At 50.3% G+C, this 84,228-nt stretch carries 81 protein-coding genes, 1 tRNA gene, 3 pseudogenes, 1 riboswitch and 1 other annotated feature (1 of these 87 running past the window's edge); of the genes and pseudogenes, 60 read left to right on the top strand and 25 right to left on the bottom strand.

Features of this window, described 5'->3' with window-relative positions; all coding sequences use genetic code 11:
- The 3 genes from hisD to hisL all read right to left on the bottom strand — a co-directional run.
- A protein-coding gene (hisD, locus tag EDF88_RS14740) for a histidinol dehydrogenase (RefSeq protein WP_134185465.1) crosses the window boundary here: on the bottom strand, positions 1-264 show its 5' end (the start). It extends 1,044 nt beyond the left edge of the window; only the first 264 of its 1,308 coding nucleotides appear in the window; its start codon is at positions 262-264; its stop codon lies beyond the left edge, outside the window.
- A 4-nt stretch (positions 265-268) separates the two neighbouring features.
- On the bottom strand, positions 269-1,168 hold the full coding sequence (gene hisG / locus EDF88_RS14745) for an ATP phosphoribosyltransferase (protein ID WP_064512164.1): 900 nt from the start codon (positions 1,166-1,168) through the stop codon (positions 269-271).
- A 37-nt stretch (positions 1,169-1,205) separates the two neighbouring features.
- Positions 1,206-1,328: a sequence feature (His leader region), on the bottom strand.
- Positions 1,304-1,354 (bottom strand): his operon leader peptide, encoded by a 51-nt coding sequence (gene hisL / locus EDF88_RS14750; RefSeq protein ID WP_208326149.1) that lies wholly within the window; start codon positions 1,352-1,354, stop codon positions 1,304-1,306. Its footprint overlaps the feature before it by 25 nt.
- Positions 1,355-1,551: 197 nt before the next feature.
- On the opposite strand from hisL, the gene EDF88_RS14755 reads away from it, so the two are divergent.
- The 4 genes from EDF88_RS14755 (at position 1,552) to EDF88_RS14775 (ending at position 6,341) form a co-directional block, all read left to right on the top strand.
- Complete coding sequence (locus tag EDF88_RS14755) at positions 1,552-2,379, top strand: SDR family oxidoreductase (protein WP_134185466.1); 828 nt, start codon at positions 1,552-1,554, stop codon at positions 2,377-2,379.
- A 38-nt stretch (positions 2,380-2,417) separates the two neighbouring features.
- Positions 2,418-3,332 (top strand): LysR substrate-binding domain-containing protein, encoded by a 915-nt coding sequence (locus EDF88_RS14760; RefSeq protein WP_064512160.1) that lies wholly within the window; start codon positions 2,418-2,420, stop codon positions 3,330-3,332.
- A gap of 139 nt (positions 3,333-3,471) precedes the next feature.
- Positions 3,472-4,770, top strand: coding sequence for a 4-aminobutyrate--2-oxoglutarate transaminase (gabT, locus tag EDF88_RS14765; RefSeq protein WP_134185468.1), 1,299 nt, complete (start codon positions 3,472-3,474; stop codon positions 4,768-4,770).
- Between the two features lie 206 nt (positions 4,771-4,976).
- Positions 4,977-6,341 (top strand): APC family permease, encoded by a 1,365-nt coding sequence (locus tag EDF88_RS14775; protein WP_134185470.1) that lies wholly within the window; start codon positions 4,977-4,979, stop codon positions 6,339-6,341.
- 46 nt (positions 6,342-6,387) lie between these two features.
- On the opposite strand, the gene sbcB is transcribed toward EDF88_RS14775, so the two are convergent.
- Entirely contained in the window at positions 6,388-7,815 is a 1,428-nt protein-coding gene (gene sbcB / locus EDF88_RS14780) for an exodeoxyribonuclease I (RefSeq protein ID WP_134185472.1), read from the bottom strand.
- A gap of 264 nt (positions 7,816-8,079) precedes the next feature.
- Here sbcB and dacD point away from each other — a divergent pair, with 264 nt between their 5' ends.
- From dacD to EDF88_RS14800, 4 genes are all read left to right on the top strand, one after another.
- Positions 8,080-9,246, top strand: coding sequence for a serine-type D-Ala-D-Ala carboxypeptidase DacD (gene dacD, locus EDF88_RS14785; protein WP_134185474.1), 1,167 nt, complete (start codon positions 8,080-8,082; stop codon positions 9,244-9,246).
- A 205-nt stretch (positions 9,247-9,451) separates the two neighbouring features.
- Positions 9,452-9,922, top strand: a complete 471-nt coding sequence (gene sbmC, locus EDF88_RS14790) for a DNA gyrase inhibitor SbmC (protein WP_134185476.1) — start codon at positions 9,452-9,454, stop codon at positions 9,920-9,922.
- 88 nt (positions 9,923-10,010) lie between these two features.
- Complete coding sequence (locus EDF88_RS14795; protein WP_064512130.1) at positions 10,011-11,069, top strand: FUSC family protein; 1,059 nt, start codon at positions 10,011-10,013, stop codon at positions 11,067-11,069.
- A gap of 206 nt (positions 11,070-11,275) precedes the next feature.
- Positions 11,276-11,596 (top strand): DUF496 family protein, encoded by a 321-nt coding sequence (locus EDF88_RS14800; protein ID WP_064512128.1) that lies wholly within the window; start codon positions 11,276-11,278, stop codon positions 11,594-11,596.
- Positions 11,597-11,729: 133 nt separating this feature from the next.
- Here the strand turns inward: EDF88_RS14800 and EDF88_RS14805 are convergent, their stop codons facing one another.
- Positions 11,730-12,590: a GHMP kinase gene (locus EDF88_RS14805; RefSeq protein WP_134185612.1), complete on the bottom strand. Its 861-nt coding sequence runs from the start codon at positions 12,588-12,590 to the stop codon at positions 11,730-11,732.
- Positions 12,591-12,759: 169 nt separating this feature from the next.
- Positions 12,760-12,927: riboswitch (cobalamin riboswitch) on the top strand.
- Between the two features lie 153 nt (positions 12,928-13,080).
- Here EDF88_RS14805 and EDF88_RS14810 point away from each other — a divergent pair.
- The 22 genes from EDF88_RS14810 to EDF88_RS14915 all read left to right on the top strand — a co-directional run bounded on the left by EDF88_RS14810 (position 13,081) and on the right by EDF88_RS14915 (position 30,602).
- On the top strand, positions 13,081-14,463 hold the full coding sequence (locus tag EDF88_RS14810) for a cobyrinate a,c-diamide synthase (protein WP_134185478.1): 1,383 nt from the start codon (positions 13,081-13,083) through the stop codon (positions 14,461-14,463).
- Positions 14,460-15,419, top strand: coding sequence for an adenosylcobinamide-phosphate synthase CbiB (gene cbiB / locus EDF88_RS14815; RefSeq protein WP_134185480.1), 960 nt, complete (start codon positions 14,460-14,462; stop codon positions 15,417-15,419). The genes EDF88_RS14810 and cbiB overlap by 4 nt, the downstream gene beginning before the upstream one ends.
- Positions 15,420-15,428: 9 nt before the next feature.
- Entirely contained in the window at positions 15,429-16,061 is a 633-nt protein-coding gene (locus EDF88_RS14820) for a cobalt-precorrin-8 methylmutase (RefSeq protein ID WP_064512122.1), read from the top strand.
- Positions 16,058-17,206, top strand: coding sequence for a cobalt-precorrin-5B (C(1))-methyltransferase CbiD (gene cbiD, locus EDF88_RS14825; RefSeq protein ID WP_134185482.1), 1,149 nt, complete (start codon positions 16,058-16,060; stop codon positions 17,204-17,206). Before EDF88_RS14820 ends, cbiD begins: the two co-directional genes overlap by 4 nt.
- A complete protein-coding gene (locus EDF88_RS14830) occupies positions 17,200-17,802 on the top strand; it encodes a cobalt-precorrin-7 (C(5))-methyltransferase (protein ID WP_134185484.1) in 603 nt (200 codons plus the stop codon). The genes cbiD and EDF88_RS14830 overlap by 7 nt, the downstream gene beginning before the upstream one ends.
- Positions 17,792-18,361 carry a decarboxylating cobalt-precorrin-6B (C(15))-methyltransferase gene (locus EDF88_RS14835; RefSeq protein ID WP_134185487.1) on the top strand — a complete coding sequence of 190 codons (570 nt, stop codon included), beginning with the start codon at positions 17,792-17,794 and terminating at the stop codon, positions 18,359-18,361. The genes EDF88_RS14830 and EDF88_RS14835 overlap by 11 nt, the downstream gene beginning before the upstream one ends.
- Positions 18,354-19,127, top strand: coding sequence for a cobalt-precorrin-4 methyltransferase (locus EDF88_RS14840; RefSeq protein WP_064559396.1), 774 nt, complete (start codon positions 18,354-18,356; stop codon positions 19,125-19,127). The genes EDF88_RS14835 and EDF88_RS14840 overlap by 8 nt, the downstream gene beginning before the upstream one ends.
- Positions 19,108-20,169: a cobalt-precorrin 5A hydrolase gene (gene cbiG, locus EDF88_RS14845; RefSeq protein WP_134185489.1), complete on the top strand. Its 1,062-nt coding sequence runs from the start codon at positions 19,108-19,110 to the stop codon at positions 20,167-20,169. The genes EDF88_RS14840 and cbiG overlap by 20 nt, the downstream gene beginning before the upstream one ends.
- A complete protein-coding gene (locus EDF88_RS14850; protein ID WP_064512108.1) occupies positions 20,163-20,888 on the top strand; it encodes a precorrin-3B C(17)-methyltransferase in 726 nt (241 codons plus the stop codon). Before cbiG ends, EDF88_RS14850 begins: the two co-directional genes overlap by 7 nt.
- Before the next feature lie 50 nt (positions 20,889-20,938).
- Positions 20,939-21,724, top strand: coding sequence for a cobalt-precorrin-6A reductase (locus EDF88_RS14855; protein ID WP_134185614.1), 786 nt, complete (start codon positions 20,939-20,941; stop codon positions 21,722-21,724).
- Positions 21,721-22,515, top strand: a complete 795-nt coding sequence (locus tag EDF88_RS14860) for a sirohydrochlorin cobaltochelatase (protein ID WP_064512106.1) — start codon at positions 21,721-21,723, stop codon at positions 22,513-22,515. Before EDF88_RS14855 ends, EDF88_RS14860 begins: the two co-directional genes overlap by 4 nt.
- On the top strand, positions 22,512-23,225 hold the full coding sequence (locus EDF88_RS14865; protein ID WP_064512105.1) for a cobalt-factor II C(20)-methyltransferase: 714 nt from the start codon (positions 22,512-22,514) through the stop codon (positions 23,223-23,225). The genes EDF88_RS14860 and EDF88_RS14865 overlap by 4 nt, the downstream gene beginning before the upstream one ends.
- Before the next feature lie 3 nt (positions 23,226-23,228).
- A complete protein-coding gene (gene cbiM, locus EDF88_RS14870; RefSeq protein WP_134185491.1) occupies positions 23,229-23,957 on the top strand; it encodes a cobalt ECF transporter S component CbiM in 729 nt (242 codons plus the stop codon).
- Positions 23,958-23,961: 4 nt separating this feature from the next.
- On the top strand, positions 23,962-24,243 hold the full coding sequence (locus EDF88_RS14875; RefSeq protein WP_134185493.1) for an energy-coupling factor ABC transporter substrate-binding protein: 282 nt from the start codon (positions 23,962-23,964) through the stop codon (positions 24,241-24,243).
- Positions 24,230-24,907: an energy-coupling factor ABC transporter transmembrane protein gene (locus EDF88_RS14880; RefSeq protein WP_134185495.1), complete on the top strand. Its 678-nt coding sequence runs from the start codon at positions 24,230-24,232 to the stop codon at positions 24,905-24,907. The genes EDF88_RS14875 and EDF88_RS14880 overlap by 14 nt, the downstream gene beginning before the upstream one ends.
- 11 nt (positions 24,908-24,918) lie before the next feature.
- Positions 24,919-25,728 carry an ATP-binding cassette domain-containing protein gene (locus EDF88_RS14885; protein WP_134185497.1) on the top strand — a complete coding sequence of 270 codons (810 nt, stop codon included), beginning with the start codon at positions 24,919-24,921 and terminating at the stop codon, positions 25,726-25,728.
- Positions 25,725-27,260 (top strand): cobyric acid synthase, encoded by a 1,536-nt coding sequence (locus EDF88_RS14890; RefSeq protein WP_134185499.1) that lies wholly within the window; start codon positions 25,725-25,727, stop codon positions 27,258-27,260. Before EDF88_RS14885 ends, EDF88_RS14890 begins: the two co-directional genes overlap by 4 nt.
- Complete coding sequence (cobU, locus tag EDF88_RS14895) at positions 27,257-27,799, top strand: bifunctional adenosylcobinamide kinase/adenosylcobinamide-phosphate guanylyltransferase (protein WP_134185502.1); 543 nt, start codon at positions 27,257-27,259, stop codon at positions 27,797-27,799. Before EDF88_RS14890 ends, cobU begins: the two co-directional genes overlap by 4 nt.
- Complete coding sequence (cobS, locus tag EDF88_RS14900; RefSeq protein ID WP_134185616.1) at positions 27,799-28,542, top strand: adenosylcobinamide-GDP ribazoletransferase; 744 nt, start codon at positions 27,799-27,801, stop codon at positions 28,540-28,542. The genes cobU and cobS overlap by 1 nt, the downstream gene beginning before the upstream one ends.
- A 48-nt stretch (positions 28,543-28,590) precedes the next feature.
- Positions 28,591-29,643, top strand: coding sequence for a nicotinate-nucleotide--dimethylbenzimidazole phosphoribosyltransferase (gene cobT, locus EDF88_RS14905; RefSeq protein WP_134185503.1), 1,053 nt, complete (start codon positions 28,591-28,593; stop codon positions 29,641-29,643).
- A 247-nt stretch (positions 29,644-29,890) separates the two neighbouring features.
- On the top strand, positions 29,891-30,154 hold the full coding sequence (locus EDF88_RS14910) for a type II toxin-antitoxin system RelE/ParE family toxin (protein WP_134185505.1): 264 nt from the start codon (positions 29,891-29,893) through the stop codon (positions 30,152-30,154).
- Between the two features lie 73 nt (positions 30,155-30,227).
- On the top strand, positions 30,228-30,602 hold the full coding sequence (locus tag EDF88_RS14915; RefSeq protein ID WP_134185507.1) for a helix-turn-helix transcriptional regulator: 375 nt from the start codon (positions 30,228-30,230) through the stop codon (positions 30,600-30,602).
- 113 nt (positions 30,603-30,715) lie between these two features.
- Here the strand turns inward: EDF88_RS14915 and EDF88_RS14920 are convergent, their stop codons facing one another.
- Complete coding sequence (locus tag EDF88_RS14920) at positions 30,716-31,690, bottom strand: MDR family oxidoreductase (RefSeq protein WP_064559374.1); 975 nt, start codon at positions 31,688-31,690, stop codon at positions 30,716-30,718.
- 259 nt (positions 31,691-31,949) lie between these two features.
- Between EDF88_RS14920 and EDF88_RS14925 the strand changes: the two genes are divergently transcribed.
- From EDF88_RS14925 to EDF88_RS14940, 4 genes are read left to right on the top strand one after another with little or no spacing between them, the layout of a single operon-like run.
- Positions 31,950-32,936: an ABC transporter substrate-binding protein gene (locus EDF88_RS14925; RefSeq protein WP_064512093.1), complete on the top strand. Its 987-nt coding sequence runs from the start codon at positions 31,950-31,952 to the stop codon at positions 32,934-32,936.
- 9 nt (positions 32,937-32,945) lie between these two features.
- Positions 32,946-33,725 (top strand): ABC transporter ATP-binding protein, encoded by a 780-nt coding sequence (locus EDF88_RS14930; protein WP_064512092.1) that lies wholly within the window; start codon positions 32,946-32,948, stop codon positions 33,723-33,725.
- Positions 33,722-34,480 carry an ABC transporter permease gene (locus tag EDF88_RS14935; protein ID WP_134185509.1) on the top strand — a complete coding sequence of 253 codons (759 nt, stop codon included), beginning with the start codon at positions 33,722-33,724 and terminating at the stop codon, positions 34,478-34,480. The genes EDF88_RS14930 and EDF88_RS14935 overlap by 4 nt, the downstream gene beginning before the upstream one ends.
- Positions 34,481-34,492: 12 nt before the next feature.
- Positions 34,493-34,993, top strand: coding sequence for a nucleoside deaminase (locus EDF88_RS14940; RefSeq protein ID WP_064512090.1), 501 nt, complete (start codon positions 34,493-34,495; stop codon positions 34,991-34,993).
- 61 nt (positions 34,994-35,054) lie between these two features.
- On the opposite strand, the gene cueP is transcribed toward EDF88_RS14940, so the two are convergent.
- Positions 35,055-35,597: a copper-binding periplasmic metallochaperone CueP gene (cueP, locus tag EDF88_RS14945; RefSeq protein WP_134185511.1), complete on the bottom strand. Its 543-nt coding sequence runs from the start codon at positions 35,595-35,597 to the stop codon at positions 35,055-35,057.
- 678 nt (positions 35,598-36,275) lie between these two features.
- Here cueP and EDF88_RS14950 point away from each other — a divergent pair.
- Positions 36,276-36,770, top strand: a complete 495-nt coding sequence (locus EDF88_RS14950; protein ID WP_064512088.1) for a molybdopterin-dependent oxidoreductase — start codon at positions 36,276-36,278, stop codon at positions 36,768-36,770.
- A gap of 17 nt (positions 36,771-36,787) precedes the next feature.
- The gene (locus tag EDF88_RS14955) at positions 36,788-38,716 is read left to right on the top strand and encodes a bifunctional diguanylate cyclase/phosphodiesterase (RefSeq protein WP_134185513.1); all 1,929 of its coding nucleotides are present in this window, start codon (positions 36,788-36,790) and stop codon (positions 38,714-38,716) included.
- Positions 38,717-38,822: 106 nt separating this feature from the next.
- Here the strand turns inward: EDF88_RS14955 and catA are convergent, their stop codons facing one another.
- From catA to EDF88_RS14980, 5 genes are all read right to left on the bottom strand, one after another.
- The gene (catA, locus tag EDF88_RS14960) at positions 38,823-39,491 is read right to left on the bottom strand and encodes a type A chloramphenicol O-acetyltransferase (protein WP_134185515.1); all 669 of its coding nucleotides are present in this window, start codon (positions 39,489-39,491) and stop codon (positions 38,823-38,825) included.
- Between the two features lie 442 nt (positions 39,492-39,933).
- Entirely contained in the window at positions 39,934-40,944 is a 1,011-nt protein-coding gene (locus EDF88_RS14965; protein WP_120066470.1) for a DUF1214 domain-containing protein, read from the bottom strand.
- A gap of 37 nt (positions 40,945-40,981) precedes the next feature.
- Entirely contained in the window at positions 40,982-41,761 is a 780-nt protein-coding gene (locus EDF88_RS14970) for a hypothetical protein (protein WP_120066471.1), read from the bottom strand.
- A 95-nt stretch (positions 41,762-41,856) separates the two neighbouring features.
- Positions 41,857-42,963, bottom strand: coding sequence for a DUF1214 domain-containing protein (locus EDF88_RS14975; RefSeq protein WP_134185517.1), 1,107 nt, complete (start codon positions 42,961-42,963; stop codon positions 41,857-41,859).
- Positions 42,964-43,022: 59 nt separating this feature from the next.
- Positions 43,023-44,105 carry a DUF1254 domain-containing protein gene (locus EDF88_RS14980; RefSeq protein ID WP_134185519.1) on the bottom strand — a complete coding sequence of 361 codons (1,083 nt, stop codon included), beginning with the start codon at positions 44,103-44,105 and terminating at the stop codon, positions 43,023-43,025.
- 305 nt (positions 44,106-44,410) lie between these two features.
- Here EDF88_RS14980 and EDF88_RS14985 point away from each other — a divergent pair, with 305 nt between their 5' ends.
- The 3 genes and pseudogenes from EDF88_RS14985 (at position 44,411) to EDF88_RS14995 (ending at position 47,412) form a co-directional block, all read left to right on the top strand.
- Entirely contained in the window at positions 44,411-45,598 is a 1,188-nt protein-coding gene (locus EDF88_RS14985; protein WP_134185521.1) for an outer membrane protein transport protein, read from the top strand.
- Between the two features lie 141 nt (positions 45,599-45,739).
- Positions 45,740-45,970, top strand: a pseudogene (locus EDF88_RS14990) (glycoside hydrolase); the annotation flags it as partial.
- 551 nt (positions 45,971-46,521) lie between these two features.
- A complete protein-coding gene (locus tag EDF88_RS14995; RefSeq protein WP_134185523.1) occupies positions 46,522-47,412 on the top strand; it encodes a transporter substrate-binding domain-containing protein in 891 nt (296 codons plus the stop codon).
- Positions 47,413-47,842: 430 nt separating this feature from the next.
- Here the strand turns inward: EDF88_RS14995 and EDF88_RS15000 are convergent, their stop codons facing one another.
- On the bottom strand, positions 47,843-48,541 hold the full coding sequence (locus tag EDF88_RS15000; protein WP_134185525.1) for an RluA family pseudouridine synthase: 699 nt from the start codon (positions 48,539-48,541) through the stop codon (positions 47,843-47,845).
- A gap of 179 nt (positions 48,542-48,720) precedes the next feature.
- Here EDF88_RS15000 and EDF88_RS15005 point away from each other — a divergent pair, with 179 nt between their 5' ends.
- Positions 48,721-49,704, top strand: a complete 984-nt coding sequence (locus EDF88_RS15005; protein WP_166671981.1) for a Gfo/Idh/MocA family oxidoreductase — start codon at positions 48,721-48,723, stop codon at positions 49,702-49,704.
- 135 nt (positions 49,705-49,839) lie between these two features.
- Here EDF88_RS15005 and EDF88_RS15010 read toward each other — a convergent pair whose 3' ends face one another.
- Positions 49,840-50,631, bottom strand: coding sequence for an MBL fold metallo-hydrolase (locus EDF88_RS15010; RefSeq protein ID WP_134185529.1), 792 nt, complete (start codon positions 50,629-50,631; stop codon positions 49,840-49,842).
- A 209-nt stretch (positions 50,632-50,840) separates the two neighbouring features.
- Positions 50,841-50,916: transfer RNA gene (locus tag EDF88_RS15015), tRNA-Asn, on the bottom strand.
- 528 nt (positions 50,917-51,444) lie between these two features.
- On the opposite strand from EDF88_RS15015, the gene EDF88_RS15020 reads away from it, so the two are divergent.
- From EDF88_RS15020 to EDF88_RS15050, 7 genes are all read left to right on the top strand, one after another.
- Positions 51,445-52,566 carry a branched-chain amino acid ABC transporter substrate-binding protein gene (locus EDF88_RS15020; RefSeq protein WP_064559321.1) on the top strand — a complete coding sequence of 374 codons (1,122 nt, stop codon included), beginning with the start codon at positions 51,445-51,447 and terminating at the stop codon, positions 52,564-52,566.
- Between the two features lie 97 nt (positions 52,567-52,663).
- A complete protein-coding gene (locus tag EDF88_RS15025; protein WP_134185620.1) occupies positions 52,664-53,578 on the top strand; it encodes a branched-chain amino acid ABC transporter permease LivH in 915 nt (304 codons plus the stop codon).
- Positions 53,579-53,589: 11 nt separating this feature from the next.
- Complete coding sequence (gene livM, locus EDF88_RS15030) at positions 53,590-54,882, top strand: high-affinity branched-chain amino acid ABC transporter permease LivM (protein WP_134185531.1); 1,293 nt, start codon at positions 53,590-53,592, stop codon at positions 54,880-54,882.
- The gene (locus tag EDF88_RS15035; protein WP_134185533.1) at positions 54,879-55,754 is read left to right on the top strand and encodes an ATP-binding cassette domain-containing protein; all 876 of its coding nucleotides are present in this window, start codon (positions 54,879-54,881) and stop codon (positions 55,752-55,754) included. The genes livM and EDF88_RS15035 overlap by 4 nt, the downstream gene beginning before the upstream one ends.
- Positions 55,751-56,470, top strand: a complete 720-nt coding sequence (locus tag EDF88_RS15040) for an ABC transporter ATP-binding protein (RefSeq protein ID WP_134185535.1) — start codon at positions 55,751-55,753, stop codon at positions 56,468-56,470. Before EDF88_RS15035 ends, EDF88_RS15040 begins: the two co-directional genes overlap by 4 nt.
- A 196-nt stretch (positions 56,471-56,666) precedes the next feature.
- On the top strand, positions 56,667-58,109 hold the full coding sequence (locus tag EDF88_RS15045) for an EmmdR/YeeO family multidrug/toxin efflux MATE transporter (protein WP_134185537.1): 1,443 nt from the start codon (positions 56,667-56,669) through the stop codon (positions 58,107-58,109).
- 249 nt (positions 58,110-58,358) lie between these two features.
- Entirely contained in the window at positions 58,359-59,876 is a 1,518-nt protein-coding gene (locus EDF88_RS15050; RefSeq protein WP_134185539.1) for an AbgT family transporter, read from the top strand.
- 39 nt (positions 59,877-59,915) lie between these two features.
- Here EDF88_RS15050 and EDF88_RS15055 read toward each other — a convergent pair whose 3' ends face one another.
- Positions 59,916-60,827, bottom strand: a complete 912-nt coding sequence (locus tag EDF88_RS15055; protein ID WP_134185541.1) for a LysR family transcriptional regulator — start codon at positions 60,825-60,827, stop codon at positions 59,916-59,918.
- A 110-nt stretch (positions 60,828-60,937) separates the two neighbouring features.
- Between EDF88_RS15055 and EDF88_RS15060 the strand changes: the two genes are divergently transcribed.
- Genes EDF88_RS15060 through EDF88_RS15070 form a run of 3 tightly spaced genes read left to right on the top strand, consistent with a single transcriptional unit; the run spans position 60,938 to position 62,931 of the window.
- Positions 60,938-61,945 carry a zinc-binding alcohol dehydrogenase family protein gene (locus EDF88_RS15060; protein WP_134185542.1) on the top strand — a complete coding sequence of 336 codons (1,008 nt, stop codon included), beginning with the start codon at positions 60,938-60,940 and terminating at the stop codon, positions 61,943-61,945.
- A gap of 27 nt (positions 61,946-61,972) precedes the next feature.
- Entirely contained in the window at positions 61,973-62,626 is a 654-nt protein-coding gene (gene nfsB, locus EDF88_RS15065; RefSeq protein WP_064559309.1) for an oxygen-insensitive NAD(P)H nitroreductase, read from the top strand.
- A 2-nt stretch (positions 62,627-62,628) separates the two neighbouring features.
- Entirely contained in the window at positions 62,629-62,931 is a 303-nt protein-coding gene (locus EDF88_RS15070; protein ID WP_134185544.1) for a putative quinol monooxygenase, read from the top strand.
- A gap of 70 nt (positions 62,932-63,001) precedes the next feature.
- On the opposite strand, the gene EDF88_RS15075 is transcribed toward EDF88_RS15070, so the two are convergent.
- A complete protein-coding gene (locus EDF88_RS15075; RefSeq protein ID WP_134185546.1) occupies positions 63,002-63,901 on the bottom strand; it encodes a LysR family transcriptional regulator in 900 nt (299 codons plus the stop codon).
- A gap of 107 nt (positions 63,902-64,008) precedes the next feature.
- Between EDF88_RS15075 and EDF88_RS15080 the strand changes: the two genes are divergently transcribed.
- Both EDF88_RS15080 and EDF88_RS15085 read left to right on the top strand, forming a co-directional pair.
- The gene (locus EDF88_RS15080; RefSeq protein ID WP_134185548.1) at positions 64,009-65,391 is read left to right on the top strand and encodes an MFS transporter; all 1,383 of its coding nucleotides are present in this window, start codon (positions 64,009-64,011) and stop codon (positions 65,389-65,391) included.
- Positions 65,388-65,777: a DUF4440 domain-containing protein gene (locus tag EDF88_RS15085; protein ID WP_134185551.1), complete on the top strand. Its 390-nt coding sequence runs from the start codon at positions 65,388-65,390 to the stop codon at positions 65,775-65,777. The genes EDF88_RS15080 and EDF88_RS15085 overlap by 4 nt, the downstream gene beginning before the upstream one ends.
- On the opposite strand, the gene EDF88_RS15090 is transcribed toward EDF88_RS15085, so the two are convergent.
- Both EDF88_RS15090 and EDF88_RS15095 read right to left on the bottom strand, forming a co-directional pair.
- Positions 65,769-66,470: an ABC transporter ATP-binding protein gene (locus EDF88_RS15090; RefSeq protein WP_134185553.1), complete on the bottom strand. Its 702-nt coding sequence runs from the start codon at positions 66,468-66,470 to the stop codon at positions 65,769-65,771. The two genes, EDF88_RS15085 and EDF88_RS15090, sit on opposite strands and share 9 nt — an antisense overlap.
- A 121-nt stretch (positions 66,471-66,591) precedes the next feature.
- A pseudogene (locus EDF88_RS15095) lies at positions 66,592-66,888 on the bottom strand (transposase); the annotation flags it as partial.
- A 108-nt stretch (positions 66,889-66,996) separates the two neighbouring features.
- On the opposite strand from EDF88_RS15095, the gene EDF88_RS24715 reads away from it, so the two are divergent.
- From EDF88_RS24715 to EDF88_RS15105, 3 genes are all read left to right on the top strand, one after another.
- The gene (locus tag EDF88_RS24715; protein WP_166671983.1) at positions 66,997-67,164 is read left to right on the top strand and encodes a hypothetical protein; all 168 of its coding nucleotides are present in this window, start codon (positions 66,997-66,999) and stop codon (positions 67,162-67,164) included.
- 5 nt (positions 67,165-67,169) lie between these two features.
- Complete coding sequence (locus EDF88_RS15100) at positions 67,170-67,685, top strand: adenylate kinase (RefSeq protein ID WP_134185555.1); 516 nt, start codon at positions 67,170-67,172, stop codon at positions 67,683-67,685.
- A gap of 137 nt (positions 67,686-67,822) precedes the next feature.
- The gene (locus tag EDF88_RS15105) at positions 67,823-68,122 is read left to right on the top strand and encodes a chorismate mutase (RefSeq protein WP_134185622.1); all 300 of its coding nucleotides are present in this window, start codon (positions 67,823-67,825) and stop codon (positions 68,120-68,122) included.
- Between the two features lie 235 nt (positions 68,123-68,357).
- Here the strand turns inward: EDF88_RS15105 and EDF88_RS15110 are convergent, their stop codons facing one another.
- From EDF88_RS15110 to EDF88_RS15135, 4 genes are all read right to left on the bottom strand, one after another.
- Positions 68,358-68,903, bottom strand: coding sequence for an isochorismatase family protein (locus EDF88_RS15110; protein ID WP_134185557.1), 546 nt, complete (start codon positions 68,901-68,903; stop codon positions 68,358-68,360).
- A 191-nt stretch (positions 68,904-69,094) separates the two neighbouring features.
- Positions 69,095-69,721: a LuxR C-terminal-related transcriptional regulator gene (locus EDF88_RS15115; RefSeq protein WP_134185559.1), complete on the bottom strand. Its 627-nt coding sequence runs from the start codon at positions 69,719-69,721 to the stop codon at positions 69,095-69,097.
- 1,128 nt (positions 69,722-70,849) lie between these two features.
- Positions 70,850-71,491 carry a LuxR family transcriptional regulator gene (locus EDF88_RS15125; protein WP_134185563.1) on the bottom strand — a complete coding sequence of 214 codons (642 nt, stop codon included), beginning with the start codon at positions 71,489-71,491 and terminating at the stop codon, positions 70,850-70,852.
- Positions 71,492-71,957: 466 nt separating this feature from the next.
- Positions 71,958-72,767, bottom strand: coding sequence for a MipA/OmpV family protein (locus EDF88_RS15135; protein WP_166671984.1), 810 nt, complete (start codon positions 72,765-72,767; stop codon positions 71,958-71,960).
- A gap of 345 nt (positions 72,768-73,112) precedes the next feature.
- Here EDF88_RS15135 and EDF88_RS15140 point away from each other — a divergent pair, with 345 nt between their 5' ends.
- The 3 genes and pseudogenes from EDF88_RS15140 to EDF88_RS24960 all read left to right on the top strand — a co-directional run.
- Positions 73,113-73,778, top strand: a complete 666-nt coding sequence (locus EDF88_RS15140; protein WP_134185569.1) for a response regulator — start codon at positions 73,113-73,115, stop codon at positions 73,776-73,778.
- 1 nt (position 73,779) lies between these two features.
- Entirely contained in the window at positions 73,780-75,180 is a 1,401-nt protein-coding gene (locus tag EDF88_RS15145; RefSeq protein WP_134185571.1) for an ATP-binding protein, read from the top strand.
- A pseudogene (locus tag EDF88_RS24960) lies at positions 75,177-75,352 on the top strand (MDR efflux pump AcrAB transcriptional activator RobA); the annotation flags it as partial. The gene EDF88_RS15145 and the pseudogene EDF88_RS24960, both read left to right, overlap by 4 nt.
- A gap of 17 nt (positions 75,353-75,369) precedes the next feature.
- Here the strand turns inward: EDF88_RS24960 and EDF88_RS15150 are convergent.
- Both EDF88_RS15150 and EDF88_RS15155 read right to left on the bottom strand, forming a co-directional pair.
- Positions 75,370-75,840: a hypothetical protein gene (locus EDF88_RS15150; protein ID WP_134185573.1), complete on the bottom strand. Its 471-nt coding sequence runs from the start codon at positions 75,838-75,840 to the stop codon at positions 75,370-75,372.
- Positions 75,837-76,754: a winged helix-turn-helix domain-containing protein gene (locus EDF88_RS15155; protein ID WP_134185575.1), complete on the bottom strand. Its 918-nt coding sequence runs from the start codon at positions 76,752-76,754 to the stop codon at positions 75,837-75,839. Before EDF88_RS15155 ends, EDF88_RS15150 begins: the two co-directional genes overlap by 4 nt.
- Positions 76,755-78,132: 1,378 nt before the next feature.
- On the opposite strand from EDF88_RS15155, the gene EDF88_RS15160 reads away from it, so the two are divergent.
- Positions 78,133-78,831 carry a hypothetical protein gene (locus EDF88_RS15160; RefSeq protein WP_134185577.1) on the top strand — a complete coding sequence of 233 codons (699 nt, stop codon included), beginning with the start codon at positions 78,133-78,135 and terminating at the stop codon, positions 78,829-78,831.
- 70 nt (positions 78,832-78,901) lie between these two features.
- A partial coding sequence (locus tag EDF88_RS15165) for an ESPR-type extended signal peptide-containing protein (protein ID WP_208326148.1) occupies positions 78,902-84,228 on the top strand: 5,327 nt, incomplete at its 3' end.

The following is an 84,228-nucleotide window of genomic DNA, read 5'->3' on the forward strand; positions in this document are numbered from 1 at the left end:
CGCCTCTTTTATCTCTGGCCCCAGGCGCGCGACGGCAGCGGTAATTTCCTGCTCGCTGACCTTCAGTTGCTGCACATCGGTTTTATCGAACTTTGCGCTGTATTCGCGCAATGCAGCATCACCGTTAGCTTTCACATTATTCAGGATGTCAGCGACCGTGCGGGTGATGCTTTCCGATGCGGAAATAGCAGGGCGGGTGAGCAGCGCCTGTTGCGCGGCTGCATCGCACTTATTCCAGTTAATCAACGTATTGAAGTTTGCCATGGTGTTACTCCATCATCTTCTCAATTGGTAACACCAGAATTGAACTGGCACCCAGCGCTTTCAGTTTCTCCATGGTTTCCCAGAACAGCGTTTCGCTGCTCACCATGTGCATTGCTACACGCTGTTGGTCCCCTGCCAGCGGCAGAATGGTTGGGCGTTCAGCGCCTGGCAGCAGAGAAATAATCTCATCCAGACGCTCGCTTGGCGCATGCAACATAATGTATTTCGATTCACGCGCCTGAATCACGCCCTGAATACGGGTCATCAGTTTGTCGATGAGCTGTTGCTTGGCTTCAGGCATTTCACCGTCGCGTTGAATAAGGCAGGCTTTGGAGCGGTAAATCACTTCAACTTCACGCAGGCCGTTGGCTTCAAGAGTTGCGCCAGTGGAAACGAGGTCACAAATGGCATCCGCCAGACCCGCACGTGGAGCCACTTCAACAGAACCGTTTAACAGGCAGGATTTGAACTGCACACCTTTGCCATCAAGGTAACGCTTCAACAGGTGAGGGTAAGAAGTCGCGATACGCTTATTGTTCAGGCTGGCAGGGCCATCCCAGGGTTCATCAACGGAAATTGCCAGCGAGAAGCGGCAACCACCGAAATCCAGACGACGCAGCGTGAAATAACGTGGGTCTTCGCCCTGAGCGCGGCGCGTCAGCAACTCCTCTTCCAGCACGTTCTCGCCGATAATGCCCAGATCTACTACACCGTCCATAATCAGCCCAGGAATATCGTCATCACGAACACGCAGAATATCGATCGGCATGTTTTCTGCTAACGCAATCAGGCGCTGAGTGTGCAGGTTGATTTTTATGCCACAGCGCGCGAGCAATTCGCGTGAATCATCGCTTAAACGGCCTGATTTCTGAATAGCTATGCGTAAACGTGTGTTGTCTAACATTGATGGTTTCCCCTAATTAATTCTTGTCTGACGTCCAAAAAAAAAGCCCCCGGAAGAAATCTTCCGGGGGCTTATTGACTCGTTCATGCACCACTGGAAGATTTTTCTGTCTCCCAGCACACATCGCCTGAAAGACTAGTCAGGATGATGGTGATGATGGTGGATAGCAGTTTGAACGCGTGTCATAAAATTCTCGTATGAATGTTTATTCATGATGTGCTTTTAACGTAAACCATATGCAGTGCCTTGTGCAAGGGCTTTTTACCCCCTCAATTAATATTCTGTTTAGTGCCATTGATTGTCAGTTGTCGTAACGTGGCGTAGCCTTAATGAAGGGCTAAAAAGCACAGCAGAGAGATATGCTGTAATCCAGGAGAGAAGGCATGAAAAAGGTTGCGATTGTCGGGTTAGGGTGGCTGGGAATGCCACTGGCGATGTCATTGTCAGCGCGTGGCTGGCAAGTGACAGGAAGTAAAACCACCCTTGATGGTGTCGACGCCGCAAGAATGAGTGGAATTGACAGTTATCAGTTGCAACTGACTCCTGAACTGGTTTGTGACAGCGACGATCTGGATGCACTGCTGGATGCGGATGCATTAGTGATAACGCTGCCCGCTCGTCGTACTGGTGAAGGCGACGATTTTTACCTGCAGGCGGTGCAGGAAATTGTTGATAGCGCTCTGGCTCATAATATTCCGCGTATTATTTTTACCAGCTCCACGTCTGTGTATGGTGAAGCTGAAGGCAGCGTTAAAGAAACTTCGTCGCTTGAGCCCGTTACCGCCAGTGGGCGGGTGCTAAAAGAGCTGGAAACCTGGCTGCATGACTTGCCGGGTACTTCGGTAGATATTCTGCGTCTTGCGGGTTTGGTTGGGCCGGAACGCCATCCTGGGCGTTTTCTGGCAGGAAAAACCGACGTGGTAAATGGCGCTCATGGAGTCAATCTGGTACACCTTGAAGATGTTATTTCAGCAATTACGCTGTTGCTACAGGCTCCGAAAGGCGGGCACATCTATAATTTATGTGCGCCAGCTCACCCAACTCGTGCCGAGTTCTACTCTTTGATGGCGCGGCAGATGAATTTAGACGCACCCCTTTTTCGCACTGAAACGCAAAATGGCCACGGTAAGCTGGTGGATGGCAACCGTATTTGCAATGAACTTGGGTTTGAATATCAGTATCCAAACCCGCTGGTAATGCCCATGCAGTAACCGCTGTGGGGTGTTGCTCGTGACTTTCAGGAACGAGTATGAAACCACTGCTGGATGTACTGATCATTCTCGATACCCTCGATAAAGAAGGGAGCTTTGCTGCGGCGGCAACAAAGCTCTTTAAAACGCCTTCCGCACTCAGTTACACCGTTCAAAAACTCGAAAACGATCTCAACATTCAAATCCTCGACCGTTCAGGGCATCGCGCGCGTTTTACGCGAACGGGTCAGCTTCTGCTGGAAAAAGGGCGCGAAGTTCTGCATACGGTGCGCGAACTGGAACAGCAGGCAATCAAACTTCATCAGGGATGGGAAAACGAACTGGTGATTGGCGTTGATGACTCTTTCCCATTCTCCTTACTGACACCACTTATTGAAGCTTTCTACAAAAGTTATAGCGTGACGCGGCTGAAATTCATCAACGGCGTGCTGGGTGGCTCTTGGGAAGCCCTTACCGAAGGGCGGGCGGATATTATTGTCGGCGCCATGAGTGACCCACCGTCGCTGAGTGGTTTTGGTTTTACGCTGCTTGGTCAGCTTGAAAGTATCTTTGTTATTGCACCTCATCACCCACTTGCTGAAGCTGAAGAACCACTCACTCGCCGGGTTATCAAACGCAGTCGTGCAGTTGTAGTTGGCGACACATCGCGTCTTGAGCCGTCACGTTCGATGCATTTACTCGAAGAACAAGATGCCATCACCGTTTTTGATTTCAAAACCAAACTTGAGCTGCAAATCAGCGGCATTGGCTGTGGTTACGTTCCCCGTTACATGGCGCAGCGTTTTATCGAAAGTGGCGTGCTGGTGGAAAAGCAGGTTGTTTCCCATGTGCCTTTTGTTCCTGTATGGATTGGCTGGAATGAACAGACTGCCGGGCTTGCCAGTGAATGGTGGCGAGAGCAAATCGTCAACAGTCCCGAAATCGCGCTGGTATACGGAACTGCGCAAAAATAATGCTTTTGGGTGAGTGGCAGAGCGCCTGGCTCACATCTATTGTTTAAAGTGGCTCGTTATTTCTTCTGAATATGTCTTCGCGTTTAAATTTTCTTCTCTGCGTTGTTTTGCGGAGTTTTTTTGCACGCAAGGAGTCTGTATGAAGCAAACCAATCAGCAATGGCAGTCGCGGCGTGAAGAGGCGGTTCCTCATGGGGTCGGCAATGCACTGCCGGTATACATCGAAAAAGCGAAAAATGCCGAATTATGGGATGTTGAAGGCAAACGCTATATCGATTTTGCCTCGGGTATTGCGGTGCTAAATACCGGGCATAATCACCCCGCAGTCATTGATGCGGTGCGTCAACAACTTGAAAAATTTACCCATCCTTGTTTCCAGGTGACCCCCTACGGCAACTATATTGAGCTTGCCGAACGGCTAAACAAATTGGTGCCGATAAGCGAACCATGCCAGACGCTGTTCCTTACCACGGGTGCCGAGGCGGTCGAAAATGCCATTAAAGTGGCACGTATTGCGACGGGGCGTTCGGCCATCATCGCATTTCGTGGGGCCTTCCACGGCCGGACCTTACTCGGTATGGCCTTAACGGGTAAAGTGCAGCCGTATAAAAAGGGCTATGGTCCATTCCCGGCAGGCATTTATCACGCTCCTTATCCGGCGGCCTATCTTGGCGTGAGTGACACTCAGGCGCTGGCGTCATTGGCGGGTATTTTTGCTGCTGATGTTTCGCCAGACGAAGTCGCCGCCATCATTATTGAGCCGGTGCAAGGTGAGGGCGGTTTCTATGCCGCGTCACCTTCCTTTATGAAGCAACTGCGGGCGTTGTGCGATAAGCACGGCATCGTTCTGATTGCAGATGAAATCCAAAGTGGTTTCTGCCGCACTGGTAAAACCTTCGCAATTGAACATAGCGAGGTGGAGCCGGATCTCATCACCATGGCAAAAAGCCTGGCAGGCGGCTTCCCACTTTCAGCGCTTGTTGGCAAAAAATCGCTGTTCGATAAGGCGATGCCAGGTGGTCTTGGTGGCACCTATGCGGGCTCGCCTGTGGCCATTGCGGCGGCACTGGCGGTCACTGATGTTATTGAGCAAGAAAACCTCAATCAAAAAGCACAGGAAATTGGTGAGCTCATTACCCATCGTTTGCATGAGATGGCCGAGCAATTTGATTGCATTGGTGATGTGCGTGGTTATGGCGCCATGATTGCAATGGAGCTGGTGGAAGCACGCGATAGCCACCGCCCAAATAAAGAGTTAACACAGGAACTTGTGAAAGAAGCAGGCAAAAAAGGTTTGGTATTGCTGTCATGTGGAGTGAGAGCGAATGTCATTCGTTTTCTCGTCCCGTTAACGGCTGAAAAAGAAATTGTTAATGAAGGCCTCAATATCTTGTCATCCTGCCTCGAATTGGTGCAAAATACGCGCCTCACTAAATGAGAACAAAAAACCGACGTTAAACGCGTCGGTTATTTTTTTGCATTAAGTTCTAGTAGTCAAACAGGCATCCGCCAAAAAAACCAAGAGGCCGGGCTTCGTACCGGATAGATACTAGCTTTTAAAAAACGACAGTCGTGTCGCCGAGGAAATTCAGATGGGGCAGCTTTTTGCTTTTGCGCAGGTATTCGCCGTTTGGGGGAATGACCATGTCGCTTAACGTCACCGCAGGTGCTAAATCTCGTGTTGAACTCCGTAAGAGCCTGACGCTCATTCCGGTTGTTATGATGGGCCTTGCTTATATGCAGCCTATGACCTTGTTCGATACATTTGGGATTGTATCTGGCCTTACCGACGGACATGTCGCTACGGCTTACGCGTTTGCCCTTGTGGCAATTTTGTTCACCGCGTTAAGTTATGGAAAGCTAGTACGCCGCTTCCCATCAGCGGGTTCCGCCTATACCTACGCTCAAAAAGCAATCCACCCAGTGGTTGGCTTTATGGTGGGTTGGTCTGCCTTGCTTGATTATCTGTTTATGCCGATGATCAACATCCTGTTGGCGAAAATCTATTTTGAAGCCCTGGTGCCGTCTATCCCGTCGTGGATTTTCGTGGTGCTGCTGGTTGGCTTTATGACTATCTCCAACCTGCGCGGCATCAAAACCGTGGCTAACTTCAACAGCCTTATTGTTGTGCTGCAAATGTTCGTCATGGTGGTCATCACCGGTCTGGTTATTTACGGTGTGGCAAATGGTGAAGGTGCGGGCACATTAACCAGTACACGTCCGTTCTGGTCGGAACACGCGAACGTCGTGCCGATGATTACCGGAGCGACCATTCTGTGCTTCTCATTCCTCGGTTTTGACGGCATTAGCTCGTTGTCTGAAGAAACCAAAGATGCAGGACGTGTCATCCCGAAAGCGATTTTCCTGACTGCCCTGATTGGCGGCGTGATCTTCGTTGTGGTGTCCTACTTCCTGCAACTGTACTTCCCGGATATCTCCCGCTTCCACGATCCGGACGCGTCACAGCCAGAAATCATGCTCTTCGTGGCAGGTAAAACCTTCCAGTTTGGCATCCTGATTTTTTCCTGTGTTACCGTTCTGGCGTCAGGTATGGCGGCACATGCGGGCGTTTCTCGCCTGATGTATGTGATGGGTCGAGACGGTGTGTTCCCGGAGCGCTTCTTCGGCTACATCCACCCGAAATGGCGTACCCCGGCACTGAACGTGGTACTGGTCGGTATCATCGCGCTGTTTGCGATTAAGTTTGACCTGGTAACAGCCACCGCGCTGATTAACTTCGGTGCGCTGGTGGCGTTTACCTTCGTTAACCTGTCAGTGATTTCCCAGTTCTGGATTCGTGAAGGGCGCAACAAGTCCATCAAAGATCACATCAACTATTTGGTGCTGCCAATTTGTGGCGCGCTGACAGTGGGTGCGTTGTGGATTAACCTGGAAGAAAGCTCGATGATTCTGGGTCTGATTTGGGCAGCCATCGGCTTGACCTATCTGGCCTTCGTGACTCGTCGCTTCCGTAACCCGGTTCCACAATTCAACGAAGATTTAGCGTAACAGCTAAATACGAAAAAGGCCGCGAAAGCGGCCTTTTTGCTATCTATTACCCTACCAAAAACTGCGCGTACTCAAACAGCTCCTTAAGCAACGCCGTCTTTTCCTTGTCCCCTTCATGCAGGTTATACAGCGCCTCCAGTTCTTGCGCGTAGGCTTGCAACGCTTCCTGAGACAACACATCACGGCGGTGTTCTAACCAACGCTGTTGTTCTGCTTCATCCAGTGTTCCTGGGAAATTACGAGCGCGATAGTTAAACAACAGCTTTTCAATGCGTTTATCGGCGAACGTAATATCCAAAGCCGGCAGATTTTGCGGATCGGTTTGCAGCACAATGCGCATCGCCGCGCGGTCAGCATCGCTGAAAAAGCCATTATAAAGCTGCGCATCAACATTATCAGAGGGTACAAAAGGTTCGGCTTCAGCAAAGATAGCCACAGCTTTTTCACGCACCACAGGGTGCTCGCGCAGTAACTTCAGGTTATCCAGGCAACGCTTACGATCGATTCCTAACCGTTCGGCATCTTCCGGGCGCAACGTATTTGCCACCGCCAGTACCGGACATTTGTTCAGATGAACCAGTTTGATTGGTACGGCTGCGGCATCGCCCAGTGAGGCTTTCGGGGTATATAAGCGTTCGCGTAACGTATCTGCGTCCAGCTCCAGCAACGGCGAAATATCACCTGCTAAATCGACCATTATCACTGCATTTTTGTTATCCGGGTGCCAGGCCAGCGGCGCAATCCAACTGGTGTTGCCACGCCATGCGCCGAACATCCCGGAAACATGCACCAGTGGTTTCATCTGCGGAATATCAATCAGCGTGTTGAGCTTGTGCTTAGAACGATGGCTGTAGAGGTACTCAAACAAGCGCGGCTGGCGTGTTTTGACTAATTGCGCCATGGCGATAGTGGCGTATACATCTGACATCGCATCGTGCGCATTCGCATGTTCAATGCCATTGGCTTTGGTCAGGTGCTCGAGGCGAAAACTCGGCAGCCCCTCTTCGTTTTCAGGCCAGATAATTCCTTCCGGGCGCAGCGCGTAACAGGCGCGCATCACATCGAGTAAATCCCAACGAGAATTATCGTTCTGCCAGCTCCAGCCATAAGGGTCGTAGAAATTACGGTAAAAAATATTACGCGTAACTTCATCATCGAAACGCACGTTGTTGTAACCGATCACGCAGGTTTTCGGCACGGTGAAGATATCGTGAATACGCTTTGCAAAATCGGCTTCATTGACACCGCGCGCCAGGGCTTGTTGCGGCGTTATGCCGGTAATCATCACCGCTTCTGGCTGTGGGAGGTAGTCATCAGCGGGTTTGCAGTAGAAGACTTCTGGCTCACCGATAACATTGAATTGGTCATCGGTACGAATCGCTGCAAATTGCGCCGGGCGGTCAAGGGATGGGCTCTTGCCGAAAGTTTCATAATCATGAAAGAGGAAGGTCGGTTGTTGCGTTGAATTTTCCACGGTTTACCCCCGCCCTTGAGTGATGTTTAACATACTGTTATTAAACTGAAATCCCACTAAAACTCTCTCCATGTATTCATCATTATTTGCTGGTGCTGCATAACGCCATGGTAAACCATTAACCCGCCGCCTGCACCACCGGGAGAAGTATCCAATCCGGCGAGCAAATTTGATTATTCATAACTTTTTGCAATTTAATTGCGAAAATTATCGCAAACTCCAGTAAAAGAAGCGGCTGAATTTATTGTTACCGAGGGTATATCGTTGAAGATCCGTCTTTTTGCTGTCTGTTCACTGCTGTCATTTTCTGCTCACACCGCTTTTGCCGACGATATCTTTGTTAATGCGCCACCACCGCCACAAATCCAGGCGGGTTCATGGGTATTGATGGATTACACCACCGGGCAAATTCTGGCTGCGCAAAATGAACATGTGCGACGCAACCCGGCGAGTCTGACCAAACTGATGACCGGCTATGTAGTGGATCGCGCCATTGATAGCGGGCGTATCTCGGCAAACGATATGGTCACCGTCGGTAAAGATGCCTGGGCGAAAGGGAATCCGGTTTTTGACGGTTCGTCGCTGATGTTTTTGAAAGCCGGTGACCGACTAACGGTACATGATTTAAGCCGCGGGCTGATTATTGATTCCGGGAACGACGCTTGTGTCGCGTTAGCCGATTACGTCGCTGGCGGGCAGCCACAATTTGTGGCGATGATGAATAAATACGTGCAGCAACTGCGACTGCGAGATACCCATTTTGAAACTGTTCACGGTCTTGATGCCCCAGGCCAGCATAGTTCGGCATATGATTTAGCGGTACTTTCTCGCGCCATTATCCACGGCGAGCCTGATTTTTATCATATGTATAGCGAGCGCAGCCTCACGTGGAATGGCATCACGCAGCAGAACCGCAATGGCCTATTGTGGGATAAAGGGCTGAATGTGGATGGTTTGAAAACCGGCCATACTGCCAGTGCAGGCTTTAACCTTATCGCTTCAAGTGTTGATGGCGAGCGCCGCTTAATTGCAGTTGTAATGGGAGCTGAAAGCCCGAAAGGCCGCGAAGACCAGGCGCGCAAACTGCTACATTGGGGTCAGGATAATTTTGATACTGTGCAGGTGCTGCATAAAGGCAAAAAAATTGGCACCGAAACTGTCTGGTATGGCGACCAAAAGAAAGTTGAAGTCGGCACCAATCAGGATGTCTATCTGGCACTGCCAAAATCGGAAGTTCCAAATATTAAAGCCAAATATGTCCTTGATAACCCGGAGATGGAAGCGCCTGTCGCCGCTAACCAACATGTTGGTGAAATTGAACTGTTTGACCGCGACAAGCTGATTGCACACTGGCCGCTGGTGACGCTAACCGATGTTAAAAAGGGCAGTGCATGGTCGCGATTTAGTGATTATCTGAGCCACAAGTTGTAGTTGCTTAAAATTTTCAACAGGCTGACTTTATGTCGGCCTTTTTTTTCGCCTTTAGTTCTAACCTGTGCTTCTCGTCTGTACTACGATTTATTGGCGAAAAGCGATCTTGCTCGCAAAGTAACCACATCACCCTGCCAAAGGATTGCTTCCCAGCAATAGAGTGGTGTATTTATATACAGTGCTTTTAATCGGGTCAGGAGGTCATATGGAATTTAACGTACAACAAGTTCATGAGCGAAAAGTAGCGGGTTTTCATATGGTAGGGCCGTGGGAAAAAACGGTTCAACAAGGATTTGAGCAACTTTCTCTATGGGTTAAATCTCATAAAGTCGTCGGTGAAGAGTGGCTGGCGGTTTACTACGACAACCCAGATGTTGTACCTGCGGAAAAGCTACGCTGCGACACGGTTGTTTCTGTTGCGGAAGATTTTACCGTGCCTGAAAACAGTGAAGGTGTCATCACTACACGCATTGAAGCAGGGCAATATGCCGTCGCGCGTGCAAAAGTTGACGACGGCGATTTCGCAAAACCATGGAATCTCTTCTTTGATAGTCTCCTTGCAGATAACCGCTTCCAGTTAACCGGCAAACCTTGCTTTGAGCACTATCTGAATGATGGCTCTGAAAGTGGAGTGTGGGAAGTTGATATGTATATCCCGGTTGCAGATCAAGAGTGAAGCTGAAGGGGGCGTAAGCCCCCTAACTTTGTGATGCCCACACTTAAAAAACAGGTACAATCACGCTTTTGTTTCAGGAGAGCCGGGTGTGCGCCCCGACAAATCACTAAGTCCGTTTGAACTACGCGTTTATCGCAACTACCGAATTGTGCATGGCGTTCGTATCGCGCTGGCATTTGTTCTTACCTTTCTCATAGTTCATCTTCTGAAAGTTCCGGAAGGCACATGGCCATTAATCACTTTAGTGGTGGTGATGGGGCCAATATCCTTTTGGGGAAATGTAGTACCTCGCGCCTTTGAACGTATTGGCGGCACCATTTGTGGCGCAACCATGGGGCTTATTGCGCTAAGGTTGGAGCTGTTTTCTCTGCCGCTGATGCTGGTTTGGTGCGCTTTTGCGATGTTTATTTGCGGTTACCTGGCGCTGGGGAAACGCCCGTATCAGGCTCTGCTGATTGGTATTACCCTCGCAGTCGTAGTGGGTGCACCGGCTGGTGATATGGAAATTGCGTTGTGGCGCAGTGGTGATGTTATCTTCGGATCATTACTCGCAATGCTATTTACCAGTATTTATCCGCAGCGTGCGTTTATCCACTGGCGCATTCAAATGGCGAATTTCGTCACCGCCTTTGGTCGGGTTTATAACGCAGGTTTTTCTCCGAACTTGCTGGAGCGCCCGCGTTTAGAAAAACATCTGCATCAGGTGTTGACCGATGTAGTGAAAATGCGCGCACTGATTGGGCCGAGCAGCAAAGAAACTCACATCCAGAAATCTATTTTCGAGGCGATACAAACTGTCAGCCGTAATATGGTGTGCACGCTTGAGCTGCAAATCAATGCTTACTGGGCTTCCCGAGAGAGCCATTTCCTGATGATCAATGCTCATACTCTGCGTGATACTCAGCAGATGACGCAACGCACACTCGCTGCGATTGCCCATGCATTGCATGACGGTAACCCATCACCGATTTCTGCTAATAATGAAAAGCTGACCGAGATCGTCAGCGAATTGCGCCAGCTCATGCAGGAAGGGGGAAATGGGAAACTTCAGGAAACCCCAATTCACGGTTATGTCTGGTTGAGTCTGGAGCTTGCTCGTCAACTGGAATTACTCTCGCAGTTGATCTGCCGCGCGTTACGTAAATAATTGCGGGGTGCGGAGCGAATTGCTGGTTTCGATTCAGCACCAATTGAGGTTAAGATAGCGAAAGAGACTAATCGCCTGTACTGTTTGGCTATAGAGCCCGGAACAGACGGGGATAAAAGAATTGTCAGCGGCCGCCGCTACCATTAAGGTAATCTTATGGCGGTTGTCTTAACGAATCCGAGTATGAAATTAGCAGGGGTATAAAAATGGAACCAACTAAACCTTCTTTCCAGGACGTGCTTGAGTTTGTGCGTCTGTTCCGTCGTAAAAACAAACTGCAGCGTGAGATTCAGGACGTTCAGAAAAAGATCCGTGATAACTCAAAACGTGTTCTGCTGCTTGATAACCTGAGTGACTACATTAAGCCAGGTATGAGCATTGAAGCTATTCAGGGCATCATTGCCAGCATGAAAACCGACTACGAAGACCGTGTTGATGATTACATCATCAAGAATGCTGAACTGTCTAAAGAGCGTCGTGAAATTTCCAAAAAACTGAAAGTGATGGGTGAAATCAAACCCGAGTAAATTTACCCGCCATACTTCGAGCTGCCTCTGCGTTGGCTGCGTTCACTTGCCGCCTTGATGCAGCTTGAATTATTTAGGGAAATTAGTGTTAATTGTGAAAACCGCCGATTCGGCGGTTTTTTTTCGCAACAACTTAGCGCACGCCGCCTGCAATCGTCTTCACCAGATGTTGCTGCGGATAAGGCACATCAATAGCGAACTGATTAATCTGCCAGAGTAATTTCCCAACATCATGCTTACTGGTATCAAGCATCAACCCCACAGCACTCCCGCTGTGCGCCACGTTCACACCGAATAAATCAAACTCTTCAACTAGCGCTAACAGCTGCGAAAACATCGGTTTTGGCAGTAACGCCTGGCTGGCGATCGCACTTTGCGTGGCGGCTTCTCCCAACAAGCGAGGCTCTTGCATCTTGCAACTTTGTTGCAAGCGAAGCCACGCGTCATCAAGTACTGCGGCATGGCTAATTAACGCAGATTCGCGCTGATGACGACGGTAGTCCTCAGTCAGAATCGTGGTATCACTTTCAAGCAACAGGATATCCATAGCTGGCGCGGCCTGGCAGCTAAACTGAGTTTGCGCATTCAGATGGGAGAAAAGCGTCGGCAAAACAAAAATCGTGCTGTCGGTCGGTTCAATGTTTACACATAAAGCCGCAAGGGTGGATACGCTGAGCGTTTCACCCAAATACCGGGCGGTCGCCACTGCCGTTGCGGCAATATCTGCGGTGCTGCTCGCAAGGCCTTTACCTACGGGGATCGTGGACTCCAGAGCGGTGCTCAGGCTCTCTGATAATGCAGCGGGGTGACCAAAATACGCCACCACCTGTTCCAGTATCTGGCGCATACGCGGGCGCTCAGTTGGTTTTTTTGCACCATCACGCACTTCAACGGTGCTAAACCAGTCTATCGGGCAGGACACCAGTTTTTCGCTGCCGCTAATCCATCCCTGAATAAATTCCCCACAAGATGCCGGGCAGCTCGCTTCAGCCATCTTTTGGGCAACGCTCATTTATGCTGGGATTCATTATTTCATTACCTCAGGGCTTAAAAAATCAGTAAAAATTGTTATAGCGCAACACTCAATATCTATTAGCTTTTACACTGTGCCAGCTTTTACATATTCACGTGCATGATAATTTGAGAATCATGCACGATACAACTGACTCGTTTATGCCATGTGTGACACATGGCTGGGAAGGGGGTGAAACTCCCCCGCAGCCCCCGCTGCTGTGATGCCGACGAACCCGCGTAACCACTGATCTTTGATTGGGAAGGGCGGATGAGGATGAAGCTAAGCCAGAAGACCGACTCGTCAGAATACTTTTGATACTTCAACTTGCAGAGCCTTGCCTGCACTGCGAATTATCTGGACTCACAACAACTCCTTCGGTGGGAAGCCAGTTGTCATCAGATGCGTGCAGCCGCAAGGTGCGCGCACGTGCTGACATCCGCATTTTGCCGAAGTAAGTAAAAAGGCAATTATGGCAGGGGCAGCGAAACACGCATTCGTCATTGCAGGAACCAGCAGCGGCTGTGGCAAAACCACTGTCACGCTCGGGCTGCTCCGTGCCCTCATGCTGCGCGGTCTGCGCGTTCAACCTTTCAAAATCGGCCCCGATTACCTCGACAGCGGCTGGCACAGTGCTGTGTCCGGCATTGCCTCACGCAATCTCGATGCATTCATGCTGCCCACTCCAACCCTTAACGGTCTGTTTGCAAAACAAATGCAGCACGCTGATGTCGCCGTTATCGAAGGCGTGATGGGGCTGTACGACGGTTACGGAACGGACCCCAACTATTGCAGCAGCGCGGCTATGGCAAAACAGCTCGGTTGCCCGGTGATTTTGCTGGTAGATGGCAAAGCTGTGTCCACGTCCATTGCTGCCACAGTCCTGGGTTTCCAGCGCTTTGACCCAACGCTTAACATTGCCGGAGTCATACTTAATCGCGTTAATAGCGATAGCCATTATCAGTTGCTTGCCGATGCGATTACCCGATATTGCGGGCTACCGGTGTTGGGGCGAGTACCCGTTATGGCCGATGTCGCTTTACCCTCGCGCCACCTTGGTCTTGTTCCGGCACAAGAACACTCCCCGCAAGATGAACGCTGGCAGCGCCTGGCGCAGCAGCTTGAAGAAACTGTGGATATTGACCGCCTGCTGGCGTTATCTCACCTAAATTCTCTGCCACACGGCGAAGCCCCCGCGATTGCTGACGAAGCATTAGCGCATGGGCTAACCGTTGCCGTTGCCGAAGACGAAGCCTTCAACTTTTACTACCCGGATAACCTCGACATGCTCGAGCAGGCCGGGGTGAAAATCCAGCGTTTCAGCCCGTTGCATGACTCCCGACTCCCCGACTGCCAGATGATCTGGCTCGGCGGCGGTTACCCCGAAGTCCATGGCGCAAAACTTGCTGCCAATTCCGCCATGCGTGAGTCCTTGCGTGAAGCGCATCAACGCCGCATTCCGCTGTATGCCGAATGTGGCGGGTTGATGTATCTGGGTGAATCTTTGACTGACGGCAATGATGAAACCCATGCCATGTGTGGCGTGCTGCCAGGCCACAGCCAGATGGGCAAACGGCTAACACGTTTCGGTTACTGCGAAGCCACGGCATTACACGACACGTTACTTGCCAAAAAAGGCGAAACCCTGCGCGGGCACGAATTCCATTATTCAGATTTCAGCGGCTCATTACCCGCAGCTCTCGATTGTTGCAAATGGCGCGATGGTGTTGCTATTTCGCGCTGGCAGGGCGGTTTTCAGCATCATGCGACCTTTGCAAGTTACCTGCATGTTCATTTCGCTCAACGTCCATCATTACTCAATCGCTGGTTAGCACTTGCGAGGAACCACCTATGACACTCCTTGCGTGGGCTGTTGCGTGGTTACTGGATTATTGGCTCGGTGACCCGCATCACTGGCCCCATCCGGTGCGTTGGATTGGCAATCTCATCAGCTTTATGCAGCGCCAGATACGCCGGTGCTGCAAAAGCGACCGTGCACTGAAAATCGGCGGCGGTGTGTTATGGCTGGTTGTGGTGGGCACGACCTGGGGCGTGAGTTGGGGAGTATTGCACCTCGCAAACCAGGTATCTGTGTGGCTCGGCTGGTTGGTTGAGGTGTGGATGATTTACACCGTGCTTGCAGCCCGTTGCTTGAGTGACGCGGCTCTCGAAGTTTATCGCGCACTCAAAGATGGCACGATAGAACAGAGTCGCGAGAAATTATCGTGGATTGTTGGACGTGATACTTCGCAACTCGAGCGCCCGCAAATCACCCGTGCGGTGGTCGAAACGGTGGCAGAGAATAGTGTCGATGGTGTGATTGCACCACTGTTCTTCCTGATGATTGGCGGTGCACCACTTGCCCTGGCCTACAAAGCTATCAATACCCTCGATTCGATGGTCGGTTATAAAACCGAAAAATATCGCGCTATTGGTTATGTCAGCGCCCGGCTTGATGACCTCGCTAATTTCATTCCCGCAAGATTGAGCTGGTTGCTGCTTACCCTCGCAGCCTTTTTCTTGCGAGCTAATCCTCGCCAGGCGCTGCTAATCGGCTGGCGCGACCGCTATAAACACAGCAGCCCGAACTGCGCCTGGCCTGAGGCCACGGTTGCCGGTGCGCTGGGTATCCGCCTCGGCGGGCCGAACACCTATTTTGGCGAACGGGTAGAAAAACCCTGGATGGGTGATGAACGGCGCGGCATCGCGCTCGACGATATTACCCGCACCATTCAACTCATGATGTTGGCCTCACTGCAAGCTTTGCTGCTGTTCGCCGCATTGCGCGCACTCGCGCTTGGCACCGCTTAAGGACACCCAATGAACTACTTGCAACAACCGCAGCTTATCGAGCAAAACAGCTTTGAAATTATCAGTGAGATTATTGCCGCTGAGCGCCCGGAATATCGTTTTAACGATGCCACTCAGGAAGCGATGATCAAGCGCGTTATACACACGACCGCCGATTTTGAGTGGCTGGATATTCTGTGGTTTTCACCCGATGTTATCGAAAAACTGACCGCCAGTTTGCAGCGTGGTTGCATTTTATATACCGATACCACGATGGTGCTTTCGGGCATCAACAAAAACCTGCTGGCGGAGTTTGGTTGCAGCTGCCGTTGTTTTATTAGCGACCCGCGCGTAGTGGCACATGCCAAAGAACAAGGCGTGACGCGCTCAATGGCGGCGGTGGATCTCGCCTTGCAGGAAGAAGGGGAGAAAGTCTTTGTCTTTGGTAACGCGCCAACCGCGCTGTTCCGCTTGTTAGAGTTAGGAGCCAAACCTTCAGCCGTTATCGGCGTGCCCGTCGGGTTTGTCGGGGCTGAAGAATCTAAAGAAGCGCTGGTTGAAAGCGGCTTACCCGCCATTGCCGCTCGTGGGCGCAAAGGCGGCAGTAACGTTGCCGCAGCCATTGTGAATGCGCTGCTTTACCGCTTGCGGGAGGCTCAGTGAGCGAGCAAACCGCCGATTGCGTCTGGCATAAAGGCAAGGCATACCGGAAAGGTTACACCACCGGTTCATGCGCCACTGCTGCGGCAAAAGTCGCGGCCCTGATGGTCTTGCGCCAGCACGTGATCGACCAGGTTTCTATCGTCACCCCTTCGGGCGTCACACTGCATCTCAACGTTGAAATGCCGATTATCGAAGGCCAGCAGGCGACGGCGGCAATCCGTAAAGACGGCGGCGATGATGTCGACGCCACGCACGGCATGCTGATTTTCGCCCGCGTGCAGCTTAATGACAGCGGTGTTATCACACTGCGTGGCGGCACCGGGGTCGGCAAAGTCACACGCAAAGGGATCGGCTTGCCGATTGGTGAATCAGCGATTAACCGCACGCCGCGCCAGACTATTGAAGCGGCGGTGCGTGAGGTGATCGGCACGGAACGTGGTGCCGAAATTGAAATCTTTGCGCCGGAAGGTGAAGAGCGGGCAAAGAAAACCTACAACCATCGCCTCGGGATTTTGGGCGGCATTTCGATAATCGGCACCACCGGTATTGTGATGCCGATGTCCGAAGAGAGCTGGAAGCGTTCGCTGGCACTCGAGCTGGAAATGAAGCGCGCCGCCGGACTGGACAAAGTCATTCTGGTGCCGGGGAACCACGGCGAGCGTTTTGTTCGCGAGCAACTGGGGCTGGACTGCGAATGCGTGGTGACGATGAGCAATTTCGTCGGCTACATGATTCAGGAAGCGGTGCGCCTTGAATATCGCCACATCGTCTTGATTGGCCATCCTGGCAAACTGGTGAAAGTTGCCGCAGGGATTTTCCACACCCACAGCCACATTGCCGACGGGCGCATGGAAACGCTGGTTGCGCACCTGGCATTAATGGGCGCGCCGTTTGTGTTGCTGGAAGCCGTAAGCCGTTGCGACACCACAGAAGCGGCACTCGAAATCATCAGCGAACAGGGCTGGCAAAGCGTGTTCGAACGGCTGGCGATTCGCATTTGTGAACGCGTGGAAGAGATGCTGCGTTTTACCCAATCCCCGCCAAAGTGCGATGCCATTTTGTTCTCGTTCGATAACCAGGTTTTAGGCAGTAGCCGCCCGGTGGCTGAGATTGCGCAGGATCTTGCTGGAGAAATGCGATGCTGACCGTCGCAGGCATTGGCCCCGGCGCCCGTGAATATTTGACCTTCCAGGCACACAACGCCATCAGTGAGGCGCAAATACTGGTCGGCGGCGCACGCCAGCTGGCACTTTTCCCTGAGTTCAGCGGTGAAACGCACCTGCTGGATAGCGACCTCGACGCCTTAATCGACTGGCTTCGTGCACGAATCGATCTTCGAGTCGTGGTGCTGGCCTCCGGCGACCCGCTGGTTTATGGCATTGGCAAACGCCTGTCAGCAAGTTTCCCGCCAGAACAGCTGCGTATCATTCCCGGTATTAGCTCGGTTCAATATCTGTGCGCCAAAGCCGCCGTCGATATGAACGACTTATGGATCACCAGCAGCCATGGGCGTGAACCCGATTTCAAAGCGATTGTGGCGCACCAAAAAGTGGCAATGGTGACCGACACCATTATCGGGCCGTATGCCATCGCCCAGGCATTTCTGATGCGTGGCCTTAATCCCATTATCATTATTGGCGAGAAACTTTCGTCAGCAGATGAACGAATCCATCGCCTGCGAGCCGCTGATGTGGCGCAAAGCTACGCGATGAATGTGGTGATAATTCTCAATGAAAGATGATCTGTTTTTACGTGGCGCACGCGTGCCGATGACCAAAGAAGTGGTGCGCACTCAGGCGCTCGACCGCTTGCAACTTCACAACGCTAAACGGTTTATCGACATTGGCGCAGGCACCGGCAGCGTGTCGCTTGAAGCGGCGATGCGTTACCCGCAATTGCAGGTGAGTGCGATTGAACGTAACCCCGACGCGCTGGCGCTGATGGCGGAAAACCGCGAGCTTTTCGCCTGCCCGAACGTTGAGATTATCAGTGGCTACGCGCCGATTGCGCTCAACGTGATGGCCGATGCGGTGTTTATCGGCGGAAGCGGCGGGCAGCTAACCGAACTTATCGACTGGTCGCTGGCGCATTTACAGCCCGGCGGACGGCTGGTGATGACCTTCATCCTGCTCGAAAACTTAACCTGCGCGCTCACTCACCTTGAACAGTGCGCGGTGAGGGATTTCGACTGCCTGCAATTGCAGGTGGCAAACCTCACAACGCTTGGCAGCGGGCACTACTTCAAACCGAACAATCCCACTTATTTGATCTCTTGTCGCAAGGAAGGAAGCAATGACTGAGTTATTTGATACCCGCAAAGTCTGGTTCGTTGGTGCAGGTCCGGGCGACAAAGAGCTGATCACGCTGAAAGGCTACCGCATCTTGCAACAGGCCGAAGTGGTGATTTATGCCGGTTCTCTGATCAACCCGGAACTGCTGGATTACTGCCAGCCTGGCGCCGAATGCCACGACAGCGCCGCGCTCAATCTCGAAGAAATTATCGAGCTGATGGAAAACGGTGTCAAAGCGGGCAAGCTGGTGGTGCGCCTGCAAACGGGCGATCTCTCACTGTATGGCTCAATTCGTGAACAGGGTGAAACCCTCACCAAACTTGGCATCGGCTACGTTTCAGTACCAGGGGTGAGCGCATTTCTGGGAGCCGCCGCGCAGCTTGGCGTGGAATACACCGTGCCGGAAGTCTCCCAGAGTCTGATCATCACGCGTATCGAAGGCCGCACGCCGATGCCGCCGCTCGAACAACTTGAATCCTTCGCCAGACACCAGACCTCGATGGCGATTTTCCTCTCGGTACAGCGCATCAACCGCGTGGCAGAGCGCCTTATTGAAGGCGGTTACCCGTCTGATACACCCGTTGCTGTGGTGTATAAAGCCACCTGGCCGGACTGCCAGGAATTGCGCGGCACCCTGAGCGATATTGCAGAAAAAGTGCGTGAGGCTGGGATCCGTAAAACCGCGCTGATTATGGTTGGGGCGTTTTTGGGTGAGGAGTATCACTACTCGAAACTTTACGACGCAGGGTTCAGCCATGAATACCGCAAAGCCTGAGTCGATTGCGCTGTTTTGCCTGACGCCCGGTGGCGTGGCTTTAGCGCAACGTCTGCGTGATGCGTTACCCGTGACCTGCTTTACCAGTGAAAAGCTGCTGCAACCGGGTTTTATCCCGTTCGGCGGCAGCTTTGCCCAAACAGTACAGCAGGCGTTTAGCCAGTATTCCGCACTGGTGTTTATCGCCGCGACTGGAATTGTGGTGCGGGTGATTGCGCCAATGCTGAGCGACAAACTGCAAGACCCGGCGGTGGTGGTGATGGACGAACGTGCAGAACACGTGATCAGCCTGCTTTCCGGCCACATGGGTGGGGCCAATGAACTCACCCGTGAACTGGCTGAAATTTTAGGTGCCGATCCGGTCATCACCACCGCCACAGACGTTAACCAACTGGCGGCACTCGATACGCTGGCCGCAAAACTTGACGCCACCATGCAGGGTTTTCGCCTGGCGGTGAAAACGGTCAACCAAATGCTGGTCAGCCAGCAGCGCGTTGGCCTGTGGTGGGACAGCGAATTTGCGCCAGATGCTGAGCGTTACGACACGCGTGGCTTTATCCCGGTCGAAAGCCTGGATGCATTGCCAGAGCTTGATGCGCTGGTGTGCGTCACGCTGCGTGATTCGCAGCCTGCGTTAACTATTCCCGTTTATAAACTGGTGCCAAAGCGCGTCGTCGCAGGCATCGGCTGCCGCCGTGACACGCCGCCACAAACCGTGGCCGCGCTGCTCCGTCAGCAACTGGCGGAAAACCATTTTGACCCGCTGGCGTTGCGCGCCATCGGCAGTGTGATGCTCAAGCAAGATGAGCCTGCACTGCTGGAGCTGGCACAGCAGCATCAAATCCCATTTGAACTATTTAGCGTTGACCAACTTTCCCAACATGAGCACCGCTTTCCGGCATCGGAATTTGTGCGCCAGACCCTGGGTGTTGGCAGCGTGTCACAGCCAACAGCATGGCTGATGAGCAACGGAAACCTGGTCGGCCGCACTGTGCGAGAGCAGGGCGTCACCATAACTTTAGGAGTTTCAGACAGATGTTAACGGTAATCGGCATTGGCCCTGGCAGTGAAGCCATGATGACTCAGGAAGCCATTGCTGCCCTGCAAGAAGCGGAAATTGTCGTCGGCTATAAAACGTATACCCACCTTGTGAAGCCCTTAACCGGCGACAAACAGGTGATCAAAACCGGCATGTGCAAAGAAATCGAACGCTGCCAGACCGCCATCGAACTGGCGCAAGCCGGGCATAAAGTGGCGTTAATCAGCAGCGGTGATGCCGGAATTTACGGTATGGCGGGGCTGGTGCTGGAACTGGTGACTTCACAACAGTTGGATATTGAAGTGCGCCTCGTGGCAGGGATTACCGCCAGTATCGCTGCCGCATCGTTGTTGGGTGCGCCACTGATGCACGATTTCTGCCATATCAGCCTGAGCGATTTACTCACGCCGTGGCCGGTTATCGAAAAGCGCATTATCGCCGCCGCTTCCGCTGATTTTGTTATCTGCTTCTATAACCCACGCAGCCGTGGCCGCGAAGCACATCTGGCACGGGCATTTGAATTAATGCGCGAATTTACCCGCCCGCAAACCCCGGTGGGTGTCGTGAAAGCCGCTGGGCGCAAGAAAGAACAAAAATGGCTGACCACCTTTGGCGAGATGGACTTTGAACCGGTTGATATGACGAGTCTGGTGATCGTCGGCAACAAAACGACCTTTGTTCGCAACGGCTTAATGATTACCCCCCGAGGTTACGAGCTGTGAGTGAAACTCTGTCTCTCGTAGGTCGCAATAGCGAAGCGACTTCCGACGTTATGAAGCAGGTACTGGTGTTTGGCGGCACCAGCGATGCCCGGTTTATTTGCCAGATCCTCGATGAACACCGTATTTCGTACACGCTTTCGGTGGCGACGGCGGTCGGGGAATCGCTGGCAGGCAATATTGGCGGGCAGATTCGCGTCGGGCGTATTGATAGCGATGAAATTGCTGACTGGCTGGTGAACCATGCGGTGCAATGGGTGATTGATGCCTCGCACCCGTATGCCGAACTGCTTAGCCACAACATTACCCGCGCCTGCGAAACGGCAGGGGTCACCCTTAGCCGTTACCAACGCCGTAGTGAACTCAATGATCTGGAACACTCGTTGCTGCACAAAGTGGCCAGCCTGCAAGCCGCCTGTGCCGTGGCGCAAGCATTCGGCCCACGCGTCCTGTTGACCACTGGCAGCAAAGAGCTGGCGGCGTATCAGCAAGGTTTACCGGGCAAAACGTTGCTGGTGAGGGTGTTACCAACCAGCGAAGTGATTGCCGAGTGCGAAGCGCTGGGGTTAGGCGTCGACAATATTATTGCGCTGCGCGGCCCGTTCAGCGCTGAGTTTAACGCCGCAACCTATGACTTCTGTGCGCCCGATGTGGTGATAACCAAAGAGTCCGGTGCCGAAGGCGGGTATCTCAACAAAGTGAACCCGGCGCTGGCGCGAAACATTCCCTGTGTTGTGGTCACTCGCCCGCAACCGTTGGTTTGTGGCCCTGAATTACTGGAAAGCCGTGAAGATGTGAGCCGCCGTGTCACACGCTGGCTGCAAGAGAGAAAATCATGAAGAAAGCCCTGTTAGTTATCAGTTTTGGTACCAGTTACCACGACACCTGCACCAAAAATATTGTTGCCTGTGAAGAACAACTTGGCCGCACCTTTGCCGACCGCGATCGGTTCCGCGCCTTTACCTCCGGCATGATTATTCGCAAATTAAAAAACCGCGATAACCTGGACATCGATACACCTGCGCAGGCACTGCTGCGCCTTGCTGAACTGGGTTATCAGGATGTGGCTGTGCAGTCGTTGCATGTGATTAATGGTGACGAGTACGAAAAAATCTCCCGTGAAGTTAAGGCGTACAGCCATTTGTTCCAGCGCCTGGCATTGGGCACAGCATTGCTCAGCGATTTCAATGATTACGAGCTGCTGCTTAGTGCTTTGCAAAGCCAGATGCCAGCACTTGAAGCCGATGAGCGCGTAGTGTTTATGGGCCACGGTGCCAGCCACCATGCGTTTTCTGCTTATGCCTGTCTCGACCACTTAATGGCGGCGCGCCAGATACCTGCGCGTGTTGGCGCGGTAGAAAGCTACCCGGAAATCGACCTTATCGTGCGCGGTTTACTGCAAGAAAAGGTGCGCAAAGTACACCTGATGCCATTAATGCTGGTGGCGGGCGACCATGCCATTAACGACATGGCATCTGATGAAGAAGACTCATGGAAAACTCAGTTACAGGAAGCGGGTATTGAGGCGCAACCCTGGTTGCAGGGGCTGGGTGAAAACCCACAAATTCGCGCCATGTTCGTGAACCATTTGCAGCGTGCGCTGGAAAAATCGGCGGAGGTGGCAGCATGACCGGTCGTTTATATGCTCTCGGCACCGGCCCTGGCGCCAGTGACCTGATAACCGTTCGCGCGGCGCGCATCATTGGCAAGCTTGATGTGCTGTACGCGCCAGCAGGGCGCAAAGGCGGCGACAGCCTGGCGCTTTCCATTGTGCGCGAATACCTCAGTGAAACTACCGAAATACGCACCTGCCACTTCCCAATGAGTGCCGATAACGACGAAAAAGCGGTGGTGTGGGATGAAACCGCGGCGGCGCTGCAACACGAAGTGGAGCAGGGGAAACAGGTCGGGTTTATCACGCTCGGTGATTCAATGCTGTTCAGCACCTGGGTGTTTTTGCTGGCACGTATCGGCAACCCGGAGTGGCTGGAAATCGTCCCTGGCGTCACCTCTTTTGCCGCTATCGCTTCGCGAGCGCAGTTGCCATTAGCGATGGAACAACAGTCGTTGGCGGTGATGTCCTGCACCGCATCACATCAGGCATTGTCAGAAGCATTGCGCGCGCATGACAGCGTGGTGTTGATGAAAGTCTACGGGCGTTTCGCGCAAATCAAAGCGCTGCTGCAACACCTCGGGCTTATCGACCATGCGGTGTTAATGGCCGAAGCGACATTACCGGGCGAGCAATGTTGGCGAAACCTTAACGAAGTGCCTGATGACCAGAAACTGCCGTATTTCTCGACCATTTTAGTTAACAAGCAATGGCGTAATCGGGGCTAATTCATGGAATCACTACTTAAAAAACTCTCGCTAAGCGGGCTGGGCATGGGGATGTTGTTGCTCATCGTGCCGCAAGAAGCCTTCGCGATGCACATTATGGAAGGTTTCCTGCCGCCAATGTGGGCACTGGCATGGTGGATTTTATTCCTTCCGTGCTTGTACGTCGGGCTGGTACGTTTGCGCCAAATCGTAGCACATGACAGCAACCAGAAAGTGCTGCTGGCACTTTGCGGTGCGTTCATCTTTGTGCTTTCGGCGCTAAAAATCCCCTCGGTTACCGGAAGCTGTTCACACCCAACTGGCGTTGGCCTTGCGGTCATTCTGTTCGGCCCGGGCGTTGTGGCGGTATTGGGCGCCATTGTGCTGCTGTTCCAGGCACTGTTACTGGCACACGGCGGCCTGACCACGCTTGGCGCCAACGGCATGTCGATGGCGGTTATTGGGCCGGTTGTCGGTTATCTGGTGTGGAAACTGGCATGTAAAGCGGGCTTTCGCCGCGATGTGGCGGTGTTCCTGTGTGCGATGATTGCTGACTTAACTACTTACTTTGTCACTTCGATTCAACTCGGTGTAGCGTTCCCCGATCCGCACTTTGGCGTTACCGGTTCCTCGATGAAATTCATGGGTATCTTCTGCCTGACGCAGATCCCAATTGCCATCGCCGAAGGCTTGCTCACCGTGATGATTTACGACCAGCTAACCAAACGACAACTGCTTCCTGCCAGGAGCTAATAAGATGAAAAAGACCCTGATATTGCTCGCCCTGGTAATAGGGCTGATGATTGTGCCGTTCTTTGTACCTCACGGTGGTGAATACGGCGGTTCCGACGACCAGGCGGAAGGCCAGATACTGGTCGTCGCCCCGCATTACAAACCGTGGTTCCAGCCACTTTATGAACCTGCGAGCGGTGAAATCGAGAGCCTGCTGTTTACCCTGCAAGGTTCAATCGGTACGGCGGTCATTTTCTACATTCTGGGCTATTACCGGGGCCGCCGCGAAGACCATGCTGGGGATTGATAAACTCAGTTACCAAAGCCGCTGGTGCCGTGTTTCGCCGCTGCGCAAATTTGCGCTGTATATGGTGATGATGGTGCTGGCGTTTGTACTGCCGCCCGTCGGGCAGGCGGCTTTGCTGCTGGTGATTGCCGCTTTTACCTGTTGGCTGTTGCGCGTCGGGCCAGTGCGTTATTTGCGCTGGCTGGCGGTGCCGCTGGGCTTTTTGCTGGTCGGCGTGGTGACGATTATCTTCAGTGCCGCGCATCACGCGCAGGCTTTGTTGTGGAGTGTGCCGCTCGGCTCGTTTTATATCGGCATTGATGCGCAGGGCCTCGTGATGGCAAACCAGACCTTCTGGCGCAGCCTTGCAGCTCTGGCCGCGACTTACTGGCTGGTGCTGAACCTGCCGTTTCCGCAATTGATTATCTTGCTACAACGCCTGCGTGTTCCGCGTTTGCTGACAGAGCAAATCCTGCTCACCTGGCGTTTTATTTTTATCCTGTTGGACGAGGCACAGGCCATTCACCGTGCTCAGACATTGCGTTTCGGTTATCGTACGCTGCCTGGTGGCTACCGTTCGCTTGCCATGTTAGTCAGCATGCTTTTTTCGCGCGTGCTGCTGCGATACCAACAAATGGTCACGACGCTGGATGTTAAACTTTACCAGGGTGATTTCCACCTGTGAGAACCGCACCGATGCTGACAACCCAAAATTTATCTTTTTGCTATCAGAACGATACCGTTCTGCACGATTTAACCTTTGATTTTGGGGCGCACCCGGTAACGGGAATCGTCGGCGCAAACGGCTGTGGAAAATCCACGCTGTTTATGAACCTCAACGGTGTTTTGCGCCCGAAGAACGGCGCAGTTTTGTGGCAGGGCAAAGCGATAAATTACAGCAAAGCAGGGTTGATTGAGCACCGCCAACGCGTCACCACCGTGTTTCAGGATCCGGAACAACAAATCTTCTATACCGATATCGACAGCGATATCGCGTTTAGCTTGCGCAACCTTGGCGTCAATGAAGCCGAAATCGCCCGCCGTGTCGAACACGCTATTCAGCTGGTGGATGCGCAATCTTTCCGCCACAAACCGATTCAGTATCTTAGCCACGGGCAAAAGAAACGCGTGGCGATTGCCGGGGCGCTGGTGATGGAAGCCGACTATTTATTGCTCGATGAACCGACCGCCGGGCTTGACCCTTCGGGCCGCCAGCAGATGATTGAAATCATTGCCCGTATTACTGCGCAGGGTAAACATGTGGTGATCTCAAGCCACGATATTGATTTGATTTATGAAGTTTGCGACAGCGTGTATGTGATGAACGGCGGCAAAATCGTGGCATCAGGCGAGCCAGGCTTTGTGTTTAGCCAGCCAGACATGCTGCGCGAAGCCGGGCTGGTGCAGCCGTGGCTGGTCAAATTACACAGCGAACTCGGCTTTCCGCTGTGCAAAACCGAAACTCAATTATTCGACGCCTTACGCGTTGCAAAGGAAGCAGTATGAGCCTTTCAATCATGGTTCAGGGCACCGCCTCTGATGTGGGCAAAAGCATGCTGGTGGCAGGGCTTTGCCGGATTTTCGCCCAGGATGGACACCGCACCGCACCGTTTAAATCGCAAAATATGGCGCTCAATTCCGGCATTACGCCGGACGGTAAAGAGATGGGGCGCGCGCAAATTTTCCAGGCCGAAGCGGCAGGGATTGCCCCCGATGTACGCATGAACCCGGTGCTGCTCAAGCCCACCAGCGACTGCAAAGCGCAGGTGGTGTTGATGGGCAAAGTTGCCACCAACATGGACGCGGTGACCTATCACAACTACAAACCGCAGCTGAAAACGCAAATCCGCGAAGTCTATCAAAGCCTGGCGGCAGAACATGACGTGATGGTGCTCGAAGGGGCGGGCAGTCCGGCGGAAATCAATTTACGCGACCGCGATATCGTCAACATGGGTATGGCTGAACTGGCGCAATGCCCGGTGATTCTGGTAGCCGATATCGACCGTGGCGGCGTGTTTGCGGCAATTTACGGCACCATTGCGCTGCTGCTGGAGCATGAAAAATGGCGCGTCAAAGGCGTCATCATCAACAAGTTTCGCGGTGATGTTGCGCTGCTTTATTCCGGAATCGAACAGATTGAAGCGTTAACTGGCGTGCCTGTTTTAGGCGTGATGCCGTGGCTGAATGTCGATCTCGAAGATGAAGACAGCGTTGTTCTGCAACGTGGGAAATACGACGAAGTCACCCCGAAAGAGCTGGATATTGCAGTTTTGAAACTGCCGTACATGTCGAACTTCACCGATTTCAACGCGCTGGCCGCACAGCCTGATGTGCGCCTGCGTTATGTAGCCAAGCCTGATGAACTGCAAAACAGTGACCTGGTGATTGTACCGGGCAGTAAAAATACCCTCGGCGACCTGCGCTGGCTGCGTGAAAACGGCCTGCAACAGGCGCTGCTGGCGCATCATCGTAATCACGGTGCGGTGCTGGGGATTTGCGGCGGTTACCAGATGCTCGGGCAGCATATTTACGACGAAGTAGAATCCGGGCTTGGCGAGATGCCGGGTATCGGCCTGTTGGATGTGGTGACCCGTTTTGCCAGTGAAAAAACTACGACGCGCGTCAAAGGGCTTGTTCAGGCGCAACTGCCGGGTATTTTCGCCGCCAGTTCAGGTACTCCTTTGCAGGGCTATGAAATCCATATGGGCGAAACGCAGCGCGGCGAAAATACCGCACCGTTTGCCACTTTCACCGAGTGTAATACTCAGCCTTATCACAATCTTGACGGTGCAATAAGTGAAGATGGCCGCGTGTTGGGTACTTACCTGCATGGCCTGTTTGATAGCGGCGAGTTTACCCGCAGCCTGCTCGACAGTTTGCGCCTGCGCAAAGGGTTGCAGGCCTGGGAAGGTGAGGTGTTCGACTATCAAGATCATAAAGATCAGCAGTTTAATATTCTGGCCGACGCTATGCGCGAACACATTAATATCGAAAAGATTTACCAGATTATGCGTGAGCACCAGGAGCAAGCGGTATGAAATTAGTCACAGGCGGCGCACGCAGCGGGAAAAGCCGCCACGCCGAACAACTGGCGGCAAACTTTGAGCGTGTGCTGTATATCGCCACGTCGAAAATTTTCGACGCTGAAATGGAACAGCGAATTGCGCATCACCGCGACAGCCGCCCGGCACACTGGCAAACCGTTGAACAGTATCGTGATTTAGACACGGTGATTCATCAGCAAAACCAGCGCCATGAGGCCGTACTGCTGGAGTGCATCACCACGCTTATCACCAACGTGATGTATGACGCGGCGGGTGATAAACCTGAAGACGACTGGGATTTTGAGTTGATGGAACAGGTGGTGAATCAGCAAATAGACATTTTGCTGGCGGCCTGTGAATCAAGCCCTGCGGAGGTGATTCTGGTCACCAACGAAGTAGGGATGGGCATTGTGCCGGAAAACCGCCTGGCGCGGCATTTCCGCGATATTGCCGGGCGAGTTAACCAGCGCCTGGCCCAGAGTGCCGACGAGGTCTGGCTGGTTGTTTCAGGGATTGGAGTAAAAATTAAATGATCTTCCGTTTGTTCTTCGCCACCTTGCAGTTTATGAGCCGCATTCCGGTGCGCGCACGCTGGGCGGATGGTATCGAAACGCACCAGTACGTGCGCGGTATCGTGACGTTTCCGTTTGTTGGCCTGCTGCTGGGCGCTTTGGCTGGAGGCGTGTTTACGCTGCTGCAACCCTGGGCGGGTTTATCTTTAGCCGCAATGGGTTATGTGCTGGCGCTCGCGCTTTTGACCGGTGGTTTTCATCTCGATGGCCTGGCCGATACATGCGATGGCATTTTCTCGGCGCGGACCCGTGACCGGATGCTGGAAATCATGCGCGATAGCCGCCTTGGCACGCATGGCGGACTGGCGCTGATCTTTGTGATTGTCACCAAAGTGCTGGTGGTCAGCGAACTTTCGCTGCGCGGCAACAATATGTTGATGGTGCTGGCGGCGGCTTCTGTGGCCGGGCGCAGTGCTTGTGTGTTGCTGATGTACAACCATAAATATGCGCGTGAGCAAGGGCTGGGCAATCTGTTTATCGGCAAAGTGACCGGTATGCAGGCACTGCTGACGCTGATCGGCGGCGCGGTGCTGTGCACGGTTCTGCTGCCAGCTTCCGGGCTGCTGGCGCTGGTCATCACCATACTGGCGATGTATGGCCTTGGCCTGATGTTGAAGCGCACGCTTGGCGGGCAGACTGGTGACACGCTCGGTGCGGCGATTGAACTGGGCGAAGTGGTGTTTTTACTGGCGCTGCTGCGTTGATTGTCTTCACCCAAATAATTATTACCCATGTGAATCTGAGAATAAAAAATGCAAACACTGAACTCCCTTTTGGCAACAATTTCCCCGCTTGATAGCGATGCAATGGCTCGCGCACAACAACATATTGACGGCCTGCTAAAACCGTTTGGCAGCCTTGGGCGCCTCGAAGCATTAGCGGTGCAACTGGCGGGAATGCCGGGCATGAAAAATGGCCTGAACACCGAACGCAAAGCCATTCTCGTGATGTGTGCTGACCACGGTGTGTACGCAGAAGGCGTGGCGATTTCCCCGCAAATCGTCACCGCAATTCAGGCGATGAATATGACGCGCCATAACACTGGCGTTTGCGTATTGGGCGCGACCGTGGGTGCCGAAATTCACGTGGTAGATGTCGGTATCGACAGCGATGCACTGCCTGGCGTGCTGGACATGAAAGTGGCGCGTGGCAGTAGCAACATTGCACAAGGCCCGGCGATGAGCCGTGAGCAGGCTGAAAACTTACTGCTGGCAAGCATGCAACTCACCATGCAGAAAGCCGCGGAAGGTGTCACGCTGTTTGGTGTGGGTGAACTGGGCATGGCAAATACCACCCCAGCAGCGGCGATGGTCAGCGTGTTAACCGACAGCTCACCCGATGATGTGGTGGGCATGGGGGCTAACTTCCCTGGTGACAAACTGCACCACAAGATTGCCGTGGTACGCAAAGCTATCGAAACCAATCAGCCAGATGCGGCGGACGGTATCGACGTACTGGCAAAAGTCGGTGGTTTTGACCTGGTCGGCATGACGGGCGTGATGCTCGGTGCGGCAGCAGCTGGCCTGCCGGTTGTGCTCGATGGTTTCCTGTCGTATGCCTCAGCACTAGCCGCCTGCCAGATTGCACCAGGCGTGCGTGATTACTTAATTCCTTCGCATTTATCGGCGGAAAAAGGTGCAGTGATCGCGATGAACAAGTTAGGTCTGGAGCCGTATTTGCAGATGGGGATGCGTTTAGGCGAGGGCAGTGGTGCTGCACTGGCGATGCATATTGTCGATGCGGCGTGTGCGATGCATAACAATATGGGATCGCTGGCAGACAGCAATATTGTGTTGCCTGGGTGATTTTCTCGGACCACTAATCTGAATTTGCCAGGCTCGTGATAGTTCCGCTCACTAACCTTTCAGTACAATTTATGCCGGAGCTAAGGTCAAAAGCTAAACCGGTTTTGACCTTGTTCCCGGTAAGAAGATGTTTTGTAGTTCGGGCGCTCAAGCTTAACTATTTTTAAGTGTGATTATCACTAAATTACTTTATTTATCACTAAATTTAGTTATGCTAATTATCACGGATCGACATAAGGAAGCCAAAGTGCCGAATGTTGAATGGAGTAAGACTGCAATGAAACAGCTTCTCCGCATAGATAGCCGCTACCGTGAAGCGATATATGCCCGGATAAGTGAGCTAGAAGAATTCCCTGATGTGCAGCTAGATTTAAAGAAGCTGCAAGGCAGTAAAGGGAAAGAATATCGGGTAAGGGTGGGTGTTTATCGGGTGCTGTTTACGGTAATAGATGGAAATCCAACCATAATCCAGATTGAAGAGGTAATGCGCAGACAATCAAATACATACTAAGTGGAGGCGAGGCAACCCGCTTCAACCAGTGAGAAAGCTCGACTTTTCTCCAATATTTGCGAGACCCGTAAGAATGAAAAACATACAATTTTTGACCGATGAAAATGGTGCACGTCAATCTGCTGTGATACCTATTGACCTGTTTAATAAACTGGTAGAAGCCGCAGACTTGGATGATTTTTACGAGTCGGCTCCCTATGCTCCTGGCCCTAACGACGATGAGACAATCCCACATGAAGTCGTAGGTTACCAAATGAGAAAGGGCGCGACTTTACATGCCGCCTGGCGCATGTATCGTGGTCTATCCCAAGAGGCTGTTGCGGAAGTGCTCGGCATCTCTCAAGCGGGTGTAGCAAACATGGAGAAACGCGCTAAACCTCAGCGTTCCACGTTAGAAAAACTCGCTCAATTGTATAGATGTCGCGTTACCCAGCTAATTGATGACTGATAAAAAATCCCGACCAATGGAGTGTCTCCAGGGTTGGTCGGGGCAAGGGATAACTACAACAAACTATCTCAATTTTTATCCTTATTGAGATAGTTTGTGAAAGAGGTGAGAGCTTACTTCACCTTCACCAGCGTCCGCCCCTGAACCGCATTATTCATAATGTCATCGGCGAATTTCGGTGCCTGCTCCAGACTAATCTCGGTCGTTGCCGTCTCATAGAAACTCTCTGGCAGCAATTTGGCCAGACGCTCCCACGCGGCAACTCGGCGTTCAATCGGCGCACTCACCGAATCCACACCTTGCAGGCGCACATTACGCAGAATAAATGGCATCACTGTCGTTGGCAGCGAGAAACCACCCGCCAGACCACAGGCCGCAACACAGCCGGAGTAGTTCATCTGTGCCAGCAGTTTGGCGAGCACGTTGCCGCCCACTGTATCTACCGCACCGGCCCACACTTGTTTCTCCAGCGGGCGAGTCTCAGCAAACTCACTGCGCGGCAGAATGCGGCTGGCACCCAACTGGCGCAGGTAGTCATGCGTTGATTCACGGCCAGAAACCGCGACAACCTGGTAGCCCAACGCATGCAGCAGGGCGATGGCGGTACTGCCCACACCGCCGCTGGCACCGGTCACCACGACTTCACCACTTTCTGGCGTCACACCGGCTTCTTCCAGCGCCATCACGCATAGCATCGCGGTAAAGCCTGCGGTGCCGACGATCATCGCTTTGCGTGCGGTTAAACCCGCAGGCAGCGCAACCAGCCACTCAGACTTAACACGCGCTTGCTCGGCAAGGCCGCCCCAATGGTTTTCGCCAACGCCCCAGCCGGTCAACACCACTTCCTGACCTGCGCTGAAAGCCGCATCATCGCTGCTCGCCACACGGCCTGCGAAATCAATGCCAGGCACCATCGGGAAGTTACGGATAATTTTGCCTTTGCCGGTAATCGCCAGCGCATCTTTATAGTTCAGGCTTGACCACTCAACATCGACCAGCACATTCCCCAACTCTGCCGCCGGAGCTGAAAATTGCTTCACTTCGGCTTGCGTCTGACCTTCAACTTGTTCAAGTACTACCGCTTTCATAATCAATCCTCATTCTTTGAACCGAGTGTTTCGGTTGAGATGTTTCTAATGCTCAACACGGTATACCCCTATGGCCTGAGAATAAAGAAGACAGCTCTATTTGGTGGCTAAATGCCTGCTTTTTAGCTGGTTATAAGATTTTCCTATTTTAACTTTTGACCATGCTACTCGTATGTTTGAAACAAAAGTTTCTAACCGTTGTGACAAATGTTTCACATCTGCCCGCCGGGCCAATTCGATCAATTTTGAGGATAAACGCATGCGTGTGATACGACTGACAACTGCTGTAGCTCTGGCACTGATAAGTGCGCATGCCGCCGCTGCGGATAAATTAAAACTGCAACTCGACTGGATGCCGAATGGCGGTGACAAAGCCTTTGTCTTTGTTGGCGTGCAGGAAGGGTTTTACGCAGCGGAAGGGCTGGATGTCACCATTTTACCAGGTCGTGGCAGCAGCGATACGCTGACCAAAATTGCCTCCGGAGCCGCCGATGTCGGCACTGGCGGGATTGCTTCTTTAATGATGGCGCAAGCTGAAGGTGGCATTCCAGTTAAAGCTATCATGAGCATCTACTCAAAACAGCCGGATGCCATTTACTCCTGGCAGGGCAGCGGCGTGACCGATATGAAAAGCCTGAAAGGCAAAACGTTGGGCATCCCGACGTTCTCTGCTTCTAATGCGTTGTTGCCCATCATGCTGGAAAATAATGGCGTTGATCCCGATAGCGTAAAACAGATCAAAGCAGATCCTGGCACGCTGGTGCCAATGCTGGCGCAGGGACGTGTTGATGGAGTGGTGGTGTGGTCAACTAATCGCCCGAGTATAGAAGCGACGCTGACTCAGGTCGGTAAAAAACCGCTCGAACTGGCGTGGACCGATTACGGTCTCGATGGCTACGGCCTGTCGTTCTTTGCCTCCGACAAACTCATCAAAGAAAAGCCGGATGTTGTCGCGCGCTTTGTGCGTGCTTCCAAAAAGTCTATCGAGTTTAGCCTTGCCCACCCGGACAAAGCGGCTGCTGATCAAAAAGCCATGGTGCCAGAAGCCGACGTCGCGATGCTGGAAGCTGACTTTAACGTAACAAAACCGCTGATTAACAACGAAATCAGCCAGCGCGATGGGCTGGGGCAATTCGACCCGACGCTTCTGCAACACACCTGGGAGTGGGTGGCGAAATCAATGAAATATCCACTCGATAAAGTGAACCCGGAAACGCTGGTCGACCGTAGTTATCTCGCCAAATAAGGGAATGCCATGCAGCCTGTAATAGAGTTGAGTCATGTTAATCAGACATTTATATCCGCAGATGGCACGCAGGTCACCGCGCTGGACGAGGTCAATCTGACGCTACGCCGCCATGAATTTGTCTCGTTTATTGGCCCGTCAGGCTGCGGGAAATCGACCATTTTGCGCCTGATTGCCGGGCTTTTGAAACCGAGCAGCGGCACCATTTCGGTGTATGGCAAACCGGTGACCGAACCACGCGATGAAATGGGGTTTGTGTTCCAGAAACCGACGCTGCTGCCGTGGCTCACCGTGCTCGATAACATCACGTTTCCGATGAAACACAAGTATGGCCGCGTGGATGCTAAAGATATGGCGCGCGGGCATGAACTGCTGGAAATGACCGGCCTGACACAGTTTGCCAATAAACGCCCGGCGGAGCTGTCGGGCGGCATGCAGCAGCGCGTCTCCATCGCCCGTTCGTTACTGCATGACCCGGATATTTTGCTGATGGACGAACCGTTTTCCGCCCTCGATTCGCTGACCCGCGATGAAATGAGTTTCGAGCTCATGCGTATCTGGAACGAACGCCCGAAAACGGTGCTGTTCGTCACCCACTCGATTCAGGAAGCGCTGCTGCTTTCTGACCGTATCGTGGTGATGAGCGCTCGCCCGGGCCGCGTGAGTGAAATTATAGATGTGCCGCTGGCACGCCCAAGAGATGAGGAAACACTCAACCATCCGCTATTCCATGAGTTAACGGCGGACATCCGCCACAAAGTCTTCAGCCGCCGCAAGGAGCCTGCATGAAAGCGTTTCTGGAAAGGTACATCGCGCTGGTGGCGCTGGTGGTGGCGGTTTTGCTGTGGGAAGGGGCGTGTAAATTATTCGCCATCCCGGTGTTTATTCTGCCTTCGCCATCGGCCATTTTTGCTTCAGTAAGCACGTTAGATGCCGGACGCTGGGCGACTCATATCCTTGCAACATTAAGCGTGGCGCTGAGCGGTTTCCTGCTGGCGATTGTGATTGCGCTGCCGCTGGCCATTGCGATTGTCAGCTCTAAATTGCTCGCCCGCCTGGTACTGCCGTGGCTGATTGTGATTCAGTCCACACCGGTGGTGGCGATTGCGCCAATTATTGTCGTGACCCTGGGTTCCGGCATGCTGCCACGAGTGGTGATCACCACACTTATCTCCTTCTTCCCACTGGTAATTTCTACGGCGACAGGGATGAACTCCGTGCCGTCCGAATTGCTTGAGCTGTCGAAGACATTACGTGCGCCACGCAACCGCGAATACTGGCAAATCCGCATGCCTTATGCGGTGCCGTATATTTTCAGCGCATTAAAAGTAGCGATTACGCTGTCGATTATCGGGGCAGTAGTCGCGGAGTTTGTTGCAGCCGACCAGGGCCTGGGTTACCTGATTTTATTCAGCACATCATCGTTCAAAATCCCCTTGGCTTTCGCCAGTTTGTTCTTGCTGGTGGTGTGTAGCCTGACGCTTTACGGGCTGGTGAGCTGGCTGCAAAAACGGCTGTTCCCGTGGAGCCTCGATACAAAATAAGGAAGGAAAAACATGTCATTAAAACGTGGGCCTGCACCAAGTAAAGAGCAAATTTTGCGCCACCTGCGCCGCTCCAATGCGGTGGCAGAACGGGCGATGGCGCTTGGGCACCATCCGTTTGGTGCGCTATTAGTCGCGCCAGATAACGAAACGGTGTTGCTTGAACAGTGCAATATCGACACGGTAAACCATGCGGAATCAACACTTGCGCGCATTGCGGCAACCAATTACACCGCCGAATATTTATGGCAATGCACGCTGTATACCGCCGTCGAACCTTGCTGCATGTGCGCGGGAACGGCGTACTGGGCGAATATCGGGCGAGTAGTTTTTGGCATGTATGAGAGCCAGTTACTGGAAGCGACCGGCAGCCATCAAGAAAACCCGACCATGAGCGTGTCGTCGAAATATGTCTTCGAGCATTGCCAGAAACCGGTGGAATTGATTGGCCCAGTAGAAGAGATTATCGAAGAGACAAGGGCGATGCAGCAGGCGTTTTGGGCGGGAAGATAACGGTGGATGTCGGATTAGCATAAGCGACATCCGACAACTCAATCCGACATTAACGTTCCTATTAGCCCAGAAGCGGCAGCGTGGTTAAACAGGTTTGGCTACTGGTATGTGTCGCAATCGGTGCGGTGGCCTTTTTCCCCTGATAACTCACTTCAATCGTGCCTTTGATATCACGAGGCAACCAGATACCCACAAAGCCATTCGCGTGGCTGGTCATCTTTTTCTGCATCAACACCTTGCCGCTTTTATCCGTTACTTTCACATCAAACGGCGTATTCGCAAGCTCGCCACGGCAGCCAGAAAGACTGTGGTTAAAGCACGGATGGGTTTGCGTCAGATAAGGTGCGAAAGACAAATAGAACTTATCACCCAGCGGATAGCTGAACTGCTGGGTTCCATCAGACAATTTCAATTCGGTGCTGGTGATACCGGCGTTATATGGCAACGGTCGCGCCTGAGTCGAACCGTCGATCGCCTCCACCATTTGCTCGGTAGTTTTGCCCGCTAAACCGTGTGCTGCGAGAAATTCTGCATCAGATTGAGCGGCGATTGCAGAGCCACTGATGCTCAGTGCCAGTAATGCAAACAGCATATTTCGTTTCATCTATGATTCCTTTCAAAAGAGAGTTGAGTTGTGCTCGACTCTAGACCTTCCCCTAAGGGGAGGGTCAAAAGGATATGCAAAACTTTACAGAGTGTATGGGTATTTTTGGCCGTGTTTAGCAAGATTATAAGTCGGCATTAAAGTCCATTCAGTTCTATTTGATAACGAACCGGAAGCTGGTACAGCTTAAGGTGATTATCTGGAAGTGATGGTGAGTTTTAGTGAATTAAATGAAGTGAAGCACTTTTCTGGTGGTGTTCCAGGCGGCGAATGACATAAATATTTCCATAAAGCTAAGAAAGTCTACTTAGGTAGCTCTAAGTAGGCCTTTGTATTTGGTAGACGCAGAAGGTCTGTTATGTGCCAGGAGAGGAAATTGCTTGCGTGAAATCTCTGCCGACTCACAAACAAATAAACCTTTATATTGCTGTGTGTTTATTTGCGAAGGGTAAATAAGTGGTTTTTTTTTGCACAGGCGCACCGCTATTTTGTGTATATCAAATAACGGTGCCGACCATTTTTATTCACTATAAAAAATAAAGTATTTTTTAACTGATTGATTTTAATGGGTTAAAGTGTTGGTGAACTGATTGCATCAACAATAGCCATGGAGCATATATAAATAGCCCAGTAACTAAATTATAATTCTTTAACATCCGGTTGAAATACGAGGTCAGAATGCGGTTAATTGTCATGCTGTTAAGCTTTGTGCTCTCCACACAGGTCTGGGCGGGCGAATTTCCTAAACCTGCCGGTAAAGTCCTTTTAACGCTGTCTGGTAATATCGAAAATACAAATGAAGGTGGAAAAGCCGTTTTTGATCTCGCCAGCCTTGAGAAATTGGGTATGGTCAGCTTTCAGACCACTTCTCCCTGGTATGATGGCCGCACTACCTTTACGGGTATTCCACTGCAAAAGCTCATGGATTATGTCGGGGCGAAAGGTTCAGTTGTTAAAGTCACTGCGCTCAATGACTACACAACTGAAATTCCCCTCAGTGATTTTAAGAAATACAACGTTATCCTTGCTTTAAAAATCAACGGAACATATATGCGTATCCGTGATAAAGGCCCGATGTTTGTTGTTTACCCCTATGACAGCCTGCCTGAACTGAATAATCAGATTTATTATTCAAGGTCAGCCTGGCAGGTCAGCAGAATGAATATTGAGTAAGGGGTCAGAAGACCAACATGAACAGAATTCTGGCTGGCATCATTTGTTTCCTTTTTATATCTACCGGGTATATCTCTTTCCTTGTGCATGAAAGGCAACAAGAGTTACAGAAACTGACTCACTACGCGGCTTCGTGGTCTGCTGCACAGATGGTATCAGAGTATTACCGGTTCGAATCGTTGCTTGGTCTTTACACTATCGATGAGACGATGACACTGGATGATGTACGCATGCGTCTCGACATTATGCTCAGCCAGAGTGATTTAATGAAAGAAGGTGATCTGAGTAATTACATCGAAAGTAATAAAGCCCATCATGCACTGGCTCTACAGCTTGAAAAGACACTTGAGTATCTGGATATTCATCTTGAGAAAATGAACCGCTCAGAACTCCAGGCATACCTCAAAAAAATGCAGACGCTTGACCCACAATTGGCTCGTCTGTCGTCCGGCGCGTTAGACAAAGATATCAACACGATTAATGACGCCAACCTCAAAATTAAAACCCTGTACTATATTTACTCCGCGACATCTGTATTGCTGATAATAATGAGTGCGATTCTTGGTCTGCTGATATTTTATCAAAACAGAAATATTCTGAAGGCACATCTTCAGGTAAAGAGTCTTGCTGAAGCACTGCAGGAATCTAAAGAAAAACTGCAAGTCCAGAATGCAAAGTTGGAGTATGACGTCTACCATGACTCTCTGACAGAGATGAATAACCGCCATTTTTTCTGGGGGAATTTAAATGAAACCATCGAGAACGCAGTAAAAAGCAATAATTCTGTGAATGTGATGTTGTTTGATTTAGATCGATTCAAGGAGGTCAATGATACGTATGGTCATGATGTCGGTGATACGTTATTACGCCAGATATCACACCGTCTGATTTCGATGGGCCTGGCTTCCGATACGCTTTATCGTTTAGGCGGGGATGAGTTTGCGTTTCTCTCGAGTGGTCTGACGGAGAGCAGTGCCGTTTCACGAGCCCAAAATATATGCGATGCTATCAACCAGCCCTACACTATTTATAATACGATTATCAATATAACCACCAGTGTCGGCATTGTCATCTCAGACACTGAACGCCGCTCCGACTATCTCTATAAATTTGCCGATCTGGCCCTTTATGAAGCCAAAAAAGAAGGCGTTGGTAAGATAAAAGTCTTCCGGCAATGGATGTTAGATAAGCTGCAAGAAAGCCGAACCCTTGAGCATGATATGGCACTGGCGTTAGTGAATAAAGAATTCGTGGTTTACTATCAGCCTATTGTCGATTCTTTCAGCCAGGAAATTTACAGCTATGAAGCCCTTATTCGTTGGATACATCCTCAAAAGGGCCTACTGTCGCCGGACAATTTTATTCCTGTGGCTGAAAAAACAGGAATGATTAATGAGATGGGGAAATCGGTGCTTGAAATGGCCTGCCGGGAAGCCGCTTCCTGGGTTATTCCGGCTAAAATTTCAGTCAATGTCTCTCCTGTCCAGCTAAGCAGTAAAACCTTTGCCGGAATGGTGTTGTCCATTCTGAACGAAACGGGACTTCCCGCTGAGCGTCTTGAACTGGAAGTGACAGAATCCTCTCTCTTTACTGAGAGCAATACGCCGATGAATACGCTTAACAGGCTGCGGGCTCTGGGGGTGAAAATCTCCCTCGATGATTTTGGTACCGGTTATTCTTCTCTTTCGCGCCTGAGCAGGCTTGCCTTCGATAAAATAAAAATAGACAAGTCCTTTGTGAATTCGATATCGACACATGAAGACGCTCTTAATATTATCAGGCTCATCACCGGCATGGCGAAATCCCTCAATATGAAGTCCGTTGCGGAAGGTGTTGAAACACAGGAGCAACTGGAAAGCCTTCAGGTGCTGGGCTGTGATTTCATACAAGGCTATCTGTTTGGTAAACCTCAGCCTTATATAGATGGGAAAACTAGATACGGTTAAATGGAAAATGTTCTTTCTGCCTGGTCATACACCGGAATATCTCCTCCTGGTTAAACGCGATGGAAAAACGACAGGAGTAGCAAACTCCTGTTGCCAGCCCTGTTTTTCAGTTTGCTGCGATGGTGGCTATGCCAACACTCATCTCTTGTAACTCATTGAACAGTCTTGCCACATGGAAACCATCGCACACGGAATGATGTACCTGAATGGCGAGAGGCAACAGTACTTTTCCATCTTGTTCGTAGTATTTTCCAAGAGTGAACATGGGGGCAAAAAAGTTCTGCATGTTAGCAACATTGATATTAAAACTGGTGAAACTTACCCAAGGAATAGCTGATACGAAAAATACATTTTCCCGAGACTCTTCCTTAGGCCAATAAGAAAGGTTATTACCATATTGTGCAACATCTTCTGAATAAACGTCCTGGAAGTGATGAATATTGCCATCGTAATGACTCCATAATGATGAAAAGGTCTCCGTTTCATTATGGAAAATGGTATAGCTTGGATGAATTTCATTCCATATGACAAGCTCATTGTTCTTTATGGCCATACGGAACTCCGCATGACTGTTTACGATTTTTGAGAGAAGAAAAATAATAGTGGGGTAAAATTTCCAGCCAACTTCCCTTATATGTTTTAGCAGCACGGTAATATCTACCAGGACAGTTTGGTTAATTGTACTTTGAGCAAATGACTGGAATACCTCAAAATGCTCCTTCCTTGCCCAACGCGCTAAGTCAACAGGTGTATATTCTGGGGGTGTTTTTTCCATTTTTTAACCTTTGATTGTAAGTTATATATCAGATGTTAGTCTAAGATTTTTATGAATTAAGCAAGAATATAGCACCAAAACCATTTGGGTAGCGAACGCATTTTTGAGAGTAGCGTATTCTTATGCAGGAGGGAAGGGGGGGTGGAATATTTAATATATCAGATAGTAAAAGTACATTGTGCAATAAAATAAAAATCGCTCATGATATTTAAAATAGAACTTTCAGAAAATCAGGCTGTATCAAAAGTTAAAATATAAACAGCTGCGAGAAATGGACGGACATCTGGCAAAGTGTTTACCTGTTTTCATGTGTAACTTCCGCTTCTTGCTCACAGTCGCCCGAAAGAGCGCTTAGTGTTAAGAGTCACTCCAACAGAAACACCTGACGCAAAGACATCGGGAATACACAAAGGCCAGTTTTACCTGGCCCGCGTTCACAATCTTATTTCACTTCGACAGGGGTCGGTACGGTATAAGAACCATTAATGACAGACTCCCCAGGGCGATAAATACGCATTCCCAGATACCAGTTATCTCCAGGAGTAGGTAGCCAGTTTTTCTGCGTACCGCAGACCTTTTCAGGACCATAGTAAATAGTGAATTTGCCATCCGGATCGAATTTAATGGTGCGGTTATTCAGAATAGAATTCTCATCGTGCAGGTATTTATCCGCACCATACATCGTGAAGGAGAAGAAACCACCTTCATTGAAATCTGGTTTGCTGTAGGTAGCTTTGTAGCATTTATCCCCGCTCAGACCAAAATCACGATAGAGGTAAACTGCGTCTTCTGCGGGAAGCAAACCGAGCGCGACAGAGGCGCTAAGACGCAGCATTTTCGGGTCAATTTTACCCCGTGCACCTGCGGTGTCATTGAAGTTAGGTAATTTCGCTGCCTCAGCCTGGTACTGTTTACGCAACGTCATCAGGCTGTCTTTATCCCAGTCTACGGGCGTATAAGACTTAACTTTGGTACCTGCAGGCCATTTAACGGTTATTTCATCCTGTAACTTATGGACATAGTCAATATCCTGCGGATCGCCTGGATTCACCTGAGTGCGCACCACGATTGCCGCAAACTCGGTTTTTGATTTTATCTCAAAAGTACCCGGGCCATAAAAGACCTGATCGGTGAAGTCATCATTTTGCATGATCATTGCCGACTGGTAGCGGCCATCTTTTGATTTTGGCAACGTTACCGTCGTGCCATTCGGAACATAGTAGACGCCAAAGGAGTAAATTGTGTCGCGGTTCATGGTCACTGCAGGTTGCTTATCCAGCGGCATCAGTGTGCGATCATGACGGAATTTATTGCTGCCAACGTCGTTAACCACGTTTTGATAAGAAAGGTCAACTTCGGCACGGGCATAGTTTTCTGGGGTAACTGTTTGAGCAGCGTATGCTGAAGAGCCCATTATCAATGTCGTCATCAGTATGGCATTTACTTTTATCATTATGACCTCTGGTATAAGTGAGTAATACGCTTTCGTATCAATTGAACTGAAGGTTCAGACCGGCAAAAACTTGCCAGCGTGGTTGCCCGGGTCCGCGATCGGCAACGGAGCCTTGTGGTTCAATGAAGAAGTTATAAACCGTCTTGCCCTGTTTTATGACCTGCCCCACGCCCAGCCCCAGAGGGACGCCGTAACTGTCATTCTGGAAGTTATAGTTCCAGATAGGTGCAGATCTCAGATAGGTACCGCCGCCCAGTTGATAGAATACAAAGGGCTGGAAAGCGCCGAGGTTTACGTCACTGCGATCCCCTTCCCCGGCAAAGCTGTGCTGCCATGACGCCAGATAACCGTACTGAATTTTGGGTGAACTGGCATCGAAGAGTACGTTAACCAGCCCAGCTGACCATTTTTCGCTGCCGAGAGAATTTTCCGTCGCGGTTGGTGCAGTAAGCTGAGGTCCGAAGCCAAAACTGATGGCCGGATTGCCTGTATCAATCAGATACGCCGTGAAAAGGTTCAGATCACCCAGCCCGGTCTGATGCCCTCCGTCAGGCGGAGAAGGATAGGTGTTAACGGGAAGAGAAGCACGTAACAACCAGTTGCTTTCTCCCAGAGAAAAAGGCTGGGCGTAACGAAACCAGAACTGGTTGGCATCTTTGTCCGTCCCGCTGATATCGCCGATATAGTAGTTCTGCATATTGAATGCAGTCATATTTGCCAGAGGGTTATTTGCCTGTGCGGCATCCGGTGCGTGTTCTTCAGCAGCATGTGCGACCAATGGCAGAGAAAGTGCAAAAAGTAGTTTTGTTAGATTCACGTACTATGCCTCACCACGGTAATAAATAATTATCGGCGGTCTAACCTGAGGGAGAGAAATACCGTCGACCTGACGATACTTCTCTTAATAGCAGGTTATTTCTGACTAATGACAGGATGATTCTCCTGCATGTCTTTGGAGAATTTAAGAATATCGTCAACGGAATTTGGCAAGTAGGCACGCATTAATGCGTTCCAGTTCTTCGTAGTCTGGAAATTGTTAATCGCCTTGTCGCCACAGTTGAAATGAAGCGTGTAGCTGCCATCTTTATTCGCTTTGGCATGATGTGAATTAATCACAAATGGGTCAGATTTAACCCAGCCTTCAGCATTGTAAACCGTCAAGGACCAGTAACCATTTTTGTCATACTGAACGGGAAGAGGACGTATGGTGGTCGAGCTACATTGTGCATTCTTCGCGCCTTCATCAGCCGGAGCCACTACCCAGTAAAAAGCGTGTTTTGCCGGTAGCCCACCCCAACCGCCAATATTCACTAACTGGTATTGTGGAGTGATAATTTTATCCCCTTTAGAGACAAAACCTTTATAAATCACCGCTTCTTTCGGGCCACGGCGAACAATTTCAGCACGCAGTTTGTTGAAGGAATCAACATCGTATTTCACGTCACTTTTATAGGGTTCAGGTGTGCCCCCAAAACTTACTTTCACCATATCCTGCCGCTTATTCAGTTCTGCTATTCCTTTTTCGTCCAGACTCCTGGGCTGAGTGCGCATGAAGAGATAAACAAAACGACCGTGTGTTAAGTCCGACTGTTTAACGGTGACGGTTTGCCCCGGATAAACCACGGCGATAGTGAAATGATCCTCATCGAAAATATGTACACTCTGATAAAGATCGTAAGCAGGAACTGAAACTGTTAATCCTTCTTTGGTATCGAAAACACCGTATGAATAAATCAAATCGAAATTTGAGCGGATAACCGTCTGATTTTTTAGATCAATACCCTTGCGTTCATGGCGGAATTTATTTCCCCCTGACGTTAATGTCTCTGCGGCGAAATATTTGGCTGTTTCGGCTCGGATAAGATTATCCATAGTGACCTTGACACCGTTGGTCGCGGCGAACGAAGGGTTCTGGGCCGTGACTTGTCCGTCAGCCTGTACACCAGTATCGACGGCAAGTACTGCGGAACTGGTTAGCATGGCGACAGCGATTGCTAAAGCGCGTAATGTTGTTTTCATAGGTATCTTCTTCAGGGTACGAGGAAGACTGAATGCTCAGCCTTCCTCCAGGGAATGAATTACTTCACCGGCTTTGGTTCAGGAAGTTTATATTTATTGTCCTGAATATCCGGGGTTGGGAAATAAACACGTAAAGCCAGTGTCCAGTTATCCGTTGGCGCAATAAGCAAATTTTGTGCGTCTTTTCCGCAGGTTTGCTCAGTACCATAATGCATGGTGAACGTTTTTCCGCCCGAGTCGAGTTTCAGTTCTTTGTTAGAAAGACTGGACCCTTTTTCGTTATGCAGGTAAAGGTCATCACCGTAAATCGTCAGGGAATAAAAGCCGAGATCGGGTTTTGCCATTCCCGGAACCTGATAGGTCGCGGTATAGCAGGTATTTTTATCCACCTTATAGGTATTAAATGAGTACCAGGCATCTTTGTCAGGCAGTAATCCCGTGGCCACTGCCGCACCGATATTCACATCCTCTTGCGGATAATCACCACGTGGGCCGGACGTTTTACTGACGCCACGTTTATCTGCGAGCTGGCGATAATGGGCCTGAAGTTTTTTCAGCTCATCTGTGTTCCAGTCAATCATCTTGAACGCTTTTGGCGTGTAGCCGTCTGGGAAGGTGACCTTATATTCATCCTGGATGACATGTGCTTTCTGGATGTCAGCCGGATCGTTTGGATTCACCTGAGTTCGAATATTCAGAACCAGGAAATGAGTCGCTTTGTCAGGGTCAATTTTGTAATCGCCTGCGCCGTAATACACATGTTCAGTAGTGTGATCATGGTCCATCACGTGCAGAGAAATATAGCGACCATCCCCTTCAGGAACGTGAACTGTCGCACCGTGAGAAGCATCAATAATGGCAAAAGAATAGAGAGTATCGCGGTTCATTAATACCGCAGGCTGCTTATCAATCTCCATTGGCATACGGTGGTGATAAAACTTATTCGTTGCACCATGTTTCACTTCTTCGTTCATCGCCACGTCGAGTTCGGCAAAGGCATAGTTTTCAGGGGTGACACTGACATCCTTTTTCCCAACAAGCGTCGTTTCGAGTTCGCGGACCTTATCAAGACTGATAGCGTCCGCAGCCCATGCATTACTGACACACAAAGCCAGCATACTCAGACAAAGTACCTTTTTCATAAAATTGCAACCTCCGGGGCTGGGAATGTTATTGAAAATAGTAGTTTAGATTTGAGATTTTACATTTGATATTTCCACAAAGAGGGAAATAACACGTTAAAGCTGGATGTAAATATGCGGTTTGCCTGGCGATGAATGCCTCTTCGCTAACGCGCTGGAAACAGGGCTAGTGGTTATTTAATCGCTTCAGCTATGAAATCGTTATTGCAGGGATGAGCATCGTAATAGTGGATATTTGAATGGCGTAATCTACGCTGTTATTAGCATTAACTATTTCAATAATGACAATAATAATCAGGTGGCAAATGAAAAAACCGATGTTGATTTGTCTCGGTCTGTTTTTCTCGCAGACAACCCATGCGAGCGCGCTCTATTTTTACGAGATAGGTACCGAAGATACGGCTCTGGCGGGAGCGGGGCAGGCCGCGCGTGCTCAGGACGCTTCCACTATAGTGACCAACCCAGCAGGGATGACACGGCTACCCGAGCATATGTTTACCGGCGGATTACAGGCAATGAATGGTGATGTCTCTTACTCACTTGAGGATGAGACTGGCCGTAAAAGCCCGGGCAATATCATGCAGTTATTTCCTAACGCCAGTGCGTTCTATACGCAAAAGGTTAATGACGATCTCTACGCGGGGATTGGGCTCTACGGTAACTATGGGCTAAGCATTGATTTTGGTAACTGGCAGGGAGATCGCCTGATTAAGAAAAGCACTATGGTTGCCATGACGCTGAGCCCCTCGGTAGCCTATAAACTCAATGACAGGCTCTCCGTGGGCGGATCTGTCAACGCTAACTACGGTTTCCTTTCGCTAACGCGTAACGTCGGGGAAAACGATGAAAAACAGCAAGATCACGACTGGGCAATGAGTTATCGTCTCGGCCTGCTGATGGAGCTGACCGATCAAACCCGCGCCGGTATCACCTGGACCAGTCAAACCAAATACAATTTTGATATTGACGGTAAAGTCCGGCTCCCGAACTTGCCCAATGTAGAATATGACCTGCCCATTTCTGCGCAGGTGAGGGCTCCACAGCAAATTATGCTGAGTCTGGTACATGACATAAATAAACAGTGGTCTGTGATGGGGGATCTTGGCTGGCAGGACTGGAGCCAGTTCGGTGCGCCGCAGATAACTGTATCAAGCCGGGATCTCGATAAAAACAGCCGTCTGAAAGACTCCTGGCACACGGCTCTGGGTGCGCAGTTTCGCCCGACGGAGCAGTGGCGTTTAAACGCAGGCGTTGCTTTTGACAGTACGGTTTACGATTCACAGAGTGACGTCGCACTCACGTTACCCACCGGTGACGAGTGGCGTTTTGCTACTGGTGCGCAATACCAAATCACTCAGCAAAGTAACATTGGGGTTGCCGCGTCATATCTGCATATGCAGTCCTCGCACGTACAATCTCCTGCACTTTACAAAGGTAGTTATGATGATCCTTACTTTTGGTTCGCCAACGTAAACTACAGTTATCAGTTCTAATACGTGCTGATGCATTAAGCCTGAATATGCAAACTTCTTTAGTCGTAATATGGAAAGTCGAGTGCCGAGCTGTGACACTCTCACCGTTATTAGCCATGAGCTATACGTTATGGTTTCGTACAGTAAGCTACAGTTGTATTCGAGCCGCGCTATTTACTCCCTCTGAATCAGACTGTTTTTTATGATGCAGTAATCGCCATGCATAACTGGACCTGTGATCATCTCAAATTCAGCGGTGTCAAAACTACGCGCTTAGCTGCCCAGGGAGGTCTTGCTGGCGGCTTTGTGCCAAGAGCGGAATATTCGCGCCTATTAATAGATGGCCAAATTCACTATGCCATAACAGTGAGAGCTTCCCTTTTAAACAACTAAACCTATTGACTCCGCCCTCATTGCTTCCGTTTTGGATGACCACCCACCAGTGGAAAGGTTATTCAGAATAACTACACCGACTTAAAGGCAATACAGATATTTCTGTTATCCCGCTTGTACAGAAAGTGGAAGTGTACGCTAACAGACGGATCCATGAGCCAGTCTGAACATCAATGTCCCGGAAAGCTAAGATATTGTATGTTTACCCGCCTCGTTGGCCATCAAAATAAAACGAGAAAATCAGTTTTAAGGGAAAGGGTTAGCATTGCATATATAAAAATTTCCACCGTTTCTGTTAACATAGCGCTCTATAAATAGAGTGGAAACTGAGATGTGATATAACAAATAGATATATTTTGATTTAAATGTCATCAATTTCAGAGTGTTTATTTTAACATTTTTTTAAAAGCTTAACTATAGGGATAACATTTTCAATGACACATTAATAATGTTTAATGTATTACCGTTTATTGAAAGATGTTACATTTAAGCGTTTCCATTGCAAATGGATATACTAATTCAAATTCCCGTGAAGTAAAGGCTTGTTAAGTATGTTGATGAAATGTAGTCATGTGGTAATAGCTATTTTTTTGTTCTTCTCTCATGGGGTTGAGGCAAAAGATATCATAGAAAATATCAGGGAAACGCACACAATAAATATTTCATACATAGATGATCAATACCCTTTTTCATATACTCTCATGGAGAAACCAGTTGGAATGGCTATCGACTTATGTAGGAAAGTTGCCAGCCATATAGCAAATGATTTAGATATAAAAACTCTTAATATAAAATGGATTAAAACTAATCCGGCAGCCAGGTTTCAGATGGTACTCAATCACAAATCTGACATTGAGTGCTCTAACCTTACTGATACTCCAACTAGAAGGGCAAGACTGTTATTTTCAGAACCTTTTTTCTACTCATCAACAGCTTATATCTATCATAAGAAAGCGCATTTAGAAAAAAAAGAACTGCTTTCAGGACATACAGTTTTTGTTACTTCAGGTGGCGTTGCTATGCCAGAAGTAACTCTTCTGAATGCCGAATTGCATTACTCATTTTTTATTCACTTATCACAGTCATCTGTTTCAGGATTTCACAACATGGAAAATAATGATAATTCTGTGTTTGTTGGGGATGATATTTTGCTTTACTCCTTAATGTCGAAGTATTCTACGGCTGGAGAATATGAAATCTCAAGCGATAGATTGAGTGAAGTTCAGCCTTTTGCATTAGTTTCAGCAAAGGGGTCAATATATTTGCAGGAAAAAACCAATGAGACATTACATGATTTATTTGATAGTGGCGAGTTTGAAAAGATATATAAAAAATGGTTCTTAACTCCCATTCCACCTGAAAATGTTTTATTGAATGTGCCACTTTCTACTCATTTGAGAAATGATATTGCGCGAGTACAACATATCCGCAGACGTAAATGAATCCTCAACCCAATAAATTGATAAAGACGTCGACTTCAACGAAGTACATCGTTTCCATGTAAGAAACCTGTAAACAGTTGGCCCAGATATTCACTCATCTACACACCAGATAAACTATATAAAATATAAAAAAGGTGGGTGTCTGTTGGGTGACAAACCAGAAGATGAATGCCGTACAGCTCTCGCTTCTGGGATTTACAAAGTTAATTGACATGAAGCAACGGGGAACTGCCTAAGTTTATTATATGCTCTGAAATGAAAACTAATTCGTGGGACAGTTTTCTTTCCATTGTAGATTGCTAGATGAAAGGCCGAGAAAAACGCTAGACTATGAATCACCCGCAGAGCGGTTCAATAAGTGTGTTGCATCCATCGGTTGAACTCACAGCTCATAGCAGACGCAAATCTAGTTTAACGAGTGTTAATACCCTCAAAACAAACTCTCATTCCGCGCTCTAATCCACTCCCCACTAACCGGATGAACAAAATGCAGTTCGCTGGCGTGCAGCATCAGCCGTGGAGTCTGTTCAGTACCTGGTAGCAAAAGTCCGCCATACAGGTCACAGCCCAAAATAGGGTGGCCCAACTGCTGGCAATGGATGCGCAGTTGATGAGTACGCCCTGTTTCCGGGGTTAGCTCAACTCGTGTTAATGGCAGTAACGTCCCATCTTCCAGTTCGCGATAAAAGCGTTCAATGACGCGATAGCCGGAACGTGCAGGCTTGCCATTGATTGCACAAATCGACATCAGCGGGAAGAGTGCCGGATCTTTGGCAATCGGCTCATCTATCACCCCTTCATTTTCGCTCAGATGCCCGCAGAGCAGTGCGCTGTACATTTTGGTCACCGCACGCTGGCTGAATTGCTGGCAAAGGGCTGCATTGATAACCTTATTAAGGGCAATCACCATCAGCCCGGAAGTGCCGAAATCAAGGCGATGGACCAGCGTGCAGCCAGGGAATATTTGCACCAACCGGTGGTGCACCGAGTCCAGGTTTTGCGGGTTTTTCCCCGACAGACTGAGCAACCCGCTGGGCTTATTGATCAGCACCAGATGCTCGTCCTGATAGAGAACCTCTATCTTGTCATGGCACGCAGGGGCAATAAAGGTATCGATAATCGTAGACATCAGGCTGCCTGGAGGGTGAGTGGGAGCGGATGATAACGAATTTTAAACCGTCAGGCGAATCTGGCTATTCGCCTTGTCATGCAGATTGGCTATGTGATTCCGATTTTCGAATAACTCGTTGAAACTGATGTGGCTCGGCGTTATTTTTTACAACATCAAAACAGTTAATGGTCATTAAAATGAAAAAAATCCGTTGGGGCATCATTGGTACAGGAACGATTGCTAAAAAATTCGCCGGGACGCTGGGTTACTTATCAGATGAGTGCGAATTTGTTGGTGTGGCATCACGTTCCATTGAAAATGCAGAGGCTTTTGCTACGCAATATGGTGCGAAGAAGGCATTTGGCAGTTATCTGGAACTGGCACAGAGCGCTGATATAGATGCAGTGTATATCGCAACACCGCACAACTCGCACTATGAAAATAGCTTGCTGTGCTTAAAAAATAATAAACATGTGTTATGTGAAAAAAGTTTCACGATTGATGTAAGCCAGGCTGAGCATTTATTTAAACAAGCATCTGATAATGGCTTGTTTATTATGGAAGCATTCTGGACGAAATTCTTACCAGCATATGCTGAAATACATAAAATTTTAAACAGTGGTCAACTGGGCGATGTAGTGAATATCGCCGCAGATTTTGGTATTAACCCGCCGGGAAGCAGAAATGATCGTAAAATAAACCCTGAATTGGCTGGGGGCGCACTTTATGATGTGGGAATTTACGTTATTGGTATTACCTGCATGCTGTTGGGGTATAAGCCTGAACGCGTGGTGTCCAATGCCGTGTTATCAGAAGGTGGCGTCGACCTGTCAAGTTTCTACTATATGCAGTATGAAAAAGGGCAAGTTGCTTTGCTAAGCTCATCGGTAGAAGCGTTGTCGCGCCAGCAAGCGGTTATTCAATGTAAGAATGGCTATATTGTTATCGACACACCTCATGCGGCAAATGGTTTTACTGTTTACCAGAATGACAATAAAAAAGAGTATCACTTCCCGTTTGATTTCGATGGCTTTGAATATCAATTAAGGCACACCAACAATTGTATTCGTCAGGGAAAAACGGCAAGTGACGTAATGAAACCGCAAGACACAATCGCCGTATTAAAAATCATGGATAATATGCGTAAAGAATGGGGCATGAAATTCCCATTTGAAATCTAGTTTTGCCCACAGGAACAAAATCCGGAAGTGAGTCTTCATTTCCGGACTCTGCATAGCCCGCCAGGTTTAACGATAAGCACCCGATGAATTTCCCAACAACGAGTTTTAAACCAGCTTTCGAATCTGGCTACATCGTTAACTGAGGCAGGCAATATACTTTTCGCCTGAACGGCGCACTATCTCATCGGCATTTTTTGCGATCTCCTTTCCTTCAAACGCGCCATAGAGTTTCGAAAATTTCACGCAGCTCAGCTGGCTGATGATGTTGCCGACCGTCACTGCTGGCAGCGGTAGCATATTTGGGTAGCTCCACATGAAGGAGACCGCATCCGCGCCAGGGGTGACCTGAACGGTGTCCCCACATAGCAGCATTCCTTCGTCTTGTGCCCAGTGCAGAACGCTGCTGCCGGCGAAGTGCCCACCGAGTCGCAATACAGTGACGTTTGTGCACAGTTTAAGGGTGTCGCCTTCCCAAAGTGTAATCCATGGACTGTCGCGCATGATCCACTGGCTATCGCTGGCATGAAGGTAAATCGGGGCTTCAAACTCGGCGGCCCAATCCTGCATGGTGCTGTAGAAATGAGGATGCGATATGGCGATAGCTTTTAGACCGCCCAGTGAATGAATCAGCGTTTTTGTTGCGTCGTCGAGAGTGGCAATGCAATCCCACAGAATATTGCCTTCCCGCGTTCTCAGAAGAAAAGCGCGTTGACCGATCGCAAACTCAGGCACGGTTTGAATGCTGAAGAGGTGGGTTTCATGTTGTTTCCACGAATTGGTATGTGAACTAAAAAGGCTGTCACAATCGACCCATTGCTGCCCCGTTGCGGGCAGATACTGGCGTTCATCTTTGCAGATTTTGCAATGTTCTGGATGGAAACCGCTGGCCTCATAAGATGTGCCGCAAGCTTTGCATAACGTGATCATTGAGTCGTCCTCTCTATTCTGGTTAAGCCAGTTTTAAAGGGAGCAGTGTGAAAGGGTAGTATCTGCATGACTGCTCTGGTGTCTTTTAAAACACAATCAGCCTGGCACACAGGTACATCAGGATGTGCCCGTTAGTGCTGCCAGAGAATTATCAAAACCCACAAAAACAAAAAAGCCCGCTTAAGTTTCCTTAAGCGGGCTCTCGAATTTGGCTCCTCTGACTGGACTCGAACCAGTGACATACGGATTAACAGTCCGCCGTTCTACCGACTGAACTACAGAGGAATCGGTTAACGGGGCGCATATTAGCGATTCGGGAGGGGCATGTCAAAGGGTTCGCGAAAAAGTTTTTCGTTTGCTCTTTTTATGTTCAACTTGTTGAGTATTAAGGCGAATTTGTCTTATCTGCAATCAGTGTATGCAAATCACGCATCGAGCTATTTCTCTGCTGAATATTAACCATCATTTATATGCGGACTATATTGGTGCAAAGACGTATGAATTTTGTACATCACTGCTTTATTGTTAACCAGATGTGATCCCCGCTGTAATTTCACTGCAAGGTGCCGGAGCGCTTAAAACGGCGCTCTATACTCAAATAAGTCTGAACCAGGCAACCGGTAACCAAATCTGGCAACCATTTTGCTTAATGTTCAAGGCCGTGAAAATCGTAAGGAAACCCCGTATGGAAACCTCGCTGTAACCCACAGGAAATTGACTGGATAGTGCATTTTGTTCGCGTTTTTGCTTTTGAAAATGGCTCTTACACCGTTTTGCATAAACCTCTTTGCTGATTTGCTAAGGAACATACAAATGTCGCTGAAATTGATCAGAAGTCCTCTTTCTCTGGTGTTGGCTGGTTGTCTGGTAACGGCGTTTTCCGCCCATGCCGATATTGTCATCGGTGTCGCAGGGCCGTTTACCGGGCCGAACGCGACCTATGGCGATCAGTACTGGCATGGCGCGACTCAGGCCGCCGAAGATATTAATGCTGCTGGTGGGATTAATGGTGAAAAAATCAAACTGGTCCAGGGCGATGACGCTTGCGAACCTAAACAAGCGGTCTCCGTAGCTAACCGTCTGGTGGATCAGGATAAAGTGAAAGCCGTGGTCGGCCACTTCTGTTCATCGTCTACCATGCCTGCCTCTGAGGTTTACAACGACGCGGGTATTCTTGCTATCACCCCGGGGTCGACCAACCCGCTTATCACCGAGCGCAAGATGAGCGATATGTTCCGCATGTGCGGGCGTGATGACCAGCAAGGGAAGGTCGCCAGCGATTTCATTATCGATAAGCTCAAAGCCAAACGTGTGGTGATTATTCACGATAAAGACACTTACGGGCAGGGGCTTGCAGATGCCACCAAAGCGGCACTCGCAAAACGCGGCGTCAATGATGTGATGTACGAAGGCTTGTCGCGCGGTGAAAAAGACTTTAACGCACTGGTCACCAAAATCGGTGCGCAAAAACCAGACGTGGTGTTCTTCGGCGGTTGCCACCCGGAAGCGGGGCCGCTGGTGCGCCAGATGCGTGAGCAGGGCGTGCAGGCGAAATTCTTCTCCGGCGACTGCATCGTGAATGAAGAGATGGTGACTGCGGCAGGCGGCCCACAATACACCAATGGTATTTACATGACCTTCGGTAAAGATCCTCGCTTAATCCCTGATGGCAAAGCGGTAATCGACAAATTCCGCGCCAGTAAATTTGAACCGGAAGGTTACACCCTCTATTCCTACGCATCCGTTCAGGCGATTGCTGCGGCATTTAAAGCCACTGGCGGCACAGATTCAGCCAAAGCCAGTGCCTGGCTGAAAGCAAACCCGGTGGATACCGTGATGGGCAAAAAAGCCTGGGATGATAAAGGCGACCTGAAAGTGTCCGATTACGTGGTTTATCAGTGGGATGATAAGGGCAAATACAAAGAGGTTCAGTAAGGGTTCGGAGTCTCGCTCAACGTCGGTATGCTCCGGCATATCGACGCTTTATAAACACCAGGCTGACTCGTTCAGCCTATAACACGAGCGCGCGATGATGGACGCATTCTTCCTGCAACAATTGATCAATGGCGTAACGCTAGGTTCCGTCTACGGGTTGATAGCCATCGGCTACACCATGGTTTACGGCATTATTGGCATGATTAACTTCGCGCACGGCGAAGTGTATATGATCTCCGCATATCTGTGCGCCATCGGGCTTGCGCTGTTGTCGTACTTTGGTTTGCAGTCGTTTCCTTTACTCATTCTCGGCACGCTGGTGTTCACCATAGTGGTGACGGGCGTTTACGGCTGGACTATTGAGCGCATCGCCTATAAACCGCTGCGCAACTCCACACGTTTAGCGCCGCTGATTTCCGCCATCGGTATGTCGCTAATCCTGCAAAACTACGCACAAATCAGCCAGGGGCCGCGCCAGCAGGGGATCCCAACCATGCTTGATGGTGTGTTCCGTTTCCATATTGGCGATGGTTTTGTGCAAATCACTTACACCAAAGTGTTCATTTTGATTGCCTCGTTTGCTGGCATGTTGCTGCTCACCTGGATTATCGGCAATACCAAACTGGGGCGCATGTGCCGGGCCGTGCAGCAAGACCGCAAGATGGCCTCGATATTGGGGATTAACACCGACCGCATTATCTCCATTGTGTTTGTGATTGGCGCCTCGATGGCAGGGCTTGCCGGGGTGCTGATCACCATGAACTACGGCACTTTCGATTTTTACGCCGGTTTTATTATTGGCATTAAAGCCTTCACGGCGGCGGTACTGGGCGGGATTGGTTCATTACCCGGCGCAATGCTTGGCGGGCTGATTCTTGGCATTGCCGAGGCGCAATTCTCGGGCATGGTGAATTCTGATTACAAAGATGTGTTCTCGTTTGGATTGCTGGTCGTGATCCTCATTTTCCGTCCTCAGGGGCTGCTTGGCCGACCTATCGTTGCCAAAGTGTGAGGGAGCAAAACATGACATCTGAAACGGCTTTGCATGAAGGCTTTTCCCTAAAACGTTGCCTGCTGGATGCGGTTTTTGCAGGGTTAGTGGCGTTAATTGTTTTTGGCCCGATAGTTGGCGTAGTGCTCGATGGCTACAGCTTTAACTTCGAAGGCCAGCGGCTGGTTGCGATTATCGCGGTTGTGATGGTCGGACGATTTTTGCTGAGTGCTTTTTTTACCACCTCTACCGGAATGCGTTTTTTAAGCCGTTTTGAAACGGATAACTCAGGCGTGTATGTGCGCCCGCCAGAATACAAAAGCCGCATGCGCTGGATAATTCCACTGGTGATAGCCCTGGCGATTTGCTTCCCGTTTGTGGCGACCAAATATGTGCTGACGGTGGCGATCCTCGGGCTTATCTATGTGCTGCTCGGCCTTGGGTTAAACATTGTTGTTGGGCTCGCAGGCTTGCTGGATCTGGGATATGTCGCCTTCTACGCCATTGGTGCGTATGGGCTGGCGCTGGGTTACCAGTATCTCGGGCTGGGGTTCTGGTCGATGTTGCCGCTTTCGGCGCTGATGGCAGCGGCTGCCGGGGCTTTACTCGGTTTCCCGGTTTTGCGCATGCACGGCGATTATCTGGCGATCGTGACCCTCGGCTTCGGGGAGATTATCCGCCTGGTGCTGAATAACTGGCTGACGTTTACCGGCGGCCCTAACGGCATTTCAGCGCCACCACCGACACTGTTTGGCCTTGAGTTTGGACGGCGTGCCAAAGAAGAAGGTGGCGTGCCTTTCCACGAGTTCTTCCATCTCACCTATAACCCGAATCTGAAGTTTATATTCATCTACGCCATTCTGGTGCTGGTGGTTTTACTGGTGCTGTACATCAAACACCGCCTGACGCGCATGCCGATTGGCCGTGCGTGGGAGGCGTTGCGCGAAGATGAAATTGCCTGCCGATCCATGGGGCTCAACCATGTGCTGGTGAAGCTCTCCGCCTTTACGCTGGGCGCTTCAACGGCGGGTATTGCTGGTGTGTTTTTCGCGACCTACCAGGGTTTTGTAAACCCGACATCATTCACCTTCTTTGAATCAGCGTTAATCCTCGCCATTGTGGTGCTGGGCGGTATGGGCTCGACGGTTGGCGTAGTGCTGGCGGCGTTTGTGCTGACGGTGACGCCAGAACTCCTGCGCAGCTTTGCCGAATATCGCGTTCTGCTGTTTGGCATGTTGATGGTGGTGATGATGATATGGCGGCCACGCGGCCTGATTCGCATCAACCGCAGCGGCTTTGCGGTGCGCAAGGGAGTGGCACCATGAGCGAGATGATTTTAAGTGTTGAGCATTTGATGATGCACTTTGGTGGGATCAAAGCGCTCAATGATGTGAATCTTGAGGTGCGGCGCGGCTCGATAACCGCGCTGATTGGGCCTAATGGTGCCGGGAAAACCACAGTGTTTAACTGCCTGACCGGTTTTTATAAGGCTTCCGGCGGCAATATTTTGTTTAACACGCGCAGCAAAACCACCAATGTGATTCAGATACTGGGGCAGAAATTCCAGCCTGGCGACTGGATTAGTCCGGCCCGGCTCGGTTCGCGTATTTTCTACAAAATGTTTGGCGGCACCCATCTGGTGAACCGCGCCGGGCTTGCGCGAACCTTTCAGAATATCCGCCTGTTCCGCGAAATGTCGGTGGTGGAAAACCTGCTGGTGGCGCAACACATGCAGGTCAACCGAAATCTGCTCGCCGGTGTGCTGAACACGCCCGCTTATCGCCGGGCGGAAAACCGTGCTCTTGATCGTGCGTTTTACTGGCTGGAAGTAGTGGAACTGGTGGATTGTGCTAATCGCCTCGCCGGGGAGATGTCTTACGGCCAGCAACGGCGCCTCGAGATCGCCCGCGCCATGTGTACCGCGCCAGAAATGATTTGCCTGGATGAACCTGCTGCAGGTCTGAACCCGGTTGAAACGCGCACCCTGAGTAAAATCATCCGTTTCCTGCGCGACCACCACGATATCACTGTTTTGCTGATTGAGCATGATATGGGCATGGTGATGGATATTTCCGACCACATTATCGTGCTCGACCACGGGGATGTGATTGCCGAGGGTAAACCCGAACAAATCCAACACGATGAAAAAGTGATCGCCGCCTATCTGGGCACCGACGAAGACGAGGTCAGTGTATGAGTGAGGCGATGCTGGAGTTTCGCAATGTGGACGTTTTTTATGGCGCGATTCAGGCGCTAAAACAGGTTTCTTTGCAGGTGAACGAAGGTGAAACGGTAGCGTTGATTGGTGCGAACGGGGCAGGGAAATCGACGTTACTGATGTCTATTTTCGGCCAGCCACGCATTCGCGGCGGGCAAATTCTGTTTCATGGTGAAGATATCAGCCATAAATCGACGCACTTTGTGGCGTCTGGCGGAATTGCCCAGGCCCCGGAAGGGCGGCGAATATTCCCGGATATGACCGTCGAAGAAAATCTGCTGATGGGCACGATTCCCATCGGCAACCAATTTGCCGCGCAGGATTTGCAAACCATGTTTGATCTGTTTCCGCGTTTAAAAGAACGCCGCAAACAGCGGGCGATGACGATGTCCGGTGGCGAGCAGCAAATGCTGGCGATTGCGCGTGCGTTGATGAGCCGCCCGAAACTGTTGTTGCTGGATGAACCGAGTCTTGGACTCGCGCCTATCGTAGTGAAGCAAATCTTCCAGACGCTGCGCGAACTGGCGCGTAACGGTATGACGATTTTTTTAGTCGAGCAAAACGCGCACCACGCGCTGAAACTTTCCGACCGCGGTTATGTGATGGCAAACGGGCAGATTCGGCTCAGCGGCAGTGGTGAGGAGTTGTTGGGGAATGAGGATGTGCGCAAGGCGTATTTGGGCGGGCATGGTTGAAGGGTATTCTGTCGGATGTCGCTGCGCTAATCCGACCTACACAAACCGTAAATGTTTCCAAATTTTGGTGTTGTAGGGGGGATTAGCGCAGCGACATCCACCAGTGTCTTCGACTAATTTCAAAAAACTCTTTGCAGGATAACGATTTGTAAATCATTATTTGAAATGTGGTTTCACTTCCTCCCCAAGGTCAATCTTGAACTTAAAAGCAGCACTTCATCAGCGCGTGGAAAAAACTCGCTGGTACGCCAAACGGAAAAGCAACCGAGTCCTGTTCTGGCGCGAAATTACACCGCTTGCGGTGCCTATCTTCCTGGAAAATACCTGCGTTTTACTGATGGGCGTGCTGAGCACCTTCCTTGTGAGTTGGCTGGGAAAAGAGGCGATGGCAGGCGTCGGGCTTGCTGATAGCTTCAACATGGTGATCATGGCATTTTTTGCTGCTGTGGATCTTGGCACCACCGTTGTGGTGGCATTCAGCCTCGGTAAACGTGACCCAAAACGTGCACGAGATGCCGCGCGACAGTCATTGATATTAATGACAATTATTGCGATTTTCCTGGCGGCGGGCATTCACCTGGCGGGTGAGCATGTTGTTAACGTTATTGCTGGGGCTGCCACACCTGAAGTTAAAGCATTGGCGCTCTCGTATCTGCAAACCACCGTCTGGAGTTACCCGGCAGCGGCGATTGCGCTTATCAGCAGCGGCGCGTTACGCGGGGCAGGGAACACTAAAATCCCATTGCTGATTAACGGCGGGATGAACATCCTCAACATTATCATCAGTAGCGTCTTGATCTACGGCGCGCTGGGTTGGAACGGGCTGGGCTTTTTTGGTGCCGGTTTAGGACTGACTATTTCACGTTATATCGGCGCTATCGGTTTCGTTTATGTGCTGGTGATTGGCTTTGCTCCTTCTTTGCGTATCTCGCTAAAAAGCTATTTCCGACCGCTCAAAGTCGGCATTTTGTGGGAAGTGTTAGGGATTGGGATCCCGGCGAGTATTGAATCGGTGCTGTTTAACGCCGGTAAGCTGCTGACACAAATGTTCGTCGCCGGGATGGGCACCAACGTCATTGCCGGTAACTTTATCGCGTTCTCGATTGCGGCGTTGATTAACCTGCCCGGTAACGCCCTTGGCTCGGCGTCCACCATTATTGTCGGCAAGCGTCTGGGGAAAGGGCAGATTGGCCAGGCGGAGCGGCAACTGCGCCATGTGTTCTGGCTCTCAACGCTGGGGCTGACTATCATCGCCTGGGGAACCGCGCCGTTTGCCGGGTTGATGGCCTCGTTTTACACTCATGAAGATGATGTAAAAGAAGTCGTCAAGATACTAATTTGGTTGAATGCCGCGTTTATGCCGATTTGGGCTGCGTCATGGGTATTACCCGCCGGGTTGAAAGGCGCTCGCGATGCCCGTTTCGCGATGTGGGTTTCCATGGCGAGCATGTGGGGCTGCCGCGTAGTTGCAGGCTACACATTAGGGATTGTGCTAGAGATGGGTGTGGTCGGTGTCTGGATGGGGATGTTCTTCGACTGGACGGTGCGCGGCGTGTTGTTCTACTGGCGAATGATCAGTGGGCGCTGGCTGAAAAAATACCCGCGCCTTAAAAGAGAGTCGCTTTCACAAACAGAATAAAGCTCTTACTGGAAGCTTTTGAACGCTATCTTAATTGCCCCGTGTGTTTATTGAACTCACGGGGCAGTTTTCGTTTAAAACCATGATATTCATCACCCTGCAATGTCTCTTTTTGACTAGTAACGTAAAGTTACTAGCAGTGAAATATTCTAAAATGTTATTAATTGCCGCAAGCAATGACTTTGGTGAATATAACAGGAAGACGAGGTAGTGATGAGCACAACGACAAGGAACACGGAAGGTCGTCTAATGACAGGATTTCTCAACGCTGTTGAGAAAGCAGGAAATAAATTACCCGAACCTGCATTAATCTTTTTCTATTTTTTACTGGTTGTGATGGCGATGTCGGCGGTGCTTTCCACCGTTGATTTTGATGTCGTCAATCCTGTGACCAATGAAGCAGTCAGAATTAATAACCTGCTTTCGGCGCAGGCGTTAACCGTAACCCTTTCCTCAATGGTGACAACGTTTACTACCTTTGCCCCGCTGGGGATCGTGCTGGTGGCGATGTTAGGTGTAGGCGTGGCAGAGAGTTCAGGCTTTATTAATACCGGCCTGAAAAAAATGCTGCGTGTGACGCCGAAAAAACTGCTCACTCCGATGATTATTTTCGTCGCGATGTTCAGCCACGTTGCCGCTGATGCGGGTTATGTGCTGGTTATCCCATTGGGTGCGATTATCTTTATGTCTGCCGGACGCCATCCGTTGGCGGGCATTGCAGCGGCATTTGCCGGGGTTTCTGGCGGCTTTGCGGCCAACATGGTGCCAACCGGTAACGATGCATTGCTACAGGGCTTCACCCAAACTGCCGCGCAGTTGCTGGACGGGACTTATACCGTCAACACCTTATGTAACCTGTTCTTCGGTATCGGTTCGACAGTGATGATTACGCTGGTCGGCTGGTGGGTGACTGAACGTATTGTTGAGCCACGCGTGTCGAAACTAGAAATCGACGGCGATTATCAACATAACGAAGATATGAGCAGCTACACCGCTGCAGAAAGCCGTGGTTTTAAAGTCGCGGGTCTGGTGATGGTTCTGGGGCTGGCAGGTCTTGCGGCGCTGGCGTGGCCTGAAACCTCTCTGCTTCGTAGCCCGACAGATGGCTCGCTGACCAGCTATGGCGCGCCTATCATGAAGTCCATCGTGCCATTGATTTTCCTGATCTTTATCATCCCTGGTATTGTCTACGGTTTTGTGGCTGGGACCTTTAGCCGCGGCAAAGATGTCATCGATGCGATGAACCAATCCATGAGCAAAATGGGTTCATACATGGTGATGGCATTCTTCTGTGCCATGTTTATCAAAGCGTTTGGTGATTCCAATATTGGTACGCTGATTGCGCTGGCGGGTGCTGACGTGCTGAAAACTATGGCGCTGCCGGGCGAGGCGACCATTATCGGTATGATTCTGCTGACTGCGGTCGTGAATATCCTGATTGGTTCGGCTTCGGCGAAATGGGCGCTGCTGTCACCTATTATGGTGCCAATGCTGATGGCTGTCGGTATCTCCCCTGAGCTGACTCAGGCGGCGTTCCGTATTGGTGACTCCACGACCAACATTATTACCCCGTTGATGGTGTTCTTCCCGCTGGTGGTGGTGTATTGCCAGCGCTATGTGAAGTCCACAGGCGTGGGTACGCTGGTGTCGATGATGATGCCTTACTCGGTTATCTTCTTCATCTGCTGGAGCATCTTCCTGCTGGTGTGGTGGGCGGTCGGTCTGCCGCTGGGCGTGAACGCGCCGTATACCTATCCGATTCAGTAAGTGTTTTTTCAACCGGCCATTTTGATGGCCGGTTTCCATTTATGCAGGCATCAGGCTTTGCAACACGTCACAACGCTGTTTCACTGCCTGATGCAACAAATGCACCGTTGCCGAAAGCTGCTTACGATGCGGGCAAATCATATTGAGCGGCACGCTATCACCCTGATACTGTGGCAGAATAATTTTAAGACGGCCTTCATTCACATCTTCGCTGACATCAAGCCAGGATTTATAAGCAATTCCTTCTCCTGCCACCGCTAAGCGGCGAATGACTTCGGCATCATCACTCATCATCGCGCTTTTCACCGCCACATGGTGCATGTCACCGTCTAAACTTAGTGTCCACTTATCGTAAACCCGCCCGCGAAGCGCGTAGGTTAACGCGTCATGTTGAGCCAGTTCGCTAATCGTTTTCGGCTCACCACAACGTGCGATATAGGATGGGGCCGCTACCACAACCCGGCTATTAAGAGGGGCGAGCGGGAGTGCGACAAACGAGGCGTCGTCGTTGTTGCCGTAACGGAAAGCTATATCCACCGGATCTTTGAACACATCGGTAATCTGGTCAGAGAAGAGAATTTTAAGATGCAGTGCCGGGTGTTCACGCCGGAAAGCCTGAAATACCGCGAGTAACATATTGCGCCCAAGGTCTGATGGCACCGCAATTTGCAATACGCCGCGCACTTCGTCACTCGCAGGCTGGATTTGCTCAAGCCCGGCCTCCAGTGTTTGCAGGGCGCTGATGGCGTATGGCAGCCAGGCTTCCCCTTCCGGCGTTAGCCGCAGACTGCGCGTAGAACGGGCAAATAATCGGATATTCAGCGTTTGCTCAAGGCGCTTTATGGCGGTGCTGACCTGTGCGGGCTGCAAATCAGCTTCACGCGCGGTTTCACTAAAACTGTTTAAGGCAGCGGCTCTGACAAACAAAGTGAGGTCTTCCAACCTGAGCATTTTAACTCTCCGAGTATAAGTGTTGTTTTACAGGCACTATTTTTCGCCCGCAGCACACCTTGTACCATGAGTTCATTCACACGATGAACCCTTTAATCTCTGGAGCAACCATGAAAGCTATCGCGATTACTCAAGCTGCACAAAATGGCACCAATCTGGAATCTCTTAGTGAGATTACTCTCCCGACTCCGGTCGCTACAGGGCACGATTTGCTGGTAGAAGTGAAAGCGATTTCGGTGAACCCGGTCGATACCAAAGTGCGTGCCGGTTTTAACGCCGAACAGCCACGCGTGTTAGGTTGGGACGCCGTAGGTGTTGTGGTTGCAACGGGTGAAGCAGTATCGCTGTTTAAACCCGGCGATGAAGTGTGGTACGCCGGTTCGCTGACCCGTCCTGGTAGCAACAGCGAATTTCAGCTGGTAGACGAGCGCATTGCCGCACTGAAACCAAAATCGATTAATAATGCCTCCGCAGCGGCTATGCCTTTAACAGCAATCACCGCATGGGAAATGTTGTTTGACCGCCTGGGTGTGGCAGAAAACGGCAACGAAAACGATGTGCTGTTGATCGTCGGCGCGGCAGGCGGTGTGGGTTCCATTCTTACGCAACTGGCCCGTAAGCTGACCAATATCACTGTTATCGGCACCGCTTCACGCCCGCAAAGCCAGAAATGGGTTACAGATTTGGGTGCGCATCATGTTATCGACCACAGCAAACCGCTGACGGAAGAACTGGCGCGTATTGGCGTAAAAAATGTGACTCACGTTGCCAGCCTGAATCAAACCGAACAGCATTACGCTCAACTGATTGAAGTGCTGGCTCCGCAAGGGAAACTGGCATTGATTGATGACCCTGAAACACTGGATGCGCGCCCGCTAAAAGTAAAAAGCATTTCTCTGCACTGGGAGTTTATGTTCACTCGTTCCATGTTTGAGACCAGCGACATGATTGAGCAGCATCGCCTGCTGACCCGCGTGGCTGACCTGATTGACCAGAAGGTGTTGCAGACGACGCTAGGCGAGCATTTCGGCATCATTAATGCCGACAACTTACGTCGCGCCCATGAATTAATTGAAACCAATCGTGCGGTCGGTAAAATCGTCCTCGAAGGCTTCTAATTACATAAAAATCATAGAGAAAATATCATGGACATTATTCAATCAGCAGCATCACGTTACTCGACTAAAGCGTTTGATGCAGACAAAAAAATTAGCGAAGAAAATATCGAGAAAGTGAAGGATTTGCTGCGCCTCAGCCCGTCCAGCACTAACTCACAGCCGTGGCATTTTATTCTGGCAAGCACTGACGAAGCGAAAGCGCGCATTGCTAAAGCGACATCCGGCTTCTATGTGTTCAACGAGCGTAAAGTGCTTGATGCTTCACATGTCGTGGTGTTCTGCTCGAAAACAGCCATTGATGAAACGCACCTGTCTAAACTGTTGGACCAGGAAAATGCCGATGGCCGTTTTGCCAGCCAGCAGGCGATGGAAGGGCAGCACAAAGGTCGTTCTTACTTTGTGAATATGCACCGCTTTGATTACAAAGATGCGCAGCACTGGATGGAAAAGCAGGTTTACCTGAACGTTGGCAACTTCTTGCTGGGTGTTTCCACCCTGAATATTGATGCGGTGCCAATCGAAGGTTTTGACGCCCGTATTCTGGACGAAGAGTTTGGCCTGCGTGAGAAAGGCTTCACCAGCCTGGTTATCGTGCCAATTGGCTATCGCAGCGTGGAAGACTTCAACGCGTCATTGCCAAAATCGCGTCTTGAGTTCAGCGAAATTTTAACGGAGTGCTAAAAATGTCCGATAACACACTGTCGATCATCGCTGTACTGAAGGCTAAAGAAGGGCAACGCGATAACCTGAAATCCGCGTTACAAGCGCTGATTGCACCGACACGTAAAGAAGAAGGTTGCCTGGATTACGCTTTATTCCAGTTGCAGGAAACGCCAGATGTCTTTTATATGCGCGAGTCCTGGAAAGGGCAGGAAGCGCTGGATGTGCACATTGCGCTGCCACATTTCCAGGTGTTTGTGCAGCAGATGGATTCATTGCTGGCAGAACCGTTACAGCTCATTCGTTTGAATGCGGTTGAACCATAAGCCCTGACTGTATTTCTCTATTTTGAGCCACCGAACCGAGGCCGCCACAATATCTGTGGCGGCTTTTTTTTTACCTTTTCGTACGCCCCACCCACGCTTGAAAGAAATCAATAAACACGCGTACTTTCTCAGGGACATGGCGAGTATTAGGGTAAAGCGCATAGATGCTCTGGCGAGGAAACTGGTGTTGACACAATACCGACTGTAACTGACCCGAGGCGATCGCCGGGCGCACCAGCCATTCAGGTAACAGTGCGACGCCTGCACCTGCAAGAGCAAAGGCCAGCAGCGCGGCTGCGCTATCGGCGACGATATTTGGCGCTTTTTCCACATCAAATAATATCGCCTGCCGCTCCGGGGTCGTGACTTGCCAGCTAAGGGGCGAAGCAAGACGGCTGTGCGCCAGCCATGTGGCTTGCGCCAACTGAGCCAGGTTTTCTATGGGGTGTCCGGCCAGATAAGCCGGGGCGGCTACGGGTAAAATCGCGAAGCTATCGACAGGTGCGGCCCGATGATTCGAGTCCGCAAGCTGGCCGAGGCGGATAGCCACATCGAATCGTTCCGCTATCAAATCCGCATGATACGAAGAAGAAACGTGCTGGACGCGCAGTTGCGGATGTTCACGCGAAAATGCCGCAAGCGCGGGCACCACCACCTGAGAGCCATATTCCGGTGTGCTGGTTATGCGCAGTACGCCGCTCAACCCCTGGTGATCGCGCTGCACATCGTCCAGCAGGTTTTGAGCTTCCTCGAGCAGATGCTGGCAACGGGGATAAAAACGCTCTCCCGCCTCAGTCAGCGAAAGCCGCCGGGTGCTGCGCACCAACAGCGACACGCCTGATTCGGCCTCAAGCTGTTTGATGTTAAAACTCACTACCGCCTTAGTCAGGCCCAGCGCGGTAGCCGCTGCGGTAAAACTCCCGGCCTTCACCACGGCGACAAATATGGTTAACCGTTGCAGATTCAGCACAATAACCCTCGTCACTGTCAAAAATATTTTGACAGTGTAACGCCTGCCAGACGATTTATCCCCATCTTCCATGTCGCTACACTTCGTCGCCTCTAACCGGAGGTTTTATGCGTTATCGCACCAAAGTTGCCATTGTTTATCTGCTGGGTTTTTTCGTTGATTTGATCAACATGTTTATCGCCAATGTTGCGTACCCCGCTATCGGGCGCGGGCTTGGGGCTTCAGTCAGCGAACTTTCCTGGGTCAGTAACGCTTATATTTTAGGGCTGACGCTGGTGATTCCGCTCAGTGCCTGGCTCGCGCAGCGCCTCGGTGGGCGCGCAGTTTTGCTGCTTTCGCTGAGTTCATTTTTACTGGCGACACTGGGCGCGGGAATGGCGAACTCTATCGAACAACTGATTGGCTGGCGGCTCTTACAGGGGCTGGGCGGCGGACTGCTGATCCCCGTTGGGCAGACGTTAACCTACCAGCTTTATCGCAGCCATGAACGCGCCGCACTATCGGCGGCGATAATGCTCGTGGGCCTGTTAGCGCCGGCGATATCGCCAGCGATTGGCGGGGTGATTGTCGATTCACTAAGCTGGCGCTGGGTTTTCTTCGCTAATCTGCCACTGGCTTTCATCGCGCTGCTGCTGGCGGCGGTCTGGCTAGAAAAAGAACCCCGTACCACGCAGTCCACAGCGTTGGATTTTATCGGCATGATTAGCGGTTGCGGTGCGCTGATGTGTACTTTACTGGGGTTCACGATGTTGGCTGAAAACGGTCAGATGTTAAATGGCATTGTATTGTTGCTATGCGCGATAGCGCTGTTCGCGGGGTTTGTGCGCCATAGCCTACGTCATCCACAACCGCTGATTAATCTCCGCCTGGTGAAGGATCCGTTATTACGCAGCGCGATGATGATTTATCAGTGTATTCCGGGGATGTTTATTGGCGTCAGCCTGATTGCGACCCTTTGGCTACAAAACCAGCTTAACCTGAGTGCTACGCGAGTGGGCAGCCTAATGGTGCCCTGGTCGATTGCCTCATTACTGGCGATAACGTTCACCGGAAAACAGTTCAACCGTTTTGGTCCACGCCCTATGCTGATAACGGGTTGTCTGCTGCAAGGGTTGGGTATTCTGGCGTTGACCCAGGTTCACAGCGCGGAACAATATCCACTTCTGCTGGCCGCATTCGCCATGATGGGGTTCGGTGGCAGTTTGTGTAGCAGTACCGCGCAAAGTTGTGCCTTTTTACAGGTGGCAGATGAGCAACTTGGCCAGGCCAGCGCATTGTGGAACATCAACCGCCAACTGAGCTTTTGTATGGGCATATCGATATTGAGTCTGCTGCTCAATACTTTGCTGGAAACGCTTGCGCCCACAGCGGCTTATCAATGGTGTTTTTATCTGGCGGCGGCAAGCACAGTTATTCCTGTGCTGCTTTGTCTGCGCATCGCTAACGGCGCTATCTTGCGCCAACTCAAGGCTCAAAAGGAGAGAAGATGAATCGCTACATTCAGGAAGTGATAGAGGCTCACGTGGCAATCGAAAACTGGCTTGGCAAAGGAGAAGGGGACGTGCAGGCGTTGCTGGCTCGCTTTTCACCGGTATTTACCATGGTCACGCCCGGTGGCAACACATTGGATTTTGACTCACTAAGCGCATTCTTTCAGGCTCAGCCAGCCGCAAAACCTGGATTGAAAATTTCACTGGACCAGATAACAGTGATTGCCGAGTGGCCTGCTGGTGCGGTGGTCAGCTATAGCGAGTGGCAAAGTTTACCGGGGCAAGAAAACACGCTGCGCCATTCCACCGTCGTATTCAGTAAGACGGATTCTGATCTGCTCTGGTTACGCTTGCACGAAACCGCCGCGGTTGAAGCGTTAAACTAAACGTTCCGTTTGTTGCGCGCGAGAATGCTGACTCGCGCAATACTCGCCTTGTTGCACATAACCGATATGGTCGGCCATGAGATGGGCTTCCTGTTCGCTGTGCGTCACCAGCAATGCTGTTTGCCCCGCGTCACGCAAAATATCGCGCACCTCGCCGCTGAGGCGTTCACGCGTTTTCTTATTAAGACTTGAAAAAGGCTCATCGAGTAACAGGATTTCAGGATTCGGGGCCAGTGCTCGCGCCAGCGCAATGCGCTGTTGTTGTCCGCCGGAAAGCTCGTGCGGATAGTGGCTGGCATGGCTATGCAATTCCACCATTCGTAGCAACTGAGTCACTCGCGCCTGTTGCTCCTCGCGCGGTAACCGGCGCGGGCCAAATGCCACGTTCTGTTGTGCCGTCAGATGTGGGAATAGCGCATATTCCTGAAACACCATGCCGACGTGGCGCTTTTCCGGTGGCAGGTGAACGCCTGTTCCTGCGACACGGCGTTGTGAAACATAAATCTCGCCGCTTTGCAGCCGTTCAAAACCCGCCACGGCACGCAACACCATGGTTTTCCCACAGCCAGAAGCACCTAACAGGCAGGCCAGTTCACCTTTGCGTACTGACATCGAAAACCCTTTCAGTACCCTTTGTTGGCTATTGCCATAGGCAACATGTACATCCTGAAGGCGTAACGCAATTTCTGACATTAATCGTTCCTTAGCCCTGGCGGGTCATCTGGTGACGCACCAACAAAATAACCGGTAGCGTGCCTGCAAGAACAATCATCAGCGCCGCGATTGCCCCTTCCTCGTACGTTCCGCGTGCCGCTAGCACGCTGTACAGCAACGCCCCTCGCTCACCTCCGTGATCCGAGCCGAAGAACAGGAAGTTCTTGCGCCCCAGACTGACCCTCCGCAAGGCATTCTCGGCGATGTTGTTATCCACCTCGGACGAACCGACCTTGGTATAATACGTCAGCGCTGCCCATTGGTTCAGCGCATAGGCGAACGCCTTCGCCAGTTCCGAGTGTCGCGACAGCGTTTTCATCTTTTCCCGCAGCCAGCTTTCCAGCCCGTTTAGCAACGGGGTTGCCCTTCGTTGTCGTTCCAACAGACGCTGCTCTGCTGACCACCCGCCTACCGCGACCCTTGATATTGTTCTTGAATGTGGGATCACTGATTAGCTGAAAATTGATACAAACCAATTCCTCGCGCTGGGTATTATGGTAATTATTTGAACAGCAACAACGATGGTCACCGAGAGGATACATCAGTACCAAAAGTGACTTTTCATGTAGATGGTCGTACGGTTTGGGCTCTCGACAGCTGCGATGCAATATTCAATACAACAAAAAGAGAAGCACAGGCGATTGTTGAAATGGACTTGTTTGAGGGAAAATAAAACCAGTGAAGAGAGTACTGATTGTTGGCTGCCCGGGAGCGGGTAAATCGACAGCTGCAAGGGAAATATCCCAAGTGACAGGTCTTACACTCATTCATCTTGATCGGCATTATTGGTTACCCGGTTGGAAAAAGCCAAAAAATGACGAATGGAGTAAAATCGTTTCAGAACTGGTCAGTCGACCTACTTGGATAATCGATGGAAACTACAGTAATACCCTTGAATTGCGCCTTACAAAGGCAGATACACTGATTCATCTGGATTATCCCACATGGTTGTGTGTCTGGAGGGTGTTATTCCGAACTTTCAATGGACTAGCTTGTAATCGGGACGAAGAGTTTGCTTCAGGATGTAAGGAGCGTTTTAACTGGGAATTCCTGCGCTACGTAATACTTTATCGCCATGAAACAAGGAAAAAGGATATGGACAAAATGGTTGGATTTTCCGGTCAGGTTTACCGTTTCACCTCGCCGTCTGCATTAGCAACCTTCATTAAAGCTCTTAAAATCCAAAATGCCTAATTGGGTTTTTCGCTTCACTCATCGCTGATGACCATACCTTCCGTTGAATTTGTAGGCCATCAGTTGCATCTGCTCTACCGTCTCCGTGGTGGTAGCGCATGGGTAACCAAACCAATCACGCCAAATCAGAGGTTTCTATGCATTACCAGTCAATTTCAGACGTCAGAAAGCAAATAGATGAGCTTGATTCTCAGCTGGTTAAGTTGATTGCGCAACGCGGGGAATGTGTTAAAGCGGCGGCTGCATTTAAAAAGGATACTCAGGACGTAAGGGCACCAGACAGAGTTCAACAGGTTATCGATAAGGTGAGCATCCTCGCGCAAGAGCACGGCCTGCCTCAGGAGATTATCCAGAAAATTTACCGTTCTATGATCGAGGCTTTCATTGATTTTGAACTAAAACAGCACCAGGCTATCAATCATAGCGAAGCCAATTAAATCTGCCCCGACTATCTTGCCTCCCCGGCCTGTCAGCCTAGCCCGAGCAAGCTCCAGGCATAAGCTCACTTACCGGAGCTTCTCTCAATAAGAGCAACCAGGCTGGTTTAAATGGGCCAAATTGCCTCAAAAAAACAGCCTCAATATTCTAACCATCGGCCTCACCGTCATTAAGGCAGTGTTCAAAGCACGCTACTTCCGTTTTAAAACCTGTTAAAAACCACCCTAAACAAGCTTAGTGGCCAATTTTCTCCAGAATGCCATTGGTATCCAAAACCGTCGCAAAACGCGTTTCAAGCAAGGCGAGCGTGACTTCCAGGATCACTCCAGATTTAAGATGCTTGTTTTTAATCTCAAAACTAATCAGCGCATCACTGGCAACGATCATATTCAGGCCCAAATCAGCACCGGCACGAACCGTTGAGTTGACACAAAAACCAGCAACAGCGCCAACCACGACAACCGACGAAATAGCAGAGTCATTGATATAACCTACGAGTGGTGCGCAGCCAAAGGCGGAGGACGTTGTTTTAATGAAAACTGGCTCCCCAGCAACTTCTTTAAACCCATGAAATGGGTAAGCCGGGGAATCCTGGCTCAGGATTGCACTTGGGGCGGGGTCTTTATGGCGAACATGGATAATTGGATATTCTTTTTCTCTGAATGCTACCAGAATTCTGGACATATTCTCGATGTTCTCATAAGACGTGAACTCGGTACCACTTCGGAGCTCATTGCGAATAAATTGCTGCATATCAACGATCAGTAAAGCTACAGACATTTTTCTCTCCTTACTTATGCAAACGAATCGTATAGCTAAAAAGACAAAGTATGAAAGTGACAAGTTTTGAGTAAGATGACATTTCATCCGCACCTGATAATTGTGCAGAGCGAAGCTGAAAATTGAATGTTAGAATCTCTGTTCAGGTGAAATAAATACCATCGTCATTTGGCTTGATAATATAACTAGAATTAGGTGCGAAATAGATTCACGGGAGGGTTGTGGGTTCTCATATTATGAAGAAACGTCACCAGTTCAGCGTCAGAATCTAAATTAAACTTCACCATTATTAATCGCTTATGCCCGCTGACTATTTTTACCGACATATCCAAATTACAAGCAATTTGCTTTATGTTGTAACCACGAATAAAAAGCCTTGAGATTGCATATTGCTTATCAGTAAAAGTTCGACGGCAGCAATGTAGACATTTTCTGTAAAACTTCAATTCCGCCGGGACCGGACGAGATCTCCATGACTCAATTACAGTTTGTCTGACTTGGTTAATCGACTCATTACGGGAGATAAACACTATATTTTTTATGCATATAGGTAGTTCTGAAAGCTCGGGTTTTTTTCTTGAGTCATAAACTCCAATAATCAAACCGCTTTTGTTGCGGAATTTAAGTAAGGGGTGGCAAACGTATTCCTCACCAGGAACAAAGCTTTTAATGATAACATCAACATTAATTGAGTTTGAGACAGTTAGCTTATCAATATGAATAGTATTGAAATTTTCTTTCAGAAATATGTCTTGAAGTAAAATCTCCATACCATGACGATAAAATGCATCTTTGTCATCAATAGCAATAGTCAGCATATTAACCTTCGCATAGTCATGATTGAGTTGAATTTAACTAAAAATAGAAATGTCACTTTGAAAGTGAAGTCGTCATTTTAAAATATAAATACCATAATCTATGGGGTAAGTTTAATTATTTTGTGGTGTTCTTATTTTCTCCAAACTTAGCCTCATGTTAACTATGTTTTTTTTCATTTGTCCTGGTTTGGCCAACGTGTGAAAGCAAAGTAATAAAGCGTCAAAATATTTACAACAGGTATAAAAAGCAACAGACTAAGTAGTGGCCGAAATCCTGCACGCATAATGATTTTTGTCATAGGAAACACATAGGCAATCACAACGAGAACATAAACGAACATTTGTCCAGGAGAAGTCATTTCGTTACCTTCAATAAATCATAAGTCGGGTTAACACAAACTAGCAGCGAAAAAATTTAATATCAGTAAGCTGTGTTTTACTTGCCTGTGACCATAATAATCATCCTTTTGTTTTCGCATTCCGTCACGTTCAATTCACAAACGCCTGAAAGGTGTTATATCGTTTAAATTAACTTCTCACTCACTCTGATGTGATAAATAATAACGGAGCCGGATGCTTCAAGCCTTAAGAAAGTATTAAAGAAAGATTAAGGTTGTCTTAATATTGAAAGGTGGGCCATGCGCCGTGTTATCCTGCAGCAGGAAAAATGCGCACCTCATCTCCTGAAGTCATCAGCATTCAATAAAAACGTTTATCGACCATTCTAAAGAATTCAATAGCCCGACATCAGAAGCGTAGTCTCAATCCACGGTATGAAAAACCCCGACAATGAGTGAGCACTGTTTTTATAACCCGTAACCATCTGCGCGATTGACAAACATGGGGATGAAATCAGGTTTTTTGCGGGCATTCATAGCTTAGTACTTATCACGCGTCGCTTTCATATCGGGTTCAGGATCGCATTTGGGTTGGGGTCTTTATGGTGAACATGAATAACCGGATTACCTTTTTCTCTGAACTTTTCCAGAATTATCGACATATTATCGAAGTACATCAAAGGATGTGAACTCGGTACCACTTTGGATCTCATTGCGAATAAACTGTTGCATATCAACGGTCAATAAAGCTTACGTATATTCCCATACGCTAACCACAGACCACACCTCATTAAACGTAACCAGAGGCATAGTCGTATTCAGCTTCCTCGAACGCGTCAACCTTACAACATCCAACCGCAGTAAATTCATCAGGTGAATGCAGATGAGCAATATAATCATTTGGAAACCTGATAATATCCCCTACTTTTCGAACGCCAATCTTACGCAACACGTTATGTTTATGTGCATACACGGTCTTCATTGCGATGTTAAGACGCTCACTGATGGATGATACCGAGAGACCATTAAGCGTATAGAGCAGGACCGTTTTCTCACGGTCAGTTATCACCGGGAAAGAAAACAGATCACGTCTCGTATTTTTATTAAGGAACACACTCAAAATAGCATCAAGCGGAAGATTTTCATCTAAAAAATCACAGGCCAAATTCCCCACCAGTTTTTCGTTGGATTTGTTTTTAATCAGTAAAACACGTGACTCGAGCTTATTAAGGTAAAGAAGCAAAGAAAAACTCAGAAAAAGAGAGTCAGAAGCGATAATGAAAATATCATCTGGCTTCGCAGGCGTAAGCTTAAAGAGCGGGATCACATTCTTTGGCGTAAGATGAATGCAAGTCTGATTGAAATATTGGGAAAATAAATGATTAAACCCGGCATAAAGGTAATTGTTTTCGGTCAATACATATAATCCCATGTTAACTCCATGTGTTGATTTGGTTGTGTTAACGATTTCTCACATTGAAATGCAAACATCCCAATAGCAAGAAAAGGTAGTTATTATTTTTTTGCAATATGCTAACAAGTCAAAAAAGGACTATCACTTTTCCCGACGCTGCGCTGCATTGATTATGTTAAGAAAAATAAATATCTCCTTTTCTTTTTAAATATCACTCCTTGGCTGATGTCGTATCAATACCTTTACTCATCCTGGTTAGGCCATCTGGCAAAGGCCAGATAATAAAGTGCTAAAATATTAACCACAGGGACGAGAAGCAATAAACTAAACAGTGGACTAAAGCCGGTGCGCATAACTATTTTTGTCATAGGGAACATATAAGCAATTATAACGAGAACATAAATGAACATTTGTCCGAGAGAAATCATTTCGCCACCTTTTTGGGTATTGTTTATTATGTTGAATTAAATCAACGACCGTAATATCAAAACGTATAACTGCCACTGAAGAACGCTATTCCAGCAAGTTTCTTCTCGGTGAGGGGGCTTTTTGCTGCCTCGCCAACCAGATAGTTAACGCCACAACCACTTTGCAGACTTACTGAGGGAGAAAGTTCATAATTCAACGCGGCCTGCATCATGACATCCTTAAAACCCGCTTTTGGCTGATATTGACGGAACGACGTATTCTGGGCCTGCTGGCGCGTAACGCCAAAATAGGCATTCATCATATTTTTGTCGCCCCAGGTTGAGATGAGACTCAGTACCGTTGTCACATGCCCTGGCAGAGGGAAAGTCACCTCTGCACCCAGATTGCCATGAGTGGTATAGCTAAGTTCCTCACCGCCATATTTTCTTTTCTTCAGTGCTCGCAGGGCTTTCACATAGAAACGGTAAGGTTCAACGTCGTAACTGAACTGTGTCCCTGCTTCTATGGAACCGTTCAAATCCCCCATTCCTTTAAGCGTCTTGTCCCGACCGCCCCAGGTTCGTATCTCTTCATCACGCCCAACATCGTATCCAGCCACAAGCGCAACGCCGAAGGGTTTATCAATAGGGAGTTGCCAGGTCAATCCCGTCTCGCTCGCCGTCAAGGCCCCCCAATCTTGCTGATGCATACCTGCCTCAACGCCAATAATGGGAGCCGGGCTATAGGTTTTGGCACCTTGATAGACCGGAGCGACGGCGATACCGGTACGCACCTGCAAATGAGTCTCAACGCCATGGCTTGGCAGTGCTACGATAAGAAATGCGTTACAACACAGCGCCCTTAAACATCTAAAAGTACTCTTCATAGTCATAACATCCCTGCCATCAATTGGCTTTTTGCTGTCCGTGACAAAAAGAAAACAACGTCATAATTTGAAGCGTTATTCTTAATCCATCCATTCTCGCTTTCCTTTACTTTCAGACCTTTAAAGCCACCGTGTGCCATATGCTTCAACTGCGCATCACCAGCGCTCGGTTGTCATGAAAAAGAGCGTAACGGAGTTAGGCGCAGCAACCCTTAAGGGGACGTTAAAGAAAGATTAAGATAGCCTTAAAATCGTGGGGGTCAGGGCGGGCGTTGCGTTGTATTCCTGCGGGAATATCACTAAATTAAGTTATCGCTTGTTCCCTTAATTCAGGAGTTATCGCGAGTGAAAATTTTACTTGTTGAAGACGACCTCCACCTGGGGAAAGCACTCTGCCGCGCCCTGGAGCTTGCAGGTTTTACGTTGTGTTGGGTACGACTGGTAAATGATGCACAACAGAGGCTTGGCAGTGAATCTTTCGATTTAATGCTGCTGGATTTAACGTTGCCCGACGGTGATGGGCTGACAAAACTTGTTGAGTGGCGCAAGGCGGGCGAGAAAATTCCTATCATTATCCTCACCGCGCGCGACCAGGTGCAGGACCTGGTTGAGGGCCTTGATTCAGGTGCCGACGACTTTTTGGCTAAACCTTTTGTTGTTCCCGAGTTGATCTCGCGCGTGAACGCCATCAGTCGCCGCATTGCCGGATATGCATCCCAGGTATGGACGCTGGATAACCTGACGCTCAATCCGGATAACCATCAGGTGATGCTCAACGACACCCTGTTGCTATTGTCAAAAAAAGAGTACCGGCTGCTACACGAACTGATGCGCTCCCCAGGCCAGGTGGTGCGTAAAATGGTTCTGGAGCAGCGGCTGTTTGACGATGGGGAAGTGATAGAGAGTAATTCACTGGAAGTCCATATCCATAATTTACGGCGCAAAATGGGCAGTGAAAGAATTGTCACCATACGGGGTGTGGGATACTTGCTGAATAAAGAGGGACCATGACATGCACTTACGGTCATTCTTCGTCAGAACCGCATTCTTGCAGGTCGTCGGTATTTTTTTCCTCTGGGGCGTCTTGATCTTCTGGTTAACCTTTTACTATCTGCCAGACAGTGGAGAAAAATCCCTTGATCAACAGCTGCAATCCATTTCTCAAGGCATTGCCGACATGTCGGAGGATATTGATGAAGGGAAAGGTAATTACGTAAAATTTGTATATGACTTTGAAAACATGTTTATCAAGGCTATCGACACAGGATTGAACAATGGATTTAACTATCGTCCTTTGATTGCCGTTTTCGATAAACAAAATCAATTAATCTATACCTCTCCTGACACTATGTCTGACGTCATCCGTACATTGCCGAACAATAAGATGTCTGGCGTGTTGGACTATGCAGGAGATCGCTGGCATATCTTTGGCAGCATGAGTAAGAACCAGAATTATCGCGTTATTGTGGGTGAAACACACAGCGATCGTGCAGTCAGATTAGGCAGTCCAGTGGGATTAACTGCCATCCCGTTGGCCATTATTCTGGGGACAATTGTCCTCACCATACTGTTTACCGCTTACTACAGTCTCAGACCGTTATCCATGACCGCGAAAATGATCGCCTCGCGCCAACCTGGAAACTTTACCGCTATTGAAGTTAAAGATCAGTATCAGGAAATCAGGCCGATCATTATTGAAATTAACCAGCTCATGGCGCGCATTGAAGCTGCCGATATGCGTGAAAAACGCTTTATGGCCGATGCGGCACATGAATTACGCACCCCGATAGCGGCAGCGCTCGCCCAGTTGCATCTGTTGGCCCAGTTGCAGAACTGGGAAGAAAGGCAAGAAGTCATAGAGGACATGCAACGTGGACTGGATCGGGCGGCTTCTCTTTCACGGCAGTTAATCGATATTTCCCGGCTGGAATCGGACAGCTTCACGCTAAAAGTCGGCCCCGTAGATGTCTATGATGAAATTGGAAAGTGCATTGCATTCTATGCCCCCTACGGATTGAAGAAAGGCATCAACATTTCTCTGGAAGGAGACAAACATGTTGTTATCGATACTGATGGACAATCACTCAATGTCACCCTCTCTAACTTGCTCGATAACGCCATAAAATATGGCAACCACGGCGGCATGATTGAAGTTCACCTTCAATCCTATGCGCCGATTGGTTGTAAAATCACCATTCGTGATGACGGTCCTGGCGTATCTGCCGAGCATCGAAGTACCTTGTTTGAGCGCTTCTTCCGGGTGCCGGGGGTAATACAAGGTGGAAGCGGACTGGGGCTGGCAATTGCATATTGCCTGACGCAGAAAATAGGTGGCAACCTGCTGGTTACACAGGGGCTCGGAAATAGAGGGATAGGATTTGTCATCGACCTGCCTCAGAGTATCTCGTCATAAGCTTCTGGGTAGAAAGTAATCTTGAACGCCCCTTAACACTGGATGCGGTAACAGCTCGGGTGGGTTATTCAAAATGGCATCTGCAGCGATTATTTAAAAGCGTTACGGGTCAGCGGCTTGGTTCTTATTTGCGAGCGCGGCGTTTATCCGCGCGGCAAAAGAAATACGTTTGAGGCATAACCCCCCTTATTAATGATCCGTCCGAATGCAATACAAAAGCGGCATATCATCCTCAACCACCAGATAGCTCGTCGAATTCTGAGCCAGAAACTTTAAACTCAACCCTCGGGAGCGCAGCAGGAAGAAATCAGGAACAATCGCAGACAGCGAATTGATATTGCTCTGGTTTCGGTCATTTTCTTTCGACACCAACAAAATATGATGACCTTCTTTCCAGTACTCAAAATCAAGCTTTTGGGTCACTTTTTGCGTAGGTTTGCCGGGTGCTTTATATTCACCCAGCGCATCAAAGGTGCCTGTTCCATTGCGAAAGCTGAAGTGCAGAATGGTCGAGAAAGTGTAGCCATTTTTATAAAATGTAGTCTCACTCTCACAAGAAAAATGATCGCTTTGGTAGTCATAGTACCAGAGCACCAGCAACGGTAATAAAGCCACAAACAATCCAAAAGCCGCGAGTAACATCAGGTTTTTATTTTTCATTCATCTACCCGGTAAAGATTTGATATGCAACGTGAATTATTATCTTCAATGCCTTTATCACAAACGAGTATGGACGACGTCAAATTGTGCCGATTAATGGTGAGATAAGCCACTCCGCCGGCAGAGCAGCTGATTTTGCCGTTACGAAAGAAGTTGATGAACTCCTCTGTGCTTTTTTCCCTGCCAAAGTATGACGAAAACAACAGGCAACCATTCACCTCGCCAATCTTGTTGTATTCACTGAAAAAATGCTTCCCGTAATTTAATTTATTATACGTATAGCCCGCCAGTAAACAGAACACGAAGATAACCCCTCCAAACGACAACCACAGGTTCAACCTTCTGGCGCTTGTCAGGCGTTTTGTTACAACGCTGCCACGGCTTGCCGCGGTTTGTTCATCACGCACCTCTGCAGGCGTGACCGAAGGCCCGATACCTGACGCCAACGCTTCCTCGTGATAAGCAGATTGAACCGTCGTGGTGGGTAAAACGGGCTCGGGGGATTCAGCCAATGGCGCGTCGGCAACGAAAGGTTCATCGGCCAATGCATCAGATGCCGCCAATACAACCTCTTCAGGGGTGAAAATCTCAATATCTGCAACTAACTTCACACCCTCTTTGGGGACTGTTTTGATGATATCTGACGATAAACCAACCGATTTTAATCCTTTCCTCACGATAGTGATATTTTGGTAAAACGTATTAGCCGTAACATAGGCACCGTTTTGTTCCCAAATCTGGCTAAAAAACTCTTTTTGGCTCACCACCGTCCCTGCATGTTCAATCAACAACAGTAAGCATCTGCTGGCAGGGGTATTCAGGATAATAGAATGATCGGGTTGGTCCAGGGGGGTTAAAGTCCGTTCTTCGGAATCAAACAAAACACTACCATTAATAATGTGTTTTATGTTCATTTTCAATATCTTACCTTTTATAGCCTTCAGGTTGTGCCCAAAGCTATTCAAACCACATCACATCAACAGCTACAGCAATGCCGCTCTTCGTCATTGGGCCGGCAAGCAGCTTGCATTACAGCGCCTGTGGCACTCTAACAAGTGTATGCTAATGCGCCAGGCCTGACAGAGTGCCAGTGAAAAAATCTTAATAAGGTCTGATTAAGAAAAATAAAATAAAATTAAATCAATATATTACATGAATATCTTATTTCGAGGCGTTGAGCGAGGCAGACGAGTGTGAAAATACCCTGAAATCATGAACGGTAATAAAATCATGCTGTTAGTGCTTGTTGGGCATGAATACGAAAACTTCACTACTACAAAGATGCAGACCGCCATACATTGCATCTCATCAGATAGTTCTGGGTCACTGAGAGAGGATTTGAATCAATCACGTGGCCGCTCCCTCTCCAGGGGGAGAACCGGAGAGAGAGCGCAACAGCCATAAAAGGCAAATATAAAACAGAATAACGTCATTATTTTGCTTGCGGGTGAGTGAAGTAATAAAACAAGCATATTCTTTCTTTATCCTTAATCTGTAGATATATAAAACAATGGGCCACCAATGCAAATAGTTTATTTCCAATGTAAATATGCATGCACATTGAATAATTCAAAATTCAGGTAAGCACGCCAACGCGCGGTTGAGCCGCAGTACTGACGCACCCGCATGCCGCACTGGCTCACGAGGAGCAGGAATAATTATGGGATATTCGCGCCCACGGTTCGCTATGCCATGTGTTCCGCTCGCGTAACGGCATTGGATAATGTCGAACAGGACGCGCAATATTTTAAGCTAACCTTAATCTTTCTTTAATTTTACCTTAAGCATTGAGATATCTAACTCCGTTATTCTCTTACCCGAGCAGTAAAAGGAAATCACCGGATACACGGTGTAATCAAGCACGGTAATCTAAAAATAATAAGAATTAGCTTAACAAGTGCGAAACACATCTATCACAGAATGACGCTTTGCTGGTGAATTAACTAAATAATCAAAAGGCAACGCCTAATAACGATTTCATTTTACTGGTTCGGGTAATTGACAGGCTTCTTAATAATCTACTCAGGCGATGTAAATATACGTCGCACAAGGTATTTGATGAATTTATGTAACCAATTTTATTTTTGATGTAACGAAATTGTTGCCGATATACGGCTCCCGGAAATTATCACTACGTAACAAACCTGTGCGATGACACCTATCCGCGCATGCCAGGCATATGAGGAAATTATGAGTTTATTAGTTAGTGGGATGAGTCAATTACGAGAATCATCAACATGCGCTATTTCTTTTTTCAAAGAGCACTTGCAGAGAATTCGTGGGTTTTTGGTTGTGCAATTGTTATTGGTTGCGCCGTTGCTCTTGGTGTTGTTGTTATTATTATCTGGAGCTGCCTTAGCCAACACACCAGAAACAACCACAAATAACCCTTCAGCCCTCGCGCAGCAGCACCTCGATACCTTCAATCAGGCGTTATCAAACGACCTGGCCGGCAACCCGGCGCTTGCCCGCCCGGGCTACGATGCGCTGCAAATAACGGAATTGGCGCACTACATTGCCATCCCCTCGGCCATTAACATGGTCGCGCTGCAACGTTTCGCCTCTGCCAGAGTGGCTTTCGCCGAACTGGCTGCAAGCCCAGACCCACGCGAAGCCAGCTATGCCCAGCTGTGGCAGCTATGGCTAACCGCCCGCATGGAAATCGGCGGGCCTGCTGTTATGCAACAACAGCTTCGCCAGGCCGCCGCTAACATCCGGCTGGCTACCCCTTACCAGCAAGCCATTGTCGATTTGTATGGCGGCACCGGCAGCACGCAAGCCGTGTTTAACGCCATCAATGCCATGCGCTTTAACAGCCCCCTCGATCGCCAGAATGTCGTAACCGAAGCCACGTTTTTCACCCTCGGCTGGTTGCTGCATGTGCAGCATGACAGGCCCGCGGCACAAAAGCTGTATCACCAACAAGAAAATCAACTTTGCAGTGTTTCGCTAGAAAAACCACTAATCACCAGGGAAATGGCAGCGTTGTAATTGCCTCTGCCAGTTAATTACGGAACAGATTCCGGCCGAAAAGAAAATGCCGGAAGGAGATGGGAACATCATGAATAAAATTTATCGTCTGGTATGGAATGCCGTACAACGCGCCTGGGTGGTTGCAGGGGAATTTGCCACGGCCAAAGGCAAGGGGAAAACCATGCCGCGCCGTCTGTCTGTTAAATTGGCCGGGGTGGCCGGAGCAGGAATGGTGGCGCTGCTTGCCGTTGAGCCCGCGCGCGCCTGGATGGTGGACCCGGGCTCTATCGCGAATGGCTCGGCAGCAACAGATGGTGGAATTAACACAAATACTGCGATTGGTGATAACGCAATCGCTTCATCAAGCGCCAATGATGGCGCTATCACGGCGATGGGGTGGCTTGCCAGGGCATCGGCCGCTATGTCAACCGCGATTGGAGCAGAGAGTTTAGCTGAAGCGGCTGGATCTACAGCTATCGGCGGGCAGGCCCGTGTGTACAGTGCGGATTCAACGTATTCAATCGCCATAGGGTACAGTACCGGTGTGAGTGGCAACTCCCGCAGTGCGACAGCATTAGGTAGCCAATCAACTGCCACGGGAGAGGGGGCGACAGTACTTGGTGCTCTGTCGCAAGCCATCAATGAAAATGCCGTTGCGGTGGGGCATAACGTAGCCGCAACGGGCATAAATGCCACGGCCCTGGGTGCCGGCAGCGGGGCATATGCCGATTTGTCCACCGCGCTTGGTGCGAACAGCTCGGTAATTGGCACCACGTCAACCTATTCGACCGCCATAGGCAGCAATGCGACAATAACGGATAAATCAAACGTCGCAACCGTAGTAGGCAGCTACGCAATCGGCACGGGAATGGGAGCAACAGGACTCGGCGCTCAGTCGCAAGCTCTCGGCAAAAAAGCCGTTGCGGTGGGGCATGCCGCAGTCGCGGTGGGTGAAGGTGCTATGGCCCTGGGTGGCGATAGCCAGGCACTGACGGAAGGCGCTCTTGCCGCTGGGTATGGTGCTAAGGCCATGTTAAATAATGATATTGCTATAGGTGCCGGTTCATCTGCCAGAGGTGGTGTTAGTACATTGTACGGTGCAATAGATTTATCCGCTATTGCTATTGGCCATAACAGTCAGGCTGGGACACGCGAAGACGATGGCTCATCCGGTTCTGGAGACATTGCGATTGGGGAGAGCGCCAAAGCGACAAAAGGGAGTACGGCAATAGGTTTCGGATCTACATCGTCTGAACGAAGTACAGCGATTGGTATCAGTTCTATTGCCTTAGCCCAGAATTCTATAGCTATAGGTTTTAGGAGTTCTTCCCTTGGTGAGTACGCTGTAGCAATAGGCACTGGAGCAAACGCGCGGGGCGAACATTCAACGGGGATAGGAAATGGGGCAGATGCCGCTGGTAAATATTCAGTGGCTTTGGGCTCATCGTTTGCAGCGGGGGAAAATTCTTTTGGGATTGGGGGAAACGCGTATTCCAATTACGATATTGCTATAGGTAATGCTGCATATAGTGGTGTGACCGGCGCAAATACCACCGGCTCTATTGCTATTGGATCTTTTAGTACAGCCAAGAATGCCGGTATCGCGATGGGATATCAATCCCAGGCGACGTCGGCAGGCGCTATCGCTCTGGGTGCCGACACAAAGGCCAGTGCCAGAAGAAGTATGGCTCTGGGTATCTACTCAAATGCCAGTGTTGATTTTGGTATGGCGTTAGGCGCTAACTCAACAACTAGCGCGATTGGCGGCGTGGCATTGGGTTATCGTTCCCAAGCAACTACGGATGCTGGCATTGCTGGTTACCAGTCAGCCGGTGCCAGCGCTGCACAAGCTGCCGCTATTACCGCCACCACCAGCACGCTGGGTGCTGTTTCTGTGGGGGATGCATCAAGTAATTTATTCCGCCAGATTAACGGCGTGGCTGCAGGCACCATGGACAGCGATGCGGTAAACGTGGCGCAACTGCGCGCGCTGGCCGAAACCCCGCTGACCTTCACCGGTAATACGGGCACTGTTGCTAAAAAGCTGGGTGAAACGCTGACGGTTCAGGGGACGGGCACCACCGCTGGCACCTATTCCGGCAACAATTTAAAAACCACCGTCGATGGTGCAGGCGTTATGCAACTGCAAATGGCGGATAACCCGGAATTCACCACCGCCAAAATTGGCAACAACACGCTGCTCAACAGCACTGGCCTGATCGTGACGGGCGGCCCAAGTGTGACCACGACCGGTATTAATGCCGGCAGCAAGAAAATCACCAACGTGGCAGCCGGCGATATCTCCGCCACCAGTACCGAGGCAATCAACGGTTCACAGCTGAACACGATATTCACCACTGGCACCAAATACTTCCATGCCAACTCTACCGGCACGGATTCGGTTGCTTCTGGTGCAGACGCGGTGGCCATCGGTATGGGCGCGGTAGCCAGTGCAAGTAAAAGCGTTGCGCTGGGTGCCGGCTCACTGGCGAATGGCAACACGCTATCTCACCAGGCGTATCTGGTAGGTGGTACCGCGCAAGCCGAAGTGAACGTCGGCGACCGCCGGATCACCGGGTTATCTGCCGGTGCGGATGATACAGATGCGGTGAACGTGGCTCAGCTCAGAGAGGTGAGTGCGGGAGCCGTGGGCGATGCGGTGATGTATGACAGCACGGCGCATAACCGCGTGACGCTGGGCGGCGATACCTATAACAGCGACACACAAACTGGCGGCGCTAAAATCACCAACGTGGCGAACGGCACTGCACCAAGCGATGCGGTGAATTTCTCACAGTTAAACACCATTTACACCACCGGCACTAAATATTTCCATGCTAACTCAACTGGTGACGATTCGCAGGCGACCGGGGCGGATTCTGTAGCGATTGGCAGGCTAGCAAGGGCCGCTGGGGGTGAAGGTGTCGCGATGGGTGCGTACTCCCATGCTACAGGGGATAAAAGCATATCGCTGGGGGTGGCGTCTAAAGCGGGAGGCGTCGAGAGCATAGCATTTGGTCATAACACTTATGCTAATGCGGATGGCGGCGTGGCGTTAGGCAGCTATTCTTTTGCGAGCACGGAGGCAGGTATCAGTGGTTATATACCAACCGGTGCCAGTGCTGCTCAAATTGCAGCGATTAACGCTACTACCAGTACCCTGGGTGCCGTTTCTGTGGGGAATGCCGCGGGTAATAAATTCCGCCAGATTAATGGTGTGGCGGCAGGTACCGCGGACAGCGATGCGGTAAACGTGGCACAGTTGAAAACTACCACAGCCGACACGGTGCTGTATGACAGCAGCGCACACAACCGGGTGACGCTGGGCGGTACCGGAGCAACGGCACCGGTGGCGCTGACCAACGTGGCGGCTGGTTCTACGCCAAACGATGCGGTGAACTTCTCGCAGCTGAATTCCATCGACACCACAGGTACTAAATATTTCCATGCCAACTCCACCGGCACGGATTCGTTTGCTTCAGGTGCGGATGCGGTAGCGATTGGTATGGGGGCCATTGCCAGTGCCGATAACAGCGTGGCGCTGGGCGCCGGTTCGCTGGCGGATGGCAGCACGCTGTCTCACCAGGCGTACCTGGTAGGTGGGACCGCACGAGCCGAAGTGAACGTCGGCGATCGCCGGATCACCGGGCTGTCTGCCGGTGCGGATGATGCAGATGCGGTGAACCTGGCTCAACTCCGGCAGGTGACTGCAGGCTCGGTGGCCGATGCGGTGGTATATGACAGCACGGCGCACAACCGGGTGACGCTGGGCGGTACCGGAGCAACGGCACCAGTGGCGCTGACCAACGTGGCGAACGGCGTGGCGGCAAGCGATGCGGTCAACGTCTCGCAGCTGACCGAGCTGACCAACACAGGCACCAAATACTTCCACGCCAACTCTACCGGCACCGACTCGTCGGCCACCGGGCAGGATGCGGTGGCGATCGGCATGGGTGCGGTTGCCGATGTGGCGCGCAGCGTGGCGCTGGGCGACGGCGCTAAAACCCAGGCCGCGGTGGGCACGCGCAGCGTGACCCTGAACGGTACCGAATACCTCTTCGCCGGTCAGGCCCCGGTGGGAACCGTCAGCGTGGGCGATGTGGGTGCCGAACGGACCCTGACCCACGTGGCGGCCGGACGGCTGAGCGACAGCAGCACCGATGCCATCAACGGCTCGCAGCTGTTCGCCACCAACCAGGCCATCGACGGCCTGCAGACCGGCAGCGTGCTGTATGACACAAACCCGGACGGCAGCCCTGACTACAGCAGCGTCACCCTGGGCGGCGACAGCTACAACGCCACCACCCAGACCGGCGGCACGACGATCACCAACGTGGCGAACGGCGTGGCGGCAAGCGATGCGGTCAACGTCTCGCAGCTGACGGAAACCAATAACAACATCACCGAATTGGGTGATGACATCACCACTATCTACGGCCGTGGCATCAAATACTTCCACGCCAACTCCACCGGTGCCCTGGCATCGGCGACCGGGCAGGATGCGGTGGCGATCGGCATGGGTGCGGTTGCCGATGTGGCGCGCAGCGTGGCGCTGGGCGACGGCGCTAAAACCCAGGCCGCGGTGGGCACGCGCAGCGTGACCCTGAACGGTACCGAATACCTCTTCGCCGGTCAGGCCCCGGTGGGAACCGTCAGCGTGGGTGATGTGGGTGCCGAACGGACCCTCACCCACGTGGCGGCCGGGCGGCTGAGCGACAGCAGTACCGACGCCATCAACGGCTCGCAGCTGTTCGCCACCAACCAGGCCATCGACGGCCTGCAGACCGGCAGCGTGCTGTATGACACACTGCCGGACGGCAGCCCTGACTACAGCAGCGTCACCCTGGGCGGCGACAGTTATAACGCCACCACCCAGACCGGCGGCACGACCCTCACCAACGTGGCGAACGGCGTGGCAGCAAGCGATGCGGTCAACGTCTCGCAACTGACGGCGCTGACCAACACCGGTACCAAATACTTCCACGCCAACTCCACCGGCACCGACTCGTCGGCCACCGGGCAGGATGCGGTGGCGATCGGCATGGGCGCCATTGCCAGTGCCGATAACAGTGTGGCACTGGGCGCCGGTTCACAGACCGCGGCGGCGGTCGGCACGGCCGGGGCCACTATCGGTGGCAACGACTACCTCTTTGCCGGGACGGCGCCGACCAGCACCGTCAGCGTGGGCGATGTGGGTGCCGAACGGACCCTCACTCACGTGGCGGCCGGACGGCTGAGCGACAGCAGCACCGACGCGGTCAATGGCTCGCAGTTGTTTGCCACCAACAGCCAGGTGGATATCAACACCACCGATATCAGCAACCTGGGCGATAACATCACCAACCTGGGTGATGACATCACCACTATCTACGGCCGTGGCATCAAATACTTCCACGCCAACTCCACCGGTGCCCT

This window comes from Buttiauxella sp. BIGb0552 (genome assembly GCF_004366275.1).
Lineage (GTDB): Bacteria > Pseudomonadota > Gammaproteobacteria > Enterobacterales > Enterobacteriaceae > Buttiauxella > Buttiauxella gaviniae.

Excerpts from the sequence above, each read along its gene's own strand:
- hisG (WP_064512164.1), bottom strand. The coding sequence starts at position 1,168 with ATGTTAGACAACACACGTTTACGCATAGCTATTCAGAAATCAGGCCGT.
- EDF88_RS14755 (WP_134185466.1), top strand. The coding sequence starts at position 1,552 with ATGAAAAAGGTTGCGATTGTCGGGTTAGGGTGGCTGGGAATGCCACTG.
- EDF88_RS14760 (WP_064512160.1), top strand. The coding sequence starts at position 2,418 with ATGAAACCACTGCTGGATGTACTGATCATTCTCGATACCCTCGATAAA.
- gabT (WP_134185468.1), top strand. The coding sequence starts at position 3,472 with ATGAAGCAAACCAATCAGCAATGGCAGTCGCGGCGTGAAGAGGCGGTT.
- EDF88_RS14775 (WP_134185470.1), top strand. The coding sequence starts at position 4,977 with ATGTCGCTTAACGTCACCGCAGGTGCTAAATCTCGTGTTGAACTCCGT.
- sbmC (WP_134185476.1), top strand. The coding sequence starts at position 9,452 with ATGGAATTTAACGTACAACAAGTTCATGAGCGAAAAGTAGCGGGTTTT.
- EDF88_RS14800 (WP_064512128.1), top strand. The coding sequence starts at position 11,276 with ATGGAACCAACTAAACCTTCTTTCCAGGACGTGCTTGAGTTTGTGCGT.
- EDF88_RS14805 (WP_134185612.1), bottom strand. The coding sequence starts at position 12,590 with ATGGCTGAAGCGAGCTGCCCGGCATCTTGTGGGGAATTTATTCAGGGA.
- EDF88_RS14810 (WP_134185478.1), top strand. The coding sequence starts at position 13,081 with ATGGCAGGGGCAGCGAAACACGCATTCGTCATTGCAGGAACCAGCAGC.
- cbiB (WP_134185480.1), top strand. The coding sequence starts at position 14,460 with ATGACACTCCTTGCGTGGGCTGTTGCGTGGTTACTGGATTATTGGCTC.
- EDF88_RS14820 (WP_064512122.1), top strand. The coding sequence starts at position 15,429 with ATGAACTACTTGCAACAACCGCAGCTTATCGAGCAAAACAGCTTTGAA.
- EDF88_RS14830 (WP_134185484.1), top strand. The coding sequence starts at position 17,200 with ATGCTGACCGTCGCAGGCATTGGCCCCGGCGCCCGTGAATATTTGACC.
- EDF88_RS14835 (WP_134185487.1), top strand. The coding sequence starts at position 17,792 with ATGAAAGATGATCTGTTTTTACGTGGCGCACGCGTGCCGATGACCAAA.
- EDF88_RS14840 (WP_064559396.1), top strand. The coding sequence starts at position 18,354 with ATGACTGAGTTATTTGATACCCGCAAAGTCTGGTTCGTTGGTGCAGGT.
- cbiG (WP_134185489.1), top strand. The coding sequence starts at position 19,108 with ATGAATACCGCAAAGCCTGAGTCGATTGCGCTGTTTTGCCTGACGCCC.
- EDF88_RS14850 (WP_064512108.1), top strand. The coding sequence starts at position 20,163 with ATGTTAACGGTAATCGGCATTGGCCCTGGCAGTGAAGCCATGATGACT.
- EDF88_RS14855 (WP_134185614.1), top strand. The coding sequence starts at position 20,939 with ATGAAGCAGGTACTGGTGTTTGGCGGCACCAGCGATGCCCGGTTTATT.
- EDF88_RS14860 (WP_064512106.1), top strand. The coding sequence starts at position 21,721 with ATGAAGAAAGCCCTGTTAGTTATCAGTTTTGGTACCAGTTACCACGAC.
- EDF88_RS14865 (WP_064512105.1), top strand. The coding sequence starts at position 22,512 with ATGACCGGTCGTTTATATGCTCTCGGCACCGGCCCTGGCGCCAGTGAC.
- cbiM (WP_134185491.1), top strand. The coding sequence starts at position 23,229 with ATGGAATCACTACTTAAAAAACTCTCGCTAAGCGGGCTGGGCATGGGG.
- EDF88_RS14875 (WP_134185493.1), top strand. The coding sequence starts at position 23,962 with ATGAAAAAGACCCTGATATTGCTCGCCCTGGTAATAGGGCTGATGATT.
- EDF88_RS14880 (WP_134185495.1), top strand. The coding sequence starts at position 24,230 with ATGCTGGGGATTGATAAACTCAGTTACCAAAGCCGCTGGTGCCGTGTT.
- EDF88_RS14885 (WP_134185497.1), top strand. The coding sequence starts at position 24,919 with ATGCTGACAACCCAAAATTTATCTTTTTGCTATCAGAACGATACCGTT.
- EDF88_RS14890 (WP_134185499.1), top strand. The coding sequence starts at position 25,725 with ATGAGCCTTTCAATCATGGTTCAGGGCACCGCCTCTGATGTGGGCAAA.
- cobU (WP_134185502.1), top strand. The coding sequence starts at position 27,257 with ATGAAATTAGTCACAGGCGGCGCACGCAGCGGGAAAAGCCGCCACGCC.
- cobT (WP_134185503.1), top strand. The coding sequence starts at position 28,591 with ATGCAAACACTGAACTCCCTTTTGGCAACAATTTCCCCGCTTGATAGC.
- EDF88_RS14915 (WP_134185507.1), top strand. The coding sequence starts at position 30,228 with ATGAAAAACATACAATTTTTGACCGATGAAAATGGTGCACGTCAATCT.
- EDF88_RS14920 (WP_064559374.1), bottom strand. The coding sequence starts at position 31,690 with ATGAAAGCGGTAGTACTTGAACAAGTTGAAGGTCAGACGCAAGCCGAA.
- EDF88_RS14925 (WP_064512093.1), top strand. The coding sequence starts at position 31,950 with ATGCGTGTGATACGACTGACAACTGCTGTAGCTCTGGCACTGATAAGT.
- EDF88_RS14930 (WP_064512092.1), top strand. The coding sequence starts at position 32,946 with ATGCAGCCTGTAATAGAGTTGAGTCATGTTAATCAGACATTTATATCC.
- EDF88_RS14935 (WP_134185509.1), top strand. The coding sequence starts at position 33,722 with ATGAAAGCGTTTCTGGAAAGGTACATCGCGCTGGTGGCGCTGGTGGTG.
- EDF88_RS14940 (WP_064512090.1), top strand. The coding sequence starts at position 34,493 with ATGTCATTAAAACGTGGGCCTGCACCAAGTAAAGAGCAAATTTTGCGC.
- cueP (WP_134185511.1), bottom strand. The coding sequence starts at position 35,597 with ATGAAACGAAATATGCTGTTTGCATTACTGGCACTGAGCATCAGTGGC.
- EDF88_RS14950 (WP_064512088.1), top strand. The coding sequence starts at position 36,276 with ATGCGGTTAATTGTCATGCTGTTAAGCTTTGTGCTCTCCACACAGGTC.
- EDF88_RS14955 (WP_134185513.1), top strand. The coding sequence starts at position 36,788 with ATGAACAGAATTCTGGCTGGCATCATTTGTTTCCTTTTTATATCTACC.
- catA (WP_134185515.1), bottom strand. The coding sequence starts at position 39,491 with ATGGAAAAAACACCCCCAGAATATACACCTGTTGACTTAGCGCGTTGG.
- EDF88_RS14965 (WP_120066470.1), bottom strand. The coding sequence starts at position 40,944 with ATGATAAAAGTAAATGCCATACTGATGACGACATTGATAATGGGCTCT.
- EDF88_RS14975 (WP_134185517.1), bottom strand. The coding sequence starts at position 42,963 with ATGAAAACAACATTACGCGCTTTAGCAATCGCTGTCGCCATGCTAACC.
- EDF88_RS14980 (WP_134185519.1), bottom strand. The coding sequence starts at position 44,105 with ATGAAAAAGGTACTTTGTCTGAGTATGCTGGCTTTGTGTGTCAGTAAT.
- EDF88_RS14985 (WP_134185521.1), top strand. The coding sequence starts at position 44,411 with ATGAAAAAACCGATGTTGATTTGTCTCGGTCTGTTTTTCTCGCAGACA.
- EDF88_RS14995 (WP_134185523.1), top strand. The coding sequence starts at position 46,522 with ATGTTGATGAAATGTAGTCATGTGGTAATAGCTATTTTTTTGTTCTTC.
- EDF88_RS15000 (WP_134185525.1), bottom strand. The coding sequence starts at position 48,541 with ATGTCTACGATTATCGATACCTTTATTGCCCCTGCGTGCCATGACAAG.
- EDF88_RS15005 (WP_166671981.1), top strand. The coding sequence starts at position 48,721 with ATGAAAAAAATCCGTTGGGGCATCATTGGTACAGGAACGATTGCTAAA.
- EDF88_RS15010 (WP_134185529.1), bottom strand. The coding sequence starts at position 50,631 with ATGATCACGTTATGCAAAGCTTGCGGCACATCTTATGAGGCCAGCGGT.
- EDF88_RS15020 (WP_064559321.1), top strand. The coding sequence starts at position 51,445 with ATGTCGCTGAAATTGATCAGAAGTCCTCTTTCTCTGGTGTTGGCTGGT.
- EDF88_RS15025 (WP_134185620.1), top strand. The coding sequence starts at position 52,664 with ATGGACGCATTCTTCCTGCAACAATTGATCAATGGCGTAACGCTAGGT.
- livM (WP_134185531.1), top strand. The coding sequence starts at position 53,590 with ATGACATCTGAAACGGCTTTGCATGAAGGCTTTTCCCTAAAACGTTGC.
- EDF88_RS15035 (WP_134185533.1), top strand. The coding sequence starts at position 54,879 with ATGAGCGAGATGATTTTAAGTGTTGAGCATTTGATGATGCACTTTGGT.
- EDF88_RS15040 (WP_134185535.1), top strand. The coding sequence starts at position 55,751 with ATGAGTGAGGCGATGCTGGAGTTTCGCAATGTGGACGTTTTTTATGGC.
- EDF88_RS15050 (WP_134185539.1), top strand. The coding sequence starts at position 58,359 with ATGACAGGATTTCTCAACGCTGTTGAGAAAGCAGGAAATAAATTACCC.
- EDF88_RS15055 (WP_134185541.1), bottom strand. The coding sequence starts at position 60,827 with ATGCTCAGGTTGGAAGACCTCACTTTGTTTGTCAGAGCCGCTGCCTTA.
- EDF88_RS15060 (WP_134185542.1), top strand. The coding sequence starts at position 60,938 with ATGAAAGCTATCGCGATTACTCAAGCTGCACAAAATGGCACCAATCTG.
- nfsB (WP_064559309.1), top strand. The coding sequence starts at position 61,973 with ATGGACATTATTCAATCAGCAGCATCACGTTACTCGACTAAAGCGTTT.
- EDF88_RS15070 (WP_134185544.1), top strand. The coding sequence starts at position 62,629 with ATGTCCGATAACACACTGTCGATCATCGCTGTACTGAAGGCTAAAGAA.
- EDF88_RS15080 (WP_134185548.1), top strand. The coding sequence starts at position 64,009 with ATGCGTTATCGCACCAAAGTTGCCATTGTTTATCTGCTGGGTTTTTTC.
- EDF88_RS15085 (WP_134185551.1), top strand. The coding sequence starts at position 65,388 with ATGAATCGCTACATTCAGGAAGTGATAGAGGCTCACGTGGCAATCGAA.
- EDF88_RS15090 (WP_134185553.1), bottom strand. The coding sequence starts at position 66,470 with ATGTCAGAAATTGCGTTACGCCTTCAGGATGTACATGTTGCCTATGGC.
- EDF88_RS15105 (WP_134185622.1), top strand. The coding sequence starts at position 67,823 with ATGCATTACCAGTCAATTTCAGACGTCAGAAAGCAAATAGATGAGCTT.
- EDF88_RS15110 (WP_134185557.1), bottom strand. The coding sequence starts at position 68,903 with ATGTCTGTAGCTTTACTGATCGTTGATATGCAGCAATTTATTCGCAAT.
- EDF88_RS15115 (WP_134185559.1), bottom strand. The coding sequence starts at position 69,721 with ATGCTGACTATTGCTATTGATGACAAAGATGCATTTTATCGTCATGGT.
- EDF88_RS15125 (WP_134185563.1), bottom strand. The coding sequence starts at position 71,491 with ATGGGATTATATGTATTGACCGAAAACAATTACCTTTATGCCGGGTTT.
- EDF88_RS15135 (WP_166671984.1), bottom strand. The coding sequence starts at position 72,767 with ATGAAGAGTACTTTTAGATGTTTAAGGGCGCTGTGTTGTAACGCATTT.
- EDF88_RS15145 (WP_134185571.1), top strand. The coding sequence starts at position 73,780 with ATGCACTTACGGTCATTCTTCGTCAGAACCGCATTCTTGCAGGTCGTC.
- EDF88_RS15150 (WP_134185573.1), bottom strand. The coding sequence starts at position 75,840 with ATGAAAAATAAAAACCTGATGTTACTCGCGGCTTTTGGATTGTTTGTG.
- EDF88_RS15155 (WP_134185575.1), bottom strand. The coding sequence starts at position 76,754 with ATGAACATAAAACACATTATTAATGGTAGTGTTTTGTTTGATTCCGAA.